General features: G+C 47.1%; 100 protein-coding genes, 2 tRNA genes, 1 riboswitch and 1 other annotated feature (2 of these 104 only partly in view). Of the genes, 84 read left to right on the top strand and 18 right to left on the bottom strand.

Annotated features, from left to right (window positions below):
• Nucleotides 1–690, bottom strand: the 5' portion of a protein-coding gene (locus tag WH46_RS01765) for a methyl-accepting chemotaxis protein (RefSeq protein ID WP_046225476.1). 225 nt of this gene lie to the left of the window's left edge; only the first 690 of its 915 coding nucleotides appear in the window; the start codon lies at nucleotides 688–690; the stop codon falls past the left edge of the window.
• Between the two features lie 528 nt (nucleotides 691–1,218).
• Between WH46_RS01765 and WH46_RS01760 the strand changes: the two genes are divergently transcribed.
• The 8 genes from WH46_RS01760 to WH46_RS01725 all read left to right on the top strand — a co-directional run bounded on the left by WH46_RS01760 (nucleotide 1,219) and on the right by WH46_RS01725 (nucleotide 9,061).
• Complete coding sequence (locus WH46_RS01760; RefSeq protein ID WP_017811415.1) at nucleotides 1,219–1,860, top strand: hypothetical protein; 642 nt, start codon at nucleotides 1,219–1,221, stop codon at nucleotides 1,858–1,860.
• A gap of 1 nt (nucleotide 1,861) precedes the next feature.
• Nucleotides 1,862–2,344, top strand: coding sequence for a DUF7716 domain-containing protein (locus WH46_RS01755; protein WP_046225475.1), 483 nt, complete (start codon nucleotides 1,862–1,864; stop codon nucleotides 2,342–2,344).
• A 64-nt stretch (nucleotides 2,345–2,408) separates the two neighbouring features.
• On the top strand, nucleotides 2,409–4,238 hold the full coding sequence (locus WH46_RS01750; RefSeq protein WP_046225474.1) for an HSP90 family protein: 1,830 nt from the start codon (nucleotides 2,409–2,411) through the stop codon (nucleotides 4,236–4,238).
• Entirely contained in the window at nucleotides 4,235–5,323 is a 1,089-nt protein-coding gene (locus tag WH46_RS01745) for a hypothetical protein (protein ID WP_017811412.1), read from the top strand. Before WH46_RS01750 ends, WH46_RS01745 begins: the two co-directional genes overlap by 4 nt.
• Nucleotides 5,324–5,325: 2 nt before the next feature.
• Entirely contained in the window at nucleotides 5,326–6,387 is a 1,062-nt protein-coding gene (locus WH46_RS01740; protein ID WP_017811411.1) for a hypothetical protein, read from the top strand.
• Between the two features lie 162 nt (nucleotides 6,388–6,549).
• Nucleotides 6,550–7,617, top strand: coding sequence for a hypothetical protein (locus WH46_RS01735; RefSeq protein ID WP_046225473.1), 1,068 nt, complete (start codon nucleotides 6,550–6,552; stop codon nucleotides 7,615–7,617).
• A 116-nt stretch (nucleotides 7,618–7,733) separates the two neighbouring features.
• Nucleotides 7,734–8,393 (top strand): nitroreductase, encoded by a 660-nt coding sequence (locus tag WH46_RS01730; protein ID WP_017811409.1) that lies wholly within the window; start codon nucleotides 7,734–7,736, stop codon nucleotides 8,391–8,393.
• A gap of 191 nt (nucleotides 8,394–8,584) precedes the next feature.
• Complete coding sequence (locus WH46_RS01725) at nucleotides 8,585–9,061, top strand: DinB family protein (protein ID WP_017811408.1); 477 nt, start codon at nucleotides 8,585–8,587, stop codon at nucleotides 9,059–9,061.
• A gap of 95 nt (nucleotides 9,062–9,156) precedes the next feature.
• Here WH46_RS01725 and WH46_RS01720 read toward each other — a convergent pair whose 3' ends face one another.
• On the bottom strand, nucleotides 9,157–9,711 hold the full coding sequence (locus WH46_RS01720; protein ID WP_017811407.1) for a hypothetical protein: 555 nt from the start codon (nucleotides 9,709–9,711) through the stop codon (nucleotides 9,157–9,159).
• A gap of 169 nt (nucleotides 9,712–9,880) precedes the next feature.
• Nucleotides 9,881–11,167 (bottom strand): CYP152 family fatty-acid peroxygenase CypC, encoded by a 1,287-nt coding sequence (locus WH46_RS01715; RefSeq protein ID WP_046225472.1) that lies wholly within the window; start codon nucleotides 11,165–11,167, stop codon nucleotides 9,881–9,883.
• 242 nt (nucleotides 11,168–11,409) lie between these two features.
• On the opposite strand from WH46_RS01715, the gene WH46_RS01710 reads away from it, so the two are divergent.
• From WH46_RS01710 to WH46_RS01670, 10 genes are all read left to right on the top strand, one after another.
• Nucleotides 11,410–11,886, top strand: coding sequence for a GNAT family N-acetyltransferase (locus WH46_RS01710; protein ID WP_046225471.1), 477 nt, complete (start codon nucleotides 11,410–11,412; stop codon nucleotides 11,884–11,886).
• 225 nt (nucleotides 11,887–12,111) lie between these two features.
• On the top strand, nucleotides 12,112–12,237 hold the full coding sequence (locus WH46_RS24460) for a hypothetical protein (protein WP_017811404.1): 126 nt from the start codon (nucleotides 12,112–12,114) through the stop codon (nucleotides 12,235–12,237).
• Nucleotides 12,238–12,402: 165 nt separating this feature from the next.
• Nucleotides 12,403–13,071, top strand: coding sequence for a DUF2238 domain-containing protein (locus WH46_RS01705; protein ID WP_046225470.1), 669 nt, complete (start codon nucleotides 12,403–12,405; stop codon nucleotides 13,069–13,071).
• Between the two features lie 168 nt (nucleotides 13,072–13,239).
• Nucleotides 13,240–13,761, top strand: a complete 522-nt coding sequence (gene msrA / locus WH46_RS01700; protein ID WP_046225724.1) for a peptide-methionine (S)-S-oxide reductase MsrA — start codon at nucleotides 13,240–13,242, stop codon at nucleotides 13,759–13,761.
• Between the two features lie 111 nt (nucleotides 13,762–13,872).
• A complete protein-coding gene (locus tag WH46_RS01695; protein WP_231584264.1) occupies nucleotides 13,873–14,478 on the top strand; it encodes a DUF4269 domain-containing protein in 606 nt (201 codons plus the stop codon).
• Between the two features lie 103 nt (nucleotides 14,479–14,581).
• Nucleotides 14,582–15,316, top strand: coding sequence for a Bax inhibitor-1/YccA family protein (locus WH46_RS01690; protein ID WP_046225469.1), 735 nt, complete (start codon nucleotides 14,582–14,584; stop codon nucleotides 15,314–15,316).
• Between the two features lie 286 nt (nucleotides 15,317–15,602).
• Complete coding sequence (locus WH46_RS01685; protein ID WP_017811399.1) at nucleotides 15,603–15,890, top strand: antibiotic biosynthesis monooxygenase family protein; 288 nt, start codon at nucleotides 15,603–15,605, stop codon at nucleotides 15,888–15,890.
• Between the two features lie 48 nt (nucleotides 15,891–15,938).
• Nucleotides 15,939–16,388 carry a GNAT family N-acetyltransferase gene (locus WH46_RS01680; RefSeq protein ID WP_046225468.1) on the top strand — a complete coding sequence of 150 codons (450 nt, stop codon included), beginning with the start codon at nucleotides 15,939–15,941 and terminating at the stop codon, nucleotides 16,386–16,388.
• Between the two features lie 130 nt (nucleotides 16,389–16,518).
• Nucleotides 16,519–16,740 (top strand): tautomerase family protein, encoded by a 222-nt coding sequence (locus WH46_RS01675; RefSeq protein ID WP_017811397.1) that lies wholly within the window; start codon nucleotides 16,519–16,521, stop codon nucleotides 16,738–16,740.
• A gap of 26 nt (nucleotides 16,741–16,766) precedes the next feature.
• Nucleotides 16,767–17,405, top strand: coding sequence for a LysE family translocator (locus WH46_RS01670; protein WP_046225467.1), 639 nt, complete (start codon nucleotides 16,767–16,769; stop codon nucleotides 17,403–17,405).
• 56 nt (nucleotides 17,406–17,461) lie between these two features.
• Here WH46_RS01670 and WH46_RS01665 read toward each other — a convergent pair whose 3' ends face one another.
• The 5 genes from WH46_RS01665 to WH46_RS01645 all read right to left on the bottom strand — a co-directional run bounded on the left by WH46_RS01665 (nucleotide 17,462) and on the right by WH46_RS01645 (nucleotide 21,637).
• Nucleotides 17,462–18,397 carry an alpha/beta fold hydrolase gene (locus WH46_RS01665; protein WP_046225466.1) on the bottom strand — a complete coding sequence of 312 codons (936 nt, stop codon included), beginning with the start codon at nucleotides 18,395–18,397 and terminating at the stop codon, nucleotides 17,462–17,464.
• A 105-nt stretch (nucleotides 18,398–18,502) separates the two neighbouring features.
• Complete coding sequence (locus WH46_RS01660) at nucleotides 18,503–19,471, bottom strand: type I phosphomannose isomerase catalytic subunit (RefSeq protein ID WP_046225465.1); 969 nt, start codon at nucleotides 19,469–19,471, stop codon at nucleotides 18,503–18,505.
• A gap of 103 nt (nucleotides 19,472–19,574) precedes the next feature.
• On the bottom strand, nucleotides 19,575–19,964 hold the full coding sequence (locus WH46_RS01655) for a VOC family protein (protein ID WP_046225464.1): 390 nt from the start codon (nucleotides 19,962–19,964) through the stop codon (nucleotides 19,575–19,577).
• Nucleotides 19,965–20,083: 119 nt separating this feature from the next.
• Nucleotides 20,084–20,680 (bottom strand): tRNA 5-(aminomethyl)-2-thiouridylate-methyltransferase MnmM, encoded by a 597-nt coding sequence (locus WH46_RS01650; protein ID WP_046225463.1) that lies wholly within the window; start codon nucleotides 20,678–20,680, stop codon nucleotides 20,084–20,086.
• A complete protein-coding gene (locus WH46_RS01645; protein ID WP_046225462.1) occupies nucleotides 20,681–21,637 on the bottom strand; it encodes a tRNA modification radical SAM protein MnmL/YtqA in 957 nt (318 codons plus the stop codon). It abuts the gene before it with no gap.
• A 531-nt stretch (nucleotides 21,638–22,168) separates the two neighbouring features.
• Here WH46_RS01645 and trmB point away from each other — a divergent pair.
• Nucleotides 22,169–22,876 carry a tRNA (guanosine(46)-N7)-methyltransferase TrmB gene (gene trmB / locus WH46_RS01640; RefSeq protein WP_017811390.1) on the top strand — a complete coding sequence of 236 codons (708 nt, stop codon included), beginning with the start codon at nucleotides 22,169–22,171 and terminating at the stop codon, nucleotides 22,874–22,876.
• Nucleotides 22,877–22,927: 51 nt separating this feature from the next.
• Here the strand turns inward: trmB and WH46_RS01635 are convergent, their stop codons facing one another.
• Together WH46_RS01635 and WH46_RS01630 are read right to left on the bottom strand one after the other, a co-directional pair.
• Nucleotides 22,928–24,061: an MGDG synthase family glycosyltransferase gene (locus tag WH46_RS01635; protein WP_017811389.1), complete on the bottom strand. Its 1,134-nt coding sequence runs from the start codon at nucleotides 24,059–24,061 to the stop codon at nucleotides 22,928–22,930.
• 119 nt (nucleotides 24,062–24,180) lie between these two features.
• Nucleotides 24,181–24,708: a phosphatase PAP2 family protein gene (locus WH46_RS01630; RefSeq protein WP_017811388.1), complete on the bottom strand. Its 528-nt coding sequence runs from the start codon at nucleotides 24,706–24,708 to the stop codon at nucleotides 24,181–24,183.
• A gap of 610 nt (nucleotides 24,709–25,318) precedes the next feature.
• On the opposite strand from WH46_RS01630, the gene WH46_RS01625 reads away from it, so the two are divergent.
• From WH46_RS01625 to WH46_RS01555, 14 genes are all read left to right on the top strand, one after another.
• Nucleotides 25,319–26,563: a glycosyltransferase family 2 protein gene (locus tag WH46_RS01625; protein WP_026135994.1), complete on the top strand. Its 1,245-nt coding sequence runs from the start codon at nucleotides 25,319–25,321 to the stop codon at nucleotides 26,561–26,563.
• A 310-nt stretch (nucleotides 26,564–26,873) separates the two neighbouring features.
• Complete coding sequence (gene infC / locus WH46_RS01620; protein ID WP_017811386.1) at nucleotides 26,874–27,371, top strand: translation initiation factor IF-3; 498 nt, start codon at nucleotides 26,874–26,876, stop codon at nucleotides 27,369–27,371.
• Nucleotides 27,372–27,384: 13 nt separating this feature from the next.
• Entirely contained in the window at nucleotides 27,385–27,585 is a 201-nt protein-coding gene (gene rpmI, locus WH46_RS01615; protein ID WP_017811385.1) for a 50S ribosomal protein L35, read from the top strand.
• 26 nt (nucleotides 27,586–27,611) lie between these two features.
• A complete protein-coding gene (gene rplT, locus WH46_RS01610) occupies nucleotides 27,612–27,971 on the top strand; it encodes a 50S ribosomal protein L20 (protein WP_017811384.1) in 360 nt (119 codons plus the stop codon).
• A 198-nt stretch (nucleotides 27,972–28,169) separates the two neighbouring features.
• The gene (locus WH46_RS01605) at nucleotides 28,170–28,622 is read left to right on the top strand and encodes a hypothetical protein (protein WP_046225461.1); all 453 of its coding nucleotides are present in this window, start codon (nucleotides 28,170–28,172) and stop codon (nucleotides 28,620–28,622) included.
• A gap of 737 nt (nucleotides 28,623–29,359) precedes the next feature.
• The gene (locus tag WH46_RS01595) at nucleotides 29,360–30,391 is read left to right on the top strand and encodes a BMP family lipoprotein (protein ID WP_046225459.1); all 1,032 of its coding nucleotides are present in this window, start codon (nucleotides 29,360–29,362) and stop codon (nucleotides 30,389–30,391) included.
• 134 nt (nucleotides 30,392–30,525) lie between these two features.
• Entirely contained in the window at nucleotides 30,526–32,064 is a 1,539-nt protein-coding gene (locus tag WH46_RS01590) for an ABC transporter ATP-binding protein (protein WP_017811381.1), read from the top strand.
• Nucleotides 32,057–33,136 carry an ABC transporter permease gene (locus WH46_RS01585; protein WP_017811380.1) on the top strand — a complete coding sequence of 360 codons (1,080 nt, stop codon included), beginning with the start codon at nucleotides 32,057–32,059 and terminating at the stop codon, nucleotides 33,134–33,136. The genes WH46_RS01590 and WH46_RS01585 overlap by 8 nt, the downstream gene beginning before the upstream one ends.
• Nucleotides 33,137–34,099 carry an ABC transporter permease gene (locus WH46_RS01580; RefSeq protein WP_017811379.1) on the top strand — a complete coding sequence of 321 codons (963 nt, stop codon included), beginning with the start codon at nucleotides 33,137–33,139 and terminating at the stop codon, nucleotides 34,097–34,099.
• A gap of 1,014 nt (nucleotides 34,100–35,113) precedes the next feature.
• On the top strand, nucleotides 35,114–36,862 hold the full coding sequence (ilvB, locus tag WH46_RS01575) for a biosynthetic-type acetolactate synthase large subunit (RefSeq protein WP_017811378.1): 1,749 nt from the start codon (nucleotides 35,114–35,116) through the stop codon (nucleotides 36,860–36,862).
• Complete coding sequence (gene ilvN / locus WH46_RS01570) at nucleotides 36,859–37,353, top strand: acetolactate synthase small subunit (RefSeq protein ID WP_017811377.1); 495 nt, start codon at nucleotides 36,859–36,861, stop codon at nucleotides 37,351–37,353. The genes ilvB and ilvN overlap by 4 nt, the downstream gene beginning before the upstream one ends.
• 198 nt (nucleotides 37,354–37,551) lie before the next feature.
• Entirely contained in the window at nucleotides 37,552–38,544 is a 993-nt protein-coding gene (ilvC, locus tag WH46_RS01565) for a ketol-acid reductoisomerase (RefSeq protein WP_017811376.1), read from the top strand.
• 330 nt (nucleotides 38,545–38,874) lie between these two features.
• Nucleotides 38,875–40,419 carry a 2-isopropylmalate synthase gene (locus WH46_RS01560; RefSeq protein ID WP_046225458.1) on the top strand — a complete coding sequence of 515 codons (1,545 nt, stop codon included), beginning with the start codon at nucleotides 38,875–38,877 and terminating at the stop codon, nucleotides 40,417–40,419.
• 454 nt (nucleotides 40,420–40,873) lie between these two features.
• Nucleotides 40,874–41,956: a hypothetical protein gene (locus tag WH46_RS01555; protein ID WP_052714076.1), complete on the top strand. Its 1,083-nt coding sequence runs from the start codon at nucleotides 40,874–40,876 to the stop codon at nucleotides 41,954–41,956.
• 155 nt (nucleotides 41,957–42,111) lie between these two features.
• On the opposite strand, the gene WH46_RS01550 is transcribed toward WH46_RS01555, so the two are convergent.
• Nucleotides 42,112–43,092 carry an aldo/keto reductase gene (locus WH46_RS01550; RefSeq protein WP_017811372.1) on the bottom strand — a complete coding sequence of 327 codons (981 nt, stop codon included), beginning with the start codon at nucleotides 43,090–43,092 and terminating at the stop codon, nucleotides 42,112–42,114.
• Nucleotides 43,093–43,903: 811 nt separating this feature from the next.
• On the opposite strand from WH46_RS01550, the gene leuB reads away from it, so the two are divergent.
• The 9 genes from leuB (at nucleotide 43,904) to WH46_RS01500 (ending at nucleotide 52,880) form a co-directional block, all read left to right on the top strand.
• On the top strand, nucleotides 43,904–44,986 hold the full coding sequence (leuB, locus tag WH46_RS01540) for a 3-isopropylmalate dehydrogenase (RefSeq protein WP_017811370.1): 1,083 nt from the start codon (nucleotides 43,904–43,906) through the stop codon (nucleotides 44,984–44,986).
• Nucleotides 44,987–45,276: 290 nt separating this feature from the next.
• Nucleotides 45,277–45,681, top strand: a complete 405-nt coding sequence (locus WH46_RS01535; RefSeq protein ID WP_017811369.1) for a hypothetical protein — start codon at nucleotides 45,277–45,279, stop codon at nucleotides 45,679–45,681.
• A gap of 232 nt (nucleotides 45,682–45,913) precedes the next feature.
• Nucleotides 45,914–46,990, top strand: a complete 1,077-nt coding sequence (locus WH46_RS01530) for an AAA family ATPase (protein WP_052714075.1) — start codon at nucleotides 45,914–45,916, stop codon at nucleotides 46,988–46,990.
• Nucleotides 46,991–48,097, top strand: coding sequence for a DUF58 domain-containing protein (locus WH46_RS01525; RefSeq protein ID WP_046225456.1), 1,107 nt, complete (start codon nucleotides 46,991–46,993; stop codon nucleotides 48,095–48,097).
• Nucleotides 48,098–48,124: 27 nt separating this feature from the next.
• Nucleotides 48,125–49,492, top strand: coding sequence for a DUF4129 domain-containing protein (locus tag WH46_RS01520; RefSeq protein WP_046225455.1), 1,368 nt, complete (start codon nucleotides 48,125–48,127; stop codon nucleotides 49,490–49,492).
• 106 nt (nucleotides 49,493–49,598) lie between these two features.
• Entirely contained in the window at nucleotides 49,599–50,567 is a 969-nt protein-coding gene (locus WH46_RS01515) for an aldolase catalytic domain-containing protein (RefSeq protein ID WP_017811365.1), read from the top strand.
• 289 nt (nucleotides 50,568–50,856) lie between these two features.
• Nucleotides 50,857–50,930 (top strand) — tRNA-Pro (locus WH46_RS01510).
• Nucleotides 50,931–50,942: 12 nt separating this feature from the next.
• Nucleotides 50,943–51,013 (top strand) — tRNA-Gly (locus WH46_RS01505).
• A gap of 190 nt (nucleotides 51,014–51,203) precedes the next feature.
• Nucleotides 51,204–52,880, top strand: a complete 1,677-nt coding sequence (locus tag WH46_RS01500; protein WP_046225454.1) for an ATP-binding protein — start codon at nucleotides 51,204–51,206, stop codon at nucleotides 52,878–52,880.
• A 123-nt stretch (nucleotides 52,881–53,003) separates the two neighbouring features.
• Here WH46_RS01500 and WH46_RS01495 read toward each other — a convergent pair whose 3' ends face one another.
• Nucleotides 53,004–53,597, bottom strand: a complete 594-nt coding sequence (locus WH46_RS01495; RefSeq protein WP_052714074.1) for an RBBP9/YdeN family alpha/beta hydrolase — start codon at nucleotides 53,595–53,597, stop codon at nucleotides 53,004–53,006.
• A 671-nt stretch (nucleotides 53,598–54,268) separates the two neighbouring features.
• Between WH46_RS01495 and WH46_RS01490 the strand changes: the two genes are divergently transcribed.
• The 4 genes from WH46_RS01490 (at nucleotide 54,269) to zapA (ending at nucleotide 64,058) form a co-directional block, all read left to right on the top strand.
• Nucleotides 54,269–56,359: an ABC-F family ATP-binding cassette domain-containing protein gene (locus WH46_RS01490; RefSeq protein ID WP_046225453.1), complete on the top strand. Its 2,091-nt coding sequence runs from the start codon at nucleotides 54,269–54,271 to the stop codon at nucleotides 56,357–56,359.
• Nucleotides 56,360–56,430: 71 nt separating this feature from the next.
• Nucleotides 56,431–56,784: a binding site (T-box leader), on the top strand.
• Between the two features lie 85 nt (nucleotides 56,785–56,869).
• Nucleotides 56,870–57,883, top strand: a complete 1,014-nt coding sequence (gene pheS, locus WH46_RS01485; protein WP_026135993.1) for a phenylalanine--tRNA ligase subunit alpha — start codon at nucleotides 56,870–56,872, stop codon at nucleotides 57,881–57,883.
• A gap of 101 nt (nucleotides 57,884–57,984) precedes the next feature.
• Entirely contained in the window at nucleotides 57,985–60,426 is a 2,442-nt protein-coding gene (gene pheT, locus WH46_RS01480) for a phenylalanine--tRNA ligase subunit beta (RefSeq protein ID WP_046225452.1), read from the top strand.
• Between the two features lie 425 nt (nucleotides 60,427–60,851).
• Nucleotides 60,852–64,058 carry a cell division protein ZapA gene (gene zapA, locus WH46_RS01475; RefSeq protein WP_046225451.1) on the top strand — a complete coding sequence of 1,069 codons (3,207 nt, stop codon included), beginning with the start codon at nucleotides 60,852–60,854 and terminating at the stop codon, nucleotides 64,056–64,058.
• 154 nt (nucleotides 64,059–64,212) lie between these two features.
• On the opposite strand, the gene WH46_RS01470 is transcribed toward zapA, so the two are convergent.
• Nucleotides 64,213–64,644 (bottom strand): cupredoxin domain-containing protein, encoded by a 432-nt coding sequence (locus WH46_RS01470; RefSeq protein WP_046225450.1) that lies wholly within the window; start codon nucleotides 64,642–64,644, stop codon nucleotides 64,213–64,215.
• A gap of 283 nt (nucleotides 64,645–64,927) precedes the next feature.
• Between WH46_RS01470 and WH46_RS01465 the strand changes: the two genes are divergently transcribed.
• The 3 genes from WH46_RS01465 to WH46_RS01455 all read left to right on the top strand — a co-directional run bounded on the left by WH46_RS01465 (nucleotide 64,928) and on the right by WH46_RS01455 (nucleotide 68,479).
• Nucleotides 64,928–67,294, top strand: a complete 2,367-nt coding sequence (locus WH46_RS01465; RefSeq protein ID WP_046225449.1) for an endonuclease MutS2 — start codon at nucleotides 64,928–64,930, stop codon at nucleotides 67,292–67,294.
• An 87-nt stretch (nucleotides 67,295–67,381) separates the two neighbouring features.
• The gene (locus WH46_RS01460) at nucleotides 67,382–67,801 is read left to right on the top strand and encodes a DUF350 domain-containing protein (protein ID WP_046225448.1); all 420 of its coding nucleotides are present in this window, start codon (nucleotides 67,382–67,384) and stop codon (nucleotides 67,799–67,801) included.
• Between the two features lie 81 nt (nucleotides 67,802–67,882).
• Nucleotides 67,883–68,479 (top strand): hypothetical protein, encoded by a 597-nt coding sequence (locus tag WH46_RS01455; RefSeq protein ID WP_046225447.1) that lies wholly within the window; start codon nucleotides 67,883–67,885, stop codon nucleotides 68,477–68,479.
• Nucleotides 68,480–68,593: 114 nt separating this feature from the next.
• On the opposite strand, the gene WH46_RS01450 is transcribed toward WH46_RS01455, so the two are convergent.
• Complete coding sequence (locus WH46_RS01450; protein WP_046225446.1) at nucleotides 68,594–69,838, bottom strand: NAD(P)/FAD-dependent oxidoreductase; 1,245 nt, start codon at nucleotides 69,836–69,838, stop codon at nucleotides 68,594–68,596.
• Nucleotides 69,839–70,093: 255 nt separating this feature from the next.
• On the opposite strand from WH46_RS01450, the gene WH46_RS01445 reads away from it, so the two are divergent.
• The 14 genes from WH46_RS01445 (at nucleotide 70,094) to WH46_RS01380 (ending at nucleotide 83,954) form a co-directional block, all read left to right on the top strand.
• A complete protein-coding gene (locus WH46_RS01445; RefSeq protein WP_017811353.1) occupies nucleotides 70,094–70,594 on the top strand; it encodes an Lrp/AsnC family transcriptional regulator in 501 nt (166 codons plus the stop codon).
• A gap of 15 nt (nucleotides 70,595–70,609) precedes the next feature.
• Nucleotides 70,610–71,812 carry an aminotransferase class I/II-fold pyridoxal phosphate-dependent enzyme gene (locus tag WH46_RS01440; protein WP_017811352.1) on the top strand — a complete coding sequence of 401 codons (1,203 nt, stop codon included), beginning with the start codon at nucleotides 70,610–70,612 and terminating at the stop codon, nucleotides 71,810–71,812.
• A 132-nt stretch (nucleotides 71,813–71,944) separates the two neighbouring features.
• A complete protein-coding gene (locus WH46_RS01435; RefSeq protein WP_017811351.1) occupies nucleotides 71,945–72,211 on the top strand; it encodes an aspartyl-phosphate phosphatase Spo0E family protein in 267 nt (88 codons plus the stop codon).
• Nucleotides 72,212–72,371: 160 nt separating this feature from the next.
• On the top strand, nucleotides 72,372–72,929 hold the full coding sequence (locus WH46_RS01430) for a hypothetical protein (protein ID WP_052714073.1): 558 nt from the start codon (nucleotides 72,372–72,374) through the stop codon (nucleotides 72,927–72,929).
• Between the two features lie 19 nt (nucleotides 72,930–72,948).
• On the top strand, nucleotides 72,949–73,515 hold the full coding sequence (locus tag WH46_RS01425; RefSeq protein WP_017811349.1) for a cob(I)yrinic acid a,c-diamide adenosyltransferase: 567 nt from the start codon (nucleotides 72,949–72,951) through the stop codon (nucleotides 73,513–73,515).
• Nucleotides 73,516–73,533: 18 nt separating this feature from the next.
• On the top strand, nucleotides 73,534–74,643 hold the full coding sequence (locus tag WH46_RS01420; RefSeq protein ID WP_046225445.1) for an RluA family pseudouridine synthase: 1,110 nt from the start codon (nucleotides 73,534–73,536) through the stop codon (nucleotides 74,641–74,643).
• A 67-nt stretch (nucleotides 74,644–74,710) separates the two neighbouring features.
• Entirely contained in the window at nucleotides 74,711–75,073 is a 363-nt protein-coding gene (locus WH46_RS01415; protein ID WP_017811347.1) for an arsenate reductase family protein, read from the top strand.
• 190 nt (nucleotides 75,074–75,263) lie between these two features.
• A complete protein-coding gene (locus WH46_RS01410; RefSeq protein ID WP_017811346.1) occupies nucleotides 75,264–75,692 on the top strand; it encodes a hypothetical protein in 429 nt (142 codons plus the stop codon).
• A gap of 262 nt (nucleotides 75,693–75,954) precedes the next feature.
• Entirely contained in the window at nucleotides 75,955–76,842 is an 888-nt protein-coding gene (locus WH46_RS01405) for a 5'-3' exonuclease (protein ID WP_017811344.1), read from the top strand.
• The gene (locus WH46_RS01400) at nucleotides 76,843–77,952 is read left to right on the top strand and encodes a phosphodiester glycosidase family protein (RefSeq protein ID WP_046225444.1); all 1,110 of its coding nucleotides are present in this window, start codon (nucleotides 76,843–76,845) and stop codon (nucleotides 77,950–77,952) included.
• A gap of 290 nt (nucleotides 77,953–78,242) precedes the next feature.
• A complete protein-coding gene (locus WH46_RS01395; RefSeq protein WP_017811342.1) occupies nucleotides 78,243–79,142 on the top strand; it encodes an ROK family protein in 900 nt (299 codons plus the stop codon).
• Nucleotides 79,126–79,908 carry a DsbA family protein gene (locus WH46_RS01390; RefSeq protein WP_017811341.1) on the top strand — a complete coding sequence of 261 codons (783 nt, stop codon included), beginning with the start codon at nucleotides 79,126–79,128 and terminating at the stop codon, nucleotides 79,906–79,908. The genes WH46_RS01395 and WH46_RS01390 overlap by 17 nt, the downstream gene beginning before the upstream one ends.
• 5 nt (nucleotides 79,909–79,913) lie before the next feature.
• The gene (locus WH46_RS01385; RefSeq protein ID WP_046225443.1) at nucleotides 79,914–80,384 is read left to right on the top strand and encodes a disulfide oxidoreductase; all 471 of its coding nucleotides are present in this window, start codon (nucleotides 79,914–79,916) and stop codon (nucleotides 80,382–80,384) included.
• A gap of 369 nt (nucleotides 80,385–80,753) precedes the next feature.
• On the top strand, nucleotides 80,754–83,954 hold the full coding sequence (locus WH46_RS01380) for an HAD-IA family hydrolase (protein ID WP_046225442.1): 3,201 nt from the start codon (nucleotides 80,754–80,756) through the stop codon (nucleotides 83,952–83,954).
• Between the two features lie 198 nt (nucleotides 83,955–84,152).
• Here the strand turns inward: WH46_RS01380 and corA are convergent, their stop codons facing one another.
• Complete coding sequence (gene corA / locus WH46_RS01375) at nucleotides 84,153–85,088, bottom strand: magnesium/cobalt transporter CorA (RefSeq protein WP_017811338.1); 936 nt, start codon at nucleotides 85,086–85,088, stop codon at nucleotides 84,153–84,155.
• Between the two features lie 479 nt (nucleotides 85,089–85,567).
• Nucleotides 85,568–85,704: riboswitch (SAM riboswitch) on the top strand.
• A gap of 151 nt (nucleotides 85,705–85,855) precedes the next feature.
• Here corA and metA point away from each other — a divergent pair.
• The 18 genes from metA (at nucleotide 85,856) to WH46_RS01285 (ending at nucleotide 109,548) form a co-directional block, all read left to right on the top strand.
• Nucleotides 85,856–86,797, top strand: coding sequence for a homoserine O-acetyltransferase MetA (metA, locus tag WH46_RS01370; RefSeq protein WP_046225441.1), 942 nt, complete (start codon nucleotides 85,856–85,858; stop codon nucleotides 86,795–86,797).
• A gap of 165 nt (nucleotides 86,798–86,962) precedes the next feature.
• A complete protein-coding gene (locus WH46_RS01365) occupies nucleotides 86,963–88,153 on the top strand; it encodes a PLP-dependent transferase (protein WP_017811335.1) in 1,191 nt (396 codons plus the stop codon).
• 4 nt (nucleotides 88,154–88,157) lie between these two features.
• Entirely contained in the window at nucleotides 88,158–89,375 is a 1,218-nt protein-coding gene (locus WH46_RS01360; RefSeq protein WP_231584262.1) for an aminotransferase class I/II-fold pyridoxal phosphate-dependent enzyme, read from the top strand.
• 293 nt (nucleotides 89,376–89,668) lie between these two features.
• Nucleotides 89,669–90,466, top strand: coding sequence for a meso-2,3-butanediol dehydrogenase (locus WH46_RS01355; protein ID WP_046225440.1), 798 nt, complete (start codon nucleotides 89,669–89,671; stop codon nucleotides 90,464–90,466).
• 516 nt (nucleotides 90,467–90,982) lie between these two features.
• The gene (gene mqnC, locus WH46_RS01350; RefSeq protein WP_017811332.1) at nucleotides 90,983–92,119 is read left to right on the top strand and encodes a cyclic dehypoxanthinyl futalosine synthase; all 1,137 of its coding nucleotides are present in this window, start codon (nucleotides 90,983–90,985) and stop codon (nucleotides 92,117–92,119) included.
• A 757-nt stretch (nucleotides 92,120–92,876) separates the two neighbouring features.
• Nucleotides 92,877–94,817: a threonine--tRNA ligase gene (gene thrS, locus WH46_RS01345; RefSeq protein ID WP_046225439.1), complete on the top strand. Its 1,941-nt coding sequence runs from the start codon at nucleotides 92,877–92,879 to the stop codon at nucleotides 94,815–94,817.
• A 364-nt stretch (nucleotides 94,818–95,181) separates the two neighbouring features.
• On the top strand, nucleotides 95,182–96,327 hold the full coding sequence (liaF, locus tag WH46_RS23220) for a cell wall-active antibiotics response protein LiaF (protein WP_052714072.1): 1,146 nt from the start codon (nucleotides 95,182–95,184) through the stop codon (nucleotides 96,325–96,327).
• Nucleotides 96,328–96,333: 6 nt separating this feature from the next.
• Nucleotides 96,334–97,389 carry a sensor histidine kinase gene (locus WH46_RS01335; RefSeq protein ID WP_017811329.1) on the top strand — a complete coding sequence of 352 codons (1,056 nt, stop codon included), beginning with the start codon at nucleotides 96,334–96,336 and terminating at the stop codon, nucleotides 97,387–97,389.
• On the top strand, nucleotides 97,361–98,020 hold the full coding sequence (locus WH46_RS01330) for a response regulator (protein WP_017811328.1): 660 nt from the start codon (nucleotides 97,361–97,363) through the stop codon (nucleotides 98,018–98,020). The genes WH46_RS01335 and WH46_RS01330 overlap by 29 nt, the downstream gene beginning before the upstream one ends.
• A gap of 210 nt (nucleotides 98,021–98,230) precedes the next feature.
• Nucleotides 98,231–99,931, top strand: coding sequence for a S1C family serine protease (locus tag WH46_RS01325; protein WP_017811327.1), 1,701 nt, complete (start codon nucleotides 98,231–98,233; stop codon nucleotides 99,929–99,931).
• Between the two features lie 238 nt (nucleotides 99,932–100,169).
• Complete coding sequence (locus WH46_RS01320) at nucleotides 100,170–100,859, top strand: response regulator transcription factor (RefSeq protein ID WP_017811326.1); 690 nt, start codon at nucleotides 100,170–100,172, stop codon at nucleotides 100,857–100,859.
• Nucleotides 100,860–100,878: 19 nt separating this feature from the next.
• Nucleotides 100,879–102,483, top strand: coding sequence for a sensor histidine kinase (locus WH46_RS01315; RefSeq protein ID WP_231584261.1), 1,605 nt, complete (start codon nucleotides 100,879–100,881; stop codon nucleotides 102,481–102,483).
• Nucleotides 102,484–102,611: 128 nt separating this feature from the next.
• The gene (locus WH46_RS01310; RefSeq protein ID WP_017811324.1) at nucleotides 102,612–103,589 is read left to right on the top strand and encodes a 4-hydroxy-3-methylbut-2-enyl diphosphate reductase; all 978 of its coding nucleotides are present in this window, start codon (nucleotides 102,612–102,614) and stop codon (nucleotides 103,587–103,589) included.
• 504 nt (nucleotides 103,590–104,093) lie between these two features.
• Nucleotides 104,094–105,158, top strand: a complete 1,065-nt coding sequence (gene aroF, locus WH46_RS01305; RefSeq protein ID WP_046225437.1) for a 3-deoxy-7-phosphoheptulonate synthase — start codon at nucleotides 104,094–104,096, stop codon at nucleotides 105,156–105,158.
• Nucleotides 105,159–105,677: 519 nt separating this feature from the next.
• On the top strand, nucleotides 105,678–107,102 hold the full coding sequence (gene glnA / locus WH46_RS01300) for a type I glutamate--ammonia ligase (RefSeq protein ID WP_017811322.1): 1,425 nt from the start codon (nucleotides 105,678–105,680) through the stop codon (nucleotides 107,100–107,102).
• A gap of 255 nt (nucleotides 107,103–107,357) precedes the next feature.
• Complete coding sequence (serC, locus tag WH46_RS01295; protein ID WP_017811321.1) at nucleotides 107,358–108,446, top strand: 3-phosphoserine/phosphohydroxythreonine transaminase; 1,089 nt, start codon at nucleotides 107,358–107,360, stop codon at nucleotides 108,444–108,446.
• Nucleotides 108,447–108,606: 160 nt separating this feature from the next.
• Entirely contained in the window at nucleotides 108,607–109,071 is a 465-nt protein-coding gene (trmL, locus tag WH46_RS01290; protein WP_017811320.1) for a tRNA (uridine(34)/cytosine(34)/5-carboxymethylaminomethyluridine(34)-2'-O)-methyltransferase TrmL, read from the top strand.
• Between the two features lie 222 nt (nucleotides 109,072–109,293).
• Nucleotides 109,294–109,548, top strand: a complete 255-nt coding sequence (locus WH46_RS01285) for an AbrB/MazE/SpoVT family DNA-binding domain-containing protein (RefSeq protein ID WP_017811319.1) — start codon at nucleotides 109,294–109,296, stop codon at nucleotides 109,546–109,548.
• Between the two features lie 177 nt (nucleotides 109,549–109,725).
• On the opposite strand, the gene WH46_RS01280 is transcribed toward WH46_RS01285, so the two are convergent.
• Nucleotides 109,726–110,793, bottom strand: coding sequence for a phosphodiester glycosidase family protein (locus WH46_RS01280; protein WP_046225436.1), 1,068 nt, complete (start codon nucleotides 110,791–110,793; stop codon nucleotides 109,726–109,728).
• On the bottom strand, nucleotides 110,790–111,197 hold the full coding sequence (locus tag WH46_RS01275; RefSeq protein ID WP_046225435.1) for a hypothetical protein: 408 nt from the start codon (nucleotides 111,195–111,197) through the stop codon (nucleotides 110,790–110,792). Before WH46_RS01275 ends, WH46_RS01280 begins: the two co-directional genes overlap by 4 nt.
• A 326-nt stretch (nucleotides 111,198–111,523) precedes the next feature.
• On the opposite strand from WH46_RS01275, the gene WH46_RS01270 reads away from it, so the two are divergent.
• Together WH46_RS01270 and WH46_RS01265 are read left to right on the top strand one after the other, a co-directional pair.
• Nucleotides 111,524–112,282: a response regulator transcription factor gene (locus WH46_RS01270; protein WP_052714071.1), complete on the top strand. Its 759-nt coding sequence runs from the start codon at nucleotides 111,524–111,526 to the stop codon at nucleotides 112,280–112,282.
• Nucleotides 112,283–112,330: 48 nt separating this feature from the next.
• Nucleotides 112,331–113,557: an aminotransferase-like domain-containing protein gene (locus tag WH46_RS01265; RefSeq protein WP_046225434.1), complete on the top strand. Its 1,227-nt coding sequence runs from the start codon at nucleotides 112,331–112,333 to the stop codon at nucleotides 113,555–113,557.
• A gap of 32 nt (nucleotides 113,558–113,589) precedes the next feature.
• Here the strand turns inward: WH46_RS01265 and WH46_RS01260 are convergent, their stop codons facing one another.
• Nucleotides 113,590–114,330: a DUF2161 family putative PD-(D/E)XK-type phosphodiesterase gene (locus tag WH46_RS01260; protein ID WP_046225433.1), complete on the bottom strand. Its 741-nt coding sequence runs from the start codon at nucleotides 114,328–114,330 to the stop codon at nucleotides 113,590–113,592.
• 166 nt (nucleotides 114,331–114,496) lie between these two features.
• Here WH46_RS01260 and WH46_RS01255 point away from each other — a divergent pair, with 166 nt between their 5' ends.
• Nucleotides 114,497–115,343 carry the 5' portion of a globin-coupled sensor protein gene (locus WH46_RS01255; protein WP_046225432.1) on the top strand. Its footprint extends 173 nt past the window's final position, so 847 of the gene's 1,020 nt are visible here — the first part of the coding sequence; its start codon is at nucleotides 114,497–114,499; its stop codon lies off the right edge, out of view.

Below are 115,343 nucleotides of genomic sequence, written 5' to 3'. Positions count from 1 at the left end.
TACTTCCTTGGCTACTACATCGAATCCGCGGCCGAATTCGCCGGCATGGGCAGCTTCGATAGCGGCATTAAGTGCGAGCAGATGTGTCTGCGAAGAGATATCACGAATCGTTTGCACCACTCCCTGAATAGATTGTGCCTGCTGCTGCAGATTTTGAAGAGTAGACGTATTCTCCAGTGAAGCATTAGCGATTTTGTTAATACTGGTCAGCAGATCCTGATTGCGCTGGATACCGGTATCTGCGCGTTGACTTAGTTCATCGGCCATGTTTTGCATATCCTGTACGACGTTTGTAATATTGATTTGACGTGTAGTAATATTCGCTGCAATTTTGGTAATTCCGATGACTTTGTTACCTGCTTCGTTAAAAACAGGCATGTAGGTGGCTTCAAGCCAGATCGCGTCATCGTGCGCATCCATACGTTTGATCTTATCCTGAAAGCTTTTGCCGGAAAAGAGATTTTTCCACATCAACTCATATTCCGGACTATTCACAAATTCGGGGAAACAAAACTGTTTGTGACTCATGCCAAGCATGGCGGCTGGTGTATAACCCATAGTACTTGCAAAGATATTATTCACATAAGCGACCTGACGATTCATATCAAACCGGATAATAGCCAGATTTTTCTCGAGAGATTTTACTACAAGTTCATCGGTTACAGTTTGATCCTGATTGTTGGTTGTCATAATACAGTGTGCCTCCACGTCCAAATTCGTTTTCGGTAATTTTCTTTGTCATAGACTTATCAATTTAATAAGTCATTGAATTACCTGGATACTACTTATTATCGTATGAAGCAACGAGAATGATTAGGTCGAAATTAGTGGGTTGCTAAATAATTTGTTCAATTTATATTGATTACAAGATAATTCGGTAAATAGCAATTATTGTTCATTCACAAACGGTTACATACAGTCATAAAAATTCATATTTTTGGCGGAAAATGAGTGAATAAGCAGAATGATGTTAGAGAATCGTAATACATATTGATTCATAAAATAGCAGCTTCTATTCTGTTTAACCATTTAGGTGAAGTCGGTAATCAGGTTGTTACTCACCGGATACATCGGTATACTTAGAAGTAATATATCCTGTTAAATAGCAGGAATAAGGAGAGAACTGGAATGTAATTCTGGATATAGCAACGGCTATGGATAATACGCCTATTCAGCTAACCGGTTATGGAGACATAACCTGTCAAGGGAGGTGCAAAGGTGAAACGTTTCAAAGATCCTGTCGGAATGCCTTATTCCATCTATGCGATCCTGAACAGCGGCGGTGAAATTATCGTCAAATGTTCTCAGTGCGAAGGACCAGCCAGTATTCGCTATCTATCAGATGAACAAGAAGTTATCGTGCGCTGTTCATCATGCCTGTATCAATCAAGACAACAGCCGCGATATGCTTACTCGGTAGCTGCAATATGTACACATTGCGAGAGGTGGTTCAACCAGCCGCTGCATAACCGGCGACAATTCGGTCAAAAGCAGGTTCATTTTCCATGTCCCCATTGTAATAGGGTTAACCGCGTTGCTGTTCGCAAGCAGGATACCGGCTACTGGCAGATGCCGGAGATTTATCAGGGTAGAGAGCCTTATTTTAATTTGGAACTGTATTTCATGGATGATTATCGTGGACAACAGGTGTGGGCACTGAATCGGGAGCATCTGAGCTATCTGCTGGACTATATCTCTGCAGATCTGCGCGAGAATTCCATGTATTTTCAGGTTATCCGCACAGCTTCCCATCCTATACCCAAATACATGAAAGAAGCCAAAAACCGCGATGGAATCGTCAGGCTGCTGCGCAAAATGCAGATGAAACACAGTCCGTCTTCCGGCAGAAAAGAGGGATAAGTTGAGTCGATACGAAGATCGGATGGCGGATTATAACCGCAGAACCCGTCCGGATAGCATGACATTCGGGAATCTACAGGAATTGGTCGCTATGCATGGGCAGCTGCATAATGAATGGCTCTATACCGATGTGGAGCACTGGAATGAAGATCCGCTCCACACACCCATCTATTATTTTAGTGAAGAATGGCTCGGGGAGCAGGAAGAACAAGGGCTGACGGTACAAAATGATCGTGAGGACATACTGCCTGCCAGGTTTGCGGAGCAAGGTGTCCAGACATGGTTGGAACTTGCTACATTTGAAGATGTGATCGATGTACTCAAGCAGGCGAAACAGCCGATATCGCTCACGATGATTGTGATGGCATTAAATTATTATTACGAATACGATGCTTTTCTGGATTACGATCAAGTGGCAAGCCGGATCCAAGCTATAGATGTGCTTCATCAGGTCGCTGAACACAAGCAGTCCAAAGACATATAATCACAGGCTCCGCATCCGAAAGAAAAATAGATATTCACATTTCAGGTGAGAATGGAGAGTACTTATGAGCAATCAGAATAATTATCGTTTTCAGGTGAACCTGAGCGGCATGATCAATATTTTATCCAATCATCTATACAGTAATCCGCGGGTATTCCTGCGTGAAGTGATGCAAAATGCAGTGGATGCCATTACGGCACGTAACCAGCTGGAGACGGATTATCAAGGCAAGGTGCATATCGAGCTCGCCGGAAGCGGTGCAAATTCCACACTGATTATCGAAGATAATGGTGTCGGTCTGACCGAGGAAGATATTCATGAGTTTTTGGCACAAATCGGTCAGTCTTCCAAGCGTGGCGAGGCTGCTTTTACTGGAGAGACGACGTTTATCGGGCGATTCGGTATTGGTCTGCTGTCCTGCTTTATGGTGAGTGACGAGATTGTCATGGTGACTCGCTCCGCCAAGGGTGGACCTACGCTGGAATGGCGTGGACAGCCGGATGGTACATACAGTATCCGTACCCTGGAAACGGATTTATCGGCAGGAACCAAGGTATACCTGCGCTGCAAGACAGGCAGTGAAATGTATTATGAACCACAGGAGCTCGAGCGTGGCCTGTACTACTATGGAGCGTTGCTGCCTTATCCGATTACATTCAATGATGGCACATCCAGCAAAGTGATCAATGATTACCGTCCGGTCTGGATTCAGGAACCGGATCTGGCCCGCAGTAATCGGGAAGAAGTATTACAGTATGGCGAACGATTAATGGGAGAGCAGTTCAGAGACTTTATTCCACTGCGTACGGCTTCCGGTCGGACAGGAGGGATTGCCTATGTGCTGCCATATGCAGTCAATCTGAATGCCAAGCGTTCCCATCAGGTTTATCTCAAATACATGCTTGTCTCCGACAAAGCAGAGAATATTTTGCCGGATTGGGCCTTTTTTGTGAAGTGTCTGATCTGGACCGATGAACTGCAGCCGACAGCATCACGTGAACATTTTTATGAAAATGAAAGATTGGAAGAAGTACGTGATGAGCTGGGCGAAGCCATCCGCAGCGAGCTGATGCGCATGGCGGACTATGATCCTGACCGGTTGCAGCATATTATCCAGCTGCATGCCCTGTCGATGAAGGCACTGGCAACCGAAGATGCCGAGTTCTACCGGATCGTTCACCGCTGGCTGCCGTTCGAGACGACCTATGGACGGCGTACTCTGGGCGAAATGCTCAAGGAGCATGATCATATTCACTATACACTGACACTGGACGAATATCGTCAGATCATTCATGTGGCTTCGGCACAATCCTTGCTGGTAGTTAATGGTGGGTACATCTATGATGCCGAGCTAATGGCGCTGCTGCCCGAAGTCAATGCACAGGTAGTAACCGAGCGTCTGCTGCCGGAAGATGTATCCATGTCCTTTACCGATCTGACACCGCAGGAACGCAAGGAATACTATGAGAAAACACGGCTTGCCGATATGGCTCTGCAGCGTTTCCGTTGTCAGATCCAGTTGAAGCGGTTCAAACCATCCGAGTTGCCGGCACTGTTTACCCTATCCAAGGAATCTTCGGATCTGCGTTCTCTTGAAGCTGCCAAGGAAGTAAGTACAGATACGCTTTCTTCAATTCTCGGTTCACTGGGATCCACGATGCAGCAGTCGGCGTATTCGACGCTGTATCTGAATCTGGACAATCCGGTAGTTGGACGCATTTTCCAGCCGGGTAGCGAGGAGATGATGCAGGTAGCGATCGAGATGTTATATGTTAATTCACTCATGATGGGCCACTATCCAATGAACAAGCAGGAGATGGCTGTCCTGAATCAGGGCATTCTGCGATTTATCGAATGGGGATTGTCTGCAGGTGGCAAAGGAGACTCGCTATGAGTACACCGATTGATCCGGAAATTCTGGCGCTGTACAGAGAGGCGCTTGAACTGCCAGACAGTCGGACCAAGGTTGAACTTCTGGAGCAGGCAGTACGGATTGCGGATCATCAGGGACATATCGAAGCGGGATACATGGTGCGCAGCGAGCTGGTGGAAGCAGCGATATTCAGCGGCTATCCCCGTAAAGCAATGATTCATTATTCGTGGATGCTTGGTCAGTATGATCAGAATCCGCAGGCATACAATCAGCATAATCTGCTCTGGTCGTACAAATGGATCTTTGTCAATGCTATCGATTTTCCAGAGATCAGCCGGGAGCAGCTGCAGGAACTGATAGACGATATGCGTGTACGTTACCAGGCGGCTGGTTATAGTGACCGCACGTATTACTCCAATCTGTATACCCTGCATCTGTACGTCGGAGAGCTGGAGCAGGCGGATGACTATATGAAGCTTGTTCTGCAGCTGCCGCGTGATCAGATGAGTGACTGCTCTGCCTGCGAGCAGGATGAACTGGTGGATCACTATATCATACTGGGCAGACATGAAGAAGCTTTGCAGGCAGCCGAACCTATTTTGCAGGGGACAATGAGCTGTACTACGGTTCCTCATCAGACCATTGCTTCACTGCTGCTGCCTTTTTACCATTTGGGACGTACAGCCGAAGCGGAAAATTATCGCAGTCGTAATTATGCGAATATCGCAAGCAATCGTGATTATTTGCAGTCGATAGGTGAACATATTGGCTATCTTACCCATACCGATCCATTTCTCGGCTTGGATCTGTTCGAACGTCATGCAGATTGGCTGATTGATCATGAGAGTGCACTGGAAGCCATGATGTTCAGTATGCATGTAGCTGGTCTGCTGCGGCGTCTTAGCAAGGAGACGGATGTGCACTATCAAATCCGTCTGCCTATGGAATATGGTTATACGGGTGATAAAGCAGATGTCGGTGCACTAGCGGATTATGTACTGCAACAGGCACTGGATACCGCAGCCCGATTTGATAAGCGAAATGGCAATTCGTATTATACCGACAGGATTCATCAATATATCAGGGGAACGGAGGCTATTAATTAACTATGAATACAGAACGAAGTTACGAAGAATTGCTGGATGAGGCATATCAATTACCCAATGGACATGCCAAATTGGAACTGCTGGATGAAGCGGCGCGGATCGCTGACAGTCTGGGCGAAGTCGATGCCGGATACGAAATTCGTGGGGAGATTGTCGAGACGGCTACATTTAGCGGATATCCGCGCAAAGCGCTGGTCGCTTTCTCCTGGCAGCTTGGTCAGTATGACAAGAATCCGGAGGAATATTATGATTATCCGCTGCTCTGGTCGTATAAATGGATCGTAGATAATCTGCTCTGTTTCCCGGAGATTGAGCGGGCACAGATCGATAATCTGTTGGAAGATATGCGGCGCCGGTATCAGGAACACGGCTATAATGACCGGACCTACTGGTACTACCGCTTTACACTGGCTCTGCAATCCGGTCAGTTGGAGGAAGCGGGACAGTTCCTGCAGCAGCTCCGACCGATGGAACGGGACGGAATGAGTGACTGCGAAGCCTGTGAGCAGAATGAATTTGTCGAATATTATATGCGTCTTGGTGATGATGAGCAGCTGCTTCAGGCGGCGCAGCCTATTCTGACCGGGAAAATGACCTGTGCAGAGATTCCGCATCTGACCTTGTCCAAGGTACTGCTGCCCCTGCACCGTCTGGGGCGTCACCAGGAAGCAGAGAAATATCAGAAAAAAGGATATCGGCTGACCAAGGATAATCATGACTTTTTGCGCTGTATAGGAGAACAGATCGGATACCTGACCGTAACCGATCCGTTCAAGGCACTGGAATTGTTTGAGAAACATATCTCCTGGACCGCAGAACATGAAGATCCGCTCGATAATATGCTGTTCCATGGTTATGCAGCAGCATTATTCCGGCGTCTGGCCGAGGAGCAGGTCAACTTCAATGTGAAGATTCCTTCTTTTTACCCGTACCCGGAGCATGCGACAGATGTGAACAAATTGGCTGCCCAGTATAGTGAAATGGCACTGGAAACTGCCCGCAAACTGGATCAGCGTAATCACAACCAATATTATGTGACGTATCTTCAGACGCTGCCAAGATAAATGGAAATGATCGATGAAAAGATTTTGATTGGCGTAGCCGTATGATGGTATGGGAAAGGGCGCTCAGATGAGCGCCTTTTTATATGATAAGACTGTTATGATCGACAGGCATGTTCTTCAGAAATGTAACTAATCCCTTATATTAGAAAGGAAGTTTCCCCGATGCTAACGATTACCCGGCAATTGATCATGGAGCTGGAACAGAATACGAGCAGAGAATCCGTCTGGTATGAGACCATGCTGCATATGATTATCAAGTACGGCAATATCGAGGATGCCCATGCGCTGTATCACTGCTTTATTACTCATCCCGAAGACTGGGACTATATTAATCTACTGGAAGGTTTATGTAAGCTGGGTGATCGGGAGCTGGGACTGGAATTGTATCGATGGGCTTTTACAGAAGGCCGGCTGCGTGTTGGACTACCGGGAGATATACTGACTGCCTGTGGTTACCTCGGCGTGCAGGAGGCAGTGGGCAGCCTGCTTCATTATGCGCTCGACGACAGTAAGAGCTGGGAGTGGCAGACTAGAGCCTGTCTTGGACTGCTGCAACTGCAGCTTGATGATAAAGAAGCAGCTATACTGCGAAGAACAATCGAAGAGACAATGGGACAGTCTCTGTTTAATGAGTTTTTGCCTGCTCTATCCAGCCAGGTGGCAGATGCTTCGCTGATTCCGAAGTTATATCACTGGGGAGAACAGCAGGCTTCTATTGACTGCAATGCAGGATTGGTACTGGGTATTGCCTTATATGGACCAGAGTATCGCGAATGGATACGACAGATATTATGGAGTCCTTACTGGGAGGCTCATGATACAGGTACCGGAACCTGTGTATGGATGTATAGAGCGATGAGTCATGTAGGATTGACGTTTACAGATCTGATTGATGATGTACGGCATACACTGACGGATACGGAAGATCGGCAGCGGATGGAATATCAGCTGGATGTACTATACCAGATGTTATGCGAGAAGCTGCAATATCGGAGGTTATCCCTGTCTGTTCTTCATCCTAATCAGGAGACGGCAGAAGAGATTTATCATGCTCTCTATCACTGGAGTACCCCTGACTATGATGATTCGATTATTGGGCTGATCATCAAGCGGCTTGGCATGGATTATTGCGGACTACAGGATTTTTATAATCTTCGGACACGTCTGGAGATGCGAATAGCTCATGATATGGAGACTATATATTTGTTATCACAACATAATCAGGTATAATAGGATAAGCTGCTATTTAATTGTAACTATTATAGTTGTCAGCAATAAAGTGTCTTCTTATTCAGTATAGCTACTTAACCAATCGTCTCCATACATTCAGAGGAGGAATCATTATCATGAGCAATATCTTCGATCAGCGCAAAACAGTTCGTAAATATACATCCAAACCGGTACCTCACGAAGTGTTGATCCGTGTACTGGAAGATGCTCAAAAATCTCCTTCCTGGGCGAATTCACAGCCATGGGAAGTATACGTTGCAACAGGAGAGACGCTGGAAAGATTGCGTACTGCCAATCTGCAGGCCTATGATGAGAAAATTCCGGCTGATGATGCAAATATGCCCTGGCCTGCAGTATGGCCGGAATATATTCAGGAGCGGATGAATGCAGCCTATGCCAAAGTATTCGAGCAGAGCGGCATCGCACGCGACGATCAGCAGGCACGTGAAGAGAACTGGCGCAATAACTTTTACTTTTTCAATGCACCGGTAGCTGCGTTTATCTGTCAGGATCGCAATTTGACGGAATGGTCTACACTGGATGCAGGCATTTATGCCGGTAATCTGATGCTGGCAGCCGCGCAGCATGGACTGGGTTCCACACCGGCAGCCAGTTCGGTATCTTATCCGCATATTTTGCGCGAGATTCTGGGTATCCCCGATCATCAGCGGATTATGGTTGGTGTGATGCTTGGTTATGAAGACCAGGAACATCCGTACAACAGACCGGTAAGTTCCCGTGTACCGATTGGCGAAAATATTCATTTTAGCGAGTAATCGCAGTAATCCAATAGATAATTCTGGCTTATGGAGAAACCTCATGATTTCCGATCATACGTTATCCATGCCTGAACAAAGAAGCTGTCTGCTCATGTAGCGGACAGCTTTTTATTATGTGCTATAATTTTGATAAAGTTGGATTCAGAACATTCTCCGTCTTCACAAATTCCAAGCGAGGAGTGCTGTATATGAATACGCTCAGTCACAGATTGCAGGAACTGGTCATCTATTTTCAGGGGAAATTAAATGATATTCCGCCGGATCTATTTAGCGCCAAACCCCATGCCGGGCAGTGGTCGCAAAAGGAAACTCTTGGGCATCTTTGCGATTCGGCTTCGCATAATTATATCCGGTTTGTCAGTATTGCGCTGTCGGAAGAACCTGTGCGGCTGACCGATTATGATCAGGATCGCTGGGTGGAGCTGAATGATTATCAGAACAGTTATGATCAGCAGGATCTCATTCTGCTCTGGATGACGCGTAATCTGCAGATTGCTACGCTACTGAATCAGATTCCAAAGGAAGATTACGAGAAGACATGCCTGACCCGCAGCGGACAGGAACTAACTCTAAAATGGCTGGCAATGGATTATATCGCCCATATGATCCATCATTTCCGCCAAATGCTCGGGAGTGAACATCTACAGGAGATTTTACCGGACTAAAAACAGCCATTCGGCCCGGTAACAGGCAGGATGACTGTGATTATGAATTTATATCCGGTATAGCCTGGGAACCCGATGGGTCGCGGTCGCTGACATTAGGAATCAGAGGCAGCATCTTTGCTGCGCGTTTCTCCCGCTACCCGCCAGCGTGAAGCATATTTTTCCAATCGGGGATGAAGCTGCTTTGGCCGCTCGGTCAGTACGAGACTGACTTTGACAATCCATTCTTCAAAAGTGGAAAAGGAAGCGAACTGATTGGCCATATCCGGCGTCATCAGGAGAAAGTAGGGGGAAGTATAATGATCGGTCAGTGTGCGCAGAGCCGCTTCGATGGGAGTATATTTTTTGCGTTTGCCTTCCCAGCTCTCGATCATAATATCCTTGCGTCCGGTATCCTGCCGCCATTCATGCAGCCGATCTTCACGTTTGTAAAAAGGAGAGACTGGCGTTTTGGACATTCGTTTGACGGTCTGTTCATGCAGCGGATAGAGAACCAGCCGATCGAAACGCATCTGATCGGCGATAGCTGCCGCCTGTTCCAATTCTTCGTCTGTTGTGTTCTGGAATGAATCGTAGTAGATCAGTGTACCCCTGAACTTCTCGACAGGCGGCTCGTATCCATAGGGGACATGCTGTGTATTATGCGGCATAACAGTTTCCTCCTGAACTATAGGTTATGAATAATATTACCCTATTTCTACAAAATCGTATGCGCCGAATCTATTGAGCAAAAAGCTGCCCCTGCACTATATGCAGCAAGCAGCTTTTGTAAATGCTGTAGGATATGGCAATTATGATGGCACAGTATAGACGTACTACTCAGGACCCGGCATTCTTCGGCTGTACCTGCACATCGCTCATCACAAACCGGCTCTCCGGAATGGCAGGCATCCGGGACAGATCGATGGTCAGATCCTGCGGAGGAACTTCATAAGTGATACGGGTGGTCAGGAACTCCAGACTGACACGCATCACATCAATCGTCAGCCATTCGCCGGCGCAGCGATGATTACGGTAGTGATCGCCGCCTCCCTGGGGAATCAGATCGAACGGACTGCCGCTCCAGTGTTCGAACCGTTCCGGCTCAAACGTATCTGCCTGCTGCCACAGCTTCTCATCATGAGTGGTGCCGTATACATCCAGCAGTACCATCGTTCCTTCTTCAAAAGAATAATCTTTCCACGTAAAGTCTTTGCGTACCTGTGCACCGAGAATCGGAGTGAAGGGATAAAATCGGCGCACTTCCTGTACAAACCATTGACTGTAGGTAGGGTCACCCGTCTGCAATGACTGTACCAGTTTGTGCCGGGCTTCCGGATAGTCATGCAGAGCGACCGCGCTGAATACTACATAACGACCAATCGCTACAATCGGACGAATAATATTGATTAACTCTACAGCTGCCGTCTGGGTATCCAGAAGATTCGCTTCGGTATCACGGTGCCAGGACATGGCGTGGGCTGCTGTCTGTTCCGGAGCCTCCAGCTCACCTTCACGAATCTGCTCAATCAGATGTGATACCCACTTCTCTGTACGGCGGCGAGCCTGCCTGCCGCGGCGATGGCGCATACCTACCGCTCCGAATGACTCAACCATATCACCCAGATCATCAGCGACCTGCTTCACATCGCTTTCCTGCAAAGGAACACCTGCCCACTGACAGGCCGCACGGCACATCACCTGCTGGGCTTCGTCAAATAATACCAGCTGATCTGTACTTTGCCACTTCAGCGCAGCCGCTTCCCATTGCTGCTCGACGAGTTCGGCAATTTCATTCAGACGCTCAGGCGACATGAGGGACATGAACAACTTTTTGCGGTGAGCATGAGCCTGTCCATCAAGTGTCTGTACTCCTTTTTCACCGAATAGTGATTTCTGGATACGCTTGGGAATGGCACCGCCGCGCTGGAATAACTCTTCATTATAAAATAATTCGGCACCTTCCTTGCCACCGATACAGATTGCTTTTTGTCCCAGCATACGGGTCTGGAAAATATCGGACTGGAATTCCTGACGACGTTTCATGGCAAATTCATAACCTTCCGAAAGCAGTCCAATTCCGCCCTCCAGTGTATGATCACGAGGAATAGAGTTGTCATTCGTCATAATAGGCTGTCTCCTTTGTGTAGAAATTCGATATTTTAGATATGAGTGCAAAGTCAAGTCAAATAAAAAGAGGTATATAACCAGTGTAATGACCGTTTTGCGCAATCCTTGATGCTGTCATCCATGTATTACCTCTGATCCACTGGCATCTAACATTAATATGGTAAAATTCAGTACGAGCGCTTGCTGGCAGTAATCATTCCATGTATCTCACACCCATTACCGATTCCGAGGAGGAGAATATGATTACATTTGTAAGCACATCACCTGATCTGCTGGAAGTGGAACTGTCGATCATTAATTCCAATCCATTTTACAATCGTATTATCAAAGGCAGGGAACAGCTGACCGCCGAGGAAATACAGCAGGAAGTGGAGGAGACGATACAGCTTGGAGCAGAACGCTATGTGATCTGCAGCGATGATCAGCCGATCGGCATCGTGGAGTACCTTTCATTAAATCCGAATGATGGCTATCCATGGCTGGGACTGTTTATGATCGATAAATCCTGTCAGGGCAAAGGGCAGGGTAACCAGGCTTTTCAGGCATTTGAACAGCGGCTGATTCACCAGGGGGTTCAGGCTTTTCGTCTGGCTGTAAATATTGAAAATGAACCTGCACATATATTCTGGAAACGACAGAACTTTCAGTATGTAAAACATTCAATTACACGGGATAATATGGAAGTTATTATCTATGAAAAAGAGTTTAATTTATAACGCAATATTGTGATTTTTATAGACAAATACAACATTTATTAATGTCTATAATCCCTTGCTGCATATGCGATTAAGCCGTTTTAACTAATATGTTTACACACAGTTAATATAACGATAATTGTCTTAACATATTTTTACAAAAATAGTGATTGACACAATGCCGGCTCCCCCCGTAGAATGTGCTTAAACCATTAAGGTTTTATTTCATTTACGGGAGGGACTCTCATGCTGCAAACCATTCAAAAAGTACTGGAATGGCTGTTCGTCAGCCGAAGCGGGATCTATCAATTCGGTGACGTGTATTGTGAAGACAGCGGTTTTGTCGTCTACATCCCAAGAGAAGAAGAATAATAGCTACAGACATATAATGAATGCCAAATCAGCTGCAGATCCGAGGGCCAAGCCTGGATTTGTGGCTTTTGTTTGTTCTGTTGTATGTTACAATGGCACCACTGAAGATCCTACCTACATAACAGATCCTTTTCATCCTATTCTGCCAAAGGAGAAGTTCCGGAAATGAACAGATTACGTACAGGGAAGAAGCAAAGGCGGGAACAAAAGCTGCATATTGTACTACTGGCTGTGACAGTAGCGGTGCTGGTCTGGTCAGCTATTCATCCGCATGACTGGTTCACATGGATATTGGAAGTATTCCCGGCGCTTATTGGCGGTGCGATTCTGCTGCTGACTTATCGGCGGTTTCAGTTGACGGGTCTCGTCTACAGTCTTATTGCGCTGCATATGATTATTCTGATGATTGGCGGGCACTATACCTATGCCGAGATGCCGCTGTTCAACTGGCTGCGGGATAGTCTGCATCTGGAGCGCAATTACTATGATCGACTGGGTCATTTTATACAGGGATTTGTTCCAGCGATGATTGTAAGAGAAATGCTGCTTCGTACATCGCGGCTTCGTCCGGGGAAATGGCTGGTGACAATTGTAATCTCGATTTGTATGGCGATTAGTGCTGCTTATGAACTGATTGAATTTGCAGTAGCAGGAATTACCGGCACAGCAGCCGAAGCTTTTCTCGGTACACAGGGCGACGTGTGGGATACGCAGTGGGATATGACATTTGCCCTGCTCGGTGCTGTCGCTGCCCTGCTGCTGTTCAGCCGCTATCACAATGCCGAGCTGCGTCGCATGGAGCGTTCCCGGACGACTTCCAATGAAGACAAGTAATTTCTCCGTAATACGTTATAATGAGGAAGATGACAGGGAAGCAATAGAGAGGCGCTATCTCTGTATCTTCGTCTGCTCCAGGCTGTTCAAGCAGACGTTCCGTTTTGAAAATGGTATGATATAGAGACACCCAATTTACAGCTGAAAGGATAAATCGATATGGCAGAATTGCAAAAAGCAACATTCGCTGGCGGATGCTTCTGGTGCATGGTTACTCCATTTGAGGAATTGCCCGGCATTCATGGTATCATATCCGGTTACACTGGCGGACATGTGAAGAACCCGACTTATGAGCAGGTCAAGACCGGCAATACCGGTCATTATGAAGTAGTGGAAATTACGTTTGATCCGGAGTTGTTCCCTTATGAGCGTCTGCTGGAACTGTACTGGCCGCAGATTGATCCGACCGATGATGGCGGACAATTTCATGACCGTGGTTCGCAGTATCGTACTGCTATTTTCTATCATAATGATGAGCAGCAGGAACTGGCCCAAAAGACCAAAGCGGAAGTCGGAGCAAGCGGACGGTTTGGCGACAAGCCGGTTGTAACCGAGATTCTGCCTGCCGACGTGTTTTATCCGGCTGAAGAATACCATCAGGATTACCACAAAAAGAACACCAAGCATTACAAGGAAGACCGTGAAAAGTCCGGCCGTGATGAATTTATCAACGAGCACTGGGAGAATTAGGGTTAATCCATAAATTACAGCATATAACGGTACAAGAATCTTTCTTCACATTCCGTCAGGAACGCGAGCAGATACTTTGTACCGTTATTTGTGTGTCATACTGGAGGCAATATGATGAATACACCGGAAGCGATTCTTCGTATAGAGCGTATATTCAGACAGACCGCTTATCTGGCAAGCGGCAATACAAGGCAGCGCTCTGCCTATCAGGTGCTGCTGCATCTGGATCTGTTCTCTGTCCTGTCTGCCTATGATCCGGTACTGGCCGGAACGATTCCACTTGATATTGATATTGGCAGCAGCGATTTGGATATCCTATGCGAAGTACATGATCCCGATACGTTTGAAGCCATACTGATCGAGCATTATAGTCATATGACCGATTGGATGCTGAATCGCTGCGAAGTAGACGGGTTAATGTGTACTATTGTACGCTGGATGTATGAAGAATGGGAGATCGAAGTATTTGCTCAGCCTCGTGCAGTCGAGCAGCAAAATGGATTCCGTCATATGGTGATGGAACAGCGCTTGCTGGAACATCTCGGCGATCAGGGACGTCAGCAGATTCGTCTGCGCAAACAGCAGGGCATGAAGACCGAGCCAGCATTTGCCGACTATCTGTCTATTGCCGGAGACCCGTATGAAGAGCTGCTCCTCCTGTACGAATGGAGCGATGAACAGCTGCAGCAGTTCATCATTCAGGCTAATCTGACATAGTAGATTTGTCTTCGTTGGTGGAGCATTATTCAATTTTCAGGAAGAAATACCGTTAATAATAAAGTATGCATTTTATTCTTAATTGAGGAAAAGAGATGATTTCATGGCTTTGAAAAATCCTGTATTTAACAGCAGGGCATTCTCGGAAGAAAGAGACTATGATCAGAGAGAGTCTATGACCATTGCCGGCGCGGCAGGTAAGGCACTCGTACTCACCGTACTGCTTATACTATCCGCTGCGTACACATGGTACTTATTTAACAAGGGTGAAGACATCCGTACTTACATGATCGTCGGCATGATCGGCAGTCTGGTGATTGCACTGCCTACTACATTTTTTCCGAAAATTGCTCCGGTCACAGCGCCGCTGTATGTGATTGTCAACGGACTGGCGCTGGGTGGTCTGTCGGCGATGGTCGAGATGGTCTATCCCGGTATTGCGCTCAATGCCGTTCTAATTACAGTCGGTATCCTGTTCTTTATGCTGCTGCTGTATGCAACACGCATCGTACGTGTGACTCCCGGACTGGCTATGGGTATTATGCTCTGTACGCTGGCCATTGCTTTTGTGTATCTGATTAATTTTGTGCTGAGCTTTTTTGGAATGAGTGTACCTTATATTCATGATACCGGCTGGCTTGGCATCGGAATCAGTGTATTTGTAGTTATCGTGGCAGCTGCCAACCTGCTGCTCGATTTCCGGACGATCGAAGAATCGGCTCAGGCAGGACTGCCGAAATACATGGAGTGGTATGGAGCATTCGGTCTGATGGTAACGGTAATCTGGATGTACGTGGAGATTCTGAGACTGCTCAGCAAGCTGGCAAGTCGGGATTGATCCCTTATTCAGCCATCTATAATAAGTAAAATGTAACGTGATCAAAGCCTGTATTTCTGCTGATCTGCTCTTGTGTAACAAGGGTCTAGCCAGCGGGAATGCAGGCTTTTTGGCATGTCGTTATCTACATTGGATATATTCGAATAATGATATGGACAAGAATCAGGGATTGACGCTGCTCTTTTTATTCGCCAATATATGGTACAAGCATCTTGGGTTTGCTGCTATTTGGTAACAGCATTGATCAAGTGAGGATTCATTATTTTATTATGGAGGAGGATACATCATGATTCTGGAAGTTGCCATACTGAACGTCAAGGCAGGGCATACCGATGCATTTGAAGACAGTTTTCGCCAAGCCAGCCGTATTATTGCCGGGATGAAAGGGTATCTGTCCCATGAACTGCAGCGCTGTCTGGAGATCGACAATCAATACATATTGCTTGTCCGTTGGGAGACGCTGGAAGACCATACTGAGGGATTCCGCGGCTCGGAGCCTTATCAGGAATGGAAAAAGCTGCTGCATCACTACTATGATCCATTTCCGGTCGTTCATCATTACGAACTGGCTTGATAAGGATAAGCATCATCATTTACGTACTATAATTAAGGAGGAGCCTGCATGATTACCATCTTGCCGGTACAAGCTGATCACACCGATCTGCATCTATTGATCAAGGAACTGGATACTTATCTGATGGAATGCTATCCGGCGGAGTCGATCTATGGATTAAGTCCGGCTGACCCGGCTTCCTTTATGATCGCCTATGATGCGGAGGGCAAGCCTGTAGGCTGCGGAGCCATTCGTGCACTGGATGAACAGAGTACCGAGCTGAAGCGATTTTACGTCCGTACTTCACATCGCCGTCAGGGAATAGCCAGCAGGCTGCTGCAGGCACTGGAAGAACAGGCATGGCAGAAGAATTATCGGATTATCCGCTTGGAGACGGGAGCTGCCCAGCCCGAAGCCATTGCTTTTTACCAGCGTCACGGCTATGAACAGATCGAGCGGTTTGGCATTTATGTAGAGGATGAGAGCAGTCTTTGTTATGAGAAAAAGCTGCAAATGTAATACGATGCTAGCGCACACTGGATGATCAGTATATATTCCAGAGTCTGCCGGGAAAGGGTTGTTTTCCGGGATATATACATGGTATTCTAATTCATTAATCAGACAACTATTCTGGAAAGGGTGAAAAGCGATGCCGTTTATTACTGTCAAAGTGCTTGAAGGCAAAACTGTCGAACAAAAGCGTGAACTGGTACAGAAGATGTCGGAGCTGGTTTCGGATGTATTTGAAGTAGAGAAAGAGAAGATCTTTATCTTTTTTGAGGATCTGGCACCACATAATTATGGCAAGCATGGCGAGTTGCTACCTTATCTGAATGCACCGTCTCCAGAGGAACCGGACGAACAGGCATAGATACTGGTTGAAAGGGGGAGATAGAGATGTGGGGGATTGAACACTACTGGTTGTTTATATTATCGAGTATTCTGCTGAATATCACACCCGGCAGTGATACGATTTACATTTTGAGTCGCAGTATATTCCAGGGCAAGCAGGCAGGACTTATGTCTGTCTATGGCATTATCAGCGGCTCACTGGTACATACACTGCTGGCCGGACTGGGATTATCACTGATCCTGATGCAGTCGGCACTTGCTTTTAATCTGGTCAAATGGATTGGCGCCGGATATCTGATCTGGATGGGGATTCGGGCTCTGATGGCACGTCAGGAAGAAGGAGAAGCACTTAAGCATGTAGAGCAGCGACCTCTGCGTAAAATCTATCTGCAAGGCATGCTGACCAATGTGCTGAACCCCAAGGTAGCGCTGTTCTATCTGGCTTTTATCCCGCAGTTCGTTAGTCCTGCGCAGCATATGGGTCCGATTCCATTCCTGCTGCTGGGATTAACATTCAGTACAACAGGCTTGTTATGGTGCATACTGCTGGTGCTGTTTTCCAGCAAAATGTCCGGCCGGCTGCAATCCAGCCGCGCATCACGTTATCTGAACCGGGTAACCGGAGGGATTTTTGTTCTGCTGGGATTGAATTTGCTGCGTACTTCGCGGCATGTATCCTCCTGAGAAATCAATCGATCCTATCAAATAGCCATCAGACCGGGACGATAACGGTCTGATGGCTATTTGGGTACAGGACAATGACGCTGAAGCCAGTCCAGAATATCGGCAGTAACTTCTTCTCGGTTCGTATCATTAAGTGTCTCGTGCCGTGCATCGGGATACAACTTGATCTCGATATCCTGCAGCTGCAATCTCTGATACTGTTCATACAACTTGCGTACTCCTTTGCCATAGGCACCTACCGGATCACGATCTCCGCTGAATAGATAGACAGGCTTGTCTTTTGGAATTCGCCGCATACAATCCGGTCGATGAATCTCGATCAGCAGCTGGAAAAAGTGTACATAAAACCGCACACTGGCAAGCCGCGCACAATAAGGATCATTGACGAACAGTGCCACTTCCTCAGGATCGCGGGAGAGCCAGTCAAACCGGGTCGCGCGCGGTCTGGGCAGTCCGCGGTTGAACGGGCCGAATACAAGTGCATTGAGCAGCAGACTGCGATGCATCGGTCCACGCAGACGCCGCTGCAGCTGTGCCAGACGTTCACCGGCCTGGAGCAGCCCACGCGGACCGTTGGTGCCGGAGAGGATAAATCCATCGTATAGATCCGGATGATCATACATCAACTTTTGCACAATAAAGGAACCCATACTGTGTCCGAGAATATAGAGCGGCAGGGTAGCATAGTGCTCATGAATCCAGCGGGATAACAGCACCAGGTCTTCTTCCATCCAGTAAAATCCATTCTCTCCGGGATCACCAAGGTCATCCGGTGTAGCGGCAGTCAGCCCATGCCCACGGTGATCATTGGCATAGACGGCATATCCCTGTGCAGTGAGAGATTGAGCCAGACGATGATATCGGCGGGCAGTCTCGGCCATACCATGTGATATTTGTACAACTCCATGTATATTCTCCTGATCCGGCAGCCATTCATAGATATGCACCTGAATGCCTTCTTCATCCGTCATGCGAAATGTACGTTCCTTCATGAGTGTCATCTCCTTTCCAATCATAAATATAACCTGTACCGGAGGAATTATCACACCGGTACAGGTTAATCTATTCAATCCATTATAAGTTTGTTCCTCTTGGTATTAAGGCAGATAGGAACGGATCACTGTGCAGCTGCCATCCAGCGTGTATTCACCCAGATTGGCAGGCAGCAGGAAGCATTGTCCGCCTTTGAGTGGTGCGCTGCCATCTTTCCACGTAATGGAACCTTCGCCATTAGCAACGACGAGGATGGTGAAGCTCTCCGGCAGAGTGGACAGGCTCCATGAACCGTCAACGATGCCTTTTTCTACAATAAAGTAAGGAGAGGTAGCCAGTGTCAGCCACTGCCCTGCAGACAGACCATCTGTTTTCATAGTCGTAGCGCCTGCGCCTTCGTAAGCGATCACGTTAAGAGAATCTTCGATGTGCAGTTCACGCGGCTTGCCATCCAGTCCGGGACGATCATAATCGTACAGACGATAGGTGGTATCGGAGTTCTGCTGAATCTCGGCTACCAGTACACCGGCACACAGTGCATGTACCGTACCTGCCGGAATGTAGAAAGTATCACCAGCTTCTACCGGAACCTCCTGCAGCTCGTCCATAATCTGATTATTACGAATCGCTTCAGCCAGGGATTCGCGGGTGACGCCATCTTTGAGACCATAAATGATTTTGGCACCCGGTTTGGCATCCAGTACATACCACATTTCCGTTTTGCCCAGTTCACCTTGCGGCAGACCTTCATAATCATCGGTCGGATGCACTTGCACAGATAGATCGTCATTGCAATCCAGCAGTTTGATCAGCAGAGGGAAACGGCCGTTGGTCTCGGATACACCCCGTGTACCGAACCAGTCGCGCCCCAATGTCTCACGCAGCTGATCCAGACTTTTACCGTCCAGCTCACCACCGATAACTGATGTTGTCCCATTCGGATGATCCGCGATCATCCAGCCTTCGCCAATCGCTCCCTCCGGAATATCCCATCCGAACTGTTCCAGTGCTCTACCGCCCCATACACGTTCTTTGAATTCCGGTTGAAATTGCAGTGGGTATGGCTTCGTCATTAATCTCTCTCCTCCACATAGTCATATATTTAACATTCACCCCGTATGTATCGTTGTCCTATCCACAGACAACATCAGATGTAAGGCCGGGGCTGTATCCATCTTAACGTGCAGACTGGAAAAATTCCAGACGCTCTCCATCGGGACCGCTGAAAAAGAAGTAGCGACTGCCATTCGGAAGTGTCGTAATTGTCTGATCCAGATTGGACAATTGAAGTCCCTGAATCCGTGCATATTCTTCTTCAATATCGTCTACAGTAAAAGCAATATGATGCACACGGCCTTCTTCGGTCAATGCACCGGTATACCCCTGTACCAATTCCACTTCGGTATCGGTATGACCCGGAAAAGCGAGAAATGCCAGTCGAATCGCATCATCTACATGACCGTTTGTCTCCAGATGCTGAAGCCCGATAACCTGTTCGTAAAAAGCGATAGATTTTTCGATAGAAGTCACCATAATGCCTACATGTTCCAATTTGCGTACTGCCATAATATTTTCATCTCCTCAAGTTCATTTGAAATAATAACAGGATCGGCACTTTTTGGATCAGAAGTCTAGCCTGCTCCAGGCAGTACTGCATCTGTGTCCGGTTCGGATCGATTATGCGATCAAGCCTGTTTCTTTTCAATAGCAATCAGATATGGCGCATCACTGCGCTGCAGCTGGCGATATATAATGCATTGCGCCGTAGCAGTAGGAAGGGAAGAGGCCCATTCCTGTACAGCTTCGGCTTCTTCAGATCCGCCAGGATGACCTGGATACAGTACAATTGTCAGGATGCCCTTTACAGCTAGCAGCTCCAGAGAAATAGTGAGTGCAGGCAGTGTCGATTCCGGACGGGTAATGACTGAAGTATCTCCTGCCGGAAGATAACCAAGATTGAACATGACAGCCTGCAGCTGTCCGTGAAGCTCTGCCGGGATATGATTCGCCATCCGGTCGTGACTGCCTAGGATTAGCTCGGTCCGGGCGAGCCTGCCAGGATGCTCATACCTGCCAAGTCTTTCCTGGGTACGATCCAGCGCCTGCTGCTGAATATCAAAACTGTATACAAGGCCACTCGCACCAGCCGCCTGAGCCAGCATCAGTGTATCGGCACCGGTACCGGCTGTAGCATCAACAGCTATCGCCTGGCTGCCTGCCGTACTGCCCAGACGCTCGGCAACCAGTTTGTGGGCAAAGCTGAGTACAGACAGAAATCCCATTTAACGTCCCCTCCAGTACTTGCCCTGCCAAGTATCACGCTGTCTGAGCTCCCGATCGATCGAATTCAGAACTTCCCATTTATTCAGACTCCACATCGGGCCGATCAGTAGATCGCGCGGTGCATCGCCGGTCAGCCGGTGAACGATCATATCCGGCGGCAGGAATTCCAATGTATCAACGATCAGTTTAATATATTCATCCTGATCCAGGAATCGCAGCAAGCCTGCTTCGTATTGCTTGACCATTGGTGTCTTGCGCATCAGGTGCAGCAGATGAATCTTGATGCCCTGCACATCCATATTGGCTACAGCCCGTCCGGTATCCAGCATCATCTCGTGGGATTCCTGCGGCAGTCCATAGATAATATGGGCACATACCCGAATACCGCGCGCCCGCAGTTTGGCTACGGCTTCTTCGTAACAGTGGGTGTCATGAGCGCGATTGATAAGAGTAGAGGTGGATTCATGAATCGTCTGTAGGCCCATTTCCACCCATAGATAGGTTCGTTCATTCAACTCTGCGAGATAATCAACCACATCATCCGGCAGACAGTCAGGACGTGTAGCGATTGCAAGACCGACAACGCCCGGCTGCTCCAGAATGACTTCATAATATTCACGCAATTCTTCTACAGGTGCATAGGTATTGGTATAGGCCTGGAAATAGCCAATATACTGGGCGTTTGGCCACTTCTGGTGCTGCCGGTCACGGATCGTATTGAACTGGGTGACCAGATCATCACGGCGTCTGCCGGCAAAGTCGCCGGAACCCCGTGCACTGCAAAAGGTACAACCGCCTTTGGCAATGGTACCATCACGGTTGGGACAGGTGAAACCGGCATCCAGCATCACTTTGAATACCTTGGTTCCAAACTGCTCCCGCATCTCAGTGTTCCACGTATGGAATCGTTTATCCCCCCACAGAACCGGGGACTCTGTCTGTTCTATAGTAACCATAATGCAAGCTCCTTCATGGTATATCCATATTCTGATTATTCCGCCAATCAACAGTTTCTATTGTAACAAAAATAAATCACCGCTGGGTAGAAAAACAGTCCTTTTACTATAGTAAAAATAGACGTGAAGTGCAGTGATTCTGCCCATAGCTGTGTGACGGATATTCCCTGATCAGACGTAACAACTGCTTATACAGATGCTAAAATGAAAAAATAAATGACCTGCGTGTCATATTGCTGCAAAATGGTTAATAATAGGTGCACCTAGCTTAATTTCTTAACTGCATCGTGGCTACCGGGGAAAATGGATTTGATTTTCCGGCAGAAAATGGGTAGACTATGAATGCTTAAATTTGTTGGACCCCAATTCCAAATATAGAGAGAAGGATTTCCTTATGCTGTTCGCAGGATAGGGAAATCCTTCTTTCCTTTGTGCACTTTTTGGCAGATAACTCTTTACATTTCCCATTTTCTTCGTCAAAATAATTCCGTACGAAATAAAGAAGAGAATTATTCAAATCGGAGGACGAAGATGCGTTTAAGAGGTAGAAAAGGGATTCGCGAGGATCTGGAGCAGCAGCAGGATCTGGTCGTATTGAACCCTGAAGCTTATAAAGGAAAATGGCGTGAGCGTTTTAACAATGATTATCCGATCCATGTGGAATTCGGAATGGGTAAAGGACGCTTCGTCAGCCAGATGAGCGTGAAGAATCAACAGGTTAACTATATCGGCTTTGATATGTATGATGAATTGGTGCGCCGCGCTGCAGAGAAGACTCGTATTGCCTGGAATGAAGCAGAACTGGGCGATCCAACCAGTATTCAGCTGGCACTGGCGAATATCGAGAATATCGAAGATATTTTTACACCAGGCGAGATTGAACGGGTCTATCTGAATTTCAGTGATCCTTGGCCGAAAAAAAAGCATGGACGCCGTCGTTTGACGCACCCGCGCTTTTTGGAGAAATACTGTCGTCTGTTGAATTCCCGTGGACAGATTCATTTCAAGACGGATTCGGAGACACTGTTCGAGTTCTCGATTAATTCATTTGCCGACTATGGTCTGCAGATGACCAATATCAGCCTGAATCTGCATCGTGACGGCATTAATGAAGAGCATGTCATGACAGAATACGAAGCCAAGTTTATGGGTAAAGGGATGCGCATCCACCGCTGCGAAGTGATTGTAGGACAGGATGCATTGAACGAATACCAGCAGATGCGTCTCGATAAATATTGATTTATTGTTCTATTTAAATAGGAAAAAACACAATAAGGTCTTAACCTGACGTCAGGTTAAGACCTTATTGTGTTCCACCATATCCATAATACTGCGTGCACATTCAGTAGGATTATAGCGGTCGATTTGCTCCAGCTTGAGCTGGCGCTGCATGACGACAGCATCATAATCATTGATCAGCAGTTCCATCCACTGGGTAACGACATGAATCGAAGTAATCGGTTCACCCCAGCCTTGTTCTGTAAAGTAGCGCGAATTTTGTTCTTCCTGACCAGGTAGCGGATTGTAAAAGAGCATAGGGATTGCCTTGGCTAATCCTTCCGTACATGTCATTCCGCCTGGTTTGGTTACGAGCAGATCAGAGACTTCCATCAACTTATCAATCTCTTTGGTATAACGGACGAGATGAATATTCTCATGGCTGAAGTTCAGATCCTGCTGTGCTCGCTGGTAAGCTTTATCGTTGCTGCCGAAGCAGAAAATAAATTGTACTTTGTCTGCGAAGCTGGTCAGATAGGCATTGACGGCATCGTCGCTCATCATTCCCCAGCCGCCGCTCATAATCATGACGGTAGGCATATCTTTGAGGCCGAATCGCATCCGGATCTCTGCTTTGCTGGGATGTTCCCAGAAGTTCGGATGGACAGGGATGCCGGTAACCTTGATCTTGGAGAAAGGGATTCCGCGCATCATCAGTTTGGAACGTACTCCATCTGTAGAGACCAGATAGCGGTCTACTTCGGGAATAATCCATGTTCCATGTGCATCATAGTCTGTAATAACCATGCATAGCGGAATCGGCATACCCAGGCGTTTCAGCCGGGAAATAACCGCACCCGGAATCGGATGTGTACATACGATAATATCTGGCCGCAGCTGCCGGATGACATTCTGAGTATGAGTATAAAAAATCCGATGCAGCGCCAGTGTAGCCAGACGATTAATCGATTTTTTATATTGGCTGCGATACATCATGCGTACAAGCTTCGGCTGCGAGACAACCGTTTTTTTATAGGCGGTGATAATGAGCGGCGCTACTTTGGGATTGAGGAAACTGCCGAGCTCCAGCACTCTGGTTTGTATATTCGGTGAGATTTTACGCAGGCTGCTGGACAGCGCGTAAGCAGCTTGTGTATGTCCTGAACCAAAACCTTCCGACAAGAGCAGCACTCTGTATTTTGACACGTTCATTTCACCTTTTCTGCAAGGTATTCTCAATTAATTAAATAAGGTCGTACAGGCAGCAATTCAGCATGTCTGTAATATAACTGTAACAATGTTACCATACTGTTACAATAACTGCTTTAAGGCCACAATGCAACTGTACCAAAAGCAACCGCCGATCCGATCAATGCCCCAACGAGTACATCCGACGGATAATGAAGTCCCAGATACATACGGGACACCGCTACAATTAGTGCCAGTGGCAGCAGAAACGGGATGGTGTGCACATCTGCCAGCATGAATGGAACGGTTACCGAGAAGACTGCTGTCGTATGCCCTGACGGAAAAGAGTGATCCGTCAATGGGTTACGGAAGGTAATGGTCTCCGGTATGGCGAGATACGGACGAATACGCGGATATAGTTTTTTGACGATAGCTACCGGAATATGACTGATAGCTAGTGCAACAGCAGCATGCAAGCCGGCCTGATCCCATGGGGAAGGTGCCAGCAGCCATATGGCCAGTGTAGCGATAATCGTAAAAGTGGCTCCGCCCAGATTCGTCAGATAATAAAAGAAAATGTTGAGAAACCGATTATGAAGCCTGGTGTTAAACCATCTGAAAATATACTGCTCCATGGTTTGTAAACGAATAAGGAACTGACGCATGAGAGACCCCCGTATATATTGCCGTTGTCGGCTTAGATTAATCATATTTTTATTCTTTAACCATTTCAAGCATTATAACGTTAACCCAGCGTTAAATCACACATAATCTGTCATTATTATTCTTACCCTCTAATTGGCTGGCTCATTCATTTTGGATTGAGGAGTATTATGGAGTGATCTGTTGCCCATGATTCAACCGAAAATAATCGGTTTATAGAATGTCAGGTAACATGTTGCCTGGTTCCATTTCCCAAATTCCACTATAAAATTAAGGCTAAAGACATGAAAAGCGAGCAAAACCAAGATATTATACCATAAAACGCTGATAGACCTCGCCTTGGAACCTTTTCGTAGTGTTTGTCGTCATAATTATAGAGTTTTTCACAGCATACTGCATTTGGTACCTTTGACAAATGGACAAAAAGTGTGCAAAATCTTTATGTCTGCATGCAAAGTTTCATGAGGCTTACATCAATTACCTGGAATTATGAAATTTGAGTCATTTACAAAACAGATATTCAAAAAATGAAATGTTAGACACAAAGAGAACACAGTCGTCACGGTTTGAAGGGGTTTCATATGAAGGGGGTCACATATTCTCATGGGTAATATCTTGGATACAACATTTATAGTGCTGCAGATTTTGCTGGCACTGATCGCTGTCTACCAGTTTGGTTTTTCTTTATTCGGGATTATCAAACGCAAAAAAAGACCGGAGCATGCTCCGAAAAAGTCATTTGCGATTCTGGTAGCTGCACATAACGAGGAGAAAGTTATTGGCGCACTGATGGAGAATCTGAAAGAAATGGATTATCCGGAAGAACTGTACGATGTATTCGTTATCTGTGATAACTGTACAGACGGTACAGCAGATATCGTAAGAAGTCATGGTATGAATGCTTGTGTACGTACGAACCCTAACCAGCGTGGTAAAGGGTATGCGATCGAGTGGATGCTGAACGAATTGTGGAGCATGCCTCGCCAGTACGACGGTATCGTGATGTTCGACGCGGATAACCTGGCTGCTTCGAACTTCCTGAAAGAAATGAACAACGACATGTGTGAAGGTGCACGTGTTATCCAGGGTTACATCGATACCAAAAACCCGGAAGATTCCTGGATCACTGCAGCTTACGGTGTATCATACTGGTACATCAACCGTCTGTGGCAGCTGTCCCGTCATAATCTGAATATGGCGAACTTCCTTGGTGGTACAGGTATGTGTTTTGAAAATGAACTGCTCAAGGAAATCGGCTGGGGCGCAACCAGTCTGGTAGAAGATCTGGAGTTCACTATGCGTTGTGCCGAAAAAGGCATCTATCCAAAATTCAGCTATGATGCCAAAGTATTCGATGAGAAGCCACTGACATTCAAAGCTTCTTCCCGTCAGCGTCTGCGCTGGATGCAGGGTCACTTTACCGTAGCACGTCGTTATTTCTTCCCGCTGTTGTGGAAAAGTATCAAGGAATTCAACATCATCAAGTTCGACCTGGCGCTGTACAGCGTTAACGTCTACATCGTGTTGATTACCTTCCTGATGACAGCTGCCGTATGGATCGATACAGCTATTCTGGGTGGACCTCATATTGCTTCGGTATACAATTACATGCCGATGTGGGTCGCTGTTGTAGCCATCTTCGCCAATGTAGTTACTTTTATCCTGGCGATGGTTCTGGAAAAAGTGAAATCGTGGAAAGTGTATATGTACCTGCTGCTGTTCCCAATCTACGGATTGTCCTGGTGGCCGATTACCTTCTACGCGTTCTTCACACAGAACAACAAACAGTGGAGCCATACAGAACATACACGTGTGGTACGATTGGATGAAGTACAAGGTAAACAAAGTTCTCTGTAAGTCGGAGATCATTATATAGACAGTCATGGACAGCCTGCATAATTATTTTATGCAGGCTGTTGACTTGTCTAAGACTACGTGATACAATGTTCAAGTGTGTTATTGAGAACGTTAATGAAAAGCAGAAGCTCGTCTTCTCACCTGACCGATCTTTTATCGGCTGGTTCATTGGTCTGTAATTTATCGACAAGTATTTGTCATGAATGTATACTGATCAAGGGATGCGGGTGATGAGACCTGCATCCCTTTTTATTTTGTAATAGTAGTATCTATTATATCTTGGAGGTGGAAGGTTATTAGTAAAGAACATATGATCAATGACGAAATCCGGACAAAAGAAGTACGTCTGGTAGGTGCTGACGGTGAACAAATCGGAATTACGCCGACTCGCGAAGCATTGCAAATGGCAATCGATCTGAATCTGGATCTGGTTAACGTTGCTCCGCAAGCGAAGCCTCCGGTATGTCGGATTATGGACTACGGCAAATTCCGCTACGAACAGCAGAAGAAAGAAAAAGAAGCACGCAAAAATCAGAAGATTGTTGAACTGAAAGAAGTGCGCTTCCATGCAAATACGGAGGAACATGATTACCAAACTAAACTCCGTAATGTAAACAAATTCTTGAATAATGGCGACAAGGTGAAATGCTCGGTCCGCTTCCGCGGTCGCGAGATTGCACATGCAAATATTGGACAAAGAGTCTTGGAACGCGTAAGAGATGAAGTTGCAGATATCTGTACTGTAGAGCGCCAGCCCAAACTGGAAGGCCGCAGCATGATTATGATCTTGGCGCCGAAAAATAACTAAGGGGGATATTCAAATGCCTAAAATGAAAACTCATAGCAGTTTAAAAGGACGCTTCAAAGTTACAGGAACTGGTAAAGTGAAACGTCACAAAGCTTTCAAAAACCACTTGCTTTCTCACAAATCCAAGCGTCAAAAACGTGTACTGGGAACTAGCCCACTGATGGCTGCTGGGGACGTTAAACGTTTGAAACAAGGCTTAGCTAATCTTAAATAATTTAATTTTCCGGGAGGGTTATCAATATGGCACGAGTTAAAGGCGGATTCGTCACACGTCGTAAACACAAGAAATATCTGAAACTGGCAAAAGGTTACTTCGGTTCCAAACACCGTATTTTCAAAACAGCAAAAGAACAGGTTAATAAATCCCTGCTTTATGCTTACCGTGACCGTCGTCAAACAAAACGTAACTTCCGCAGACTGTGGATCGTACGTATCAATGCAGCAGCTCGTCTGAACGGACTGTCTTACAACAAAATGATGCACGGCCTGAAACTGGCTGGTGTTAACATCAACCGTAAGATGCTGGCAGACCTGGCAGTTAACGATGTAACTGCGTTCAACTCCCTGGCTACTGTAGCAAAAGAAAAAATCAACGCGTAATTTAGGTTGCGTATTATAAAAGGCTATCTATTTATCTATTCACTGGATATATGGATAGCCTTTTATTTATGTCTCTTTAGGACGCGGGATATTTAGTGGCTGGCTATCCATAAATGCTCTATTCCTTATCTCTCCACAAGATGTACAAGTGAGTGAACAAAGTAAAATGTATAGCTACAGTTCAAAGGAGATAGTCTAATGAAGAGAAGAGGACACTTATGGCTTTGGATCTGCGCTTTTACAGGGATCCTGATCTTGATCCTAAGCCTGACTAATAGCATGACCGATAATACGGTTACACCGCCCAAGCCGATGACATCGGCAGTAACGCCGGTTCTTCAAATGAGCAGTGAACACACTCAAGCCGAAGATGAACGTATACATAAGCAAATACAAAAGCGTGTAGACCATTCAATACCAGAAGTTATAGTACCAATTATAGATAAAGAAACAGTTTCATTTAATGGACAGTTCAGAAATGTGTTTACACTTCAAGCGAATCAGACAGCTGCAACCCAGACCCTTGTTATCAACATGGAGAATACCGGTCGTTCTTCTTTCGTATCAATTGGTCGATCCTGCAGGCACGGAATGCAGCGTAGATACGATAAAGCCGGGCAAGCAGAAGAAGGTTCAATATACATGGATTAATCAGCAGGCGGGAGACTGGACGATACGTATTTCCAATAAAGATGGTTCCCCGGGTTCTTTTAGCTACGCTGTACAAACCCAGTCTTAATATAAATGACAGCCGAGCATCCAGCTGTCTTATTTTGAATAAAGGTGTGACCGATAAGAAGAAGAAGACAACCCAATATATTCCCTTTTTATTTACAGTATTCCAGAGAGTGGAATTGAAAAAGACAATGGATAAGAAATATGTTGCTGTCACGGGACAAATCACGTAAACTGTCTGAAGGGCATGAAGCGGAACGGATATTTTAGGACTTCCATACTATGCGGCATCAATAAGTAATACGGGCTTCAGTAATGTGACAAACGGCATATTTGACTCGGAAAAGATACTTTATATATAAGGAAGACAAATAGATGGGTCTTGTCAGGTATATCGATAATAAATGTTCTACTGTACCTTTTTAGTGCATTAAAACAGTTTTGCTGTAAAGTATGTGTAGGTTATATAACATTGATATAACGTGAAATAGTAAAAAATTCCAATATAGAGCGCTTACATTGTTTAATGGATAAATTAATTGACCAATTGTTATTAAAATAGTGGATTTTCCTATCACATGATTGTATAATCTGTTCAGTGACTATTAAATCTGCTCCGAAAGCGAACAAAATAATGTTATTTTCAGAAAATGTTCGTGTTTTCATGAGAGAGACAGAAACATAGTTGATACTTTTAAGGGGGAAAAAGATACATGAAGAAGGTCTATTCACTTTCGCTGATTATGGTACTGGCACTGTCCGTTATTCTGGCAGCATGCGGTAACAAGAGCGACAATGCAAGTGGCGGTGCATCTGAAGGCAAAGGTTCCAGCGACGTTAAAGTGGGTATGGTAACTGACGTAGGCGGCGTAAACGATAAATCCTTTAACCAATCTGCCTGGGAAGCTCTTGAAAAAGTACAATCCGCTGGCGGAGCAAGTGTAAAATACCTGCAAAGTAAATCCGATCAGGATTATATTCCTAACCTTAACCAATTCGTTAAAGATGGCTACAGCCTGACTTGGGGTATTGGATTCAACCTGGCAGACGCAATCAAAACGGTTGCAGGTCAAAACCCTGATGCCAAACTGGCAATCATCGATAGTGTAGTAGACGCTCCAAACGTTAAATCTGTAACGTTCTCCGAAAACGAAGGTTCCTTCCTCGTGGGTGTCGTTGCCGGTAAAATGACAAAAATGAATAAAATCGGTTTTGTAGGCGGCGAGAAAAGCCCTCTGATCCAACGCTTCGAAGCTGGCTTCCAAGCAGGTATCAAAGCAGTTAACCCTAAAGCTGAGTTCATTGCCAACTATGCCGGTGCATTTGACAAGCCGGATGTAGGTAAAGCAGCAGCTGCAACAATGTACAATGAAGGTGTGGATATTATTTTCCACGCAGCTGGTGCAACAGGCACGGGCGTATTCAATGAAGCAGCATCCCGTAAAAAATCCGGACAGCAAGTATGGGTAATCGGTGTAGATAAAGACCAATCCCTGGAGTTCGGTGATGAAGTGACTTTGACTTCCATGATCAAGCGTGTTGATACAGCAGTTGAGAAAGTATCCCAGGAAGTAATCGATGGTACTTTCAAAGGCGGTACAGAAACACTGGGTCTGAAAGATGACGGCGTAGGTATTGCGGATACTTCTAGCAAAAACGTACCTGCTGACGTACTGAAACTGGTTGATGAGTACAAAGCTAAAATCATCGCTGGCGAAGTTAAAGTACCTGATACAGTGAAATAATTGCTTTTGAACATATAGTACAACAGACAAGGCTGGTTAATAACTAGCCTTGTTGTTACGTCTACAGGTAAGTTTAAGAATGGCGGACATGCCGGTAACATATGAACTATTAATTTGCTTATAAGGGTGATCTAATGGATACAGCAACCCCTGTTGTAGAGTTAAAACAAATAACAAAGCGTTTTCCGGGTATCGTAGCCAATGACTCGATCAGTCTCAAGCTGCAAAAAGGCGAGATTCATGCTCTTCTCGGTGAGAATGGCGCCGGTAAATCAACGCTTATGAATATCGTGTTCGGGCTGTATCAGCCGGATGAAGGCAGTATTGAAATTGATGGCAAACCGGTGATTATCGATGGTCCCAACAGAGCGATTGAGCTGGGTATCGGTATGGTCCATCAGCACTTTAAGCTTGTTCAGCCATTCACTGTTACGGAGAACATTATTCTGGGTTCCGAACCGAGAAAGGGAGCCCGAATCAATTATAGAAAAGCAACAGAGGAGATCCGCAAGCTGTCCGAGCAATATGGTCTGCGCGTAGATCCCAATGCCAAGATCCATGATATTTCCGTTGGTATGCAGCAGCGTGTAGAGATTCTCAAAACGCTGTATCGCGGTGCGGATATCCTGATCTTTGACGAGCCGACCGCTGTACTGACACCGCAGGAAATCTCTGAATTGATGGAGATTATGCAGCGTCTGATCCAGGAAGGCAAGTCCATTATCCTGATTACCCACAAACTCAAAGAGATTATGCAAATTGCGGATACAGTAACAATTATTCGCCGCGGTAAAGTCATTGATACGGTCAAAAAGACAGAGACAACTCCGCAGGAACTGGCCGAAAAAATGGTCGGTCGCAACGTCAGCTTCAAAGTGGACAAAAAAGCGGCAGAGCCTGGCGAAGTGGTTATGCATATGGAGAATATCCTGTCTAAGAACAAGGATGGCATGGCTGTACTGAACAGTCTGAATCTGCAGGTGAGAGCAGGAGAGATTCTCGGCATCGCCGGCGTAGACGGCAATGGACAGACCGAGCTGATCGAAGCACTGACCGGCCTGCGGCATGTAGATGGCGGTAAAATCACTTTACATGGCAAGGACATCACCAACCTGACGCCGCGTAAGGTAACCGAATCAGGCGTGGCCCATATTCCGGAAGATCGTCACAAACATGGTCTGGTACTGGACTTTTCAGTTAGCGAGAACATGGTACTGGAGACGTATTACAAAGCACCGTATAACAAAAACGGCTTTTTGCAATATGATGAAGTGGACAAAAAAGCAACCCGTCTGGTAGAAGCGTTCGACGTACGTACGCCAAGCATCCATACGATGGCGCGCTCTCTGTCCGGTGGTAACCAGCAGAAAGCGATTATCGCCCGTGAGATTGACAAAAACCCTGAACTGCTCGTAGCGGCACAGCCAACGCGGGGTCTGGATGTCGGTGCAATTGAGTTTGTACAGAAACAGCTGATTGCCCAGCGTGACCAGGGCAAAGCCGTGCTACTGATTTCCTTTGAATTGGATGAAATCATGAATGTATCTGACCGGATTGCGGTTATCTATGAAGGACAAATTGTGGGTGAAGTGCTGCCGGAACAAACCAATGATCAGGAATTGGGCTTAATGATGGCGGGAAGCACCGTAAAGAGAGGTGCAGCGCATGAGTAAATTGATGAAAATATTTACCGGGGATTCTTTTATTCTATCTATTGTGGCCATTATTATGGGTCTGATCCTCGGCGCGCTCGTCATGCTGATCGGCGGTTATGATCCGTTCGAAGCATACAGTGCCCTGCTTACCCGGGTATATGGGGATTCCTATAACTTTGGTGAAGCTATTCGTGAGATGACACCGCTGATTATGACAGGTCTGGCATTTGCTTTTGCAGCACGTACCGGTCTGTTCAATATCGGTGGTGAAGGACAGTTTCTGATCGGGATGACAGCCGCTTCTATCGTAGGTATCCATGTTCATGGACTGCCTGTGTACATTCATGCTCCACTGGCGGTTATCGCAGGTGCGGTATTCGGCGGATTGTGGGCAGCGATTGCTGGCTATCTGAAGGCTGCACGAGGCGTGAACGAAGTTATTTCCTGTATTATGCTTAACTGGATCGGTCTGTACCTGTCCAATATGATCATCAACAACTATGCATTACTGGATGGCGAGAACCGTTCGGTCGATATTCAGCCTACGGCTTCAATTGCAATCGGCTGGTTGTCCGAGATGATGGGCAATGCCCGTGTTCACTGGGGAACAGTAATTGCATTGCTCGCTGCGGTGTTCTTCTATATCTTTATGTGGAAAACCAAGCAGGGTTATGAGCTGCGTGCAGTAGGGTTTAACCAGGATGCCTCCAAATATGCAGGTATGAACGTTAACCGTAATGTCGTCAAAGCGATGTTTATCAGCGGCGCGTTTGCCGGTCTGGGCGGCGCATTTACCGTACTGGGCGTATTCGGTTACCAGTCGGTTATGGCAAGTTCACCAGGAACCGGATTTGACGGGATCGCGGTTGCATTGATTGGTATGAACAATCCATTTGGTATTATTCTGGGTTCCATTCTGTTCGGTACGCTGACTTATGGTTCGGCAGGTATGAGCTTCAGCGCGGATGTACCGCCAGAAATCGTACGTATTGTTATCGGTGCGATTATATTCTTTATCGCTGCACAGGGTATTGTGCGCTGGGTACTGAAGCCATTCTATGCCAAGCGTAAGAAAGAGAAGGTGTTGTAAATGGACGTATTAACAATTATCGGGCAGCTCATTAATACGACGCTTGTATTTGCTACAGCTCTGATATTCACTTCCCTTGGCGGCATTTTCTCGGAAAAATCCGGTGTGACGAACCTGGGACTGGAAGGTCTGATGGTCTTTGGTGCATTTGCAGCCGGTGTTGTAGGTCACTATGCACAGGATGCAGGTATGGATACATTCTCTGCGGCAACGATGGGCCTGCTGGCAGCTATTGTGCTGGGAACGATCGTATCACTCATTCATGCTCTGGCTTCGATTACGTTCAAAGCAGATCAGGTTATCAGTGGTATCGTTATTAACTTCCTCGCAGCAGGAAGTACGCTGTATATGGTTAAACTGCTGTTCGACGGTGCCGGTGAGACGGAACTGATCGCTGGTTACAACCGTATTGCGATTCCTTATCTGAGTCAGATTCCACTGCTGGGTGATGCGATCTTCAATGCATATCCAACAACGTATCTGGCGATTATCCTGGTGTTTGTATCCTTTTATGTATTGTACAAAACACCATTCGGTCTGCGTCTGCGTTCTGTCGGAGAACATCCGAGTGCAGCCGATACCGTAGGTATCAAAGTAAACCGTATGCGTTATATCGGCGTTATGCTGAGTGGTGCGCTGGCGGGAATCGGTGGTGCAACGATTACACTGACAACGACCGGTACATTCTCGCATAATACGATTTCCGGTCAGGGTTATATCGCAATTGCTGCGATGATCTTTGGTAAATGGAATCCGATCGGTGCGTTTGGTGCGGCAGTATTCTTCGGTCTGGCACAGGCAGTGCGTAACTATGTGCAGCTGTTTGCCTGGACACAGAGCATTCCGCCTGAAGTGATCTATATGCTGCCGTATGTACTGACTATTATTGTGCTGGTTGCAGCTGTAGGTCGCTCTAGTGCACCGTCAGCTCTCGGTCAGCCGTATGATCCGAGTAAACGATAGACAGGCAGCGTTATAGATGACCTTGCCTGTCTGAGAGAATTAGTTTGTTTTAAGCAGCTTGGTAGTATAAGGATAAACAGCTGCCTGATCTACAGAATAAGCTGTACAAGGTGAGAATTTTGTAGCAGGGCAGCATAATAAAGAAAAGCCGGAATCCAGTAAAAAAGGATTTCGGCTTTTTTATTGGGATAAAAATTAAGAATCCACAGTAGAGAAAATTCTTAACACTGTAAAAACGATATAAAAAACGGTCGTTTCTGTATCTATTTCAAAATTAAACGATGTGTGGTCCAAATACAAAATCATTGCCATATTTATGCTGTTTAATTGTGCATAATGCACAAACGGGGAAATGGTTATGTAAACAGCATATTAAAATAATCCCCAAAAAACCTTGCAAATATAAGCTTTTTTGATAAATGGATAAATATAGCAATATGAAACTGTCAAAATGATTGTTCAAAAAGACAAAAAAATTAGTGTTGACTCTGTCTGGAATGAATCATATAATAATCCTAAATTAGCGGCCGACAATACAACATATTGTTCCGGTCCATATGAGAATACCAGATATCGGCTATGAAGAGGACGAAGTTTTAGGGGCTATTTTGTCCAGAGAGTGAAGCATCTGTTTGCTGCAAGCTTCATCAAAAACCCTTAGATACGAGCTCACCTCGGAGCTGTTTTCCTGAAAGGCATTGATTTCAATGATTATTAGGGAAAATCGTACAGTCTACGTTACAGACTACAGGTAAGGTGCAAAAGCACGTTACTTGGCGAGGTGTACATTGCCGTGAGGCTGTACACGAATATGGGTGGTACCACGGAAGCGATAGCCTTTCGTCCCTCTACAGAACATTTTTCTGTGCGAGGCGACGAAAGGCTTTTTTTGATACTTTGTTCGTCTCAGCTGCCAACCTGATCTTTGATCGGGACGCATCCGGAACGGGATGCAGCGGCTTTGCATATGCTGTGTATGTGAGATTGATGTAAATTTTGGGAGGAGGAATACTGATGAGCGCGCAAATACCTAATGTGCAATCGACAGATGAATTACGAGAGAAATGGATGAAGCCTGAAGTCATTACAGGTTCGGAAATGCTGCTACGCAGTCTGCTGTTGGAAGGTGTGGAATGTGTATTCGGATATCCGGGTGGAGCGGTGCTTTACATTTACGATGCCATGCACGGATTCGATGATTTCAAACATTTGTTAACACGGCACGAGCAGGGAGCGATTCATGCAGCTGATGGATATGCCCGCGCTAGCGGCAAAGTCGGCGTCTGTATCGCAACATCCGGTCCGGGAGCGACCAACCTGGTGACTGGAATCGCGACAGCTTATATGGATTCCGTACCCCTCGTTGTAATTACAGGCAATGTGGCAACGACGCTGATCGGAACGGATGCTTTCCAGGAAGCGGACATTACCGGGATTACAATGCCTATCACCAAACACAGTTACCTGGTTCGCGATGTAGAAGATCTGCCTAGAATTATTCATGAAGCTTTCCATATCGCCAACACAGGACGCAAAGGCCCGGTGCTGATCGATATTCCCAAGGATGTATCGGCAGCCAAGTCTCTGTTCAAGCCGCATACCGAACCGGTTATGATGCGTGGTTACAATCCAAGAGTAATGCCGAACAAGCTGCAGCTGGACAAGCTTCATCAAGCAATTGCCGAAGCCAAACGTCCACTGATTCTGGCAGGTGGCGGTGTGGTCTACTCTGGTGGTCATGAAGAACTTCTGAAGTTCGTCGAGACTACGGGGATTCCGATTACAACGACCCTGCTTGGACTGGGCGGTTTCCCAAGCGGTCATGATCTGTGGATCGGTATGCCAGGGATGCACGGCACATATGCAGCGAACAACGCGATTCAGCAATCGGATCTGCTGATCAGCATTGGAGCACGATTTGATGATCGTGTAACCGGCAAGCTGGACGGTTTTGCACCGCATGCCCGCATCGCACATATCGATATTGATCCAGCCGAGATTGGCAAAAATGTCAAAACCGATATTCCCATCGTAGGCGATGTGAAGACGGTACTGGAGATGCTCAATATCGAAGCTGGTCATTCCAGCTATGCCGATGAATGGCGGACAACGATCGCTGGCTGGAAAAAAGAAAAGCCTTTCCGTTATGACGATTCCGAGGAAGTACTCAAACCGCAGTGGGTTGTGGAAATGCTCAATGATACAACACGCGGCGAAGCTATTGTCACTACGGATGTAGGTCAGCATCAGATGTGGGCCGCCCAGTATTATCGTTTTAACAAACCGCGTTCATGGGTGACATCCGGCGGACTGGGTACGATGGGATTCGGATTCCCGTCTGCGATTGGTGCTCAGATGGCGAACCCGGAACGTCTGGTTATCTCGATTAACGGTGATGGCGGCATGCAGATGTGTGCACAGGAACTGGCGATCTGCGCCATCAATAATATCCCTGTCAAAGTAGTCGTGATGAATAACCAGGTACTGGGCATGGTCAGACAGTGGCAGGAACTGATCTATGATAACCGTTACAGCCACATTGATCTCTCCGGTAGCCCGGACTTTGTCAAACTGGCTGAAGCTTATGGCGTCAAAGGATTGCGGGCAACGAACAAGCAGGAAGCTGCTGCAGCCTGGCAGGAAGCGATGGATACACCGGGTCCTGTTCTGGTAGAATTCGTAGTCAACAAGCATGAAAATGTGTATCCGATGGTTCCACAGGGAGCCACCATTGATCAAATGTTAATGGGGGATAAAGAATGATACCGACAACGCTGAAACATACCATCGCCGTACTAGTCAATGACCAGCCTGGTGTGCTGCAAAGAGTCTCCGGACTCTTTGGCCGCCGGGGATTCAATATCGAGAGTATCACCGTCGGTTCATCGGAAGAAGCAGGATTATCCCGGATGGTTATCGTAACGACGGGTGATGAGAATACGCTCGAACAGGTAGAAAAGCAATTATACAAAATCATCGATGTCATCAAGGTTATCGATTTGAGTTCCCGTCCGATGGTGGCACGTGAACTGGCTCTGATCAAGGTTAAAGCAGAACCGGCAGAGCGTCCCGAAATTATGGGCGTTATTGATACCTTCCGCGCAGCTGTAGTGGATATCGGACCAAACAGCCTGATTGTACAGGTTGTTGGTGATACCGAGAAAATTGATGCCATGGTCGAACTGCTCAAGCCTTATGGCATTCGCGAACTTTCCCGCACAGGCGCGACAGCGATGATACGCGGTAACGTATAAAACCAATTCTCGCTGAAAAGAGCGGGGATTTGAGAGGATCACCCCTGAAACGGGATAGTCAATATAACGATTATGCAGTCGAACAGCTGGTTGTCGTGTTCCTTTGAAGTACCCGCTCTTTTCAGAGGGTTGTCATTATGTAACAGCAGTACTGCAGTACCGAAACGACGTTCCATACATTAAAGGAGGAAGAGAAAAATGGCAGTAACTACTTACTATGAAAATGATGCAGAATTGAACGTATTGAAAGGTAAAACAATCGCAATTATCGGATACGGAAGCCAGGGTCATGCCCATGCACAGAACCTGCGTGATAGCGGTCTGACTGTAGTTATCGGTCTTCGCGAAGGTAAATCCTTTGACAAAGCCAAAAATGACGGTTTTGAAGTACTGCCTGTAGCAGAAGCGACCAAGCGTGCAGATATCGTACAGATTCTGATGCCGGATGAAACACAGGCTAGCGTATATAAAAGCGAAATCGCACCTAACCTGAAAGAAACAGCTGCACTGATGTTCGCTCATGGTTTCAACGTTCACTTCGGTCAGATCGTTGCTCCGGAAAGTAATGATGTACTGCTGGTTGCTCCTAAATCTCCAGGTCATATGGTTCGTCGTACATATGAAGAAGGATTCGGTGTACCGGGTCTGATCGCTATTCATCAGGACGCAACAGGCAATGCCAAAGAAATCGGTCTGGCGTATGCCAAAGGAATCGGCTGTACACGTGCAGGCGTTATCGAGACATCCTTCCGTGAAGAAACCGAAACGGATCTGTTCGGTGAGCAGGCTGTTCTGTGTGGCGGCGTAAGTGCTCTGGTCAAAGCCGGATTCGAGACACTGACAGAAGCTGGTTATGCTCCGGAAATGGCTTACTTTGAATGTCTGCATGAACTGAAATTGATCGTTGACCTGATGTATGAAGGTGGTCTGGCGACTATGCGTGATTCCATCAGTAACACTGCGGAATATGGTGACTATGTAACTGGTCCTCGTATCGTTACCGAAGAAACCAAAAAAGCAATGAAAGAAGTACTGACTGATATTCAACAGGGTAAATTCGCACGCGACTTTATTCTGGAAAATCAATCCGGTCGTGCTTTCCTGACAGCAACGCGTCGTAATGAAGCCGAGCATCCACTCGAAGTAGTAGGCGGACAATTGCGTGAAATGATGCATTGGATTAAAAAATAAGATTTGAACATTTGATTTGGGGAGGTGAGGTTGAGATACGGTCACTCTGGGAAAAGATGGTTTGGTCGAGCGCTGTTCAGATCTGATTTTTTGAACGACTGCTTCAGCAGCCAGAATCAGATCTGAAAGGCGAACGCTTCGCTTCTTTTGAATTATTCTTTTCCCTCCACGAGCCCGTATCCAACCTGCCTGCCGCAAATCAATTTAAAATCTTTTTTAAGGTTAGGGTGAGAAGTAGAAAGGAAGACAGTTAGGAAGTAATGAGTGGATACATTCATTACTTGCAGAATATGAAATTATTTTTACCCATAAAAACAAGGAGGTGCGATAATGCGTAAAATTTATATTTTCGATACTACGCTGAGAGATGGAGAACAATCGCCTGGGGTCAATTTGAATACCCGTGAGAAAGTGGAGATTGCGCATCAACTCGAGCGTCTGGGTGTCGACCGTATTGAAGCCGGTTTTCCTGCGGCATCGCCCGGAGATTTGGCAGCGGTTAATGCTGTGGCACGTGCAGTGAAGAATGCGAGCGTCATTGGTCTGTCGCGTTCCAGAGAACAAGATATCGATGCGGTACGCGAGGCGCTGAAGGGGGCGCAAGATCCGTGCCTGCATCTGTTCCTGGCGACTTCACCGATTCACCGCCAATACAAACTGCGTATGGAGAAAGAACAGGTTAAGGATACCGCTCGTTCTGCAATCCGTTATGCACGCAAATATTTTGACAAAGTGGAATTCTCACTGGAAGATGCAGGACGGACCGAGCTGGAGTTTATCGCTGAGATGACCAAGATGGCGATCGAAGAAGGCGCTTACGTCGTCAATCTGCCGGATACGGTCGGATATCTGTCTCCTTATGAGTACGGCAATATTTTTAAATATGTCAAAGAAAACGTGCCTGGTGTAGAAAAAGTACAATTGAGCGCTCATTGTCATGATGACCTGGGGATGGCGACAGCCAATGCATTGGCAGCGATTCTGAATGGTGCAGATCAGATCGAAGGTACCATCAATGGTATCGGCGAGCGGGCTGGTAATACGGCACTGGAAGAAGTGGCACTGGCACTGGAAACTAGACAGGATTTTTACCAGGCGAAAACATCGTTTACCCTGTCCGAGATTGCCCGTACAAGCCGACTCGTCAGCAAGCTGACCGGTATGGTTGTACCAGGGAACAAAGCGATTGTAGGCGCGAATGCTTTTGCGCATGAATCGGGTATTCATCAGGATGGCATGCTCAAGGAGAAATCCACATATGAGATTATGACACCGGAGACCATCGGATTCAAAGAGAGCAAGCTGGTAATGGGTAAACACTCCGGCCGCCATGCTTTCCGTGAACATCTGATTGAGCTGGGCTTTGAACTGGATGAAGAAGCGATCAATACCGCATTTACCAAGTTCAAAATTCTGGCGGACAAAAAGAAAGAAATTACCGAGGATGATCTGTTTGCTCTGCTGGAAGAGCGCATGACCGATGCACCGGAATTCTTCCAATTGGATTCTCTGTTTGTTTCCTTTGACAGTGAATCTGCACCGGTTGCCAAAGTGCGTCTGACTACAGCTGATGGCGAAGTACGTCTGGAAGAATCCAGCGGTAATGGTGCGGTAGACTCTATCTATAATGCGATCGACAAGGCTTCGCAGGAAGATGTAACCCTGGCTGATTATTCGATCAAAGCAGTTACGCAGGGCAAGGATGCGCTTGGTGAAGTGCATGTCGCGCTAACCCAGGAAGGCATTACTGCCCAGGGACGCGGCGTCAGCACAGATATCCTTGAAGCGAGTGCACGCGCTTATGTTGATTCATTGAATCGTTTGGTAGAAAAGCGCAAGACTTATGGTAGACGTGACAATATCAGCATGATCTGATCGTAATGCTGTACCATTTTGAATTGAAATAAAAGTATATGTACTTTTCAGTCCCCTCAGGGTTGAACAGCTTTCTGCGATTTTCGGTCGCAGAAAAGGAAGCTGTATTTCCTGGAGGGGATATTTGCTATGTCCAGATGCTTGATGCTTGCTGTAGGCTGGATCGTTTTGGAGAACAGAAGGAGTAGCGGAGTATCTAAGACCAGAAGAGATCTTGCTATGCTATTCGTTACATCTTACCGTGTGGTTATATCGGTGGTATCTTATTCGTTATTTATTTCGCTTCTGTTATGTATAATCAGCTTATCGTATAAACTAATTCACAAAAATTAAATGAAGGTTGTAAAAGTACCGTTATTTTTACCTTTATGGATGAACCCTCAACAATAGATGGTTATTCTACAGACATAAAGCTAATGAGTTGAGGGCAAACTAAATAAAGGGAGGAATTATTATGAGAGACAGTGGACGTGATTTGACGATTGAAGCCGTGGATACAACCGGCGTAACACAGTATGATATTGCTTCAGCAACGCGAGGAGGTACTCGCAGACTGATGGTCAGCGACAATCCGGAGACATTGAGTGAATCTACATTTCCGGTGCGCCAGGGAACGCTCTGGCATGACGTTGTACGCAGCAGCGGCAGTATCATCACTCACCGGGTATTTGGATGGCATTATAACGTACTCACTACACCAGTCAAAGTAGGCATCACAGTAGAGAATCGTGCCAATCATGGTGCACTCCGTATTGAAGAAGTGACCCGTGAATACCGTATTGGCGGCGATGAGGTGAACTGGATTACCGATATCGGCGGCAGCATTTCCCGGGCAATCCTGGCAGGTACAACAGATGATCGTACGCCGAATGCTGCGCTGATCAAGCAGCAGCAGTCCGGACTGATCGAAGAGTTTATTATTCCACCGGGCAAGCTGCTGGGATTCACCTATGACTTTACAGTGAAAAGTACAGACAGTGGAGAGATGCTGTACACTGTGCGTACAGCGGCTTCTCGTGATACTGCTTACGATCTGACCCTGATCAAAAGCGCGCCGCTTCCACCGGCTCCACAAGCGCATCCGCGAGGCAACTGGACCTTCTCGGAGACTAATGCGGTTACTCCAGTCTATACCGTGGGTACTGCGCGAGCAATCTATCCAACCGCTGCCAAACTGAAAAAAGATGGTTCTCTGCCAGTCGATCAGCTGTTTACTGCAGCAGCGAGTGAACTGCCGGAGCTGCCACTGGATAACCGGGCTCAATTCGGTGTTATCTACAATGTGACTGTGCCGGTATATAATCCGGGTTCCCAGAAAAAGACCATTCAGATCTCACTGAATCCGCGCGGCGGCAGTTACGGTGGAGCAGTCCGGATGAATGATACGGTATATGGTGTGCCTCTGATGCGTACCAACAAGGAAAAAGCCCCGGTCTATGTAGCCAGCGTTCCACCGGGTAACAGTAAATATACATTTAGCCTGATGATCGCTGGAGCTTCGTCAACACCGCTCGGCATTTTGCTGGAGACGCTGTAAGCATTTCGTTGCAAAGATTTCCTTGTTGAGTCATATCATTTAGTTGATCGGAATAATAGACAGAGATATAAACAGGGAGATGGAGTATAAAAAAAGCTCCGCTGGACGGTATTCGTCAGCGGAGCTTTTTGGTTGTATATGTTCAGCAAATCTGCTTACCAGGCATAAGCTTTTGGAGCAGCACCACCCGGACCAGGGAAAATCTCGTCCAGACGCTTCATAGTGGATTCGTCCAATTTCACATCCAGAATATGCAGTGAACTCTCGAACTGTTCGGATGTACGTGGTCCGATGATTGGAGCAGTCACAGATGGATTAGCCAGTACCCATGCAAGTGCGACGACATCCTGCGGCTCACCGAGTTCTTCACAAAGCGCAGCGAACTGCTCCAGCTGCTCTTTGTGCTTTTCTACGCGCTCGGCATTTCCGCCGCTGCGGGAACCTTCGATTTTTTTCAATGCATTGCGTCCGAGTAATCCGCCATCCAGTGGACTCCATGGGATAACCCCCAGTCCCAACTCTTTGGAGGCAGGCAGTACTTCAAGCTCGGGCTCGCGACAAAGCAGGCTGTATTTGTGCTGTTCAGATACGAGTCCGAGGAAGTGACGCTTCTCTGCTTCTTTCTGGGCAATCGCGATATGCCAGGCAGCAAAGTTACTTGAGCCCACATAGCCGATTTTGCCCTGTTGAACTGCGACTTCAAAAGCCCCCCACAGCTCGTCCCAGCTGATTCGTGAATCTTCATGATGCATCTGGTACAATTCCACATGATCTGTCTGCAGACGCTTGAGGGAGCCTTCCAGATGTCTGCGGATTTTATAGGCTGACAGGCCGCCTTCGTTATTGGGACCGTCGGTCTCATCATTCATTTTGCCATATACTTTGGTAGCCAGTACGACCTTCTCGCGTCGTCCGCCACCCTGCTTGAACCAGCGTCCGATAATCTCTTCGGTAGCACCTTGCCCTATTTTGGATCCGTATACATTTGCAGTATCAAAAAAATTGACCCCTGCGTCCAGAGCAGCATCCATAATACGGAAAGATTCTTTCTCATCTGTAACCGGTCCAAAATTCATGGTGCCCAGACAGATCTGGCTAACCTTCAAACCTGACTTGCCAAGATATGAATATTCCATTATTGTCCACTCCTTTGGTTGTTTGGATAGATGGGTTGAATAGGGTTGCGATATTAGTGTATTCCTCCTGAAGAGCAAGTTCAAATATCTTCACCCAATATATGGAATAAATGACTATGACTATACCAGGCATAATAATAAGGAAGTGAAAAATAGTCAATTTGGCATTGTTTCAGCAATAACAAAAGGATATGTATAAGAAAATATCGTAAATATAAGAAGTAGAAGTAACACAGTGAGTTGACTCCATCTGTTTAGACGGTAAGGAATCAGGTAGAAATAACTTAATATAAATAAATAGATGGATATAACACATACTGTTTTTGCAACCAATGAAGGGCCCAGGAAATTACCGGATATAATCAGATATACGAGTGGAACTAACTGATAACCTATGATCAGATACAAGCCAGTAAAAAGGAAAAATTGCGTTTTTTTGTTCACTATACATCTCCTTAAATTCATTTTACACCTGTACGGTGATAACTTGTTTTCTAATGGATGTCATAATGCTGTGTATATTTATTATTAAATGAGCATCTAACAATAGTCTAATACCAATTTGCGTAACACTGTGTAGAAAATTGTTGTGGTTCAGGATAGTGCGAATCTCTCTTATACCAATTAATATCAAGCATCATTCTAAGCTGTAGCTACTCTATAGGTTATACCTATCAATGTCATAGTTTGTGTATCTTGGCGCATACCTGACATGTATGTTAAAACTGAGTATAAGTAATAAACGAAACGTTCGAATATTCAACTATTATGCAGATGCGGATTAGCCGCTAACCAAAGGAGAGTTATATATATGGCAGACGTCAAAAAAATCGCAGTAATCGCTGGTGATGGAATCGGACCGGAAGTTGTAGCCGAAGCAGAAAAAGTACTGAGAAAAACCGAAGAAGTATTCGGATATTCCTTTGAGACCGAGCATGCATTGTTTGGCGGAATTGCTATTGATGAAAAGGGTACCCCGCTTCCGGAAGAGACATTGCGTATATGCAAAAGTGCCGATGCCGTACTGCTTGGCGCGGTAGGCGGACCCAAATGGGATAACAACTCCAAAGAGCTGCGCCCCGAGACAGGTTTGCTTGGTATTCGCAAGGAGCTAGGACTGTTCTCCAATCTTCGTCCGGCGGTTGTATTTGACTGTCTCAAGGAAGCCTCCACACTCAAACCGGAAGTACTCGAAGGTACAGACCTGATGGTCGTACGCGAGCTGACCGGCGGTATCTATTTTGGAGACAAGCTGAGAAGACAGGGAGCACATGGTGAAGAAGCTGTGGATACCTGTGTATACAATGTCACCGAAATCGAGCGTATTGCCAGACAGGCATTCGAAATCGCTCAGGGACGCCGCAAAAAGCTCGCTTCCGTTGATAAAGCGAACGTACTGGAGACTTCCCGTTTGTGGCGCGAGACAGTAAACCGCATTGCACCGGAATACCCGGATGTAGAACTGGAGCATGTGCTGGTAGATAACTGTGCGATGCAGTTGCTGCGTCGTCCATCGAGCTTTGACGTTATTGTTACCGAGAATATGTTCGGCGATATTCTGAGTGATGAAGCAGCCATGCTGACTGGTTCGATCGGGATGCTGGCTTCTGCTTCACTGGGCGAAGGAAGTTTTGGATTGTATGAGCCGGTACATGGTTCCGCGCCGGATATCGCCGGGCAGGGACTGGCGAATCCAATTGCAACGATTCTCTCCCTGGCACTGATGTTCCGTACTACATTTGGTTATAGTGAAGCAGCAGATGCGATTGAGTCTGCAGTAGCCAAAGTGCTGGACGAAGGTCATCGTACAGCTGATATTGCCGTGGACAAGAGCAAAGCGCTCTCTACTACGCAAATGGGCGATCTGATCGTAGCCGCTATCCAAAAAGTATAATTCCGATACTGCAAAAGCTTTTTGTAGAACAATTTTGAGGTTGTCAGACAGGTTATTTCTGTCTATGACAGCCCAGGATAAAGTACGGCTAACAAGCTGATTTGTACCTGTTTTCACCTTCTTAATTTAACCCCTTTATCGATGTATTTTACGAATAAAGGGGTTTTGTCTTACCTGAAAAAGGTGTAAAATGGAGATAAGCTGGTTAATAATCTTTCACAAACATGGATTTAACATTGATGCGAAGTCGCTTTTACGATTATAGAATCATGTCTGGAGGGAGAACTACAATGAGCTTTTGCTGTGGCGGCAGTATGATTGGAACGAAAGGGACCCTCAAACATTTTCGAACCCAGGTTCATAATGTTCCTTTGCTGGTGTGCCCGGTGTGTGAGCGTATCGAAGTGCATTACAAAGTAGAGAATGAGTACGAGATTCTCGCAGAGTATGCGCATGATGATGGTACACCGGAGATCGATTTCCAGGATTATGTGATGGAAGACGATAACACCATGTTCGAGAATTGTGTGAATGTGGAAGAGGATGACCCTGTAGATATGGTACAGCGACAGATTGATATGAGTCTGGATCTGCTGGCAGTAGCCAAGAAAATCAAGGACGAAAAATGGGAACGTGATCTAAAAAGACGTCTTGCTGTGATGAGTATGCGTCGTTCGCGTCTTCAGCATAAATAATAGAGATTATCGTGTACACGAATCGATGTGCATAACGATCTATTTCTTCGAAGAGCAGCCTGTTCATGGCTGCTCTTTTTCATTTGCCGGAGAATCATTGTATGATAGAAGAGCAGCGGTTCACTCTGCTGTATAGAATCGTGGGCGCTATTCATTGGAAAAGGATAAAGCCCCATAGCTGGATACATATAATTGCACATATTACGGCTAGATATGGAAAGGAAGAGACTGCATGATACCTGTTAATGAAGTACAGAATATTGCCCGGCAGCTGCAGACGGAGATCGGCAGAAAAATCGTAGGCAAGCAGCATGAAATTGAGCTGCTGCTGACCGCTTTGTTCGCCTCTGGTCATGTATTGATGGAGGACGTACCCGGTACCGGCAAAACGATGTTGGCCAAAACGCTGGCAGCAGCGATGCAATGCCGTTTTCAGCGTGTACAATTTACTCCGGATCTGCTGCCGTCCGATCTGACCGGCGGGAATTTTTATAATCAAAAGGAATCCGAATTCATTTTCCGTCCAGGTCCTTTATTTGCCCATATTGTACTGGCAGATGAGATCAACCGGGCCACACCACGAACCCAATCCAGTCTGCTGGAATGTATGGAGGAAAAGCAGATCAGTATCGATGGAACCAGTATGAAGCTGGAAGATCCCTTTATGGTCATCGCTACCCAGAATCCGGTTGATAACCAGGGCACATTCCCATTACCGGAAGCACAGATGGACCGGTTTATGCTCAAGCTGTCGCTGGGTTATCCTTCCTCTGTAGAAGGAGTGGAGATTCTGCGTCGATCGCTGGAAATGCCGGAATCTTCTACAGCAGTCTCAGAGACAGCTGGGAAAACGGACACAGCTGTATATCAGGAGCCGACAGACAGGGAGCCTGCATCCATGCTCCACAGAGAAGCCGGTTCCGCCCGTTCGGACGACTCTACAGTAAGCCGTGAGCAGATCATCCGAACTCGGCAAATATGCCGACAAATCCAGGTACATCCGGATCTGCTGGAATATATGGTTCGTATAGCCGAAGCGACAAGACAGCATCCCGAGACCGCGCTTGGAGCCAGTCCGCGTGCTACACAGGCACTGCTACGTGCGTCACAGGCTTATGCAGCAATTCAGGGACGAGATTATGTACTGCCTGATGATATTCGTACACTGGCGTCCCCCGTGCTCGCTCACCGGCTGATCTTCCGTAGCCGTCATCAGAATGGTGCGTCGCAGGCGATTCAGCTGATAGAGTCTATTCTGGATACCGAGCCGGTACCGACAGAGGCGGGTATAGAAGGCAGTGTGAAATAGATGGAACTGTTCTGGCTCATGTTGGTCTCTGCTGTCATGATCGTGATCCAGTCGCTGGTATTTGGCAGACGTTCTCTTACACCGGTTCATTATGAACGTAAGCTTTCCCGTAATCGCTGTCATGCCGGTGAAGAGGTAGAGATGATCGAGATTCTGGAAAATGGGCGTGCATTGCCACTGCCCTGGCTTCGTCTGGAAGCGATGCTGCCGATCGCTTTTCAATTTGCGGGTACGACGGATACGGTCATCAGTGAAGGGACCGTATATCAGAATCATAACAGCTTGTTCAGTCTGGGACGCCATACGCGCATTGTACGGCGGCATCATATGATCTGCCGGCAGCGGGGCAGTTTCCGCGTGGATAGCGCGCTCATGACAACCGGTGATCTGTTTGGATTGGCACGTGTCAGCCGTCCGGTTCAGGTACGTATTCAGATGATGGTGTATCCTGCCTATGTACCGGTCGATCATATGCCGGAAGCTTATCGCAGCTGGCAGGGAGAAGTGGAGACACGCCGCTGGATTAATGAAGATCCTTTCCTGATTACCGGGGTACGCGAGTATCGTAACGGTGATCCAATGAACCAGGTACACTGGCGGGCGACAGCACGCACCGGACAGCTGCAGGTATTCCAGCATGGTTACAGCGCTGATCCAGAAGTCATGATTCTGCTCAATATTGAACTGAGTGAGCAGATGTGGAGCATTGTCACCGAACCTACAGTAGCCGAGTATGCGATTAGCTGCGCGGCAACAGCTGCAGCCGATTTGATTGGCAGGGGCATGAAGGCTGGATTTGGACACAATGCGATTATACCTTCCGAAAATGAAGCCGATGCCCGGATATGGCCGGCTTATGGCAGTGAGCAGCTGACTGCTATCCTGCAATCCATGGCAGAGCTGCAGCTGAGAGTACGGCAGCCTTTCCCGCAATTTTTGCGTTCTTTGCTGGCGGATGAAGAGAGGCAGCAACTGGATATTCTGATCATCACTCCGCATTATTCGGAAGCGATGCGAATAGAAGTAGAGAAGCTGGAGCAGGCAGGCTCTAGAGTCAGTATCCTGCCTGTTCCGGGTGTGGAGGAATTAAAGCATGCAGTCAGTTAATCTGCGATCATACAGGGAGGTAGCACAATGACTGTGCAGTCGCGTATTTCAGTACCTGTTCGCCAGTCTATTTCAAAGAATATGGTGCAGATGCTTATTATTCTGGCAGCCATTTATCCGCTGATCATTCTATTGGATGCGTACTGGCTTGGAACCCGTTATGCTGCGGGTTGGCTGCTCATTATGCTGTCCATGGGTGGTTTGGGAACGATACTGCGTACTGCCGGGACAGCCAGAGAATCAGGCTGGAAATGGATAACGGGCCTTCTGTTCTATGTTGTCCTGGCTGGACTTGCGCTTGGGTGGCTTTATATCCAGACCAGCAGTATAGCACTGCTGGTTATGGCTCTGGTGCTGGGTGTGGCTGGTATGATCTATGGCATTGCCCTGGCGACAGGACAATGGGAGAAGGTATTTCCTCTGAAATGGCAGCTAATCTTGCTGGGTATTACCTGGATTGCCTATCTGGCTGCAGGGCGCAACGAAGGAATGGATGAGATCCGTGGATCGATTTATGCTGCTGGCGCCATCAGTATTTTTGCGATTTTATTTCGATTGGGTTCCCAGCAGATTGACAGTATTGCATTTGAAGAAGGATTCTCGCTGGCAGCGCTGCGTGCTGTAGTTCGTCGCAGTCGCAGCTGGATCTGGCTTATTGTCGTATTGATCGCCATTATTGGCGGCAGCAGCCAGCTGTCTACTGCACTTCGCTGGCTCTGGCACCGATTGATGCAGATGCTGACGCCGCATGAACCGCCACGAATGTCTGAACCTGCCAACGTAGTGAATCCGCCCATGCTGCCGCCTATGGATCTGCCGAAGACGGATACCGATGGGATGAATCCGTTCATTCTGGAGAAAATCGCCCAGATTGCTATGCTGCTGGCAATCACTGCATTTGCCGGCTTGATCGGCTGGATGGTATATCGTCTTATTCGTAAATATGCTCCCCGCCTATATCGCTGGCTCACCAGCCTGTGGGGAGGTCCCCTATCGGAAGACTCGACTGAACCCAAGGGATATACCGATCATATGGAGAAAATGGAAAAATCACATCCATCTCGTTTGCGCTGGAACCGGCATGGTGAATCCATACCTTCCGATGCGCCGGGACGAGTGCGTTATCACTATCGCCAGCTGGTACGCCGCGCCCGGAAAAAAGGTATTGCAATCACGGCTGCCGATACGCCTGCAGATATTGCCTATAAGCTGTCGAATTCACCAAATTATGAACAGTCGGATCGGCAGCCTGAACGATCAGACCATATCGATCAGACAGGAAGAGTTGGTATACAACGTCTGATTGGGTGGTATAACGATGTTCGCTATGGCAATCATTCAGTCAGCGAGGAAGACCTGGAACAGTGGGAGCAGCAGCAAAAAAAATCAAAATAGTTGATTTATTCAATTGATGCGTTAAAGCATGTGAGAATTTTTCTTTACTTTTCAATTCCGCGTACAGTATCATGGAGAGAATGAAACGGCTGAAAGGAGATTAACAATGAAACTCAACCACTGCAAAATTGTTGACTGCACGATTCGCGATGGAGGTCTGGTGAATAACTGGGATTTCAGCGTGGAATTTGTACAGGATTTGTATAATAACCTGAATAAAGCAGGCATCGACTATATGGAGATCGGCTACAAAAACTCTCCAAAACTGCTCAAAGGTGCTGAATCCGCAGGTCCATGGCGCTTCCTTGATGATGAATTCCTGCGTACCGTTATTCCTCACAAAGGTCACACCAAACTGTCTGCACTCGTGGATATCGGCCGTGTGGATGAAGATGATATTCTGCCGCGTGATGAGAGTATGCTGGATCTGATCCGTGTAGCTTGTTATATCAAGGATGTTGACAAGGCACTACAGCTTGTTCAGACCTTCCACGATCGCGGTTATGAGACAACGATCAATATTATGGCTCTGTCGAATGTGATGGAAAATGAACTGATCGAAGCGTTCGAGCTGATCAAAGAAAGCGTAGTCGATGTAGTCTATATCGTCGATAGCTATGGCAGCCTGGATTACAAAGATTTCATTTACCTGGTTGACAAGTTCAAGACACATCTGCCAAACAAACGTCTGGGTGTACATACCCATAACAATATGCAGCTGGCATTCTCCAATACGCTGATTGCTGCGGATAATGGTGTGGAACTGCTGGATGCTTCCGTATACGGAATGGGCCGTGCGGCAGGTAACTGCCCGACTGAACTGCTCGTTACTCATCTGAAAAACACCAAGTACACGCTTCGTCCGGTACTTGAAGTGATTGACAAGCATATGATTCCGCTGCGTGAAAAAGAAGAGTGGGGTTACCTGATCCCTTACATGATCACCGGAACACTGGATGAGCATCCACGCTCTGCAATGGCACTGCGCGCTTCCGAAGACAAGGATAACTCTGTAGATTTCTACGATAAACTGACTACACCGGAAGTGAGTTTCGAGAAGTCTCCCAAAGGTTGATTCCAGCTTTGAATAACAACTGGGTCCCGGTGGGAAATTGGATTTTATATCCTCTTTATCCGGTCCAATCGGTCTTTCCCAAATAGGGAGAGGCCGATTTTTTATGCAATTGGAGATAAAGGCAGCGTAAATCCAAAGCAAAATGGTGAGGCGATTTAACGGTAAGAAGTCTTTGTAAGAAAAGAAGTAGGATCAGGTCTGCCCTGTGTAAACGATGCTTGCCAAATAAATGAGGATATGGTACACTAGATCCTGTCGTTAAGAAAACACTTTTCTTGATGACTGACTTCGGGATGTAGCTCAGCTTGGTAGAGCACCTGGTTTGGGACCAGGGGGTCGCATGTTCAAATCGTGTCATCCCGATACTGATATTATGCGGGTGTAGTTCAATGGTAGAACTTCAGCCTTCCAAGCTGATAGCGTGGGTTCGATTCCCATCACCCGCTTTAATGCAAAGGCCCTTGCTCTGCAGGGGCTTTTTTTTATATTATCCCTCCTGATTCATTACTCCTCACTGACTAAATAATTTTGAGAATGGCATTATTTAGCATACCTATGCCAACACCCGTCCCGTATACTGATTGTATATCTCCAGAATGTAATCTTTTTAGAAATTCAAAGAAAAAAAGGTGGACCATGATCCAGAAGCTGTTTTTTGATAATGTTGTGGATGCGGCAAGACATATCACAGATATGCTTAGCAGCATGTTGAATGTAAGCACGATATTTGTAGCCAGTAATGACGGTACAACTAATCATATATTAAAAGCATTTAACCGGGACGAGATTCTGGTTGAGGAGGGACTTCAGCTTCCACTGAAGGATACCTACTGCAGTATTGTATCCCGTAAAGTCGTTTATATCCCCCATACATTGACTCATCCGTATACTTGCGAGATGCCGGTAACAGCAAGTACAGGAGACCATTCATTTATTGGATTTCCGGTGCTGCTGCAGAGTGGAGAATCATTCGGTACAGTATGTGCACTGCATACGCCAGGATATATATTTTCCAAATCCGAAGTCAAAACGATGCACTCGATGGCGATATTTCTGTCCTATGTTGTAGAGCTGGAGAGCCGGTTGGAGCAGCAGATAGAGATCCATGACGATCTGCTTCAGGATCATCAGCAGGTTACCGTGCAGCTGGATGATCTCCAGCAGCAAAAGGAAGAAGTCGATCTGCAGCTGCAGTACAAATCGGATACGATGGCGATTCTGAGCCATGAGATCCGTAATCCGCTCAATGGTATCATGAGTATGGTGGATATGCTGGAACCGACTTCACTGAACCCCGAGCAGCGTTCTCATCTGGATATTATCAGTAAAAGCAGTCATACCTTGATGGAACTGCTCGATAATGTACTGGATTTCAGCAAAATGGAAGCAGGGAAAATGCAGGTGGATATGGAGCTGTTTGATTTGCCTGCGCTGGTAGAGGAATCAACTTACCTGTTTGCAGCCAAAGCTATGGAACGCAATATCGAGATTGTTATGGAGATTGAGGAAAATATCCCGATTCTGTATGGAGATACCAGCAAGATCCGTCAGATTTTGATTAACCTGATCAGTAATGCAATCAAATTTACTCATGAAGGCGATGTACATGTTCAGGCACAGTTGCTGCCGGAAGAAAGCCCGGATAAAGTATCCGTGAAGTTCTCGGTTACAGATACAGGGATTGGTATCGATGATCAGCAGCTCGATCAACTATTTGAACGATATACGCGGGTGCATAAGAATGAGGGACAGTATCAAGGTACCGGACTGGGTCTTCTAATTTGCAGACAGCTCGTAGAATTAATGGACGGTCAGATTGTTGTCTCCAGTATTAAAGGCCAGGGGTCCACATTTGCGTTTATTTTGACACTGCCTCGTCATGAATTCTCTGTTCCTACTTTTCGCCAGCCGATTCTGCAGGGCAGACGTATGCTTGTGGTAGATGATAACATCAAGTCTCTGCAGTGGATTGGTCGTCTCGCAGGAGATTGGGATATACAGCTTACACCAACAGATAGTCTGGAAGATATGCTGCAGTGGCTGGATGAAGGTCAGAGATTTGATATGATTGTGCTGGATCACGAGTTAATCATTACAGAGAAATCAGCGGCAATACGTCAGCAGCTGGAGCAGCTTCAGCAAGCATACGGCATTCCGGTCATTTTGCTCACGTCTATTGGGATGACTATGAATACTTCCCTTCGTGCATGGTCCAAGAGTGTAGTCTCAAAGCCTGTACGCCGATCGTATCTGATGAATGCCTTGATTTTTGCATTAACCGATACCAAGAGCAGCACGGCCTTCTCATCTTGATGAAGCTAGACGTTATTTAACAGGATATTGAGAGAGGCGGCGATAATTCGTCGACGATTCAACCCATATAAAAAAAGCCAGTCTATGCAGCATAGACTGGCTTTTTTATATGGGTTGTAGAAATTAGTGCTGACGAGCAGGTGATGTCATAAGTTGCTGGAGAGGGATCGTTCCTGTCAAAGCAATATCCAGAATGAGTGGCCACGGCCCGTGACCTGATGCTGTATTGATATGACCCATATTTGGAAGCAGCAGTACAGGAACTTCCAGCTGCTGATATACCAGGGCTTGTTCCGGCGAGCAGAACTCATCGCTGGAAGACATAATAATCAGGGTGTCCTTGGCAGCAGCCGAGAGCTGTATACTTTGTGCCAATGGGAAAAAATTGCTGATTTCTTCCAGTCCGGTATCGGCAGACGGGGGACAGACCATTACAGCCTGGCGAACATGCCGGACCGGATGATCGGCTGCGTAATGAAGCCACAGGATACAACCAAGGCTATGCGTTAGTACGATCAATTCTTCATCCTGTGGAATACTGCTCATTAGTTCATCCAGTTCACGCAGCCATATCTCCCGGGAAGGTGCATCCTGATCGGAAAAGCGTGGATAATATACGCGGTGTCCGCGTTCAATCAGTTGCTGGCACAGCCAGGTCTGCCAGTGCTCCGGACCACTGCCACCCAGACCATGCAATAAAAGATAGCTTGTACTCAAATGATTCCACTCCTCTATATGTACTCTGTTATGGAAATAACCCTGTTAACAATATGGCTCATTATAATAAATTAGAGGGTGTCACGTCTAATTTAAACATTTAAGGTTGGCAGATGTACCTGAATTTGGTAAAATGACTTTGTCAGCTGCAACCCTTATGAGCTGAACAACTCCGCAGAAAAGAGAGGTAACCAATTGTCTAATGAAGTAACAATACGAATGTCCCTATTAACTGCAGACGACAAGTGCAGGCAGACAGCTATTGCGGCTGATGCAACGGGATTCGTATGTCTTTCTTCATATCACTGTAACGACAATTGGGAAGTCTCTGCATGGAGGAATCCTATATCCGGTATTTATGATCCTGTGAGGGATCGGTGGGAAGCTGTTGTATCTATAAGCCACCCATTCATATAAATGTACTACTCCTATCCATATTTTGTAGCGGACAGCCAGATATTTAATCAATTCGGCAGTTTTATCCGTTTGCTGCATCCTGTTTACCCTTTCCGGAAACAGATGGATACCAGAGTATAAGCTGGATTATTGTTATTATCCGATATGAATTCAAAGTACATCTTCTCCTGTATATCAACCGCGAGGCTTTTGCCATCGCGGTTTTTTTATTTGGTTCCGAATGAATATTCGGCATATGGAGAGGATGATGACAAATGACGACAATAGCACGTATACGCAATCTGGCCAAGGATTGGAAAGGCCATATGATTTTTGAACAGGTGAATCTGCAAATAGAGAGCGGAGAGAGACTGGCTCTGATCGGACTTAATGGGAGTGGCAAGACGACGCTGATCCGTATTCTGATGGGAGAGGAGTATCCGACGGAGGGAACGGTAGAGCGGATGCTGCCGCTGGAACACTGGGACTGGATGCGTCAGCAGGAGGATGAAGAAGATCTGCAGCAGGAACGAACCGTGCTGGAGGTGGCTCGACAGGGCAAGCGTGAACTGTGGTCACTGCGTGCTGTGCTGGATCATTATGAGCAGCAGTTGAATGATCCCGATATTCTGCAATCGCCGGATCGGTATAACGAGATGCTGCAGCAGTATGGGACACGAATGGAGCAGTATGAACAGCTGGATGGATTCCAGTGGGAAGTGGACGTAGAAAAACAGCTGACCCAGATCGGTATTGGCGAAGAATTATGGGCTATGCCATACAGCAGTCTGAGTGGTGGTCAGAAAACCAGGGTACGTCTGGCAGCAGTTCTTACCCGGGATACCCGGCTGCTGATTCTGGATGAGCCGACCAACCATCTGGATATCGAGACAATGGAATGGCTGGAGCAGCGTCTGCGGGAATATACCGGTGCCCTGCTGTTCGTTTCCCATGACAGGGAGTTTGTTGATCGTATGGCTACTTCGGTGTGCGAGTTGACGTCTTCCGGTATGACTACCTATAAGGGAGGCTACCGTGAATATCGGCAGCACAAAGAGCAGGAGCTGCGCACCCAGGAAGCCATGTACAAAAAGCAGGAGCAGCAGCGCAAAGCACTGGAGGAATCGATCCGGCGTTATCGTGACTGGTTCAACAAAGCTCATGATGCTGCCGGTGAACAGAATGAAGTCAAAATAACAGCCAGTTATTACAAAGCCAAAGCCAAGAAAAATATATCTCGTTACCATGCCAAGGAAAAAGCGCTGGAAAGGCTGGAAGCAGAGCGGGTAGACAAACCGCGTGCAGGCGACCAGCTGCACTTCGAACTGGAAGCGGGTGAATTCAAAGGTCGTACGCTGCTGGAGTTCAAAGGCGTTCATTTTGATTATGATTTAAATAGGAATGCGGCTGACTGCGAAATTCCTTCCAAGCCTATCGAACAGATGATGCTACCAAATAACAGTCAGCATAGCCGTTCGCCGCATAGTTCTGCTGGAGCCGAATTATTCGCAGGTATCAGCTTCCATCTGGAAAGGGGAGACCGGCTAGCGGTTACAGGAGCCAATGGTACGGGTAAAACAACGCTGCTGCGTCTGATGCTCGGCCAATTGGAAACGCGGCAAGGAGAGATCCATCGCCATCCTGCACTGCAGATCGGTTATTTTTCACAGGAGCTGGAAAGCTTGCCGACAGAGCTTACCTTGCTGGATAGCCTGCTGCTCCTGCCCGGTATGACACGTACAGAAGCACAGACCATTCTAGGCTGTTTTCTGTTCCGGCGGGAAGATGTGCACAAGGTTATTGGTACACTCAGTATGGGTGAAAAGTGTCGCGCCGCTTTGATTCGTCTGTATTTTGGCGGAGCGAATCTGCTGGTATTGGATGAGCCGACCAATTATCTGGATATTGCTGCTCAGGAAGTGATTGAATCGGTACTGCAGAGTTATAGCGGGACGATCGTGCTGGTCTCCCATGACCGCATGCTCGTACGCAGGCTGGCTACTCGTCTGCTCATGCTGGATGGCAAAGGACAAGGTACTCTTTTCCATGGAAATATGGATGAATATGAGCAGTCTGTTCAGCGCAAACAGCAGGAGGAACGCTCTGGTGGCAAGCAGGCTGATGATGAACGTCTGCTGCTGGAGCTTCGACTGGCACAATTAATGGCTTCGGCAGAAAAGGACCCATCATTAACCGGATCTGCTGCCGGTAGACTTACTGCTGAACATTCGGATTCTCAAAGGGGTGCGAATACTTCAAATCAATCGCCCGGACAAGCTGAATATTGGTCTGCAATAGATCCCTCCCTGTCGCTGGTGCAGGAAATCAGGCAGCTGCGCCGTGAATTGGAACGCTTTAACCGTTGACGGGAGAGAGTGAAGTTTGTACAATAATGAGTATCTATTAGCATCTGTACATGTACATGCATGCAACCATAACAACTGCAACGATGGAGACAAGTAGACCGTACTTCCCTACAGGGAGAAAATGTCATGGATTGAGAGCATTTTCCGGGAACAAGGCTGTTGAAATTCACTCCGGAGCAGCTTCCTGAACAACTGGTGTAGAAACTAATTTCCTTTGTCCATGACAGAGCAAGGTTGAATCTACATGCAGGATACAGTAGGGATAGCCGGTCTAACGATCCGTTATTATCGTTTTGAGCGAGAAATTATAATTATGCCAGAGAGGCACAGATTCAGCTGAACGCTATTGATTTTGGCTGTATTCCGATTTGCCGGCTGTATTATATTTCTAACAAGGGTGGTACCACGGTCTTTTCGTCCCTTACGGGAGAGAAGGCCTTTTTTTGTTGGTTACAGAGCATAGGATGGATATAACGAAAGGGGAAAATGGCAATGAGCGAAACGGTTCAAATGAAAGAGCATTTGCTGGCTTTGCAAAAGGAAGCGCTGGAGGTGCTGGAGCAGGTATCTACACCCAAAGAGCTGGACGAGCTGCGCGTTAAATATTCCGGTAAAAAAGGAGCACTGACCGAGGTTCTGCGCGGTATGGGTAAACTGAGTGCGGAAGAGCGTCCGGTCGTTGGTCAGATTGCCAACGAAGTTCGTGAGTCGATTGAAGAAGTAATCAACCGCAAACAAACAGAATTCGTCAGAGCAGAGACCAATCAGCGTCTGCAGGCGGAGAAAGTCGATGTTACCCTGCCTGGTCGTCCGATGACACAGGGAAGTATTCACCCGCTCAACAAAGTGATTGAAGAGCTGGAAGATATCTTTATCGGAATGGGTTATCGTGTAGCCGAAGGTCCTCAGGTTGAGACGGATTACTATAACTTTGAAGCATTGAATCTGCCGCAGAATCATCCGGCACGCGATATGCAGGATTCCTTTTACCTGACGGAAGATCTGCTCATGCGTACGCAGACTTCGCCGATTCAGATTCGCGCTATGGAAGCGGCCAAAGGACAGGCACCATTGAAGGTCATCTGCCCGGGTACGGTCTACCGCCGCGATGATGATGATGCTACCCACTCTTTCCAGTTCCATCAGATTGAAGGACTGGTCATCGATAAAGGCATCCGCATGAGTGATCTGAAAGGAACCCTGCTGCAGTTTGCCCGCGAAATGTTCGGTGAACAGACCGAGATTCGTCTGCGTCCAAGCTTTTTCCCGTTCACAGAGCCAAGCGTCGAGGTAGATGTAACCTTTACCAAGAAAAACGGCGAGCGCATCTGGATCGAGATTCTTGGCTGCGGTATGGTGCACCCGAAAGTACTGGAAATGGGCGGATTTGATCCGGAAGTATACAGTGGATTTGCATTCGGTATGGGCGTAGAACGTATCGCTATTCTGAAATACGGTATCGATGATATCCGTCATTTCTACAGCAATGATATGCGTTTCCTGAGCCAGTTCTCCCATCTGTAATCTGGATGCTGCCAGAATAAAAGGACAGCCGAACAAGACTGTCTGCAACAAACCAATACAAATGAAATGAAGCATATAAACGTTAAAGGAGTGGACGGACTGTGAAAGTATCAACACAATGGCTGTCTCAGTATGTGTCTCTGGAAGGAGTACACGCAGAGGACCTCGCTGAGCAAATTACCCGTGCCGGGATCGAGATTGACAGTGTGGAACAGCGTAATCAGGGGATTACCGGCGTTGTCGTCGGTTATGTGAAAAGCAAAGAAAAGCATCCGGATGCGGATAAACTGAATGTATGTATCGTCGATGCCGGACAGGGTGAAGATCTGCAGATCGTTTGTGGCGCCAAAAACGTCGATGCCGGACAAAAAGTACCTGTAGCGCTAATCGGCGCAAAATTGCCGGGCGATTTTCATATCAAAAAAGCCAAGCTGCGCGGTGTACTCTCTCAGGGTATGATTTGTTCTGCCAAAGAGCTGGGTATCAATGACAAGCTGCTTGCCAAGGAACAGCAGGAAGGTATCCTTGTCCTGCCGGAACAAACCGAGGTCGGTACACCAGTCGTTGAACTGCTCGGACTGAATGATGAAGTACTGGACTTTGATCTGACACCGAACCGCTCCGATTGTCTGAGTATGATCGGTGCTGGTTATGAAGTGGCAGCGATCCTCGGACGTGAAGTGAAACTGCCGGAAGTGAATCTGGTTGAAGGCGGCGACGCGGCTAACAGCCATATCTCCGTAAGTATCGAAGCCCAGCAGGAGTGCAGTCATTTCTCTGCACGTTATATCAGCGGCATTCAGGTAGCACCTTCACCACTGTGGATGCAGAACCGTCTGATCGCTGCCGGTGTTCGTCCGATCAATAACGTGGTTGATATTACCAACTTTGTGATGTTGGAATATGGACAGCCGCTGCATGCTTATGATGCGGATACGCTGAACGGTGGCGCGATTGAAGTACGTATGGGCCGCGAAGGCGAAGTGCTCAAGACGCTGGATGATCAGGAGCGCAAGCTGGATGAGCGTATGCTGGTTATCGCAAGTGGTGGCAAGGCTGTAGGCCTGGCTGGCGTAATGGGTGGAGCCGATACCGAAGTAACACCGGGTACCGTAAATATTCTACTGGAATCTGCACGCTTTGATGGCGGAACCGTACGCAAAACGTCCCGTCGTCTGGGACTGCGTTCCGAAGCAAGCTTGCGTTTTGAAAAAGAAGTCGATCCTGCTGCAGTCGTGCCTGCACTGAATCGTGCGGCTGAACTGATCGCTCGTTATGCACAAGGCATGATTCATGAAGGTGTTGTCGAGCAGGTTGTACAGCAGCCGGAGGAAAAAGTGCTGATTCTGTCCCTGAGCAAGGTGAATCGTTATCTTGGTACTGAATTGTCCATGCTGGAAGTCAAAACGATCTTTGGTCGTCTGCATTTCGCTTGTGGCGATTATGCCCAGGATCAGCTGGAGATTCGCATTCCAACCCGCCGTGGTGATATCGAACGCGATGTGGATCTGATTGAAGAAGTAGCCCGTCTGTACGGTTATGATAATATCCCGACCACAGCGATTGAAGGGGCTACTACACCGGGGGCACTGACTCGTCCGCAGCGTCTGCGCCGTACGATTCGCCGTCTGCTGGTACATGGTGGATATAACGAAGTAGTGAGTTATTCCTTTACCCATCCGGACAAAAACAAGCTGTTCCCGCAGCTGCGCGGCAGCAACCATAATGTAGCGCTGGCTATGCCGATGAGTGAAGAGCGCAGTGTACTGCGTACCGGACTGGTCTCCAATATGCTGGAGATTGCTTCCTACAATCGCAACCGTAAGCAGGAGAATCTGGCATTGTTCGAAGTGGGCATGGCTTTCTTCACCGAAGAAGAGAAGCTGACTCGCCAGCCGCAGGAAGTGCCTCTGCTTGGACTTCTGCTCACTGGACGTCGTCAGCAGGCACAGTGGAATACAGCTAACGATCGCGTGGATTTCTTTGATATCAAGGGAGCACTGGATGGATTATTCGACTATCTAGGACTGCAGCAATTCGTATCTTATCGCGCCGATCAGCCGGAAGGCTATCATCCGGGACGTTCTGCATCGGTATATCTGCAATCCGGTACTCAGGAAGTACGTATCGGAACCATCGGTCAGATTCATCCGGATATCCAGCGTGAATCCGATCTGGAAGATACCTATGTCGCCGAAATCGAGCTGACTCCGCTATATGAACATGTGAGCGAGCAGATCACGTATCATGAACTACCGCGTTATCCTTCGGTACAGCGTGATATTGCTGTTGTTGTCAATGATGAAATTCCGGCAGGGGATCTGCTGAAAGTGATTCGCGAGACGGCAGGAGAATTGCTGGAATCGGTACAGGTATTTGATATTTTCAAAGGTGAGCGTCTGGGCGAAGGCAAGAAGAGCGTAGCGATTGCACTTGTATATCGTCATCAGGAGCATACTCTGACCGATGAAGAGGTGACTGGTGTTCATCAGCAGGTTATTGCCCTGCTGTCGGAGCAATTCGGAGCAGAACTTCGTAAATAAGCGGATTATCCAGGTATTCATTTGTAAAATAAAGAATCCTACCTGTCATGAGGCAGCAGGAATATGGGAAAGCCACATCGAATTACAGTCGATGTGGCTTTTTTGTTCATACACCTCTAGAATATACACAGGAGCATTTTGCAAATGGATAGATACTGCTTGTACTCATGCGGCTGCAAAGCTAAAATGGATGTGCGCAGTAATCTGGTCTGCCGCATCATTCACGGCAGGAAGACGCACGCTGAGTATACGGCTGCAAAATGTTGACGAGAATGCTCCAGCATCGTCAACCTTTTTGTGTTTAGACAAAATATCCTTATCCACTTATTCAATATCTTTTGATGATACAATTAACGCAAATACGTTAAAATAAATGATGAATGCAATGGACGATAATGGTCCGGCAAGCAAAGGAGGGCACAACTGTGACAACAAACGATCGAATCCGAGTCACCGTCAACATCTACGGGACTTCATATAAATTAGTTGGCAGCAGTGCCGACTACATGAAAAGTGTGGCTCAGTATGTGGATGAGCATATGCACAGTATATCGCAGGCCCATAGTCATCTGGATACGACCAAGCTGGCGATTCTGTCCGCTGTACATATGGCTGAGGAAGCGATTCAATCCAGCACCGAACGCGGGGAACTGGATACGGCAATCGCAGAGCAGCAGCGTCTGACCGATGAGTTGGAGCGCCTGCAGGCTGTTCAGCAACAGCAGCAGGAAATGATCCAGAAGCTGCAGGCAGAAGCCGGCGAGCAGCAGAACCAGAAGCAGCAGCTAACTGCCCGTCTGACTACTGCCGAGAAGGAAGTATCACAAACTCGTGAACAACTGACCCAGGTGCAAAAGCAAAATCAGCAGCTGGGCGAACAGAACAAGCAGTATCAGCAATCGGCCCAGGAACTGCGTCAGCAGCTGGATAGTGTGCAGACGACCGCTGCAGCAGCGCAAGAGCAGTATCGCAGTCTGGAGCAAAGTACCAAAGAAAAGCTGGAACAACAGCAGCTGGATATCATGCAGTCCGCCGAGAACGAAGAGCAGCTGCGGCTGCGCAGCGGAGAACTGGAAGAGCAGTTATTTACCCTGCAGCAGGAGCATGATCAAGCACAACAGCGCAAAATGGAACTGGAGGAAGATAACGACTTTTTGCACGCCCAGCTGGAAGAAGTACGTTCCAAACACGGACAGCTTGAAAAAGGGATGGCTGAAGTTCGCGAAGAATCCGAAACCTGGCGAGAGCTATCCCAGCAGCAGGAAAATGAGCTCAATCGTGTTCAAAGCGAATATACAGATCTACAGCAGCAGCAGGAACAGACTGCTCATCAGCTGACCGAATTGACAGGACAGCTGGATACCGAACAGGAAGAGAAAGAACGCCTGAAGTTGGAAATAGAATCCGTACAGCAGCGCTATCAGGAACTGGAGCAGCGTGCAGAGCAGCTGCGTACCGAATTGTCCGGTCAATACGAAGATCAGCTAAGCGAACTTCGACTGCAGCTGACCGAAGCAGAGCAGCGCCGTCAGGAATTGGAAGATCAACTGGGAGCCTATATGCAGCAGCTGGAAGAAACCCGTACCCAGCTAACCAATACGCAAGAGGAAGCCGTTACCTGGGAACAGCTATCCAGCCAGCATGAACAGGACATGCAGCAATTGCAACAGGAGCTCTCTTCGATTCGTCAGCAGTATGCAGAGCTTCAAGATCAATTGAATGCCCGTGAGCAGCAGTTGGAGCAGCTAAATACAACAACAACCGAAGTCCGGGAAGAGGCTGCAGTATGGCAACGTCTGTCCGAACAGCATGAAGATCAGCTGACCCAGCTGAAGCTGGAACTGGAATTGTCGCAACAGCAGAGGGATGAAGAGATTGGTCAGTTGGAAGATCAATTGTCCAAGCTAACCCTGCAGCGTGATGACCTTGCCGGTCAGATTGAACTTTTGGAGCTGCAGGTAGAGGAACTGACGACGTCTGCCACACAGTCGCGCGAAGAAGCCGATACTTGGCAGCAGAGTTCAGTAGATCTGGAAGTGGAAGTTGACCGGCTGAACTCGCAGCGAGATGTTCTTGCCGGACAAATTGAGCTTCTGAAGCAGCAGGTAGAGGAGTTGACGACGTCTGCTACCCAATCCCGTGAAGAAGCCGATACTTGGCAGCAGAGTTCAGTAGAGCTAGAAGTGGAAGTTAACCGCCTGAACTTGCAGCGAGATGATCTAGCCGGACAGATTGAGGTTCTAAAGCAGCAGGTAGAGGAATTGACGACGTCTGCTGCGCAGTCGCGTGAAGAAGCCGATACTTGGCAGCAAAGTTCAGTAGATCTGGAAGTGGAAGTTAACCGTCTGAACTCGCAGCGAGATGATCTTGCTGGACAGAATGAGCTTCTGAAGCAGCGGGTAGAGGAATTGACGATGTCTGCTGCGCAGTCGCGCGAAGAAGCCGATACTTGGCAGCAGAGTTCAGTAGATCTGGAAGTGGAAGTTAACCGTCTGAACTCGCAGCGAGATGATCTTGCTGGACAGATTGAGCTTCTGAAGCAGCAGGTAGAGGAATTGACGACGTCTGCTACCCAATCCCGTGAAGAAGCAGATACCTGGCAGCAGAACTCGGCCGAGCTGGAAAAAGAAATACAACGTCTGAACGAACTGGAACAACAGCTGCAGCAGCAGTTTGCAGCGGCCGGGGAGCAGGTTCGCCTACTGGAAAATCAATTATCCGGATTACAGTCCGAGTCTGCCGTTTATCAGGAAGAAATGAATACATGGCGCGAGCTATCCACCCAGCAGGAGGAGGAAGTCCGCCATTATCAGCGTGAATTGTCCATGCAGCAGCAGCGGCATACGACGCTGTCCGGTCAATTGGCCGAACAGGAGAGTCAATTGCAGCAAGCACGTCAGGAGGCAGCAGATCAACTGAACGTTGCCCGTCAAGAAGCTGCCGATCAGTTGGCAGCTGTCCGGGAAGAGAGTGAGCAGTATAAGCAGGAAGTGGATACCTGGCGTGAGCTGTCCAGACAGCAGGAACAGGAGACGCTCGAAATGCAGTCCCAGCTGGAGCAGCATCACCGGGAGTCGGAACAACGCATTGCTGCGTTGAACGGACAAATAGCTGAACTTCAGCAGCAGCAGAGTCAGCAGGCCGTGTTGCTGGATGAGACGCTTCAGGATGTGGACAGCTGGAACCAGCGTTACGTTCGTCTGGAGGAAGATTACCGGGCAGCGGTATTGAACGAACAAGGCTATATGGAAGAGATTGGACGTCTGGAGCAGCAGAGTCAGCAGCTGCGGACTGAACTGCAGGACTGGCAGTCCCGTATGGAACAGATCCTGGAGCAGCAGCGTCAGCAGGAACAACAGCTGCAAGAGCTGGCTAGCAGTGAGCAGAGATGGCGTACAGAGTATGAACAGCTGCAGAATTCCCGGGAAGAGAAGAGTCAGGAGACCCAGGAAATAATGGATCAGTACGAAATGATGAGCCATCAGCTGCGTCTGATTCATGTGGAACGTGATGCACAGTTCGAAGAGAAAGAGCGTATTCAGCGCGAGCTGGATGCTCTGCGTGAGCAACATTTGCAGCTGCAGGTAGAGCATAATGAATGGCTGGAACTGATCGAGCAGGATCAGAACTAGAACCGTAACGAAGATCATCCTAAGCATAATAAAACCCCTTGCCTGATTACCGAGCACAATGATTATTGTGCCGGATCAGACAAGGGGTTTTGGCATGACTACAGGGTTAGGATACCGACGTGATGGCTGCGGGTCAGCAAACCTCTGCCTTTTATCAGGCTTCGTCGACGATCAGCTTGGCGACCATGGTGCTATGGCCGGAACCACACATGATCGAGCAGGCCATATCGAATGTGCCGGCTTCCTGTGGTGTTACTGTAATAGAGGAATCACGTGCATTCAGATTCACATTCAGTGCAGGAATCATCAGGCCATGGTTGCCTTGTACATTATCGAATACGATAGTAACAGGTTTTCCTTTTTTGACGTGATATTCCGGTTGATCAAATTGATAGTTGGTTGCTTTGACAACAAGCTGTTCTCCACCCTTGGCAGCGCCGGATGTCTGATCGGATGAAGCTACTCCTGTATCGGTAACACTGCTTTGCTGGTGATTCGCATGTTCGGATGTCTCGCTTTGACCGCCGCAGGCGGATGTTAGCAGCATCATGGCAATGGTCATACTGGCAACGATGTATTTTTTCATAAAATAATCCCTCCTCATCCTTTCTATCATACTGTATTCTTCCATGATTTGTCATGCGATGATTTTGTGAAAATTACGTCACAGTGTATAATAGAATGGAAGCGAATTTTTCGGCAGTTTCTTGTAGAAAAGCGCTTTAATGGAGCTGCCTGCGTCTGCGGCCGCGAGGCAGTCTGGGACGCTAATGTCCCATCCCTGCGAGGAAAGTAATATCCTTCTCTGCGGTACCCGAGAGAGAAGATGGACTTACCGATTATGTTTGTTATAGAGGAGTGTCACCACGTTGAATAATAAAATATTCCATACCATGCAGTATGGTCAAATTTTAGATATGCTGGCCGGTTATGCGGCTACATCGATCGGTAAGCAGACGGCATTGTCGCTACAGCCGGATACCGATCTGGAATACGTCAAAAAACTGCTTCAAGCTACAGATGAAGCGGCTACTGTTGACCGTTTAAAAGGAACACCGCCTTTTGGTGGAATCGTGGATATCCGTCCGGCAGTCAGCCGTGCCCGGATCGCTGGAACATTGAATCCCTCCGAGCTGCTGGGCATCGCGAATACGATTATGGGCGGACGTCGTGCCGCACGTCATGTAGAAATGGTGCATGAAGAGAATCCGGTGCCATGGCTGGCGGATCTGATCGAGCTGTTATCCGATCAGCGTCCACTGGAAAAGGCTATTCGTGCCTGTATCGATGATTCGGCTCATGTCATGGATTCGGCGAGCAGCGAGTTGGCAGCGGTACGTCGTGAACTGCGTACCGGTGAAGTACGTATCCGCGAGAAGCTTGACGGTATGATCCGTTCCCAGACAGTAGCCAAGATGCTGCAGGATCAGCTGGTTACGATCCGCGGTGATCGCTTCGTGATTCCGGTAAAAGCAGAATACCGCTCTTACTTTGGCGGTATTGTGCATGATCAATCTGGTTCCGGTGCGACTCTGTTTATTGAACCGGAGGCAATCGTAGCCATGAACAACAAGCTGCGTGAAGCCCGTTTGCGCGAAGAACGCGAGATTGAAGTTATCTTGCAGAAGCTCACTGCGCAGGTAGCTGATCAGGCTGAACTGCTGGGCTATGATGTAGAGACGCTGGCTCAGCTGGATTTTGTATTTGCCAAAGCAAGACTGGCTCATGCGATGAAGTCCAGTCGTCCGATCATGAATGATCGCGGCTTCCTCAAGCTCAAAAAAGCCCGTCATCCGCTGATCCCGCTCGACTATGTAGTACCGACTGATCTGGAACTGGGCAATACGTATTCCAGCATCATTGTTACCGGTCCGAATACGGGTGGTAAAACCGTTACACTTAAAACGGTTGGACTGCTGAGCCTGATGGCGATGTCCGGATTGTTTATCCCTGCCGATGAAGGCAGCCAGCTCTGCGTCTTTGATGCGATCTATGCGGATATTGGAGATGAACAGAGTATTGAGCAGAACCTCAGTACATTCTCCAGCCATATGACCAATATTATCTCCATTTTGAAGCAGATGACGCCGAAGAGTCTGGTCCTGTTCGATGAGCTGGGTGCAGGTACCGACCCGGCAGAAGGATCGGCGCTTGCGATAGCTATTCTGGAGCATATTCATGCCCAGGGCTGCCGTATGATTGCAACTACCCACTATAGCGAGCTCAAGGCGTATGCTTATGATCGCAAAGGGGTAATTAATGCGAGCATGGAGTTTGATGTGAATACACTGAGTCCTACTTACCGCCTACTGATAGGCGTACCGGGACGCAGTAATGCATTTGCGATTGCCGAGCGTCTTGGATTGCCGGGAGTGATCCTGGAGCGTGCGCGCGGCGAAGTCGGAGAAGAAGATCAACGCGTCGAGCAGATGATTGCTTCACTTGAGACAAATCGTCTCAGTGCCGAGGCTGATCGCAACGAAGCCGCCAAACTGCGTCAGCAGATGGAAGAGTTACGTACTCGTTATGAACGCGATCTTGCCCGTCTGGAAGAGCAGCGTGACAAGCGCCTCGACAAGGCTGAGGAAGAAGCACGCGAGATTCTGGCCAAAGCACGTGCCGAAGCGGACCAGGTAATCAGTTCTCTGCGCAAAATGGCACAGGAAGAAGGCGCTTCGGTCAAGGAGCACCGTTTGATCGCCGCCCGCAGACAGCTTGATGAAGCAGCACCGGCACAGCGGATCAAGAAAAAAGCTGCAGCCAAGCCGGATAAAAAGAACAAGCCGATTGGTCCTGGTGACGAAGTAATGGTACACAGCTTCAATCAGCGTGGACATGTTGTGGAATTATCCGGTTCCAAGGAAGCAACAGTACAGATGGGGATTATGAAAATGAAGGTAGCACTCAGCGACCTGGAATTGATCGAATCTGCCAAGCCTGCTGCGCCGCAGCGCAAACAGGTAACGACCGTTCAGCGTTCCCGGGATGACAATACCCATTCCGAGCTGGATCTGCGAGGTGCCAATGTAGAAGAAGCACTGATCGATGTGGATCGTTTCCTCGATGAAGCGTTCCTTGCCAATCTAGGTCAGGTCTATATTATTCACGGAAAAGGAACAGGGGTACTGCGTACGGGGATCCAGGATTTTCTGCGTCGTCACAAGCATGTCAAAAGCTTCCGCACCGGTAACTATGGCGAAGGTGGCACAGGTGTCACGGTAGCCGAATTGAAATGATCCCGTATGAAACCATTCTGCAGGATATACGTATTGACTACGATGATCTGTGGATGATTTCATAACCGGAAGGAGTTACGAAGTGACGTGAAGGATTATATTGATCCCCTGCTGGCGCATCCGGTCGGAATGATGATAGGTTATTTTTCTGTTGCCGTGCTTCAGCTAATCGTATTTTTATGGTGCTTTGAATTAGTGACCCGATATAGATGCTGGGATGAAATCAAGCGCGGCAATATGTCCGTGGCGATGGCGACCGGCGGCAAGATATTCGGGATTTGCAATATTATGCGATTCTCTATTGAAGCGCACAGTTCGGTATACGGAAGCCTGGGATGGTCACTGATCGGCTTTATGCTGCTGCTGGCCGCGTACTTTTTATTCGAATTCCTGACACCGGTATTTAATATCGACCGGGAGATTGCCTCCGATAACCGGGCCATCGGATTTATTTCCATGGTTATATCGATTTCATTATCGTATGTGATCGGAGCGGCTATTTTGTAGAAGATACGGAAATGAATACAAGGAAAATTGCAGCATTTTTCCTGGAGAATGACTAATTGGATAAACGAAAGGAATAATACAATGGATACAACAGTATGCCCATGGTGTCACAGTGAGATCGTATGGGACCCGGAATTTGGACCGGAAGAGCATTGTCCCCATTGCGGTAATGAATTGAACGGATACCGCACGCTTAATATTGATCTGAATGAGGAAGAAGAAGAGCAGTACGAAGCAGAGACTCGCTCACCGGAAACGGCACATACTTCCGAAAATAAAAACAACTCAATCGCTTCACGGGCAACAACTCTGCTCGACGAAGCAGAACTGTTCCATCAGCCGAATCTATCTTCCCTGAAAACAATCGAGAAGTATGGTGACGAGAATTTCAAGATGGTCGATTATGAGGAGAATGTAGAGCAGCTGCTAGATACGCAGGAAGAAATTCCGCAGTGTCCGCATTGTCAGGAATACATGCTGCTGGCGGGTACCCAGGAACATGGAGCAATCGGCTTCGTACCCAATCAGTCTGCTGGTAAAGAACTGGCTTTCCTGAAAGCTCCATTCAAGGTGAATGTCTATGTATGCCCAAGCTGCTTCCATGTACACCAGAGTCTGGGCGAAGAAGAGCGTCTGCGTATGATAGATCATCTGACCCGCCATCAGGATAATAAGTAATGCAAGGATTCGAGTAAGTACTGAAATATGAACAAGATATACAACAAGACGCACACAGCGACCGATCACTTTTGATCATCTGCTGTGTGCGTCTTGTTGTTTGTATTCTTGTATTTATACCAATATATCGGGTGATACAGATGGTGAAGGTTTGGAGGTGCGAGTCAGGCTGAACAATTCCAGCTCCGGACGGTGAATACCGACAAGTTCGTCTGCGAGCAGCATGGCTGCAATCGTACTATAAACTGTGCCGTTGCCCCCATAACCCTCCACAAAGTAACAATTCGGGTACTCCGGATGAGGTCCCATATAAGGCAGTCCATCACGACTGGAGCCAAAAGAAGCCGCCCATGCTGAATCAATAGATAATGGTCCCATATTCGGAAAGAGCTCACGTACTGATTCCAGCAGTTGATTGGCCTGATGTACAAGCCGTGTATCCCGGTCTTCGACTGTAGTGACCGGTTCATCCAGACCCCCTACAATAATCCGGTTATCCACAGTAGTACGCATATATAGATAAGGACGTGCCGTTTCCCACAGCATGCTCTTCTCGTGCCAGCCTGTCAGATTCTGAACAGGTGTAGTAGCAATAGCATACGTATTCATCAGGAAAGCACCGCGCTCTTTTTTCTCCTCCTGTGTCTCATATCCGGTAGAGAAGACGACGCGGCGAGCACGGATCGACAAATCACCGGCATGGCAGATCACACCATCTTCAGTGAATTCCTGATTGGTAATAGTCGTTTGTTCAAAGATGTGTGCACCGTGATTGACAGCATCCATCATCAGCGCATGCACTAATCGATAAGGATTCACTTCTGCATCTCCATGTGTATATAGACCAGCAGGTTTGCGGAAAGAGAAATGCTCTGCAATCCGGTCTTCCACCCAGTATTCGGCATCAAACCCGTGCCGTTTCAAATTGTGATACTCTTCACGCAGCCCTTCTACATCCTGCTCACTGCTGGCAAAATAAAGACTGCTGCGTGGAATCAGCTGGGCATCCATCGGAAGTGTAGGCGCCGTATGCAGCAAGTACTCCATCGCCTGCCGGCAAAGATCGTAGAACAGTACGCCATTTTTTTCACCAAACGTATGAATGCAAGCCGTTAAAGTCTTGTCGTTGGTATATTGCAGCAAACCGGTGTTGGCTATAGAGCTGCCCTGACCAATGTATCGTTTGTCTACAACGACTGTTTTCAGTCCACGGCGGGCAAATTCGCGTGCACATAGAGCTCCGCCCATGCCGCCTCCAATGACGAGTACGTCACATTCCAGATTTTCCTGCAGTTGCTCATAGCGTGGCGGATTGGTGAGGGTATGACCCCACATGGTATTACCGGTGTGTAAATCCATTGTATTCGCTCCTTGGATAGTTAAAATAAATTGCAAACCGCCTGTTCTGTAACATCTGCACCATGTTCCTAAATGGAATAAACAGCTAGTTACTACAATTAAGTAACCGGATTATCACAATAATGAAGCAGCTGTATTTCTTTTTACAACGAATAGAGGCTTATATATGAGGCTGGCAGCAGGTCCGGGGTTGCACAAGTATACGTTTCGTGTAATATTTAATATTAATCTTTAGCACTTGGAGGCTATACATTTATGAAGGAACTGAGCGAGCTTAAGCTGCAGGTACTTGATCTGTTAAAAGAAGATGCACGGCGTACGCCACAGCTGATTTCCACGTTGCTGGGTGTAGAGGAAGCCGAGATTAAACAAGCGATTCAGGAACTCGAAGATGATCATGTGATCGTCAAGTATGCTACTGTCGTGAACTGGAGCAAGGTGGATGAAGAGACGGTTACTGCCCTGATCGAAGTACAGATTACTCCTGAACGCGGACGTGGATTTGAAGGGATTGCAGAACGCATTTATCTGTATCCACAGGTGAAATCCGTCTATCTGATGTCCGGCGCCTACGATCTGTTGGTCGAAGTGGAAGGCCATAATCTCAAAGAGGTAGCCAGCTTCGTATCCGAACGTCTGTCTCCTATTGAATCCGTATTATCAACAAAAACCCATTTCATTCTCAAAAAATACAAACAGGATGGTATTATTTTCGAAGAACACGAAGATGACCAGCGCCTGATTATTTCCCCGTAAAGGAAGAGGCCTACTATGATTGTCAACCGAGAACAGCCAGCCGGAGAGCCGAAGTCGATGGATTCGTATCTGTCGCCGCTTGTACGCGGAATACAGCCTTCCGGCATCCGCAAGTTTTTTGATCTGGTGAGTGCCAGCAAGGATATTATTACACTTGGTGTCGGAGAGCCGGATTTTACGACGCCATGGCATGTACGTGAAGCATGCGTTTATTCCCTGGAGCGAGGATATACCCGTTATACTTCCAATGCGGGTATGCCTGAACTGCGCGAAGCCATTGCAGGTTATCTGGAAAATGAATTCAAAACTTCTTACGATCCCAAGGACGAGATTCTGGTCACTGTTGGAGGGAGCGAAGCGATCGATCTGGCGCTGCGTGCACTGATTGCGCCGGGAGACGAGATTTTGATTCCCGAACCGTGTTACATCTCCTATTCACCGATTACAGCTATTGGTGGTGGTGTGCCAGTCGGTATCGAGACATTTGCCAGTGATAACTTCAAACTGACTGCCGAAGCGCTGGAGAAAAGTATCACACCGCGTTCCAAAATTCTGATTCTCTGCTATCCAAGTAATCCGACCGGCGCCATTATGACCTATGAGGATTGGCTACCTATTGCCAAAGTAGTAGAAAAGCATGATCTGATCGTTATTTCCGATGAAATCTATGCGGAATTGACGTATGGAACCAAGCATGTGAGCTTTGCCTCTATACCTGGGATGAAAGACCGTACGATTCTGGTGAGTGGATTCTCCAAAGCATTTGCGATGACAGGCTGGCGTATGGGTTATGCCTGTGGGCATCCGGATCTGATCTCGGCGATGCTCAAGATTCACCAGTATACCGTGATGTGCGCACCAGTCATGGGACAGGTAGCTGCACTGGAAGCCCTGACTAATGGTCTTGGTGAAAAGGACAAAATGGTCGAATCCTATAACCGTCGCAGACGTCTGATCGTCGAAGGATTCCGTCAGATCGGGCTGGATTGTCATGAACCCCAGGGAGCATTTTATGCTTTCCCGAGTATTCAATCTACCGGCCTTAGCTCTGAGGAATTTGCCCAGCAGCTGTTGGTTGAAGGGCGGGTAGCGGCTGTACCGGGTACTGTGTTTGGGCTGGGCGGAGAAGGATTTATTCGCTGTTCCTATGCTACCTCGGTCGCGCAACTTAGCGAAGCGCTGGAGCGGATTGGTTCGTTCGTTGCCAAGATTAAATAATTTCCATTAATGTAAATTGTCACAAAAAAATCTTATTATCTCCTGTAAACCAAATTTCTGCTTCCATTTCAGATAACCTATGCTATAATAGGTCTTCGGAAGCAGGAATTTTATTTCGAAGGAGGTAATTATTTGTATTGTACGGAATATCCGGGTCCAATTTACCGCGGGCTGATGCTCTCGGAAAATCAGGCAACCTGGCCACAGCAGCCGGAGTCAATCAGATCCAGACAATTACTTTCCCTGGAAAATGAGATTCGTGTGCTCCGCAGCCAGATGGAACAGTTATTTATGGAACAACAATCTTTTATCGCTGATGATGTACTGGAAGTCAGCATGATGCTGGATCTCAAAATCAACGAATATATGCGACTTACCAATAAGAAACCACCACTATAGAATCATGTAGAAAGCATAGAAACTGTATATACCTAATCATTGCTTATACATACGCAGTCATATTCGACTATATGCCGAAGATCCTGATTCAGGGTCTTCTTTTTTTACGCCGGAAAGCTATGGTATGATGAATTGTAGCTAAGTTGAAGGGGGAACACCCGTGAAGGTATGGACAAAAGGAATAGTACTGATCATCAGTCTCCTCATGGTCGGTCTGCTGGCTGGATGCGGCGGACAACCATCCAAAGATCCAAATCAGGTAAAAGTGTTCATTATGGGTAGTGAAGGGTTTCCGCAGGAAATGGCGGATCAGATTCAACAGAAACTGCAGCAGAAGCTGGGCAGCAGCCTGACCGTAACCGTCAGCACAACTCCGGTCTATTCACCGGAAAAGATGGTGCTGGAATACGTCGACCGCATGGACGATATTATTATTCTGCCGGAAAATGATATGAAGTCCTATGCGACCAGCGGGGGGCATCTGGTATTGGACCAGGATTTTGATGCCAAAACCTATACCAAGGGAGTTACCAAAGGCGCTGCGAATGAAGAAGACACCGATCCTGCCAAGCAGAAAGAACATTTATTTGCCATCCCTGTAAATCAGATGGCAGTGTTCAAGGAGATCGGTTATACCAAAGGAGATCTGTATGCGACCGTACCGATTTTTGCCAATCATGATAAGGCAGTTCAGGTACTCAAAGCGATGATTGAATAAAGTAACAGGAGGGAACTCTTTGGGCATTTATACACGAACAGGTGATGAAGGACAGACCTCGGTAATTGGCGGCAGAGTGAGCAAGGACGATATTCGTGTCGAAGCTTATGGTACGATCGACGAGCTGAACAGCTTTGTCGGACAGGCAGCCGCATTGGCAGAAGGAGAGACTTTCGAAGATCTGCGCGAAGATCTGCTGCTGATTCAGCAGGAGCTGTTCGATTGCGGTTCAGATCTGGCCTTCGTCAAACTAAGCGAAAGCAAATATAAGGTTCAGGAAGAAATGGCTGTGCGCCTGGAAGAATGGATCGACCGGTATGAAGTGGAGAATCCGCAGCTGGAACGCTTTATTTTGCCGGGAGGGCATGCACTGGCTGCTGCGCTACATGTATGCCGTACTGTCTGTCGCCGGGCTGAACGACGTACGGTTACTCTGGGTGCAGCGGAAGAAATCAATCCGTCTGTACGCAAGTATTTGAACCGGTTATCCGATTATTTCTTTGTCGTGGCCCGTACTGCCAATGTGCGTAATGGTGTCGCCGATATTGAATATGTACGCAGCCAAAAAGTATTTCGCCGCAGCTGAGAGGAATGTGTCACAGGAATGAAGAGTGAAGAGGAAGTACAGAAAATGTATTATGAGCCGATCGTCTATCGGATCGAGTCTCAGGATGAGGGAATGCTGCTAAAGACGATTCTGAATCGGCGTATGGGCATCTCCCGCAAATTAACGTCCCGGATCAAATTGACAGAGCATGGGGTTAAGCTAAATGGTGAGCGGGTCTATGTAGATTACAAGGTTAGGGCAGGCGATATTGTGGAAGTGCGTATGGAGCGGGAATCCTCGGATGATATTCTGCCACAGCCGCTGGATTTTGACATTATTTATGAGGATGAGCATCTGCTGATTATTAATAAAAAAGCAGGTATTATCGTACATCCAACCCATGGTCATTATACGGATACACTTGCTAATGGAGTTGTCTATTATTGGCAGCAAAAGGGAGAGCAGTTCCGCTTCCGTCCGGTGCATCGTCTGGATCAGGACACATCCGGTGTACTCGCTGTTGCTAAAAATCCGTATGTGCATCAGCATATCTCCGAGCAGATGATTCAGGATCAGGTGTTCAAATCGTACCTGGCATATGTGCATCATCTGCCGCAGCCTGCATCCGGGCGAATTGAAGGAGCGATTGACCGTGATCCCGATCAACCGCATCTGCGGATTGTGACGCCGAATGGCTATTATGCGGCTACCCGCTACAAGGTAGTAGAAGAATTCACCGGTCAGGATGCAGCACTGGTATCCCTACAGCTGGAGACAGGACGTACTCACCAGATCCGTGTGCATATGAAGCATATTGGTTGTCCGCTGATCGGCGACAAGATGTATGGATATGCAGATCCAGTATCGGCTTCATTATCTGAATTCGAAGAGGTAGCTGAGTTCAAATCCGGAGATACAGCTGATCAAAAGACGCATCATTTGCCTGTAACTGGAGTACTACGGTCTGATCAAATATCGCAAATAAAGGAGCCCGATGCACCATCCGAGGCTATTCACAGACTGGACGAGCTTGCAGGTCGACAGGCGCTACATGCCTACGAGCTTGGCTTTGTTCATCCGGCTACCGGAGAGTATATGACATTCCAGGCTCCACTGCCGGAAGATCTGGCTCTGCTGGACGCTTCTCTGCGCGGCGATCAGCAATAACCTATGTACATGAAGCGTCCAAGCCGATTGGAATATTCATGTTACGATCAAAGGAGAATCAACAAATATGAGTAAATTAACGGTTTATCAATATCCGCAGTGCAGTACCTGCCGTAATGCGATCAAATGGCTGCGTGAACAGGGGCATGAACTGCATCTGGTGCATATCGTGGAATCGCCACCGAGCGCCGAGCATCTGCGTGAACTGGTCGAGCACAGTGAGCTGGAATTGAAGAAATTTTTTAATACAAGTGGTGAAGTGTACAAATCCATGAATCTAAAAGAAAAATTGCCTTCCATGAGTCCGGAAGAACAGCTGCAGCTGCTGTCCGAAAATGGAAAGCTGATCAAACGACCGATCGTCACCGATGGTGACCGAGTTACAGTTGGATTCAAAGCCGATATGTATGAATCTGCCTGGAAAGCCTGATTGCTCATAAATCGATTAGTGATCTCATGCCAATATCCGTCTAAACGGTACGGCATGAGATTTTTCATTTACAGATATTCCCTTCTGACCGATAAATAAAGTAACTGAATAATACCTGTTTATGGTTATAGTGCTTCATTTATATAAATCATCGGTTTGTTCAGTGAAATTATCATTTGGAGGCGGAATCATGAACACGATATGGACGAAAGCATCGGCCATCGTACTACTGACCACATCATTGGTATTGGGTGGTACATATGTGCCGGCACAGGCAGCTTCATCAAGTTGTACGGTTACACTGACTAATGTAAAGATGATATCCAATGAGCATGTTGGCAATGAATGGTATACCGAAGCCAAAGCAGGCGGCAAACATTTGAGCGAAGGACAGAGCGTGACTGTACAGACTGGTTCCAATGGCAAAGTCTCATTGTATGCTTATGTAGAAGAACAAGACAAAATTCCGGATCAGGGCAGTGCCACCAAATCGGTAAAAGTATCTTCGATTTCTACTCGGGGAACTTCTGTCACGATGCAGGTGACGGTAACAGAGAATCGTGGACGTTATTCAGGTAACGAGGCAGTCTGGGAATTTACGTACAAGCTCAAAAAGTAAAAGCATAATATAAAATGGAATAAACCAAGTGCATACAGAAGCTCCCTTTCTATCTATACAAAGGGAGCTTCTGGCGTATAAAGCCATACGGACCGTCCGTTATCAGACATATGAGCATAAATTGCAGCATCAGGATGCCGACGGGTATGAGAATGTAGAGATGGCATGGGTAAATTGGTTGCTGTGAACAGTTGTACAGTCAGCTGCATATTCGGTATGATATAGTCAAACTGGTTTCATATGTATAGGAGAGAAGACACAATTGACAGAACTTAATGAACGTAAAATGATGTTAGTCGACGGAATGGCTCTGCTGTTCCGTGCGTATTATGCCACTGCCCAGACTGGCTATATTCGCCGCACCAAGTCTGGTATTCCAACCAATGCCGTATATGGATTTGTACGTTATCTATGGGATGCGGTACGTCTGTACGAACCGACTCATATTGCCTGCTGCTGGGATCTGGGTACCCAAACTTTCCGCCGCGAGGAATTTGCTGCCTACAAAGGCAACCGAACCGCTGCACCGGATGATCTGATCCCGCAATTTGACCTGATTCTGGAAGTGACCGAGAGTATGGGCATTCCGAATCTGAGTGCGCCGGGATATGAGGCGGATGACTGTATTGGTACTATTTCCCGTGAACTAGAGCAGAACATGGAAGTGCTCATCCTGACGGGTGATCATGATATGCTGCAGCTGGTCGATCATCGCACCAGTGTGATTATTATGAAAAAAGGCTATGGCAATTACAGAGTCTATACGCCGGAGTCCCTGCTGGAAGAAAAAGAGCTTACTCCCGAACAGATCATCGATATGAAAGCACTGATGGGGGACGCCAGCGATAACTATCCGGGTGTAAAGGGAATCGGAGAAAAGACTGCTACAAAACTCGTCAAAGAGTACGGCTCGGTCGAAGGGATTCTGGAGAATCTGGAGCACTTGACTCCATCGGTTCGCAAAAAAATTGAAGCAGATCTCGATATGCTGCATTTGTCACGTCGATTGGCAACGATTCATCGCCATGTGCCTGTCGTCTGCACCTTGGATGAATGTCTGCTGCTGCTCAATGATGAGGCGATAACGAGCAAATTTGAAGAGCTGGAGATCAAGAGTCTCTGTTCGATGCTGGGAGTGGGCGTGTTTTAAATGAAAAAGAATATCCTTCTCCTCGGTTCTGTACGCAATACAGCGCTGTTGCTCTGTATAATGCTTCTAATCTCTATTTGGCCTGCATTTTCTTCCCAAGCGATTGCAGCAGGTTCATCAACATTCAAGGTCTCCACGCAAAAAGTAAATGCAGCAGGTCGTACATTTAACGGACAGACGGTACGTATCCCCAAAGGTACGGCTACTGCTGTCGGACTCGCAGACCGTCAGGTAGGGCATACCGCTTCTCTTGCTGCCATAGCCCGTTCGTATGGAGCAGGTGCAGCAATCAATGGTGCTTTTTTTGAAGCTTATGGCGGCCCACCTGATCCGTACGGAACCCTGATCTCTGGAGGGCGTCTGCAGCATTTGGGCCGTTATGGTACGACGATTGGATTCACCAAGGATGGCACTGCCAAAATGGACAGTCTGCGTATCTCGGTTACCGGTACGGTTACTCCTGCAAAAGGTCGGGGATCAAGCTGGTATGCAACCTGGTTTAACCGTACACCAGGAACAGCTGCTGGTACGTCGATCGTCTACACGCCGGATCGTGGAGCATCTACCGGATTCAGCGGAGGAATAGCTGTAACAGTTGTGCAGGGAAAAGTTATCCGCAAAGCGAATAATAAAAATACATCAATTCCTAAAAATGGATATGTAATTGTGTATACCGGCAGTGAAAAGTCGACAGCAGACCGTTTCGAACCGGGAGCACAGGTCAAGATGAATATCGACTACCAGGATATGCATGGCAAGGATATTGCATGGCAGGATGTGGTGACTGCTGTTGGGGCAGGTCCGCGGCTGGTAGATCATGGACAAGTGGCACTGGATGCCGCAACCGAAGGGTTTCAGGACCCCAAAATACTGAATGCTTCGGGCGCACGCAGCGGAATTGCCATTATGCCAGATGGTTCGGTCCTGATCGCTACCGTGTCTGGAGCGACGATGAAGCAGTGGGCTGCCATCATGCAGAAACTCGGTGCCCGGGATGCGATGAATCTGGATGGCGGAGCCTCTTCGGGTATGTATGCGAATGGCAAAATGATTACATCTGCTGGCCGTCCGCTCAGTAATACGCTTGTATTTGGAGGCAATCGTTCTTAAGCGATATAGCGGTGCAGATGGATACGAAGAGATCTATCGCTGCATCAATGCATAATCATCAGGCATTGTTCTGCATATCATACAGTAGTGATGTCTGTCATTTGGCAAAGTTCCGTATCCCATTACAATGATAAATCGGATATACGAACAGGATCTGCGCAGTTTCTGAATCTTAGGACTTTTATCAATGTCGACATCTGTCCGACACAGAAAAGGCGTAAGATCAGAGACTGATGCAATCCGAATTACCGATAATCCACAAGCATATTGCAAAGGAGACTCATAAATTCATGAAAAAACTCGGAGCAATCGAAGCAGGCGGTACCAAATTTGTATGCGGTATTGGAACAGAGGACGGACAAATTCTCGAACGTGCCAGCTTCCCTACAGAGACACCGGAGATCACAATGAAAAACGTGGTTTCATTTTTTGAAGGAAAAGGCATTGAAGCACTGGGAGTAGGATCATTCGGACCTATTGACCCGATTCCGGGCAGCCCAACGTACGGATACATAACAACAACGCCCAAGCCTCATTGGGGACAATTTGATATTATCGGGCACTTAAAACAGCATTTTGCTGTTCCTATGAGCTTTGATACCGATGTGAATGGTGCTGCTCTCGGAGAGTATACCTGGGGAGCAGCCAAAGGCCTGGATAGCTGCCTGTATATTACGGTAGGAACCGGTATCGGTGCTGGCGCTGTAGTCGATGGCAAAATGCTGCACGGACTGTCCCATCCGGAAATGGGCCATATTCTGGTTCGTCGTCATCCCGACGATACATTTGCAGGATTCTGCCCATATCACGGAGATTGCCTGGAAGGTATGGCAGCAGGTCCTGCTCTGGAGAAACGCTGGCAGGTGAAAGGTTCCGAATTGACGCCGGATCATCCAGCCTGGGAGATGGAAGCCTACTATCTGGCACAGGCACTGATGAGCTATGTACTGATCCTGTCGCCACAGAAGATCATTATGGGCGGCGGCGTGATGAAGCAGGAGCAGCTGTTCCCGCTGATCCGCGAGAAACTGCAGCAGCAGCTGAATGGCTATGTGCAGCACCCGAGTCTACAGGAAAATCTGGATCAGTATATTGTTTCCCCGGGTCTTGGCGACAATGCTGGACTATGCGGCGCAATTGCACTGGCGAAGCTGGCTCTTGAGGGAGAGGCAGGTGCAGACGTTGTCTAATTCCAAACCTGGCAAGAAAAAGATCAATCCAGAAATCAAACGCCAGAAAAATCAGGAACGTCTCGAAAAAGAACGCATACGTCAGCGGAAAACGATGCGCAATCTGATCATCGGTACCGTAGCAGTGATTGCAGTAGTTGTACTGCTGATTGTATTTATCCCGAATAATAACAACACAGCAGGTACCAGTAGTTCAGCACCGGCAACATTCGATTATGCCCAGCTCCCGTTCAAAGGCAAAACGGATGCACCAGTCAAAATTGTGGAGTTCGGCGATTTTAAATGTCCGATCTGCAAGCAGTATAATGAACAGATTGTTCCGCAGATCGAAAAAGATTATATCAATACCGGTACAGCTGCGCTATATTTCTCCAACTTCCCGTTTATTGGTGAGGATTCCAAAACAGCTGCGCTGGCAGTAGAGTCGGTCTATCATCAGAAAAATGAAGCATTCTGGCCTTATCTGGATAGCATCTATGCCAATCAAAAAGATGAGAATACAGAGTGGGCGACGACCGACTATCTGGTTCAGCTGGCGGAAAAAGCCAATCTCGGTATAGATACTGCCAAACTGCGCGAGGATATCGAGAACAAAACCTATGCCAAGCAGGTAGAAGCCCAGTATGACAAAGGCGAAGCCTTGCAGATTCCGGGCACGCCGTCTATCTTTATTAATGGGGTACAGTATACCGGCGATCTGGGTGACTACAAAGCTCTCAAACAGGCGATTGAGCAGGCGAAGACCGCTGCCGGATCGGAGGGATAACTCCGATGCAGACAGGTGGCTTCAAGTCCTTTCTGGCGAAGTATTATCTCTTTCTGGCCTGGATTGTAGCAATCGTCGCGACAGGAGGAAGTCTTTACCTGAGCGATGTACTGAAGTTTGATCCCTGCAAGTTATGCTGGTTCCAGCGAATTTTCATGTATCCACAGGTCATTCTGCTCGGTATTGCCGCTTATCGGAGTGATCGCCGTATTGTAGGCTATGTACTGCCGCTCAGTATTATAGGCGGCCTCATTGCCCTGTATCATTATGCAGAGGAACATATTCCTGCACTTGCACGTGTAACGCCGTGTACCACAGGAGTGCCCTGTAATCAGGCGTATTTCGAATTGCTTGGTTTTATCACGATTCCGTTTATGGCATTTGTGGCATTTACACTGATTGCCCTGCTGCTATGGCGCGGAAGCCGTGCATATGATGAAGTGACTGATGCTGAATTCGCCTATGAAGAAGAATAACAACAGAATCTTATCGCTTCATAAGCACCTGCCAACAATGGAAGTGCCAATGTATGGAGTGTGATCTTATTCTGATGCTTGTAAACAGCAAGGTCCCTTTCTATAATCTTAAGTAGAAAGGGACCTTTGTTATATCCGAAATTGTAGTTTATTGCATTTTTGGTCACCGTTTTATTCGGGTTATTCAAATTTATTTTGCTTTAATTTTTTTGTAAGAGCTTTCATGGTTGAAATATGGTTAATTATTTCAAGGGTATGTTTATGCAATTAAATAGGTACGCGCCTGTAGACAGCAATGGCAGTTATGACATTACTATTAGAAGCAGCATAATCTGAAGCAGCATTTCAAATCAGAAAGGAGCCAGCGGAATGAGAGAAGGAACAACGATCTATGAAATAGAACCGTGGACGATTCGAGAAACTTTATATAATCCGCAGTATAACCGCCGCAGTGAGACGGTCTTTACCGTAGCCAACGGCTATATCGGGATGAGAGGCCACTTTGAGGAAGGTATGGATGTACCGGAAGTGGATGCACTAAATGGTACATATCTGAATGGATTTTATGATTCGGCAGATATCACGTATGGTGAGGAAGCCTATGGTTATGCGCGCAAGCGGCAGACGATGCTGAATGTGACAGACAGCAAGATTATCGAGCTCTGGATCGAGGGAGAACGCTTCAATCTGCTTGCCGGACGGCTGATTGATTATGAACGTACTCTGGACATGCAGACCGGTATACTTACCCGTCAGATCACTTGGGAAAGTGGTACAGGTAAATGTATTTCGATCCGGATCGAACGCTTGGTGTCTTTTGCCAACAAGCATGTAGCAATGATTCGCTATACGGTGAAGCCGCTTAACTTCTCGGGAGAAATCACTCTCGTCTCTGCACTGAACGGCGAAGTGCACAATGAAATCTCCGAAGGCGATCCACGTGCCGGAGCCGCTTTTAAAGGGCAGGTACTGAATACGATTGGCAAGCATGAGGAAGGCACCCGTATGGCACTGGAGCAGCAAACCTCAGAGACGGAATTCCACCTCTGGTGTGCTGCCGATCATCGGGCGAACCGCAAATACAAGCTGAAAAGCGAACAGCAGGAACAGCGCCTGGAAAAACATTTTACCTTTAATCTCAAGCAGGATACCGAGGCTGTACTGGAAAAGGGGATTGTCTATTACACATCCAAAGACTACGAGATTGAACATCTGCCTATTCTGGCAGAATCCACGCTCAAGGATGTCATGAAAGATGGATTCAAAGCGCTGGCTGATCTGCAAAAGCAGCGTCTGGATGAATTCTGGGAAACCGCCGATATTCAGGTCGAAGGCGACGAGAAACTGCAACAGGGACTGCGTTTCAATGCCTTTCATCTGTTCCAGTCTGTAGGCCGTGATGGACGTACCAATATCGGTGCCAAAGGGATTACCGGGGAAGGTTATGAAGGTCACTATTTCTGGGATACCGAGACGTATATTATGCCGTTCTTCCTGTATACACAGCCGGATCTGGCACATCAGCTTCTGGAATTCCGTTATCATACTTTGCCCAAGGCGAGAGAGCGTGCTGTCGAGATGGCAGGATCGGGTGCCCTCTATCCATGGCGTACGATCGGCGGGGAAGAAGTATCTGCCTACTATCCGGGCGGAACTGCGCAGTATCATATTAATGCCGATGTAGCCCATGCGGTTATTCAGTATACAGAAGCGCTGGACGATCAGGAGTTCCTGCGAACCAAGGGACTTGAGATGCTGGTAGAGACCTGCCGGTTCTTCATGTCTGCAGGGGACTGGATTCCCGGTAAAGGCTTCTGTATCAACGGAGTAACCGGACCGGATGAATATACCGCCATGGTCAATAACAATACCTATACGAACATGATGGTTAAGGATCAGCTGGAATTCACTGCCCGTGAACTCAAAAAATGGTGTGATACCGATCCTAACTCCTATGAAGCGATGATCTTTAGCCCGATGGGACTTACCAATGAAGAGATCGATGTATGGGAACGTGCGGCAGATTCTATGTATATTCATCGTCAGAGTGGTCTGATCGGACAGGATGATTCCTTCCTGGATAAAGGGATCTGGGATTTTGAAAATACACCGGCAGAGAAATATCCGCTGCTGCTGCATTTTCACCCGCTCGTTATTTACCGCCATCAGGTACTCAAGCAGGCCGATCTGATTCTGGCGATGTATATGCTGGGACATCGGTTTACCAAAATGGAAAAGGTACGGAACTATGCGTATTACGAGCCGCTGACCACACATGACTCTTCCCTGTCTGCTGCGATCCATGCGATTATGGCTGCAGAGCTTGGAACAATGGACCCTGCTTATGATTTCTTTATCCAGTCGGCGCGTATGGATCTGGATGATTTCCATAACAACGTCAAAGACGGTATTCACGCCGCTTCCATGGCAGGCAGCTGGCTGACCATTGTTGGCGGATTTGCAGGTATGCGTCAATATGCAGGCAAGCTTCATTTTGAACCGAAGCTGCCACCAGGCTGGACACGCTACAGCTTCCGCGTACAGTTCCAGAAGCGTCTGCTGGAGATTACAATTGAGGACAATCTGACCACGTATCGACTGGTACGCGGTGAACCTATAATCGTCACCCATTATGGACATGAACGACTGGTCGCTCTGACCCAGCCGCTAATTATGAAGAATCGCGCGCTGCAGGCTGTTATTTTCGGTCTGGAGGGTGTACTGATGCCGCTGCCGGAGAAGCAGGATATTTACTTTGGCGGTACACCTGCGCAGTTACCTCCATTAACCTATGTACCAGAAGAGCCTCCTACAGTGGAAATGGATGAGAATGGAGTACTTGGCAGCGCAGGCAGTCCATCATCAGAAGGCAATGGCAAGCCGGACCATTCGGTTACAGAACCGTCAGCTTCATCTACGGTAGATGGCGAAGCCGATAGCAGCACAGGTACCGAAGCTGCAGGTACTTCGGCTGATACTGACAAAGCATCGCCTGATGGACAAAACAACACATCCAAATCCAAAGGCAGCACATCACCTGCCCAGTCGGAACCGGCTCAAGATGCATCGGCTGTTCAGAGCAATGATGGGGAAGATACTATCATGGATAACCAACCGTCACCGGAATGGGATCCTACGGTACTGAGTAATCCTTTGTCTCATGAGTATATTTATCGCGAATATCTGATGCCTGGCTCCATTGAACTGCTGCAGCAGCTCAAAGAGCAGGATGTAACGGTATTGCTCGCGACAGACCGTCCGGATGCCAAGGAGATCATGGAGCGTCTTGGTATTATTGATTATTTTGCATCGATTATTCAGGCGCAGGATATTGAACATCCGAAACCCGATCCGGAAGTATTCGTGCTTGCGGCAGAATCGGTCAATGTACACCCTTATCATTGTATGGTTATCGAGGATTCCGCAGATTGCCTGCGTTCTGTGCGTGAAGTCGGCATGAAGACGATTGGTGTCAATATCCAGCACGTTGTGGATCATGCGCACTTTACCGTAGCCAGCCTGACTCACCTGAATGCAGAGACTATGAAAAGATGGATGGAGATTCCTTGATCACTGGTCTATGTTAGAGTGTTCATAGTGAAAACATGCTAATAAAGTTTAGCGGGCTATCTAACCCATCTGGAACAGAATGGTAGCCGCCGTGAACAGATAATTTGCTTGAATCAGATGAACCGTAACCTATTGTAAGACACAAAAAAAGCTGTCCCGATCCCTGTTTACAAGCAGGGCAGGACAGCTTTATTCATTTCAGATCCAGTCTTTTTTGCGGAAAGTGAAGAACATGGTCAGACCGAGAATAATCATAATACCAATTACCATCGGATAACCAAAATGCCACTTCAATTCCGGCATATATTCAAAGTTCATTCCGTAGATACCGGTAATTACGGTCAGCGGCATAAATATAGTCGTAATCGCGGTAAATACGCGCATAATTTCATTCGCACGATTGGCGATACTGGACTGGTAGGCTTCACGTAAGTTACCCATCAGATCGCGGAATGTGTCAAACATCTCGGAGACTTTGACCGCATTCTCGTACACGTCACTGAAGTATTTTTGCAGCTGGTCATCGATCAGACGCAGATCTTTTTTATTCAGTGTATTGATAACTTCGCGCTGAGGACCAAGTACACGCTTGAGCCAGAGAATCTCGCCGCGCAGACCGATAATTTCGTTAAGATGCGACTTTTTGGTATTCATCAGGATATTTTCTTCCAGACGTTCAATCTGGTCTTCGATCCGGTCACCGACCGTAAAATAGTTATCCACTACCAGATCGACCAGCAAATACATGAATTTGTCGGGACGGCTTACTTCCTCTTCCCATAGAATCGGCTTGAGCGTCCGTAGTTCACTTATTTTCTGACGGGTCACTGTGATGATAAAATGACGTCCCAGGAAAATATTCAATGCACGCAGGAAAATCTCTTCATCGTCAAAACGAATACTGTTAACGACGATAAAGTAATGGCTCTCGTAGATTTCAATTTTTGGACGCTGCTCTTCATCGCCCATCATATCCTCAACAGCCAGATCATGCAGCATAAACAGCGGTTGAAGCAGGATCAGGTCATCAAGACCAGCGTCAATCCAGTAAAATCCCTCTTCAGGAGCCACCAGCGCTTCATTAATATCTTCAATGAGTGTAAAGTTACCAGCATTCACGTGCCGAATTTTCATATTCCTCTACTCCTTTTTTGGTTAAAGTGAGCAGGAAAATACACGGCAATCATACATACTTATTTAAAGCTTCGCTTTATATGAAAAAAGTACCTTTTCAAACATGGCGCGCTCCTCTGGTATCGTATTGTCGTTCATTTCCTGCAGTTGTGACTTCCTGTACTGCCAGCTGGGCCTCGGGTCGCCTTCCATCTTGAAATTCACCTCTTTGGATTCAATTACTTTTATGAAAAACATGAAAATACGTCAAATACTTGTTAAGTATACCGTGGGGACAGCAGGCTTTCAAGCTTTAAAAACAATCATGCCTGATAACTTATTTATCGGCCCAACTTACCCTTGACGATAGGTGCAGAATTAGTATAAATTATGATATAAGTAATTCAGCGCTTGTCGAAATAAGCGTAGCTGGCTTTTCATAAAAAGCAGTTTATATGCAGCAACCATCTTATATTTATACCAATAATTGAATAAAGCGAATCTTATCAAGAGCAGGTGGAGGGACTAGCCCTATGAAGCCCGGCAACCGGCGGTCATATACCGTACGGTGCTAATTCTAGCAGAGATACAGGTACATCCTACGATGAAGTATCTGGTATCTGCTGACAGATGAGAGAGGCGCTTATAGACGTGGACTCCACGGATATGACCTTTCTCAGTGTGCAAGACAGAGAAAGGTCTTTTTTGCATATATAGCGCTGTATTCTCCATCTTGCATGCACATCCATATCCATCCAACTTTCATTGACCCCAAGGAGTGAATTCACATGCCGATCAAAATCCCGGATAGCCTGCCCGCCAAAGAAGTACTGGCTGGAGAAAATATTTTCGTTATGGACGATTCCCATGCGTATCATCAGGATATTCGTCCACTCAAAATAGCACTACTTAATCTGATGCCGACCAAAGAAACGACCGAGACCCAGCTGCTGCGTCTGCTCGGTAACAGTCCGCTGCAAGTGGATATCTATCTGCTGCATACTGAATCGCATACGTCCAAAAATACATCTGCCGAATATCTGAACACCTTTTACAAAACGTTCCAGGAAGTACGTCATCTGCGCTTTGACGGTCTGATTGTAACCGGTGCACCGGTAGAAACACTGGACTTTGAAGATGTGAACTACTGGGAAGAAATCCAGGAAATCTTCAACTGGAGCAAAACGAATGTTACTTCGACCATGCATATCTGTTGGGCCTCGCAGGCGGGGCTTTATCATCATTTTGGCATTCCCAAAGTGGATCTGCCGGAAAAATGCTTTGGCGTTTTCCCACATACGCTCAACAAAACCAATGTCAAACTGCTGCGCGGTTTCGACGAATTGTACTATGCACCGCATTCGCGCCATACCGAAGTGAGACATGAAGATATTGCCAAAGTGGAAGAGCTGGAGATTCTGTCCGAATCCGAAGAAGCCGGTGTGTACATCGTAGCTACCCGGGATGGCAAGCAGATCTTCGTCACGGGTCATTCCGAATACGATCCATTGTCCCTGAAATGGGAGTATGACCGCGATATCGCCAGAGGCATGGATATTGCTGTTCCCAAAAATTACTATCCAAATGACGACCCAACACGTACCCCGCCGTCCACCTGGCGTGCACATGCCAATTTGCTGTTTGCCAACTGGCTAAATTATTACGTATATCAAGAGACTCCATACGATTTGGGCAATGAGAAATCCGAAGTGGGGCAGTATTCCATTTAGATGGAAGCTTTTACCAGATTGGAAATGAAAAATGTACGATAGGTACCACCAAACTGGCAAATTATCATAACACTGTGCCCAGCAGTATAGCACTGTACCTGGCGCAACATTGATCATCCAGATCATCAACCCACAGCTCACATATCCCGAAGGAGGAAATTACGAATGACGGAACACAACGCAAAAAACGAATCCCTTAATATTGAAAGCCGGCTGGCACAGATTGGCTCTGTGCAGGAACCGGTAACTGGAGCGATTAACTTTCCGATCTATCAATCTACCGCTTTCCGTCATCCGGCACTGGGCAAGAGCACAGGCTTTGACTATATCCGTACGACGAATCCGACCAGAGCAGTATTGGAGCAGGCAGCCGCCGAACTGGAATCCGGTGATGCCGGCTTTGCCTGTAGCTCCGGTATGGCTGCGCTACAGACCATTTTCTCTCTGTTTGGACAGGGCGATCATCTGATCGTTTCCCTGGATCTGTATGGAGGAACTTACCGTCTGTTGGAGCGCATTTTGTCCAAGTTTGGCATTACTGCTTCTTATGTGGATACGAATGATCTGGAAGCGATGGAGCAGATTCGCCAGGAGAATACACGAGCGGTATTTATCGAGACGCCTACCAATCCGCTCATGATGATTACCGATATAGCTGCAGTAGCAGGCTGGGCCAAGCAGCACAATTTGCTGACCGTCGTGGATAATACGCTGCTGTCTCCGTTTTTCCAGCGTCCGATCGAGCTGGGTGCGGATATCGTCATCCATAGTGCGACCAAATATCTGGGTGGGCATAATGATGTGCTGGCAGGCCTGATTATTACCAAAGGCAAGGAATTGTCCGAGGAAATGGCTTTTCTGCATAACTCGATCGGTGCCGTACTGTCACCAACCGATTCCTACCAGCTGATGCGCGGGATGAAGACACTTGCTCTGCGTATGGAGCGTCACGAGTATAATGCGACCGCGATAGCGACTCATCTGCAGCAGCATCCGCAGATTGCCCAGGTCTATTACCCTGCACTGCCGGATCATCCGGGTCATGAAGTACAGAATCGTCAATCCAGCGGTAATACCGGCATTTTCTCTTTTAAAGTAACCGATGCACGTTATGTAGAGCCGCTGCTGCGTCATATCAAGCTGATTGCTTTTGCCGAAAGTCTGGGCGGTGTGGAATCACTGATGACTTATCCGGCGATTCAGACACATGCTGATATTCCGCTGGAAATTCGTGATGCGATTGGTGTGGATGATCGTCTGCTGCGTTTCTCGGTAGGAATTGAGCATGTAGATGATCTGATTGCCGATCTGGATCATGCACTGGAAGCGGCACGACTTGAAGTAGAAGGGGCGTGAACAGATGAGCGGCAATCAGGAACATAACAATAATCAGGCCTCGGCTTCGGCGCGGCATACAGCTGTTCGAGGATCGCAGCAGGCGCGTGGACTGGATACCAAATTGATCCATTTTGGTGGCGAGATTGACCGGGCGACCGGAGCTTCCAGTGTGCCGATTTACCAGGCATCGACTTTTCATCAGGAAGATATACTGAATCCGCCGCTGCATGATTACAGTCGTTCCGGCAATCCGACGCGTCAGGCGCTGGAAGATTATATTGCCCTGCTGGAAGGTGGAACCGATGGATTTGCTTTTGCTTCGGGGATGGCAGCGATCTCGACCGCATTTTTCCTGCTGTCGGCGGGTGAGCATGTCATTGTCACCGAAGATGTATATGGCGGTACGTATCGTCTGCTGACAACGATTCTGAACCGGATGAATATCGAGATTTCCTTTGTCGACATGACCAATCTGGAACAGGTCAAAGGAGCACTGCGTCCCAATACGCGTGCTGTGTATATGGAGACGCCTTCCAATCCGACATTGAAAATTACCGATATTCATGCAGTGACCGAATGGGCGAGAGAGCATCATCTGTTCACCCTGCTGGATAATACGTTTATGACTCCTTATTATCAGCGGCCGATCGAACTGGGTGTCGATATTGTACTGCACAGTGCGACCAAGTTCCTCGGCGGTCATAGTGATGTGCTCGCCGGTCTGGCAGTAACGCGTACCGAACAGCTGGGCAAGCAGCTCAAGCAGCTGCAGAACAGCTTTGGCAGCGTGCTGGGTCCGCAGGATTGCTGGCTGCTCATGCGCGGGATGAAGACATTGGGTGCGAGAATGAACCATTCGGAGAAAAGTACCGCCAAATTGGCAGAATGGCTGAGGGGACGCAGTGATATCCAGCGGATCTATTATCCAGGTCTGCCGGAACATCCGGGACATGAGATTCATGTGAGCCAATCAACAGGCTTTGGCTCGGTTATTTCTTTTGATGTGGGTTCAGGGGAACGTGCCAAGCAGGTGCTGGATCGTGTACAGCTGCCTCTGGTAGCGGTAAGTCTGGGAGCAGTAGAGAGTATCCTTTCCTATCCGCCAACGATGTCCCATGCGGCGATGGGTGCAGGTGTCCGGGCAGAGCGCGGTATTACCGATGGGCTACTGCGTCTGTCCGTTGGACTTGAGGATGTAGAGGATCTGATCGCTGATCTGGAGCAGGCACTCGGTAATTAGAATGCAGTATATAGAAGTATATAAATGAAAAAATAGATTAGAGGAAATGTAATAAGAAAAAATGTATCAAAAGTACTCTTGCCTGATGGTAAGAGTGCTTTTTCATTTGCCTGACAATACAGTACCTCTTTTGGGAACAGATACATCCATTTTGTAAAGCCAGGTGCGTTCTATCCTTCCTTTCACTAAATGTTCAAATTTCATGTATCCGTTCTCATCGTTTATATTCCATTTCAGCGGGTAATGACCCTACGTGAGAACGTCGAATTTATACACATCTGGAGGGAATGCATATGACACAGAACAAATATCCTTTTGACGGCTCGATTGTATTGATTACCGGTGCAAGCACAGGAATTGGACGTGCTGTAGCTACTGCCTTTTTACAAAATGGAGCGAATGTCGTACTGGCGGCACGCAGTGAAGATAAAATGAAAGAAATTGTGGAAGGCTACGCTAATGATCGTTATCTCATCGTACCTACCGATGTGCGCAAACGTACTGAAGTGGACGCGCTGGTGCAACAGACCGTAGACCGTTTTGGCAAGCTGGATGTGGTGATCAGCAACGCCGGTGTATCTGTAGCAGGTCCGATAGAAGAATTAACTGATGAAGACTGGGAAAATATGCGCACAACGAACGTAGACTCCCAGGTCTATCTGGCACGCGCAGTCGTACCTCATCTGGAAAAATCCAAAGGTTCGATTATTGCTACTTCTTCCGTATCGGGTCTTGCAGGTGACTGGCCGCATCCTGCATACAATGCCACCAAAGGAGCGATTAGCCTGTTCGTTCAGTCACTGGCATTGCAGCTCGGGGAAAAAGGAATACGGGTCAATGCGATTGCCCCTGCCTTTACCATCACCGAGATGACCAAGCCAATGATGGAAGAAGGCGGACAAGAACTGGTTGAGAAATTCAAATCACGTGTACCGCTGCAGCGAATCGCTGATGCCGAAGATGTAGCACCTGCTTATCTGTTCCTGGCCAGCCCGGATGCCCAGTATATTACAGGTGTGATCCTGCCAGTTGATGGCGGTACGATTGCTTCGAACGGACAAGGCAATTCACCACGCGAGTTTGGCAATTAATGTTGGATTTGCGATAGGATAAATTGCAGTTAGCTTCCCGTTTGAATATATCACCTGTATAGCTGCTGGATACGGGAAGATGCTAATGAATCCATCGGTCGGATAAATAATTGTTTTCTTATTTAAAAATGATCTGATTTGTTGATTGTATACGTATCACAGGGAGACGCCTTGTATTATGCAGGCGTTTCCTTTTTTATATGATTGGATACAGCACAGGATACTAAAGTGAATAGTTGGCTTTTTATGAGGAAGAGGTAATGGAAAAGCTTCCGGTACACTTCCGTAGCAGCATGCGGAAATTGTAACTTTATCGCAAAAAATCACCGGACTGTCATTTCCATCCCTGTTTTTCAAATGTGAAATATGTTACGATAATACATGTCGCTATTGAAATTATTTTAATTTTTAGATATGGCAGATATATGACATTACTGGAATATGAATTACACAACATCCAATTTACTTTTCGACATCATACCTTGATGCCTGAAATAGGTTATAGGAGGCTATAATATGAATACAGTAGATCGTATCCTGGAAAAAGCCCTGCAAGGTGGACGTCTGGACCTGGAAGATACTATTGCACTATATGAATCCGATCAGATTGAGAAAATGGGCCATGTGGCGAATCAGATGATGATTCGCAAAAATCCGGACCCTATTACCACTTTCGTTATCGGACGCAACGTCAATTACACCAATGTATGCGACGTGTTTTGTCGTTTCTGTGCCTTTTACCGTCGTCCCGGTTCGGCAGAAGGTTATGTACTATCTGACGAAGTTATCCTGCAAAAAATTCAGGAAACCGAGGATGTAGGCGGAACAGAAATTCTGATGCAGGGCGGAGTAAACCCTGAATTGCCGTTCGAATATTATCTGGATATTCTGCGCAAAATTAAGCAGCACTTCCCGAATATTACAATGCATTCTTTCTCCCCGGCGGAGATTATGAAAATGCAGTTGCTGTCCGGTATGTCGATGGAAGACACCATTCGTGCGATTCATGAAGCAGGTCTGGATTCCCTGCCAGGTGGTGGCGGCGAGATTCTGGATGACCGCACACGCCGCAAAATCAGCCGTCTCAAAGGCTCTTGGCGCGACTGGATGGACGTGATGCAGACAGCCCACAAAGTGGGTATGAATACGACAGCAACCATGGTTATCGGATTCGGTGAGTCGATGGAAGAGCGTGCGCTGCACTTGCTGCGTGTCCGCGAAGCCCAGGATGAATGTATCCAGAATGGCTATGATTCCGAAGGTTTCCTGGCGTTTATCTCCTGGACATTCCAGCCGGATAATACCAATATGAAAGCAGAGAAACAAACGCCAGAGCAGTATCTCAAGAATGTAGCGATCAGCCGCATCGTGCTGGACAACATCAAGCATTTCCAATCTTCATGGGTAACCATGGGACCGGAAGTGGGCAAAATGTCCCTGCAGTATGGCTGTGATGACTTCGGCAGCACGATGATGGAAGAGAACGTCGTATCTGCTGCAGGTACTACCCACAAGGTTAATATCGAGCAGACCCTGGATATTATCCGCGCCGCTGGTAAGATTCCGGCACAGCGCGATACCAAGTACAACATCCTCAAAGTATTTGATGATGAGAGCTACAAAATCCAGCGTGACTTTATTATGCAAAACTAATCATTTTGCAAATAGAATTTTCCTAAAGAAAAATGATCTGTAGTCCTATAGAGGATTACAGATCATTTTATTGTATATTCAATTTCCTGATTAAGTCTGTATGTTATCAATTTGATTATAAATAAAATAGAATTTGAGGTGTATGATGGTGAGTAATAAACGGCTAATTCTTCTTCTTATTTTTGCTTTTATTTTTATAATCGTACCTGTTGTAGTATATTCTTCGATTCAAGGTCATGGTCAGCCATAAATGTGTATACAAAGATAAGTTTTTTGTTGAGTGTGCTTTTTAAAAAGACCGACTCTAAGCGAAAGACCTCATTATTCACAGCAAATAGGGAGTACTGTACATATTTCATCCTTGACGGTTACACGTCACACTTTTATAATAATTGAAGCAAGCAACACCTTACACGATTTACATTCAAATATCTATGCAATGATAAAGACATGAGTTATAGCAATGTCCAGTTCAGAGAGAGGGAAATCATCACGCTGCAATTCCCTTCATCGGCATCTATACACTTACCACTTTTGAGCAATGATGTTGAACCCGGCATTTCCTGATATTCAGGTGTATCGGCAGTAAGCATGATCGGTTCATCTCCGTTAACAGATGCTAATGAAGGATTCTGTTGATCAGAGTCAAATCAGGGTGGAACCACGTGTGTATACTAACGCTCGTCCCTTTATAGGGATGAGTGTTTTTTGTTGTTTATACAGATTAAAGTGAGAACATCTAAGGAGGACATTTATTATGGCTATTGAAATCAAATTGCCTGACGGCTCGGTCCGTCAGTATGAAGAAGGAAACAATATCGGAGATGTCGCATCTTCTATCAGCAAAAGCCTGTTCAAAAACGCAGTGGCAGGCAAGCTCGACGGTATCGTCGTTGACCTGAACACTCCACTGCACAACGGTGCATTGGTTGAGATCGTGACCGCTGACAGCGCAGACGGTCTGGAAGTGATTCGTCATAGTACCGCCCATCTGACTGCACAGGCAGTCAAGCGTCTGTTTGGCGCCAAGGAAGTCAAGCTGGGCGTAGGTCCGGTCATCGAAGACGGATTCTATTACGATATGGATCTGGAACATTCTCTGAATCCGGAAGATCTGCAAAAGATCGAAAAAGAAATGGAACGTATCGTTAACGAAAACCTGCCGATTACACGCCGCGAAGTAAGCCGCGCAGAAGCACTGAAAATTTTTGGCGAGTTGGAAGATCCATATAAAATTGAACTGATCGAAGCACTGCCAGAAGACAGCATCATTACCATCTATGATCAAGGCGAATTCTTCGACCTGTGCCGTGGTCCTCACGTACCGTCCACAGGCAAACTGAAAGTATTCAAACTGCTGAGCGTAGCCGGTGCTTACTGGCGTGGAGATAGCAAAAACAAAATGCTGCAGCGTATCTATGGAACAGCATTTAACAAAAAGCCGGAACTGGAACAGCATCTGCATTTCCTGGAAGAAGCAAAAAAACGCGATCACCGCAAGCTGGGTAAAGAGCTGGAAATGTTCACATTCTCGCCTCTGGTAGGACAAGGACTGCCAATCTGGCTGCCAAATGGTGCCAAGCTGCGTCGTACATTGGAGCGCTATATCGTCGATCTGGAAGAAAAACTGGGCTACAGCCACGTCTATACACCGGTACTGGGTAATGTCGAGCTGTACAAAACATCCGGTCACTGGGAGCACTACCAGGAAGATATGTTCCCGGTTATGTCCATGGACAATGAAGAACTGGTACTGCGTCCGATGAACTGTCCGCATCATATGATGGTATACAAGAGCGATCTGCGCAGCTATCGTGATCTGCCGATCCGTATCGCCGAGCTGGGGATGATGCACCGTTATGAAATGTCCGGTGCACTGACAGGTCTGCATCGCGTACGTGCAATGACACTGAATGATGCGCATCTGTTCGTACGTCCGGATCAGATCAAGGATGAGTTTGCACGTGTTATTCAGCTGATTCAGCAGGTATACAAAGACTTTGGTATCGAAGAATACCGCTTCCGTCTGTCCTACCGTGATCCACAGGATACCGAGAAATATTTCCCGAACGACGAAATGTGGGAAATGTCCCAGCGTATGCTGCGTGAAGTTGTGGAAGAACTGGATCTGCCATTCTTCGAAGCTGAAGGCGAAGCAGCATTCTATGGTCCGAAGCTGGATGTACAGATTCGTACAGCATTGGGTAAAGAAGAGACACTGTCTACTGTACAGCTGGACTTCCTGCTGCCAGAGCGCTTTGAACTGGAATATATCGGTGATGATGGACAAAAACATCGTCCGGTTGTTATCCACCGCGGCGTAATCAGTACAATGGAGCGCTTTACTGCCTTCCTGCTGGAGAACTTTATCGGTGCGCTTCCACTGTGGTTGTCGCCGGTACAGGCCAAAGTGATCCCGGTATCGACTGCTTTTGATGATTATGCACGCAAAGTCGAAGATCAGCTGCGTCTGAGCGGTATTACCGTTGAAGCCGATCTGCGTAACGAGAAGTTGGGTTACAAGATTCGTGAAGCCCAACTGGAGAAAATCCCATACATGTTCGTTATCGGTGAGAATGAGATGAACGCCAACAGCGTCTCGGTCCGTAAACGTGGCGAAGGCGATATCGGTACGATGTCTCTGGAAGAAGCATCCAAGCTGCTGAGCCAGCAAATCGCTGATCGTACTATTTTCTAATTCACACAGAACGCTTGATTATCAATGATTGAGGCTAGAGTTCATGAATAGCTTCAGCTGTGTCATACGATAGACTCTACCCCGATCCCTGCATAACAACAGGATCGGGGTTTTTCTGTATTTATCGGCACTCAGGTATCTTGCAGATGTATAATTTGATCAGTCACAGTCACAGTCACAGTCACAGTCACAGTCTATATACAACAGCCATGTACCGCGATATATTTTGCCCAATAAACGGCGTCTCGGTCTCTAGACCGAGGACAGCTTCAGCCTGCTGCCGCTATGATGAAGATGGATTAGGCATTACACTACATATAAGATGTACAGATCGAGCTGAAATAGAGGAAAGTGAGGAATAGAGATGAACAGATATATGTTTCGCAAGACCTTCTGGGGATTGTCCCTGATCGGGGTCGGCCTGGTGTTCCTCCTGAACCGCATGAATATGATCGAATGGGGAATTGGGGATGTCCTGTTCCTGTTATGGCCATTGATCTTGCTGGAGATGGGTTTGAATGAACTTTTGTTCAAATGCAAAAAAGATATTGGTGGATGGATTATGACGATTCTGGGCGGCTATTTCCTTGGACGCAATCTGGGATGGTTTGATTATTCTATCGGCGATATGATTCGTCTGCTGTTGCCGGTCATACTGGTAGTTGCCGGTGTGAACATATTGTTTGGCAAAAAGGAAAAACGCCGCCGGCGTCGGAATATGCATCAAACGCCAGAAGCACCGGAACCACCTTCATACGATGCACCACCGCCGCCACCTGTACCGTCTGCACTGGATGATCTGTTTAATGAAAAGCTTGGCAAACAGACACCACCGGAACCGGAAGCGCGCCAGGGATTTGGACAGCAATATCAGGAACCGTCCGAACGGGCATACCGTAATGATCCGGCATTTCAGGAAAAAGAATCTTATACATCCAGTACACCACCTCGTCATCCGCATTATGACTATCCGTCTTCAGGCAACTGGAAGCAAGATAAGCAGCAGTTCAAAAGACAGCTCAAAGAGCATATCAGACGGCAAAAAGATGGGAAATGTCAAAATAAGCAGTGGCATCGGGAGCAATGGAAGCAGTATTATAAAGGTAGAAACTACGGCTCCGCACACGGTCATGCAGAGCAACGATCCGGATTTATTGGCGATGTGCATATCGGCAAAGAGTATTTTGAGCTTAAGCCGATGAATATTTCCCATTTTATCGGAGATACGATGCTGGATCTGACACGCGCCCAGATTTCTTATGGGGTTACGCCAATTACGATTTCCGCTTTTATCGGTGATGTCAAAGTATTTATTCCAAGTGGTGTAGATGTAGCTTTCAGAGCAGAAGGCAATTCTTTTATTGGAGACATGAATATTCTCAGTGATACCAAAGAAGGATTCATGGGTCATATCAACTCTGAGACAGCAGACTTTGATTCGGTGGGTAAGCGTGTCGAGATTACAGTCAGTGTATTTATCGGAGATATTGCTATCAGTCGGGTGGGATGATAAACAATGGGAACAAAATGGTTTAAAAACCTGAAGTGGGAACTGATCGGATTTTTCGGAATGTTTGGTATCCTGATGACAAGCATGATTTATCTAACGCTTAACCAGGGCGCCAATATGAAGTATCCTTTCTATTATTTTGGCGGATTGATCGTTATCTCGCTGGTTGCCGGCTATGTGGCCGGTCAGCGGGTACAGCGACGTATAGATTATATGCATCTCAAAATGACCCAGGTCGCCAAAGGCAATTTCAATACCCGTATGGCACCGACCGAAGATGAATCATTTAACCGTGTGCATCAGGAATTCAATGAAATGATGAGTACGGTAGAGCGCAAAATGCACATTTTGCAGCAGCTTGGTGAACAGGATGTTATGGAGCGTACCCGGGAGACCGAGACAGCCGTACTGGAAGAAAGGCGGCGGATGGCACGTGACCTGCATGATTCGGTTAGTCAGCAGCTATTTGCTATTCATATGTCGGCTTCTTCCCTGCCCAAAGTGCTGGAGCGCAATGAGCAACAGGCACGTGCTGTGATGGATCAGTTGATTCAGATGTCCCAGCTGGCGCAAAAGCAGATGCGTGCACTGATTACCCAATTGCGCCCGATGGAGCTGGAAGGGCGTTCGCTGCCCGAAGCACTGGATAGCTGGTTTCCCGATTATTGTCGTCATAACGGACTCAAGGGAATGCAGGATGTAGAGTTAAACGGAGAATTGACTGAGGCCAAGGAGCGTCAGCTTTTTCTTATTATTCAAGAGGCACTGGCCAATATTGTCAAACATGCGGATGCAACGATTGTCAGCCTATCCCTGCAGGAAGAGCCGCATCATATTGCCCTGCATATTAGCGACGATGGCAAAGGATTCGATCTGGGTATTCACAAACAGGGTTCTTACGGGCTGACGATCATGTCGGAGCGTGCCGAGAAGCTGGGCGGACAGGCGGAAGTGATTAGTACGCCCGGAGCAGGGACAACGATCCGTATCCATATTCCCAAGTTTGAACATAATTCAGGGGGAGTGAGCAAGCATGAACAAGATCAAAATATTGTTGGCTGATGATCATGATATGGTACGGATGGGTCTCAAAACATATCTGATGCTGGAAGAACAATTTGAAGTGATTGCCGAAGCAGCCAATGGACAACAGGTTATTGATTTGCTGGATCAAAGGGATATTGATGATATGCCCGATCTGATCCTGATGGATATGATGATGCCGGTCATGAACGGTGTAGAAGCGACACGTTGTATTCTTAAAGACTATCCCCATCTCAAAATCGTGATTCTGACCAGCTTCCTGGAAGACGATATGGTCGTGGAAGCGATTGAGGCAGGAGCCGTCAGTTATATTCTGAAAACCGTTTCTGCCGAAGAATTGATTTATGCTCTTCAGGGAGCCAGTCGTGGAATGCCGGTAATGACTGGAGATATCTCTCAGGCATTAACTCGTGGCATCCGTCAGCGCAGTTCGGCGCAAGAAGAATCTTCCGATCTGACCGGCCGTGAACGTGAAGTACTTATGCTGATTGCAGAAGGCCTCAGCAATAAAGAAATTGCAGAAGAATTACATATTAGCATCAAAACCGTCAAGACACATGTCAGCAATCTGCTGATGAAGTGCGAACTGGAAGATCGTACCCAGCTCGCGATCTTTGCCCATCGTAAAGGCTGGGTAACCCAATACTGAATCTGGGCCTGCATCATAGAGCATAATGACCTCTGATAGAGCAAATCGCTGATATCTTCTTTTTCCCATGGAATTTTAATTATTGACCTTGGATTTATTATCTTTTTAATTGTTTTTAATGTGCAATTAAGGTTAATAAGCGAATATAAGAATGTACCGAGTAAGACATACACACGGCATTCATATCATGGGAATTTGGGAGGTATCTTCATGGAAGACAAGAACAGAAATGAATTGAATAACGGCTCCGAGCTCAACGGCCAAAACCATAATACAACTAATTCTAACGAAGCAGGAACTGACAACGGACAATCGCATTATTATTCTTATGGTCCTTTCCAATCGTTTAACAAAGACAAAGAACAGCCTGCAGAATCTCATCAAGATGCAGTGCCGGAAGCCAAAGACGTAGAGGTTACTCCTCCTCAGCCGGTACGCCCGGTCTACAGTTCGGCCCCAGGAAATACGCAGCGCAATGACAATCCAGACCCACTGAATCATATTCACAACAACTACAATGGTAACGGTTATAACGGTAATGGTGGAGATGCCGGTAATCGCAAGCCAGCCCAATTTCAATATAGCAAACCGAAAAGTCCTGTCAAAACAGTAGTCGCTTCTGTCCTCGCAGGGATGATTGTCATGACTGCAGGGATGTATGGAGCCGATCGGGCGAATTTGTTCACTCCGGATGCACCTACGGTAAGCAGCAGTTCGACAACTGCAACAACGACGACTCCGCCAAGTAGCGGAATTACCCAAGCCGCTCTTCCAGCAGGTTCTGCCGATGTAGCCGACGTAGCCAAAAAAGCGAGTCCGGCTGTTGTCAAAATCGAGACCTATTCCAATTCGCGCTCAAGCAACAGCGGTAACGGCAGTAATCCGTACAGCGATCCAATGTTCCGTTTCTTCTTTGGTGATCAGGGAGACGGTCGCGGTGGTAGTGGTGGCTCCGGTGGTAGTGGAAACGGCGGCAGTGGCAGTGGTGGATCTTCGAGTTCGCTGACACCATTGGGTATTGGATCTGGCTTTATTTTCGATAAATCGGGTTATATCCTGACCAATGCTCACGTTGTTGGCGAAGCGGATGTGATTCAGGTAACGCTGGAAAATAACAAAACACCTTATGAAGCCAAACTGATGGGCAAAAGCGATGATCTCGATCTGGCTGTGTTGAAAATCGAGCCAACCGAAGGCGAGACTGATTTCCCGTATATCTCCCTTGGTAACTCGGACGATATGACAATTGGCAGCTGGGTAGTGGCGATCGGTAATCCTCAAGGATTCGATCATACCGTCACAGCAGGTGTACTGAGTGCGAGAGAACGTGAAATTACAGCTTCGGATGCGTCTAATGGTCAGTCGACAAACTATCAGCATTTGCTGCAGACAGACGCGTCTATCAACCCTGGTAACTCTGGTGGACCGCTGCTCAATATGAACGGTCAGGTGATCGGTATCAATACTGCGGTTAGTGAAGGCGCGCAGGGTATCGGTTTTGCAATTCCATCCAATGTAGTATCCCAGGTGGTAGACAAACTGAAAAATGGTAAAGAAATTCCGGCTACACCAGTTCCATTTATCGGTGCTTCACTGATGACACTGACTCCTGAGATTTCCCAGCAGCTGGGTATCGATACAACCAGTGGTTCAGTAGTGACCGAGGTGCTGTACAGATCTCCTGCGTATCAAGCAGATCTGCGCTCTTACGATGTAATTACCGGTATCAATGGTACCAATTATTCCAATAGCCAGGATCTGATTACAGCTATTCAGAAGCTGTCTGTAGGAGATACAGTGACATTGAATATTATTCGTGACGGTAAATCATCGCAGGTTAAAGTGAAAATCGGTGACCGTAATAACTATGAGAACACTATGAATAATTCCGGCTCCGGCAACGGACAATAACCACTTTGCTCTGTTCAGACGGGTACGGATGCAGGACAATAATATGCGTTTTATATGACATCTTACTCGGGTCAATAACGGTATCCGATAAATATAGATTGGAGGCGGAAGGGATATTCCTTTCCGCCTTTTGTGCTGCTATAGTGTATTTATCCATTCATTGATACAATAGAACTAACTATCTAATCACACAGGATATGCTGCTGCATTCCATAACCTGTCCGAAGGAGAACAAGCGATGAGACCGACTATTCTAATTATTGACGACGACGAGAAAATTATTTCCATGCTCCGCCGGGGGCTGGCTTTTGAAGGGTATGAGGTACTAACAGCATCCAACGGAGCCGAAGGATTAAATAAAATGCTGGAAAATGATCCTGCACTGATGGTATTGGATGTAATGATGCCGCAGGTAGATGGATTCGAAGTATGCCGCCGCGTACGGGAAGCCGGAAGTTCAGTGCCGATCCTGATGCTGACAGCCAAGGATGAAGTAGAGAACCGGGTTAAAGGTTTGGATGCCGGAGCTGATGATTATCTGGTCAAACCATTCGCACTGGAAGAATTGCTGGCACGGGTGCGTGCACTGCTGCGCCGTAAACCGGATACGAATAATTCCAGTAATAGCCGCTTAACCTATGAAGATCTGACCCTTGATCCCGATGCTCGTGAAGTTATGCGTGACGGACAGCGCCTGGAGCTGACTGCCAAGGAATTTGAATTGCTGCATCTGTTTATGCAGAATCCGAAGCGTGTATTGTCGCGTGATCTGATCATGGATAAAATATGGGGCTACGACTACAGCGGGGAATCCAATGTGCTGGAAGTCTATATTGCCATGCTCCGCCAGAAGACGGAAGAGTATGGCGGCAAACGGCTGATTCAGACCATTCGGGGTGCCGGTTATATTCTAAGAAGCAACAGCTGAAGAAAGGACTAACAACAGTATGTCAATACGCTTAAGACTGACAGTATGGTATTCCGGCATATTAGCGGTGACATTGATGCTGTTCAGTGTTGCTATATACACCTTTGTGTATTTCAATACGTATCAGGAACTGCGCAACCGGCTGAATGATCAGATCAGTCGTATTCAGGTAGCAGTGAGTATGCCTGACAGCGAGGGACATGTGGATATGGCACCTTCGCGCAAAGATTATAATCGTCTGCTGGAATCAGGCTTCCGGATCAAGCTGGGCAATTATACAGACAGCAGCAAGGACATTTCCTACAACGGCGGATTTTTGGAAATACCGGCAGCCAACAAAATTCCAGATGATCTGAGACAGATTGATTATAATGGACGGTCTTATCTGGTGGCCTATGCCGGTATCCCCGGAGTGGTCGATGATGACGGCACTGCCCAGTTGCTTGGAGTGCTTATTATTGCTGCGGATATGACAGATGCACATCAGCTGTTTGATGATTTGCGTGTGACGTTGATCGTGGGTTCACTGGCGACGCTGTTTATCGCTTTTACACTGGGCCTGTTCCTCGCACGCAAATCGATGGCACCTATCGGTAAAGTTATCAAGGCTGCCAACCAGATCCAGAATGGTAGAGATTTGAGCGTCCGTATCGATTATGATGGTCCCAATGATGAGATCGGTCAGCTGATCAGTACGGTAAATGGCATGCTTAGCCGTACAGAGACCTTTTACCGGGATCTGGCAGAAGCGTATACAGCGCAGCGCAGATTCGTATCGGATGCGTCTCATGAACTGCGTACGCCATTAACTACTATTCGTGGCAACGTGGATTTATTGCAAAAAGCATGGAATAAAAAACCGCATGAAGCCCCGCATCTGGATGAGGAGAGTCTCAAGCAGCTATCGATGGAAGCTATCAATGATATTGCGGATGAATCCAAACGGATGAGCCGATTGATCAATGATATGCTGTCCCTTGCTCGGGCTGATGCCGGTCAGACCATTGTTAAGGAAAGCCTGCCTGCAGCAGAACTGGTCGAGGAGGTTGTACGGCGTGCACAGTTTATTCCCCATCGTGCAGACTGGCAACCTGCAGATACTTCCAGCCTGCAGGAATATTTTATTTATGGTAACAAAGACTATTTGCAGCAGATGCTGTTTATCTTTATTGAAAATGCGTTTAAATACACCCCTGAGGGTATTGTGTCACTGGATACTGTGTTATACGAAGATCAGATTGGTATTCGTATTACCGACTCGGGGATCGGAATGGATCAGGAAGAAGTTCCGCATATTTTTGAGCGGTTCTATCGCGCGGATGAGTCCCGTGGTGTCACACCGGGAACCGGCTTGGGATTATCGATAGCCAAGTGGATTATTGATGAACATGAAGGTTCTGTCGAAGTGATAACGGCCAAAGGCAAAGGAACGACGTTTGTCATCTGGCTCCCGCTCGCTGCCGTTCCTGTAGAATCTCATAGTGATCCATCTGCACAGATACCGGAAAAAGAAATACTGGAAATTCCGGAAATCGTCAAGGAAGAAAAGAAAGCTTTTATCAAGGACTTCAGACGCAAATCGGTCAAATCCGGTAAAACCGATAAACCGGAAAAGCCGGATTAAGCATTACAGTTATTTAGAGGAAAGGGGCTTTCACTGAGCGCTTCGCCTTTCCTCGGGACCTTGTTATAGAGTATAATGGTGGTATTGCTTTGCTTAAGCAAACCCCAGAAAGCAGGTGTTAAGCTCATATGGAAATTGTGAAAATCGCGCCACGTGGATACTGTTATGGTGTCGTTGACGCTATGGTGATTGCACAGCAGGCCGCACAGAATCTTGATCTGCCGCGACCGATTTATATACTGGGCATGATTGTACACAACAGTCATGTGACCAAAGCATTTGAAGACCAGGGTATTATTACACTGGATGGACCGAATCGTGTAGACATTCTGGAGCAGGTGGAGAGTGGTACCGTTATATTTACTGCTCATGGTGTATCTCCGGAAGTACGCCGTCTGGCACGGGAAAAAGGACTGACCACGGTCGATGCAACTTGTCCTGATGTTACGCGTACCCATGATCTGATCCGTGATAAGACAGCTGAAGGTTATCAGGTGATCTATATCGGTAAAAAAGGCCATCCCGAGCCGGAAGGTGCGATTGGTGTAGCACCCGATGATGTCTTCCTGATCGAAAAGGAAGAAGAAATCGAACAGCTGAATATTTCCGGTGAACGTATTCTGATTACCAACCAGACTACGATGAGTCAGTGGGATATTCGTATTATTATGAAGAAACTGCTGGAGAAATTCCCGGGAGCCGAAGTTCATAACGAGATTTGTCTGGCGACGCAGGTTCGCCAGGAAGCTGTCGCCGAGCAGGCCGGACAGGCAGAGCTGGTTATTGTGGTAGGTGACCCGCGGAGTAATAACTCCAACCGTCTGGCTCAGGTATCAGAGCAGATCGCCGGTGTAACAGCCTACCGGATCTCGGATATTACCGAGTTGAATCTGGACTGGCTCAAGGGCAAATCCCGTGTAGCGGTAACAGCGGGAGCATCGACACCAACACCTATTACCAAGGAAGTTATCAGTTATCTCGAACAGTATGATAACAATGATCCATCGACATGGGAGATTACGCGTACAGTGAATCCGAATCGTCTGCTTCCACCGGTTCGTGAGAAAAAAGGCAGAACGACTAATCAGCCTGTTCGTCATTCCTGATCGATTAATCCATCATTACGTTCATAAAATTGTAAAAAAGAAGTGTCTGTTCTGCAAAAGAACAGGCACTTTTCTTTCATTTATAGATGAGTTATGTTTAGATAATACGTATAAGTTTTTGCATTATATAACAAGATGCTTACACTATGCAGGAGGAGATAACGGCTTGACAGACTATACTATTTCTTGTATATTTGCTTTAGTGATTAAAAGCTAAAAAGCTTAAAAGCGAACCAGTACTAAAGTTGAATGTGTACTTTGGATTATTCACTTGGATAGTACAATAAACTGGTCTCCTCGGATGGGTATTTATTGTACCTATCTTAAGCAGTAGGTATTCATATAAATAACTTGTTGAAAAATTTTCGACTCTTTAGATAGCACGTTATTCAAGTTATTTAGATTATCAGGTCATATCGGATCATAGGGTGACCGGCTAACTGCTATAACCGGATTAGAATATCCGGGCAATCATTTATTTCAAATACGGAAGGAAGAATAAATATGATTACTATCGTATCCAAACAGGCTGCACGCGAGCAGCTCAATCACATTGTTGAAGTTATCGAGCAGGAGGGTGTACAGGCACATATTGCCCATGCGCCGGATCATACGGTCGTTGGCATGATTGGCAGTATCAAACCTTCTCTGGTAGAACGCCTGCAGCAGCTACCAGGTGTAGAAAAAGTAGAAAAAGTATCTAAATCATACAAACTGGCAAGCCGGGAGTTCCATCCGGAAAATACAGTTATTCAGATCGGTGATGTCAAAATTGGCGGCGGCGAGTTGGTCGTTATGGGCGGTCCATGTGCCGTAGAATCTGCCGAACAAATCGATGAAATTGCAAGACTCGTCAAAGCAGCAGGCGGTCAGGTACTGCGTGGCGGAGCATTCAAGCCGCGTACCGGTCCATACAGCTTCCAAGGGGTGGGCGTTGAAGGCTTGATCATGATGGCCGAAGCAGGCAAAAAACATGGACTGCTCACGATTACGGAAGTCATGACACCCGAATATGTGGATATTTGTGCCGAATACGCAGATATTCTGCAGGTAGGTACACGCAATATGCAGAATTTCGATTTGCTGCGCAAACTGGGAGAAGTACGCAAACCGGTTCTGCTCAAGCGTGGATTCAGTGCGACCTACGATGAATTGCTGAATGCGGCCGAATACATTCTGGCTGGCAGTAATCCGGATGTTATGCTGTGCGAACGCGGCATACGTACATTCGAGTCCTACACCCGTAATACGCTGGATCTATCGGCTATTCCGGTTCTGCAGCATCTCAGTCATTTGCCGGTTATCTCTGACCCAAGTCATGGTACAGGGCGACGCGAGTTGGTCGAGCCGATGACCCGTGCCTCGGTCGCAGCTGGTGCAGACGGACTGATTATCGAAATGCATACCGACCCAGATAATTCCATGACCGGAGATGGTGTACAGTCCCTGTTCCCGGATCAGTTTGCCCGTCTGCTGCGTGAGCTGGAGCAGCTGTCTCCGATTATCGGGAAAAGCTTTGCTACGCCAAAAGCGCCAGCAGAATCTTTTGCTCCACAGCTGCAGCGCTAAGCTGTATTTAGATAGACTATTTTGGGCTGCACAATATATTTAACGATCCTTTTGAAAGACCGGTCTCTACGTAGAACCGGTCTTTTTGTTATACCTTATACTGCAATTCTGCTAGGAAATAAGCAGATAATCAGCTGCTAGAATACCTGTTAAAAGTCCGCATACAGAGCGGAATGCCGCCATTATAAAGCTGGGAATGAACAGGCATTGACAAAAAAATATTCAAAAGCGGCACTTGTAGTTTCTGTGCAGATGAAGTATGATGCCATTTAAACATTGATTCGACGCGTTAAAGCATGGTGGTATTATCGTATTTCTGGAGTAGAATTGACGAGCCAATTTCTTTTTTGGTAAGCTATAATGTGTAAGCATATCTTACATTCCGATCAGAAATATCTAACATGGCTATTGACGATGTCAGGTTTTACGTTTTATAATGACGAAAGAAAAAAAACGAGAAAATGAACATTGTACATCAGAAAAGTTGTAATGTTCGGAAATTTGGGGAGGAAAGTACAAATGCCGGTAGAAAATGTATTGAAACTCGCACAAGAAAACAATATTGAGTGGTTCGATTTCCGTTTTGTGGATTTGTCTGGTCGTGCACACCATATCTCTTTGCCAGCTACTGAAGTGGATGAGGATACGTTTGTAAATGGTGTAGCTTTTGATGGTTCTTCCATTCCTGGTTTCCGTGGAATTGAAGAGTCGGATATGGTTATGATGCCAGATCCCGAGTCCGTATTCGTTGATCCGTTTACCGCTCACCCAACACTGAACGTTATGTGCAACATCTACACTCCGGACGGAGAGCGCTATGAGCGTGACCCTCGCGGTATCGCCGAGAAAGCAGAAGAATATCTGCAATCCAGCGGTGTAGGTACGGCGGCGTTCTTTGCCCCTGAATCCGAATTTTTCATCTTTGACGATGTTCGTTATCATAGCGGAATGAATGAATCCACATACTCTGTGGACTCCAACGAAGCTTTCTGGAACAGCAACCGTGCTGAAGAAGGCGGCAACATGGGCTTCAAAATCCGTAAAAAAGGCGGATATGTACCGGTAGCTCCTGTAGATTCCCAGCAAGATATCCGCAGCGAAATGTGTCGCCTGCTTGAAGAAGCCGGCCTCAAAATCGAGCGTCATCACCATGAAGTAGCAACTGCCGGTCAGGCAGAAATCAACTTCCGTTTTGATACGCTGCGCTGCACAGCGGATAATCTGCTGAAATACAAATACATCGTGCACAATACTGCACATCAATACGGCAAAACAGCAACATTCATGCCAAAACCGCTGTTTGGCGACAATGGTAGCGGAATGCACGTTCACCAATCGATCTTCGATGGTGACACACCACTGTTCTATGAAAAAGGTTCTTATGCCAACCTGAGTGAAATGGCAATGCACTATCTGGGCGGTATTCTGTACCATGCTCCAGCGCTGATCGCTCTGACCAACCCGAGCACGAACTCTTTCAAACGTCTGGTTCCTGGTTATGAAGCACCGGTTAACCTTGTATTCTCCAAAGGTAACCGTTCTGCAGCAGTTCGTATTCCAATCGCATCCGTTACACCAAAAGGCTGTCGTATCGAGTTCCGTACACCGGACTCCACAGCTAACCCTTATCTGGCATTCTCCGCAATGCTGATGGCTGGCCTAGATGGAATCAAAAAGAAAATGGACCCACGTGAACTGGGTTATGGACCTTTTGACAAAAACATCTATGAACTGTCTGACGAAGACAAAGCAGGCATCCGCAGTGTACCGGCTTCCCTCGAAGAAGCACTGGACGAGCTGGAGAAAAATCATGAATTCCTGACAGAAGGCGGCGTATTTAGCAAAGACTTTATCGCCAACTATATTGCATTCAAACGTGCTGAAGCCAAAGATGTAGCTATTCGCGTACATCCGCACGAGTTCAGCCTGTACTACGACTGCTAATCCGCTGTATACCAGCGAAGCAGATCAATCCTGTAATCCCACGATCCTCCGGAACTGCGACTCCGGAGGATTTTTTAAATGAAATTAATACTATTGAAATAAAATAAAGATAGCTGTCGACTAGATACCATAGTGACAAAAAGCACTTGCTCGTCCTGGCAATTGCTGATATCATATCGATAATTATCACAAACCTGACATCATCGTATTAACGGATTAAAGGTATAACGCTGAATTGAAAGGGTGGAGAAAGAGATGACCAAGAGAGCTTATAATTTTAATGCCGGCCCGGCAGCACTGCCGCTGGAAGTGCTGGAACGTGCCCAGAAGGAATTTGTAGACTATCAGGGTAACGGAATGTCTATTATGGAGATGTCGCACCGTGGTGCCGTCTACGAAGCTGTACATAATGAAGCACAGCAGCGTCTGTTATCCCTGCTGGGTAATCCGGAAGGATACAAGGTTCTGTTCCTGCAAGGTGGAGCAAGCACACAATTTGCCATGCTGCCCCTGAACCTGCTGGGTGAAGGCCAGGTAGCCAGTTATGTAGCGACTGGCAGCTGGGCAGATAAAGCGATCAGTGAGGCCAAGCTGATCGGTGAGGCGCACGTAGCAGCTTCCTCCGAAGCTCAGGACTTCATGCAGATTCCTGCTCTGGAAGATATCCAGATCCCGGACAATGCAGCCTACCTGCATGTGACTTCCAATGAGACGATTGGTGGTATCCAGTACAAAGAGTTCCCGGATACCGGCAATGTTCCACTCATTGTAGATATGTCCAGTGATATTCTGAGCCGTCCGCTGGATATGAGCCAGTTTGGCATGATCTATGCCGGCGCACAGAAAAATCTGGGTCCATCCGGAGTAACGGTAGTCGTAGCTCGTGAAGAGCTTCTTGCCAATTCGCCAAAAAGTATTCCGACCATTATGCGCTACAGCACCTATCTGAAAAATAATTCTCTCTATAATACACCGCCTTCATTTGCCATCTATATGGTCAACGAAGTACTCAAATGGATCGAGGAGCAAGGTGGACTTGAAGGTGTAGCCCGTAATAATGAGCGTAAGGCTGCTCTGATTTACGATGCGATTGATGAGAGTGGAGGCTTCTACAAGGGAGCTGCAGAAGTGTCCAGCCGCTCCAATATGAATATTACATTCCGCTTGTCTTCCGAGGAACTGGACAAAGCATTTGCCAAAGCGTCCGAGCAGGCCGGATTTGTCGGTCTCAAAGGTCATCGTAGCGTTGGCGGATTGCGTGCATCGATCTACAATGCTGTTCCTTATGAGAGCTGTGAAGCGCTGGTCGAATTCATGAAAGATTTCCAGACAAAAAATAGCTAAACAGAGCAACTTTTACCTCCATATTAGCGTAAATACTTAAAGCCTTCCCGCAAGGGGAGGCTTTTTTAAAAAAATTCAACTATTTTTTGTCAAAAGCTGTCGCAATTTACCGAGATAGGTTATAATCAAAAAGTACTATAAAAAAGGTGGAAACAGAACTATGGCACTACACATCGTATTGGTGGAACCAGAGATACCAGCTAACACCGGAAATATTGCCAGAACATGCGCAGCTACAGGAATTTACCTGCATCTTGTACGTCCTTTAGGCTTCAGAACAGACGATGCTACCCTAAAAAGAGCAGGACTCGATTACTGGCATGCTGTCAATATTGAGTATCATGACTCATTCGAAGAAGTACAAAAGTCCTATACTGGACATCGCTTTTTCTATGCAACTACAAAAGCTAAAAACAGATACTCTGATTTTAAGTTTCAAGATGGTGATTTTTTTGTATTTGGCAAAGAAACCAAGGGCTTACCACCCGAGCTGATCGCAGCTAATCCGGAGACAGCCATGAAAATGCCAATGACCGATAATGTACGTTCGCTGAATCTTTCTAACTCGGCAGCTATTATTGTATATGAGGCGCTTCGTCAATTGGATTTCCCTGGGATGAAATAATCATAGCTCCCGGTGAGAAAAGCACGGTTTCTAAAAGAAAGAATAGAAATTAGTAAAAGTTAGCAGGATTCGAGAAGTAAGCGGAGAATATTTAAGAAAAGCGGAATTAAGTGAATATATAGCTGATATTCCAAATTTTGTGATTCTTTTATTTTCCTTTACTTCTACAAGCAGCATTAGCAATAATGCGACAGAATGAATAACAGAGAGGTGTATATTAGTATGAAACCGGCAGGCGTTGTACGTAAAGTAGATCAATTGGGAAGAATCGTATTACCAAAATCATTGCGCAAAAGATATCAAATGAATGAAGGAGATCCTGTAGAAATCCTCGTTCAAGGCGACCATATCATTTTGGAGAGATACCGTCCAAAATGCGTGTTCTGCGGATCCATGGAAGAAGTTAGCGAATTCAAAGAACGTTATATCTGTGGTCAGTGCGTAACAGAAATGAATTTGATTCCCAAAAATGCCTAATTCATTTAATGAGTAACATTTATGGTCAGCTTGGATTGCGAGGAGAATGTGCTGCATCAGGCTGACCATAAATGCATGATTATAAGCAATAACATCAAAGCCCCCGCTTCCTTGATCTGCTGGTACGGAACCAGTAGCGAGGAAGTGGGGGCTTTTGATATGTTTATAGGATTCGGATTATTTGAAAAACAAAAAGTTGGTAGCTACCGGGCGCAGATTGCCATCTGAAGGTCTATTGACTACACGTCCGTTCAGAATAAGCGAAGTAGAACCTCCACCATCCAGATTATAGGCATCGGTCACGCCCATGTTGTACATTTTGTCCTGAAGCTCCTTGAGAGTAGCGCCGGAACTGCCATTTTCATTATAACCATCTGCAGTCATAATAATAATCTGATCATCCTTGTACTTGCCAATCACTGTACGCGGAGCACGCAACGGTGTTTTTTGCCATTTGGCCGGAATAGGGGTCTTTTTGCCGTTCTGAATCAATACAGGTACAAAAGAAGCGCCAAAGGAAGGACTAAGTGCATCCAATTTGGCTTTGCTGGTGAATTTGCCGCCAATCAGCTTGCCTGAATCATTCAATCCTACAAAGAACAGATCCTTGAAAGTCGCTTCGAATCCATTCACATATCTTCCGTTCAATACCGTTGTACTAAGCGGATAACGCTTGCCACCTGCGTCTGCAAATCCCCCGGCGTTAATGCCTGCGATTGCTCCATACCGCTGTACAGCAGTTAAGGTAGTCTCTGCACCGCCGTAAGCATCTTTACCCAGAGTCATTTTCATGGCATGCGGGTCTTTGAGCTTAATCTTCATGGCGTAGGCTTTGTAGGTTCCTGGATTCAGCCGGTACAATTCGATATGAATTTTGTTGCTATTGACCCGTTCACTCGCTGCACCCAGTTTGGAAGTGATACGCCGATTATAGATTTGCTCCGGCTTGGCCGCCTGGGTAGAGGCTGCTTTGACGATAGAAGACATGGCTGTGGTGGTCTTGTTATACAGCCGGGTTGTCTTCTCGATCGAAGCGGATGTCTGAACAGCAATCTTTTCCGCTTGATCCAGTGTGTTCAAAATCTCGCCGGATTGCGCATCCAGGCTGGCAGCAGGTGCATATTCCTCCAGATGCAGTGGTACAGTCATAGATTTGGATTGCAGCAGCATCACTAATAGTAATCCGATAAAGGGAGCAGTCGCCAGCATAAAAAAACGATTTATTCTTTTGACATTCCGGTTCATTTGAGCAGCTCCATTTTCTTTTGCAGGTTATTCAGCTGCTTTTGTACTTCATTGAGCTGGGTGTATAATTTATTGCTGTTGTCTGTTTTGCTGCTGGCGTTATCCTTGGTAAAGGTAAGCAGCTCGTTAAAGGACTCCACTTTGCTCTGAAGTGCATTCATATCCTTGGACATATCTTTGAACCGGGCATCATAATCCTGATGCAGAGCAGCAATCTGACGTTGTGTATCGGCCTGGATCGCTGTGATCATCTGCTGCTTCATATGATTGCTGTATAGGTAGGCTGCGGTAGCACCGAGCGCGATAATCAATATCCAGAACACCAAAAACCATTTGGCAGAGGACCCTCTAGGGGGCTGGAAACGTGATCGTACACGCGGATTATTCTCTGCTTTGGACTCCATTCAGAATCACCTCAATAATACGATTATTTATCGAACAGACTACATTCTAACATGTACGTTCCGACCCGTCTAATTTGCCAAAAAGGCAGCTTGTTCTGCGCTTTTGTAGAACTTATCGGCGGTATAGGCTGCTTTTTTATACCTGAAAAGAAAATAAAAAAAACAGTTGGGATTTGGACATTTCTATCGTCTTCTATCGGTATAAATACCAAACATAATCTGAAATAAATGCAAAATATGGCATAAAAAATTATTGGTTGCTAGCCGATATGTAACTATACGGTAATAAAAGAAACAACCATGATAAACAGGAAGGAAGTGTCCAAGTGGAGAGTATTTGGAAGGTTATCATTATCGATAATCATCCGGCATTGATGCTGGGTACCAAACTAATACTGGAAGAAACGGCTGATCTGAGTGTCGTGGCAACTGCCAGTTCCGTCAAGGAAGGTGTTCAGCTTACTGCACGTATCAAGCCGGATCTGATTCTGCTCGATGACTCACTGCCAGAGGGCAATGCCGAACATTATTTGCGTCAAATGAAACGCAGCAGTACAGAGAGTCATGTGATTGTGCTGACAGGCGATAATAATTTATCCTTATTTGCTGGTCTCATGAGTATGGGGGCAAGCGGTGTATTATCCAAGGAATCTTCACCTGCGCAGCTGCTGCATCTTATTAATGGTCTCAGACAGGGACTGACTGTTATTCCATTATCATGGCTGAATCAGGGCGTGGTACCGGTGCCTGCCGAGATTCCGACAGATGGCTATTTTGAATTATCCCAAATCGAGCACACGATCATGATTCAAATTACACAAGGGCTTACATATGACAAGATCGCTGATGTGATCCGTGTAAGCCGGCGTTCTGTCGATAATTATTTGCGTAAAATCTATGACAAGCTGGGCGTAAACAGCCGTGCGCAAGCGATTGAGAAATATACATTATACTCCCATACCGCTTCATTCAAGGGAGCTCTGGAGTCTCATCCGAGCATTGTAGCTATAGAATCGGCTGTAGCTATCGAACCGGTAATCAAAGTAGAACGCTCTGCTCCCGTAAAAAAGGTTGCCCTGGATTGAAGTTCAGGTGTATGATCTTGAAAAAGCATCGTACAGGAGGCTGGAACGGTGAAATTCTTATTTGCATCAAGGGTCAGCAATATGCCTGCATTCTCGGTTCGTTCGGAGGATAGTCGGCAGCGTCATGAATCGTGGATTTCACTGGCGGAAGAACTGCCGGCCGAAGAGCTGTTTCCGCTCTCTCAGCTGGGAGAAGCCGCTGGTACCGTGTTCTCTGCCGGCCCGCGTGTATTACAGTATGGAGAGGTAGCCGGATCACTGGCATTGCGTCAGTGGCTGCATGCCCGCTGGAAGCAGGATCAGCGATTGTCGGTAGATCCCGCCAATATTCTGTTAACGTCAGGCAGTCAGCAGACGATTGATTTGCTGGTACGTATCTATGTGAATAGTGGAGAGACTGTACTGGTGGAATCTCCAGCGCCGCCCGGCTGTCTGCAGGTACTTCATTTGCAGGGAGCGCGGGTTATTCATGTTGCTTGTGATGAGCAGGGGATAATCCCGGAAAGTCTGGATGAGATGATTCGTCTGCATCGCCCCAAGCTGCTGTTCGTTTCGCCCAATTTTGGCAATCCGACTGGCAGAGTGTGGAGTCTGGAGCGCAGACAGGCTGTGCTGGCATTATGTATGCAGCATGAACTGCTGATCGCCGAAGATGATGCCTATGGCGATCTGCATTTTGGCTCGGAGCCGGTCAGTTCTTTTCGGCAGCGTTATCCTACCCTTTTCAAGCTAGATCGGGATCAGGGTGGCAATCATGTACTGTATATTGGTTCATTCAGCAAGACCATTGTACCCGCACTGCGGATTGGATGGGCCGCCGGTGATGAACATCTGATTCAGGTGATGTCCGCTGCCAAGCAGACTGCCGACTGGCAATCCAGCACGATGAACCAGACCATACTGCTTCGTCTGCTACAGTCGCAGCGTTTTGACTGGAGCAGTCATATCACCATGCTCAACCGTGAATATGATATCCGTCTCAAACTGATGCTCGAGCTGCTCAAGCGTCCCAACTGGCGAGGCACCGAGGTAGAGGTTCCCATCGGAGGCATGTTCCTGTGGGCCCAGCTGCCTGACCAGCTGGATGGTGAAGCGCTACTGAGCAGAGCCCTGGAAAAAGGAGTATCGTTTTTGCCGGGGGCGCGTTGTTATGCCAGCGGTGAAGGCAGTAGTTCGATCCGGCTTAACTTTACACACCCCGGCCGTGATGAGCTGCTGTTAGGGATGAATCTGATTTCCGAAGTGATCGCAGAGATGAGGCAGGATGGTAAATAAGCTCCGTATTGCTGAAGCGGTAAGCTGTCTAGTTATGATTGATGTTCGCTGGACTCGATAGCATCTATCGGCTGCAGGACATGGGCATAATCGATCAATGCTTGGCGACCTGTCGAAGTGAGGCGATAGCGTCCGCGGGAGACACGTTCAAACCAGCGGTAGTAGTTGTTTTGCAAAATATCTGCAGCTGTACCAATACCGGTCAGATCACGCAGCTGACGAGGAGACAGCGTCTCCTGTTCGCCAAAGGCGTTCGCTATACGCAGTGCCTTCTCACGATAGGCAGTAATAAGGGGGACTCCGGTACTGCCACCCAGATTATAATCGCCACTGCGCTCGGACAATTCTTTGAGCAGCCGCTGTTTTCGACTACCTTTGCGTGGTTGTCGTGCAGGAGCACTGCTATGGATCGGTTCACATAATATTTCAATAAATGGGGATTTGGTTTTATATAATGTCACTGTCAGGAGGCCAAGGCCCAGACGGCGGCAAAGATCGGTCAGCTCTCCCCAGCGCTGATTATGCGCGCCCTTTTTGGCGCGGTTGCGCTCGACCGCTACATAAACATTACTACTCAGTTTGAGACGTTCAACTCCCTGCAACAGAAGCGGGAGATTGAACGTTTTTTTGATTTCGACAATTAGAGGCTCAGTGTCACCCGCTCGCAGACCCACCAGATCGCAGTGCCGGACTTCGCTCTTGATATCGTATCCCTGACGGGCAAAAAAATCCTTGATCGGTAAATATAATTCGGTCTCGTGCTGTACAGCCATGGTTCCAGTTCTCCTTCAATTAAGCTGCTGAAAGTATACCATATTTGAACTACTCTAAACTAAAACGGTTTATTCTCCGATGTAAATTACATGTTATCTGTTAGTAAATAGAAGATTAAGCAATATTTATAGCAGAATCACTATATACCGCACAGGGGGATTCATAATGATAGAGGTTTCATCTCAGCGCCGGCGGCAGCTCGAATACATCCGATTGACGGATAAAGACGTGCAGATGCTGGCTTCATATCGCGCAATTTTTGAAAAAGTGGTTGATGAAGTAGTCGACTATTTTTATGATCATATCGATAAGTATCCGGATCTGAAGCGTGTTATCCAGAGCAATGGATCATCGGTGCATCGTCTTAAGCAGACCCAGCGGGATTACTGGCTTTCGCTTGCCGGCGGCGTTATTAATGAAGAATTTATTGAGCATCGTCTCAAAATTGGCAAAATTCATTCCCGGATCGGACTGAATCTGGATTATTACCTGGGTACGTACATGACCTACACGGATATCGCTGCACGGGTATTGGAACGGGAACTGCCGGATCAGTGGATGCCTGTACTCAATGCACTGACACGCATGTTCAATCTGGATTCCCAGCTTGTACTGGAGGCATATGGAGAACGAGAGCAGGAGCAGATCCAGGAAATGGCAGATCAGAAGCAGCATATGCTGACATCGGTAACCGAAGTAGTCGACCGGATGAGTAGCATGATTGTAAGGCTGAATGAGAATGCGCGTGATATTTCCGATTCGGCAGGGCATATTGCCGCTTCCCAGGAATTGTCCCTGCAGGAGATGAACAGTCTGGGGCATGAAGTCAAGCAGATCAGTACAGTAGGGTCCATTATGCGGGAGCTGTCGGATCAGACGCATCTGCTCGGTCTTAACGCTTCTATTGAAGCAGCTCATGCCGGAGAATATGGACGCGGATTCAGCATTGTCGCACAGGAAGTACGCAAGCTGGCAGGTTCCTCGCAGAATGCATTAAAAGATATTAATGGTA

The sequence above is a fragment of the Paenibacillus dauci genome, assembly GCF_000971985.1.
Taxonomy (GTDB): domain Bacteria; phylum Bacillota; class Bacilli; order Paenibacillales; family Paenibacillaceae; genus Saccharibacillus; species Saccharibacillus dauci.
This window is presented reverse-complemented; position numbering and strand designations above follow the sequence as displayed.

Excerpts from the sequence above, each read along its gene's own strand:
- WH46_RS01490 (WP_046225453.1), top strand. The coding sequence starts at position 54,269 with ATGACGACAATAGCACGTATACGCAATCTGGCCAAGGATTGGAAAGGC.
- WH46_RS01335 (WP_017811329.1), top strand. The coding sequence starts at position 96,334 with ATGGGAACAAAATGGTTTAAAAACCTGAAGTGGGAACTGATCGGATTT.
- WH46_RS01440 (WP_017811352.1), top strand. The coding sequence starts at position 70,610 with ATGATTGTCAACCGAGAACAGCCAGCCGGAGAGCCGAAGTCGATGGAT.
- WH46_RS01705 (WP_046225470.1), top strand. The coding sequence starts at position 12,403 with ATGAACAGATTACGTACAGGGAAGAAGCAAAGGCGGGAACAAAAGCTG.
- WH46_RS01355 (WP_046225440.1), top strand. The coding sequence starts at position 89,669 with ATGACACAGAACAAATATCCTTTTGACGGCTCGATTGTATTGATTACC.
- corA (WP_017811338.1), bottom strand. The coding sequence starts at position 85,088 with ATGAAAATTCGGCACGTGAATGCTGGTAACTTTACACTCATTGAAGAT.
- infC (WP_017811386.1), top strand. The coding sequence starts at position 26,874 with ATGATCAATGACGAAATCCGGACAAAAGAAGTACGTCTGGTAGGTGCT.
- WH46_RS01450 (WP_046225446.1), bottom strand. The coding sequence starts at position 69,838 with ATGGATTTACACACCGGTAATACCATGTGGGGTCATACCCTCACCAAT.
- WH46_RS01710 (WP_046225471.1), top strand. The coding sequence starts at position 11,410 with ATGATTACATTTGTAAGCACATCACCTGATCTGCTGGAAGTGGAACTG.
- WH46_RS01535 (WP_017811369.1), top strand. The coding sequence starts at position 45,277 with ATGAGCTTTTGCTGTGGCGGCAGTATGATTGGAACGAAAGGGACCCTC.
- WH46_RS01325 (WP_017811327.1), top strand. The coding sequence starts at position 98,231 with ATGGAAGACAAGAACAGAAATGAATTGAATAACGGCTCCGAGCTCAAC.
- WH46_RS01605 (WP_046225461.1), top strand. The coding sequence starts at position 28,170 with ATGAAGAGAAGAGGACACTTATGGCTTTGGATCTGCGCTTTTACAGGG.
- trmL (WP_017811320.1), top strand. The coding sequence starts at position 108,607 with ATGGCACTACACATCGTATTGGTGGAACCAGAGATACCAGCTAACACC.
- WH46_RS01695 (WP_231584264.1), top strand. The coding sequence starts at position 13,873 with ATGATGAATACACCGGAAGCGATTCTTCGTATAGAGCGTATATTCAGA.
- WH46_RS01445 (WP_017811353.1), top strand. The coding sequence starts at position 70,094 with ATGAAGGAACTGAGCGAGCTTAAGCTGCAGGTACTTGATCTGTTAAAA.
- WH46_RS01720 (WP_017811407.1), bottom strand. The coding sequence starts at position 9,711 with ATGCCGCATAATACACAGCATGTCCCCTATGGATACGAGCCGCCTGTC.
- WH46_RS01735 (WP_046225473.1), top strand. The coding sequence starts at position 6,550 with ATGCTAACGATTACCCGGCAATTGATCATGGAGCTGGAACAGAATACG.
- WH46_RS01690 (WP_046225469.1), top strand. The coding sequence starts at position 14,582 with ATGGCTTTGAAAAATCCTGTATTTAACAGCAGGGCATTCTCGGAAGAA.
- WH46_RS01645 (WP_046225462.1), bottom strand. The coding sequence starts at position 21,637 with ATGGTTACTATAGAACAGACAGAGTCCCCGGTTCTGTGGGGGGATAAA.
- liaF (WP_052714072.1), top strand. The coding sequence starts at position 95,182 with ATGAACAGATATATGTTTCGCAAGACCTTCTGGGGATTGTCCCTGATC.
- WH46_RS01500 (WP_046225454.1), top strand. The coding sequence starts at position 51,204 with ATGATCCAGAAGCTGTTTTTTGATAATGTTGTGGATGCGGCAAGACAT.
- WH46_RS01385 (WP_046225443.1), top strand. The coding sequence starts at position 79,914 with ATGCAGACAGGTGGCTTCAAGTCCTTTCTGGCGAAGTATTATCTCTTT.
- WH46_RS01410 (WP_017811346.1), top strand. The coding sequence starts at position 75,264 with ATGAACACGATATGGACGAAAGCATCGGCCATCGTACTACTGACCACA.
- WH46_RS01530 (WP_052714075.1), top strand. The coding sequence starts at position 45,914 with ATGATACCTGTTAATGAAGTACAGAATATTGCCCGGCAGCTGCAGACG.
- WH46_RS01725 (WP_017811408.1), top strand. The coding sequence starts at position 8,585 with ATGAATACGCTCAGTCACAGATTGCAGGAACTGGTCATCTATTTTCAG.
- mqnC (WP_017811332.1), top strand. The coding sequence starts at position 90,983 with ATGAATACAGTAGATCGTATCCTGGAAAAAGCCCTGCAAGGTGGACGT.
- ilvC (WP_017811376.1), top strand. The coding sequence starts at position 37,552 with ATGGCAGTAACTACTTACTATGAAAATGATGCAGAATTGAACGTATTG.
- WH46_RS01655 (WP_046225464.1), bottom strand. The coding sequence starts at position 19,964 with ATGGCAGTACGCAAATTGGAACATGTAGGCATTATGGTGACTTCTATC.
- WH46_RS01670 (WP_046225467.1), top strand. The coding sequence starts at position 16,767 with ATGTGGGGGATTGAACACTACTGGTTGTTTATATTATCGAGTATTCTG.
- WH46_RS01525 (WP_046225456.1), top strand. The coding sequence starts at position 46,991 with ATGGAACTGTTCTGGCTCATGTTGGTCTCTGCTGTCATGATCGTGATC.
- WH46_RS01685 (WP_017811399.1), top strand. The coding sequence starts at position 15,603 with ATGATTCTGGAAGTTGCCATACTGAACGTCAAGGCAGGGCATACCGAT.
- aroF (WP_046225437.1), top strand. The coding sequence starts at position 104,094 with ATGATTACTATCGTATCCAAACAGGCTGCACGCGAGCAGCTCAATCAC.
- WH46_RS01680 (WP_046225468.1), top strand. The coding sequence starts at position 15,939 with ATGATTACCATCTTGCCGGTACAAGCTGATCACACCGATCTGCATCTA.
- pheS (WP_026135993.1), top strand. The coding sequence starts at position 56,870 with ATGAAAGAGCATTTGCTGGCTTTGCAAAAGGAAGCGCTGGAGGTGCTG.
- WH46_RS01285 (WP_017811319.1), top strand. The coding sequence starts at position 109,294 with ATGAAACCGGCAGGCGTTGTACGTAAAGTAGATCAATTGGGAAGAATC.
- WH46_RS01400 (WP_046225444.1), top strand. The coding sequence starts at position 76,843 with ATGAAAAAGAATATCCTTCTCCTCGGTTCTGTACGCAATACAGCGCTG.
- WH46_RS01585 (WP_017811380.1), top strand. The coding sequence starts at position 32,057 with ATGAGTAAATTGATGAAAATATTTACCGGGGATTCTTTTATTCTATCT.
- WH46_RS01595 (WP_046225459.1), top strand. The coding sequence starts at position 29,360 with ATGAAGAAGGTCTATTCACTTTCGCTGATTATGGTACTGGCACTGTCC.
- WH46_RS01750 (WP_046225474.1), top strand. The coding sequence starts at position 2,409 with ATGAGCAATCAGAATAATTATCGTTTTCAGGTGAACCTGAGCGGCATG.
- WH46_RS01420 (WP_046225445.1), top strand. The coding sequence starts at position 73,534 with ATGAAGAGTGAAGAGGAAGTACAGAAAATGTATTATGAGCCGATCGTC.
- WH46_RS01580 (WP_017811379.1), top strand. The coding sequence starts at position 33,137 with ATGGACGTATTAACAATTATCGGGCAGCTCATTAATACGACGCTTGTA.
- ilvB (WP_017811378.1), top strand. The coding sequence starts at position 35,114 with ATGAGCGCGCAAATACCTAATGTGCAATCGACAGATGAATTACGAGAG.
- WH46_RS01315 (WP_231584261.1), top strand. The coding sequence starts at position 100,879 with ATGTCAATACGCTTAAGACTGACAGTATGGTATTCCGGCATATTAGCG.
- metA (WP_046225441.1), top strand. The coding sequence starts at position 85,856 with ATGCCGATCAAAATCCCGGATAGCCTGCCCGCCAAAGAAGTACTGGCT.
- leuB (WP_017811370.1), top strand. The coding sequence starts at position 43,904 with ATGGCAGACGTCAAAAAAATCGCAGTAATCGCTGGTGATGGAATCGGA.
- WH46_RS01515 (WP_017811365.1), top strand. The coding sequence starts at position 49,599 with ATGAAACTCAACCACTGCAAAATTGTTGACTGCACGATTCGCGATGGA.
- WH46_RS01630 (WP_017811388.1), bottom strand. The coding sequence starts at position 24,708 with ATGCGTCAGTTCCTTATTCGTTTACAAACCATGGAGCAGTATATTTTC.
- WH46_RS01550 (WP_017811372.1), bottom strand. The coding sequence starts at position 43,092 with ATGGAATATTCATATCTTGGCAAGTCAGGTTTGAAGGTTAGCCAGATC.
- rplT (WP_017811384.1), top strand. The coding sequence starts at position 27,612 with ATGGCACGAGTTAAAGGCGGATTCGTCACACGTCGTAAACACAAGAAA.
- WH46_RS01520 (WP_046225455.1), top strand. The coding sequence starts at position 48,125 with ATGACTGTGCAGTCGCGTATTTCAGTACCTGTTCGCCAGTCTATTTCA.
- WH46_RS01380 (WP_046225442.1), top strand. The coding sequence starts at position 80,754 with ATGAGAGAAGGAACAACGATCTATGAAATAGAACCGTGGACGATTCGA.
- WH46_RS01310 (WP_017811324.1), top strand. The coding sequence starts at position 102,612 with ATGGAAATTGTGAAAATCGCGCCACGTGGATACTGTTATGGTGTCGTT.
- WH46_RS01280 (WP_046225436.1), bottom strand. The coding sequence starts at position 110,793 with ATGAACCGGAATGTCAAAAGAATAAATCGTTTTTTTATGCTGGCGACT.
- WH46_RS01650 (WP_046225463.1), bottom strand. The coding sequence starts at position 20,680 with ATGGGATTTCTGTCTGTACTCAGCTTTGCCCACAAACTGGTTGCCGAG.
- WH46_RS01745 (WP_017811412.1), top strand. The coding sequence starts at position 4,235 with ATGAGTACACCGATTGATCCGGAAATTCTGGCGCTGTACAGAGAGGCG.
- serC (WP_017811321.1), top strand. The coding sequence starts at position 107,358 with ATGACCAAGAGAGCTTATAATTTTAATGCCGGCCCGGCAGCACTGCCG.
- trmB (WP_017811390.1), top strand. The coding sequence starts at position 22,169 with ATGCGTTTAAGAGGTAGAAAAGGGATTCGCGAGGATCTGGAGCAGCAG.
- WH46_RS01555 (WP_052714076.1), top strand. The coding sequence starts at position 40,874 with ATGAGAGACAGTGGACGTGATTTGACGATTGAAGCCGTGGATACAACC.
- WH46_RS01730 (WP_017811409.1), top strand. The coding sequence starts at position 7,734 with ATGAGCAATATCTTCGATCAGCGCAAAACAGTTCGTAAATATACATCC.
- WH46_RS01740 (WP_017811411.1), top strand. The coding sequence starts at position 5,326 with ATGAATACAGAACGAAGTTACGAAGAATTGCTGGATGAGGCATATCAA.
- WH46_RS01470 (WP_046225450.1), bottom strand. The coding sequence starts at position 64,644 with ATGAAAAAATACATCGTTGCCAGTATGACCATTGCCATGATGCTGCTA.
- WH46_RS01665 (WP_046225466.1), bottom strand. The coding sequence starts at position 18,397 with ATGAAGGAACGTACATTTCGCATGACGGATGAAGAAGGCATTCAGGTG.
- WH46_RS01660 (WP_046225465.1), bottom strand. The coding sequence starts at position 19,471 with ATGACGAAGCCATACCCACTGCAATTTCAACCGGAATTCAAAGAACGT.
- WH46_RS01715 (WP_046225472.1), bottom strand. The coding sequence starts at position 11,167 with ATGACGAATGACAACTCTATTCCTCGTGATCATACACTGGAGGGCGGA.
- WH46_RS01330 (WP_017811328.1), top strand. The coding sequence starts at position 97,361 with ATGAACAAGATCAAAATATTGTTGGCTGATGATCATGATATGGTACGG.
- WH46_RS01395 (WP_017811342.1), top strand. The coding sequence starts at position 78,243 with ATGAAAAAACTCGGAGCAATCGAAGCAGGCGGTACCAAATTTGTATGC.
- WH46_RS01675 (WP_017811397.1), top strand. The coding sequence starts at position 16,519 with ATGCCGTTTATTACTGTCAAAGTGCTTGAAGGCAAAACTGTCGAACAA.
- WH46_RS01260 (WP_046225433.1), bottom strand. The coding sequence starts at position 114,330 with ATGGCTGTACAGCACGAGACCGAATTATATTTACCGATCAAGGATTTT.
- WH46_RS01320 (WP_017811326.1), top strand. The coding sequence starts at position 100,170 with ATGAGACCGACTATTCTAATTATTGACGACGACGAGAAAATTATTTCC.
- glnA (WP_017811322.1), top strand. The coding sequence starts at position 105,678 with ATGCCGGTAGAAAATGTATTGAAACTCGCACAAGAAAACAATATTGAG.
- WH46_RS01360 (WP_231584262.1), top strand. The coding sequence starts at position 88,158 with ATGAGCGGCAATCAGGAACATAACAATAATCAGGCCTCGGCTTCGGCG.
- WH46_RS01415 (WP_017811347.1), top strand. The coding sequence starts at position 74,711 with ATGAGTAAATTAACGGTTTATCAATATCCGCAGTGCAGTACCTGCCGT.
- rpmI (WP_017811385.1), top strand. The coding sequence starts at position 27,385 with ATGCCTAAAATGAAAACTCATAGCAGTTTAAAAGGACGCTTCAAAGTT.
- WH46_RS01365 (WP_017811335.1), top strand. The coding sequence starts at position 86,963 with ATGACGGAACACAACGCAAAAAACGAATCCCTTAATATTGAAAGCCGG.
- WH46_RS01590 (WP_017811381.1), top strand. The coding sequence starts at position 30,526 with ATGGATACAGCAACCCCTGTTGTAGAGTTAAAACAAATAACAAAGCGT.
- WH46_RS01455 (WP_046225447.1), top strand. The coding sequence starts at position 67,883 with ATGGATACAACAGTATGCCCATGGTGTCACAGTGAGATCGTATGGGAC.
- ilvN (WP_017811377.1), top strand. The coding sequence starts at position 36,859 with ATGATACCGACAACGCTGAAACATACCATCGCCGTACTAGTCAATGAC.
- thrS (WP_046225439.1), top strand. The coding sequence starts at position 92,877 with ATGGCTATTGAAATCAAATTGCCTGACGGCTCGGTCCGTCAGTATGAA.
- WH46_RS24460 (WP_017811404.1), top strand. The coding sequence starts at position 12,112 with ATGCTGCAAACCATTCAAAAAGTACTGGAATGGCTGTTCGTCAGCCGA.
- WH46_RS01275 (WP_046225435.1), bottom strand. The coding sequence starts at position 111,197 with ATGGAGTCCAAAGCAGAGAATAATCCGCGTGTACGATCACGTTTCCAG.
- WH46_RS01560 (WP_046225458.1), top strand. The coding sequence starts at position 38,875 with ATGCGTAAAATTTATATTTTCGATACTACGCTGAGAGATGGAGAACAA.